103 protein-coding genes and 2 tRNA genes are annotated in these 111,978 nt (G+C 69.0%); 44 read left to right on the top strand and 61 right to left on the bottom strand.

All coding sequences use genetic code 11. The features are described 5' to 3' along the window. Window positions 1-222: 222 nt before the first annotated feature. Window positions 223-3,744 (top strand): double-strand break repair helicase AddA, encoded by a 3,522-nt coding sequence (addA, locus tag GBZ48_RS16495; protein WP_174472006.1) that lies wholly within the window; start codon window positions 223-225, stop codon window positions 3,742-3,744. 148 nt (window positions 3,745-3,892) lie between these two features. After that, window positions 3,893-4,216, top strand: coding sequence for a thioredoxin TrxA (gene trxA, locus GBZ48_RS16500; protein ID WP_174472007.1), 324 nt, complete (start codon window positions 3,893-3,895; stop codon window positions 4,214-4,216). A gap of 95 nt (window positions 4,217-4,311) precedes the next feature. Here the strand turns inward: trxA and GBZ48_RS16505 are convergent, their stop codons facing one another. Next, window positions 4,312-5,160, bottom strand: coding sequence for a tetratricopeptide repeat protein (locus GBZ48_RS16505; RefSeq protein WP_174472008.1), 849 nt, complete (start codon window positions 5,158-5,160; stop codon window positions 4,312-4,314). Between the two features lie 122 nt (window positions 5,161-5,282). Between GBZ48_RS16505 and GBZ48_RS16510 the strand changes: the two genes are divergently transcribed. The 5 genes from GBZ48_RS16510 to gyrB all read left to right on the top strand — a co-directional run bounded on the left by GBZ48_RS16510 (window position 5,283) and on the right by gyrB (window position 13,266). Continuing rightward, window positions 5,283-6,158 carry an SDR family oxidoreductase gene (locus tag GBZ48_RS16510; RefSeq protein WP_174472009.1) on the top strand — a complete coding sequence of 292 codons (876 nt, stop codon included), beginning with the start codon at window positions 5,283-5,285 and terminating at the stop codon, window positions 6,156-6,158. A gap of 169 nt (window positions 6,159-6,327) precedes the next feature. Continuing rightward, on the top strand, window positions 6,328-8,154 hold the full coding sequence (locus GBZ48_RS16515; RefSeq protein ID WP_174472010.1) for a hypothetical protein: 1,827 nt from the start codon (window positions 6,328-6,330) through the stop codon (window positions 8,152-8,154). 158 nt (window positions 8,155-8,312) lie between these two features. Continuing rightward, complete coding sequence (dnaN, locus tag GBZ48_RS16520) at window positions 8,313-9,443, top strand: DNA polymerase III subunit beta (protein WP_109095912.1); 1,131 nt, start codon at window positions 8,313-8,315, stop codon at window positions 9,441-9,443. A gap of 64 nt (window positions 9,444-9,507) precedes the next feature. Beyond that, entirely contained in the window at window positions 9,508-10,692 is a 1,185-nt protein-coding gene (gene recF / locus GBZ48_RS16525; RefSeq protein ID WP_174472011.1) for a DNA replication/repair protein RecF, read from the top strand. 90 nt (window positions 10,693-10,782) lie between these two features. Beyond that, window positions 10,783-13,266, top strand: coding sequence for a DNA topoisomerase (ATP-hydrolyzing) subunit B (gene gyrB / locus GBZ48_RS16530; protein ID WP_174472012.1), 2,484 nt, complete (start codon window positions 10,783-10,785; stop codon window positions 13,264-13,266). Between the two features lie 98 nt (window positions 13,267-13,364). On the opposite strand, the gene GBZ48_RS16535 is transcribed toward gyrB, so the two are convergent. Next, a complete protein-coding gene (locus tag GBZ48_RS16535; protein ID WP_174472013.1) occupies window positions 13,365-14,135 on the bottom strand; it encodes an SDR family oxidoreductase in 771 nt (256 codons plus the stop codon). 102 nt (window positions 14,136-14,237) lie between these two features. Here GBZ48_RS16535 and GBZ48_RS16540 point away from each other — a divergent pair, with 102 nt between their 5' ends. Continuing rightward, window positions 14,238-14,735 (top strand): winged helix-turn-helix transcriptional regulator, encoded by a 498-nt coding sequence (locus GBZ48_RS16540; RefSeq protein ID WP_174472014.1) that lies wholly within the window; start codon window positions 14,238-14,240, stop codon window positions 14,733-14,735. A 19-nt stretch (window positions 14,736-14,754) separates the two neighbouring features. On the opposite strand, the gene GBZ48_RS16545 is transcribed toward GBZ48_RS16540, so the two are convergent. From GBZ48_RS16545 to GBZ48_RS16560, 4 genes are all read right to left on the bottom strand, one after another. Beyond that, entirely contained in the window at window positions 14,755-15,564 is an 810-nt protein-coding gene (locus GBZ48_RS16545) for a transglutaminase-like domain-containing protein (protein WP_174472015.1), read from the bottom strand. Between the two features lie 231 nt (window positions 15,565-15,795). Further along, window positions 15,796-18,114 carry a phosphoenolpyruvate--protein phosphotransferase gene (ptsP, locus tag GBZ48_RS16550; protein ID WP_376957971.1) on the bottom strand — a complete coding sequence of 773 codons (2,319 nt, stop codon included), beginning with the start codon at window positions 18,112-18,114 and terminating at the stop codon, window positions 15,796-15,798. Window positions 18,115-18,116: 2 nt separating this feature from the next. Further along, a complete protein-coding gene (locus GBZ48_RS16555; protein ID WP_174472016.1) occupies window positions 18,117-19,202 on the bottom strand; it encodes an NAD(P)H-dependent flavin oxidoreductase in 1,086 nt (361 codons plus the stop codon). A 45-nt stretch (window positions 19,203-19,247) separates the two neighbouring features. Then, on the bottom strand, window positions 19,248-20,483 hold the full coding sequence (locus GBZ48_RS16560) for an aspartate kinase (RefSeq protein WP_109095953.1): 1,236 nt from the start codon (window positions 20,481-20,483) through the stop codon (window positions 19,248-19,250). A gap of 183 nt (window positions 20,484-20,666) precedes the next feature. Between GBZ48_RS16560 and ubiG the strand changes: the two genes are divergently transcribed. Further along, the gene (gene ubiG / locus GBZ48_RS16565; protein WP_174472017.1) at window positions 20,667-21,449 is read left to right on the top strand and encodes a bifunctional 2-polyprenyl-6-hydroxyphenol methylase/3-demethylubiquinol 3-O-methyltransferase UbiG; all 783 of its coding nucleotides are present in this window, start codon (window positions 20,667-20,669) and stop codon (window positions 21,447-21,449) included. Between the two features lie 16 nt (window positions 21,450-21,465). On the opposite strand, the gene GBZ48_RS16570 is transcribed toward ubiG, so the two are convergent. The 10 genes from GBZ48_RS16570 to GBZ48_RS16615 all read right to left on the bottom strand — a co-directional run bounded on the left by GBZ48_RS16570 (window position 21,466) and on the right by GBZ48_RS16615 (window position 29,707). Then, complete coding sequence (locus tag GBZ48_RS16570; protein WP_246307245.1) at window positions 21,466-22,029, bottom strand: Uma2 family endonuclease; 564 nt, start codon at window positions 22,027-22,029, stop codon at window positions 21,466-21,468. Between the two features lie 128 nt (window positions 22,030-22,157). Beyond that, the gene (gene ptsN, locus GBZ48_RS16575; RefSeq protein WP_109095955.1) at window positions 22,158-22,616 is read right to left on the bottom strand and encodes a PTS IIA-like nitrogen regulatory protein PtsN; all 459 of its coding nucleotides are present in this window, start codon (window positions 22,614-22,616) and stop codon (window positions 22,158-22,160) included. Window positions 22,617-22,650: 34 nt separating this feature from the next. Then, window positions 22,651-23,241, bottom strand: coding sequence for a ribosome hibernation-promoting factor, HPF/YfiA family (gene hpf, locus GBZ48_RS16580; RefSeq protein WP_174472018.1), 591 nt, complete (start codon window positions 23,239-23,241; stop codon window positions 22,651-22,653). Between the two features lie 152 nt (window positions 23,242-23,393). Beyond that, the gene (gene rpoN, locus GBZ48_RS16585) at window positions 23,394-25,010 is read right to left on the bottom strand and encodes an RNA polymerase factor sigma-54 (protein ID WP_174472019.1); all 1,617 of its coding nucleotides are present in this window, start codon (window positions 25,008-25,010) and stop codon (window positions 23,394-23,396) included. Window positions 25,011-25,043: 33 nt separating this feature from the next. Continuing rightward, the gene (lptB, locus tag GBZ48_RS16590; protein ID WP_343049570.1) at window positions 25,044-25,787 is read right to left on the bottom strand and encodes an LPS export ABC transporter ATP-binding protein; all 744 of its coding nucleotides are present in this window, start codon (window positions 25,785-25,787) and stop codon (window positions 25,044-25,046) included. Between the two features lie 44 nt (window positions 25,788-25,831). Continuing rightward, window positions 25,832-26,701 (bottom strand): LptA/OstA family protein, encoded by an 870-nt coding sequence (locus tag GBZ48_RS16595; protein WP_174472021.1) that lies wholly within the window; start codon window positions 26,699-26,701, stop codon window positions 25,832-25,834. Continuing rightward, window positions 26,698-27,465 carry an LPS export ABC transporter periplasmic protein LptC gene (lptC, locus tag GBZ48_RS16600; protein ID WP_246307246.1) on the bottom strand — a complete coding sequence of 256 codons (768 nt, stop codon included), beginning with the start codon at window positions 27,463-27,465 and terminating at the stop codon, window positions 26,698-26,700. The genes GBZ48_RS16595 and lptC overlap by 4 nt, the downstream gene beginning before the upstream one ends. Before the next feature lie 52 nt (window positions 27,466-27,517). After that, window positions 27,518-28,567, bottom strand: coding sequence for a KpsF/GutQ family sugar-phosphate isomerase (locus GBZ48_RS16605; protein ID WP_174472022.1), 1,050 nt, complete (start codon window positions 28,565-28,567; stop codon window positions 27,518-27,520). Between the two features lie 305 nt (window positions 28,568-28,872). Continuing rightward, window positions 28,873-29,499, bottom strand: a complete 627-nt coding sequence (locus GBZ48_RS16610; protein WP_174472023.1) for a ribonuclease D — start codon at window positions 29,497-29,499, stop codon at window positions 28,873-28,875. Between the two features lie 121 nt (window positions 29,500-29,620). Continuing rightward, window positions 29,621-29,707, bottom strand: a tRNA-Leu gene (locus tag GBZ48_RS16615). A gap of 288 nt (window positions 29,708-29,995) precedes the next feature. On the opposite strand from GBZ48_RS16615, the gene GBZ48_RS16620 reads away from it, so the two are divergent. Next, complete coding sequence (locus tag GBZ48_RS16620; protein WP_174472024.1) at window positions 29,996-30,967, top strand: complex I NDUFA9 subunit family protein; 972 nt, start codon at window positions 29,996-29,998, stop codon at window positions 30,965-30,967. 223 nt (window positions 30,968-31,190) lie between these two features. Then, entirely contained in the window at window positions 31,191-32,378 is a 1,188-nt protein-coding gene (locus GBZ48_RS16625) for an MFS transporter (protein WP_174472025.1), read from the top strand. 89 nt (window positions 32,379-32,467) lie between these two features. Here GBZ48_RS16625 and GBZ48_RS16630 read toward each other — a convergent pair whose 3' ends face one another. Further along, window positions 32,468-33,268 (bottom strand): undecaprenyl-diphosphate phosphatase, encoded by an 801-nt coding sequence (locus GBZ48_RS16630; RefSeq protein WP_098740810.1) that lies wholly within the window; start codon window positions 33,266-33,268, stop codon window positions 32,468-32,470. Between the two features lie 385 nt (window positions 33,269-33,653). On the opposite strand from GBZ48_RS16630, the gene GBZ48_RS16635 reads away from it, so the two are divergent. Together GBZ48_RS16635 and gltB are read left to right on the top strand one after the other, a co-directional pair. Continuing rightward, a complete protein-coding gene (locus GBZ48_RS16635; protein ID WP_174472026.1) occupies window positions 33,654-35,102 on the top strand; it encodes an NAD(P)-dependent oxidoreductase in 1,449 nt (482 codons plus the stop codon). A gap of 96 nt (window positions 35,103-35,198) precedes the next feature. Next, window positions 35,199-39,746, top strand: coding sequence for a glutamate synthase large subunit (gltB, locus tag GBZ48_RS16640; protein ID WP_174472027.1), 4,548 nt, complete (start codon window positions 35,199-35,201; stop codon window positions 39,744-39,746). A gap of 103 nt (window positions 39,747-39,849) precedes the next feature. Here the strand turns inward: gltB and GBZ48_RS16645 are convergent, their stop codons facing one another. The 3 genes from GBZ48_RS16645 to GBZ48_RS16655 form a co-directional block, all read right to left on the bottom strand. Continuing rightward, window positions 39,850-40,380 carry a GNAT family N-acetyltransferase gene (locus tag GBZ48_RS16645; RefSeq protein ID WP_246307247.1) on the bottom strand — a complete coding sequence of 177 codons (531 nt, stop codon included), beginning with the start codon at window positions 40,378-40,380 and terminating at the stop codon, window positions 39,850-39,852. Continuing rightward, entirely contained in the window at window positions 40,377-41,027 is a 651-nt protein-coding gene (locus GBZ48_RS16650; RefSeq protein WP_174472028.1) for a glutathione S-transferase family protein, read from the bottom strand. The genes GBZ48_RS16645 and GBZ48_RS16650 overlap by 4 nt, the downstream gene beginning before the upstream one ends. Window positions 41,028-41,111: 84 nt before the next feature. Further along, window positions 41,112-42,269, bottom strand: a complete 1,158-nt coding sequence (locus tag GBZ48_RS16655; RefSeq protein ID WP_174472029.1) for a GGDEF domain-containing protein — start codon at window positions 42,267-42,269, stop codon at window positions 41,112-41,114. 237 nt (window positions 42,270-42,506) lie between these two features. Between GBZ48_RS16655 and GBZ48_RS16660 the strand changes: the two genes are divergently transcribed. The 3 genes from GBZ48_RS16660 (at window position 42,507) to GBZ48_RS16670 (ending at window position 45,381) form a co-directional block, all read left to right on the top strand. After that, window positions 42,507-43,886, top strand: a complete 1,380-nt coding sequence (locus GBZ48_RS16660; protein ID WP_174472030.1) for a leucyl aminopeptidase family protein — start codon at window positions 42,507-42,509, stop codon at window positions 43,884-43,886. 80 nt (window positions 43,887-43,966) lie between these two features. Continuing rightward, window positions 43,967-44,836 (top strand): AraC family transcriptional regulator, encoded by an 870-nt coding sequence (locus GBZ48_RS16665; protein WP_174472031.1) that lies wholly within the window; start codon window positions 43,967-43,969, stop codon window positions 44,834-44,836. A 44-nt stretch (window positions 44,837-44,880) separates the two neighbouring features. Continuing rightward, the gene (locus tag GBZ48_RS16670; protein WP_246307248.1) at window positions 44,881-45,381 is read left to right on the top strand and encodes a DUF2000 domain-containing protein; all 501 of its coding nucleotides are present in this window, start codon (window positions 44,881-44,883) and stop codon (window positions 45,379-45,381) included. 28 nt (window positions 45,382-45,409) lie between these two features. Here the strand turns inward: GBZ48_RS16670 and GBZ48_RS16675 are convergent, their stop codons facing one another. Together GBZ48_RS16675 and GBZ48_RS16680 are read right to left on the bottom strand one after the other, a co-directional pair. Further along, window positions 45,410-46,606: a sensor histidine kinase gene (locus tag GBZ48_RS16675; protein WP_174472032.1), complete on the bottom strand. Its 1,197-nt coding sequence runs from the start codon at window positions 46,604-46,606 to the stop codon at window positions 45,410-45,412. 69 nt (window positions 46,607-46,675) lie between these two features. Beyond that, complete coding sequence (locus tag GBZ48_RS16680; protein WP_174472080.1) at window positions 46,676-47,188, bottom strand: arsenate reductase/protein-tyrosine-phosphatase family protein; 513 nt, start codon at window positions 47,186-47,188, stop codon at window positions 46,676-46,678. Window positions 47,189-47,296: 108 nt separating this feature from the next. On the opposite strand from GBZ48_RS16680, the gene cobB reads away from it, so the two are divergent. Further along, window positions 47,297-48,037, top strand: a complete 741-nt coding sequence (gene cobB, locus GBZ48_RS16685) for a Sir2 family NAD+-dependent deacetylase (RefSeq protein WP_174472033.1) — start codon at window positions 47,297-47,299, stop codon at window positions 48,035-48,037. After that, complete coding sequence (locus tag GBZ48_RS16690; protein ID WP_174472034.1) at window positions 48,030-48,641, top strand: uracil-DNA glycosylase family protein; 612 nt, start codon at window positions 48,030-48,032, stop codon at window positions 48,639-48,641. The genes cobB and GBZ48_RS16690 overlap by 8 nt, the downstream gene beginning before the upstream one ends. A gap of 28 nt (window positions 48,642-48,669) precedes the next feature. On the opposite strand, the gene GBZ48_RS16695 is transcribed toward GBZ48_RS16690, so the two are convergent. Beyond that, window positions 48,670-49,020, bottom strand: coding sequence for a metallopeptidase family protein (locus GBZ48_RS16695; protein ID WP_083896940.1), 351 nt, complete (start codon window positions 49,018-49,020; stop codon window positions 48,670-48,672). A gap of 142 nt (window positions 49,021-49,162) precedes the next feature. On the opposite strand from GBZ48_RS16695, the gene GBZ48_RS16700 reads away from it, so the two are divergent. Then, window positions 49,163-49,465, top strand: a complete 303-nt coding sequence (locus GBZ48_RS16700) for a 4a-hydroxytetrahydrobiopterin dehydratase (protein ID WP_174472035.1) — start codon at window positions 49,163-49,165, stop codon at window positions 49,463-49,465. A 113-nt stretch (window positions 49,466-49,578) separates the two neighbouring features. Continuing rightward, the gene (locus GBZ48_RS16705; RefSeq protein ID WP_098740825.1) at window positions 49,579-49,890 is read left to right on the top strand and encodes a polyhydroxyalkanoic acid system family protein; all 312 of its coding nucleotides are present in this window, start codon (window positions 49,579-49,581) and stop codon (window positions 49,888-49,890) included. 55 nt (window positions 49,891-49,945) lie between these two features. Here GBZ48_RS16705 and GBZ48_RS16710 read toward each other — a convergent pair whose 3' ends face one another. The 3 genes from GBZ48_RS16710 to GBZ48_RS16720 form a co-directional block, all read right to left on the bottom strand. Further along, a complete protein-coding gene (locus GBZ48_RS16710; protein ID WP_174472036.1) occupies window positions 49,946-50,989 on the bottom strand; it encodes a site-specific tyrosine recombinase XerD in 1,044 nt (347 codons plus the stop codon). A 43-nt stretch (window positions 50,990-51,032) separates the two neighbouring features. Further along, on the bottom strand, window positions 51,033-52,862 hold the full coding sequence (locus GBZ48_RS16715) for a hypothetical protein (protein ID WP_246307255.1): 1,830 nt from the start codon (window positions 52,860-52,862) through the stop codon (window positions 51,033-51,035). A gap of 82 nt (window positions 52,863-52,944) precedes the next feature. Continuing rightward, window positions 52,945-53,085: a hypothetical protein gene (locus GBZ48_RS16720; protein ID WP_167393297.1), complete on the bottom strand. Its 141-nt coding sequence runs from the start codon at window positions 53,083-53,085 to the stop codon at window positions 52,945-52,947. A 308-nt stretch (window positions 53,086-53,393) separates the two neighbouring features. Here GBZ48_RS16720 and GBZ48_RS16725 point away from each other — a divergent pair, with 308 nt between their 5' ends. The 5 genes from GBZ48_RS16725 (at window position 53,394) to GBZ48_RS16745 (ending at window position 57,335) form a co-directional block, all read left to right on the top strand. Continuing rightward, the gene (locus GBZ48_RS16725) at window positions 53,394-54,152 is read left to right on the top strand and encodes a shikimate kinase (protein WP_343049564.1); all 759 of its coding nucleotides are present in this window, start codon (window positions 53,394-53,396) and stop codon (window positions 54,150-54,152) included. Window positions 54,153-54,203: 51 nt separating this feature from the next. Next, window positions 54,204-55,349, top strand: coding sequence for a 3-dehydroquinate synthase (aroB, locus tag GBZ48_RS16730; RefSeq protein WP_174472038.1), 1,146 nt, complete (start codon window positions 54,204-54,206; stop codon window positions 55,347-55,349). A gap of 118 nt (window positions 55,350-55,467) precedes the next feature. Further along, window positions 55,468-55,956 carry an SRPBCC family protein gene (locus GBZ48_RS16735; protein WP_174472039.1) on the top strand — a complete coding sequence of 163 codons (489 nt, stop codon included), beginning with the start codon at window positions 55,468-55,470 and terminating at the stop codon, window positions 55,954-55,956. Between the two features lie 167 nt (window positions 55,957-56,123). Next, complete coding sequence (locus GBZ48_RS16740; protein WP_174472040.1) at window positions 56,124-56,585, top strand: CBS domain-containing protein; 462 nt, start codon at window positions 56,124-56,126, stop codon at window positions 56,583-56,585. Between the two features lie 114 nt (window positions 56,586-56,699). Further along, window positions 56,700-57,335: a DUF2889 domain-containing protein gene (locus GBZ48_RS16745; protein WP_174472041.1), complete on the top strand. Its 636-nt coding sequence runs from the start codon at window positions 56,700-56,702 to the stop codon at window positions 57,333-57,335. A 60-nt stretch (window positions 57,336-57,395) separates the two neighbouring features. On the opposite strand, the gene GBZ48_RS16750 is transcribed toward GBZ48_RS16745, so the two are convergent. Together GBZ48_RS16750 and GBZ48_RS16755 are read right to left on the bottom strand one after the other, a co-directional pair. Next, window positions 57,396-57,893 carry a ribbon-helix-helix domain-containing protein gene (locus GBZ48_RS16750; protein ID WP_174472042.1) on the bottom strand — a complete coding sequence of 166 codons (498 nt, stop codon included), beginning with the start codon at window positions 57,891-57,893 and terminating at the stop codon, window positions 57,396-57,398. Between the two features lie 272 nt (window positions 57,894-58,165). Continuing rightward, a complete protein-coding gene (locus GBZ48_RS16755) occupies window positions 58,166-58,441 on the bottom strand; it encodes a BolA family protein (RefSeq protein WP_085087049.1) in 276 nt (91 codons plus the stop codon). 150 nt (window positions 58,442-58,591) lie between these two features. Here GBZ48_RS16755 and GBZ48_RS16760 point away from each other — a divergent pair, with 150 nt between their 5' ends. The 4 genes from GBZ48_RS16760 to cobT all read left to right on the top strand — a co-directional run bounded on the left by GBZ48_RS16760 (window position 58,592) and on the right by cobT (window position 62,766). Beyond that, the gene (locus GBZ48_RS16760) at window positions 58,592-59,236 is read left to right on the top strand and encodes a J domain-containing protein (RefSeq protein WP_342210695.1); all 645 of its coding nucleotides are present in this window, start codon (window positions 58,592-58,594) and stop codon (window positions 59,234-59,236) included. Window positions 59,237-59,310: 74 nt separating this feature from the next. Further along, complete coding sequence (gene cobS, locus GBZ48_RS16765; RefSeq protein ID WP_174472043.1) at window positions 59,311-60,315, top strand: cobaltochelatase subunit CobS; 1,005 nt, start codon at window positions 59,311-59,313, stop codon at window positions 60,313-60,315. Between the two features lie 90 nt (window positions 60,316-60,405). Further along, entirely contained in the window at window positions 60,406-60,789 is a 384-nt protein-coding gene (locus GBZ48_RS16770) for a GxxExxY protein (protein WP_174472044.1), read from the top strand. Between the two features lie 105 nt (window positions 60,790-60,894). Then, a complete protein-coding gene (cobT, locus tag GBZ48_RS16775; RefSeq protein ID WP_174472045.1) occupies window positions 60,895-62,766 on the top strand; it encodes a cobaltochelatase subunit CobT in 1,872 nt (623 codons plus the stop codon). A 65-nt stretch (window positions 62,767-62,831) separates the two neighbouring features. Here the strand turns inward: cobT and GBZ48_RS16780 are convergent, their stop codons facing one another. Continuing rightward, entirely contained in the window at window positions 62,832-64,817 is a 1,986-nt protein-coding gene (locus GBZ48_RS16780; RefSeq protein WP_343049565.1) for an adenylate/guanylate cyclase domain-containing protein, read from the bottom strand. Between the two features lie 165 nt (window positions 64,818-64,982). Next, on the bottom strand, window positions 64,983-66,458 hold the full coding sequence (locus GBZ48_RS16785; RefSeq protein ID WP_211105789.1) for a M48 family metalloprotease: 1,476 nt from the start codon (window positions 66,456-66,458) through the stop codon (window positions 64,983-64,985). A gap of 52 nt (window positions 66,459-66,510) precedes the next feature. Between GBZ48_RS16785 and GBZ48_RS16790 the strand changes: the two genes are divergently transcribed. Next, window positions 66,511-67,398 carry a thermonuclease family protein gene (locus GBZ48_RS16790; RefSeq protein WP_211105790.1) on the top strand — a complete coding sequence of 296 codons (888 nt, stop codon included), beginning with the start codon at window positions 66,511-66,513 and terminating at the stop codon, window positions 67,396-67,398. After that, complete coding sequence (locus GBZ48_RS16795) at window positions 67,395-68,255, top strand: c-type cytochrome (protein WP_174472047.1); 861 nt, start codon at window positions 67,395-67,397, stop codon at window positions 68,253-68,255. Before GBZ48_RS16790 ends, GBZ48_RS16795 begins: the two co-directional genes overlap by 4 nt. Before the next feature lie 37 nt (window positions 68,256-68,292). Here the strand turns inward: GBZ48_RS16795 and ptsP (GBZ48_RS16800) are convergent, their stop codons facing one another. The 8 genes from ptsP (GBZ48_RS16800) to GBZ48_RS16835 all read right to left on the bottom strand — a co-directional run bounded on the left by ptsP (GBZ48_RS16800) (window position 68,293) and on the right by GBZ48_RS16835 (window position 75,686). After that, a complete protein-coding gene (gene ptsP / locus GBZ48_RS16800; protein ID WP_174472048.1) occupies window positions 68,293-70,176 on the bottom strand; it encodes a phosphoenolpyruvate--protein phosphotransferase in 1,884 nt (627 codons plus the stop codon). Then, a complete protein-coding gene (locus GBZ48_RS16805) occupies window positions 70,166-70,468 on the bottom strand; it encodes an HPr family phosphocarrier protein (RefSeq protein ID WP_174472049.1) in 303 nt (100 codons plus the stop codon). The genes ptsP (GBZ48_RS16800) and GBZ48_RS16805 overlap by 11 nt, the downstream gene beginning before the upstream one ends. A 9-nt stretch (window positions 70,469-70,477) precedes the next feature. Then, window positions 70,478-70,876 carry a PTS sugar transporter subunit IIA gene (locus GBZ48_RS16810; RefSeq protein ID WP_042690507.1) on the bottom strand — a complete coding sequence of 133 codons (399 nt, stop codon included), beginning with the start codon at window positions 70,874-70,876 and terminating at the stop codon, window positions 70,478-70,480. 122 nt (window positions 70,877-70,998) lie between these two features. Next, window positions 70,999-71,991 (bottom strand): RNase adapter RapZ, encoded by a 993-nt coding sequence (gene rapZ, locus GBZ48_RS16815; RefSeq protein ID WP_246307249.1) that lies wholly within the window; start codon window positions 71,989-71,991, stop codon window positions 70,999-71,001. Between the two features lie 17 nt (window positions 71,992-72,008). Then, window positions 72,009-72,467 (bottom strand): HPr kinase/phosphorylase, encoded by a 459-nt coding sequence (locus GBZ48_RS16820; protein ID WP_174472050.1) that lies wholly within the window; start codon window positions 72,465-72,467, stop codon window positions 72,009-72,011. Between the two features lie 184 nt (window positions 72,468-72,651). Beyond that, on the bottom strand, window positions 72,652-73,050 hold the full coding sequence (locus tag GBZ48_RS16825) for a hypothetical protein (protein ID WP_343049567.1): 399 nt from the start codon (window positions 73,048-73,050) through the stop codon (window positions 72,652-72,654). A gap of 226 nt (window positions 73,051-73,276) precedes the next feature. After that, window positions 73,277-74,986, bottom strand: a complete 1,710-nt coding sequence (locus tag GBZ48_RS16830) for a stimulus-sensing domain-containing protein (protein WP_174472051.1) — start codon at window positions 74,984-74,986, stop codon at window positions 73,277-73,279. 4 nt (window positions 74,987-74,990) lie between these two features. After that, window positions 74,991-75,686, bottom strand: coding sequence for a response regulator transcription factor (locus GBZ48_RS16835; protein ID WP_109052301.1), 696 nt, complete (start codon window positions 75,684-75,686; stop codon window positions 74,991-74,993). Between the two features lie 370 nt (window positions 75,687-76,056). On the opposite strand from GBZ48_RS16835, the gene GBZ48_RS16840 reads away from it, so the two are divergent. The 3 genes from GBZ48_RS16840 (at window position 76,057) to GBZ48_RS16850 (ending at window position 80,255) form a co-directional block, all read left to right on the top strand. Further along, window positions 76,057-76,872, top strand: a complete 816-nt coding sequence (locus GBZ48_RS16840) for a HugZ family pyridoxamine 5'-phosphate oxidase (protein ID WP_246307250.1) — start codon at window positions 76,057-76,059, stop codon at window positions 76,870-76,872. Window positions 76,873-77,353: 481 nt separating this feature from the next. Continuing rightward, window positions 77,354-79,177 carry a phosphoenolpyruvate carboxykinase (GTP) gene (locus GBZ48_RS16845; protein WP_174472053.1) on the top strand — a complete coding sequence of 608 codons (1,824 nt, stop codon included), beginning with the start codon at window positions 77,354-77,356 and terminating at the stop codon, window positions 79,175-79,177. 295 nt (window positions 79,178-79,472) lie between these two features. Continuing rightward, window positions 79,473-80,255 carry a DUF1003 domain-containing protein gene (locus GBZ48_RS16850; protein WP_174472054.1) on the top strand — a complete coding sequence of 261 codons (783 nt, stop codon included), beginning with the start codon at window positions 79,473-79,475 and terminating at the stop codon, window positions 80,253-80,255. A gap of 27 nt (window positions 80,256-80,282) precedes the next feature. Here the strand turns inward: GBZ48_RS16850 and GBZ48_RS16855 are convergent, their stop codons facing one another. From GBZ48_RS16855 to GBZ48_RS16895, 9 genes are all read right to left on the bottom strand, one after another. After that, window positions 80,283-82,115 (bottom strand): hypothetical protein, encoded by a 1,833-nt coding sequence (locus tag GBZ48_RS16855; RefSeq protein WP_174472055.1) that lies wholly within the window; start codon window positions 82,113-82,115, stop codon window positions 80,283-80,285. A gap of 182 nt (window positions 82,116-82,297) precedes the next feature. Continuing rightward, entirely contained in the window at window positions 82,298-82,537 is a 240-nt protein-coding gene (locus GBZ48_RS16860; RefSeq protein WP_174472056.1) for a hypothetical protein, read from the bottom strand. Between the two features lie 151 nt (window positions 82,538-82,688). After that, window positions 82,689-83,132 (bottom strand): ferritin-like domain-containing protein, encoded by a 444-nt coding sequence (locus tag GBZ48_RS16865; protein WP_109052295.1) that lies wholly within the window; start codon window positions 83,130-83,132, stop codon window positions 82,689-82,691. Window positions 83,133-83,280: 148 nt separating this feature from the next. Beyond that, on the bottom strand, window positions 83,281-83,874 hold the full coding sequence (locus tag GBZ48_RS16870; RefSeq protein WP_174472057.1) for a YgjV family protein: 594 nt from the start codon (window positions 83,872-83,874) through the stop codon (window positions 83,281-83,283). 654 nt (window positions 83,875-84,528) lie between these two features. Then, entirely contained in the window at window positions 84,529-84,777 is a 249-nt protein-coding gene (locus GBZ48_RS16875) for a hypothetical protein (RefSeq protein WP_109052293.1), read from the bottom strand. Between the two features lie 201 nt (window positions 84,778-84,978). Continuing rightward, a tRNA-Gly gene (locus GBZ48_RS16880) sits at window positions 84,979-85,052 on the bottom strand. 47 nt (window positions 85,053-85,099) lie between these two features. After that, entirely contained in the window at window positions 85,100-85,963 is an 864-nt protein-coding gene (locus tag GBZ48_RS16885; protein WP_174472058.1) for a lysophospholipid acyltransferase family protein, read from the bottom strand. Window positions 85,964-85,970: 7 nt separating this feature from the next. After that, window positions 85,971-86,864 (bottom strand): GNAT family N-acetyltransferase, encoded by an 894-nt coding sequence (locus GBZ48_RS16890; RefSeq protein WP_174472059.1) that lies wholly within the window; start codon window positions 86,862-86,864, stop codon window positions 85,971-85,973. A gap of 410 nt (window positions 86,865-87,274) precedes the next feature. Next, window positions 87,275-87,688, bottom strand: coding sequence for a Ros/MucR family transcriptional regulator (locus GBZ48_RS16895; protein ID WP_014249126.1), 414 nt, complete (start codon window positions 87,686-87,688; stop codon window positions 87,275-87,277). Window positions 87,689-87,777: 89 nt separating this feature from the next. On the opposite strand from GBZ48_RS16895, the gene GBZ48_RS16900 reads away from it, so the two are divergent. After that, window positions 87,778-88,032, top strand: coding sequence for a sulfurtransferase TusA family protein (locus tag GBZ48_RS16900; protein WP_098740857.1), 255 nt, complete (start codon window positions 87,778-87,780; stop codon window positions 88,030-88,032). 3 nt (window positions 88,033-88,035) lie between these two features. Here the strand turns inward: GBZ48_RS16900 and GBZ48_RS16905 are convergent, their stop codons facing one another. Then, window positions 88,036-88,506 (bottom strand): GNAT family N-acetyltransferase, encoded by a 471-nt coding sequence (locus GBZ48_RS16905; RefSeq protein WP_174472060.1) that lies wholly within the window; start codon window positions 88,504-88,506, stop codon window positions 88,036-88,038. Beyond that, window positions 88,503-89,255, bottom strand: a complete 753-nt coding sequence (tsaB, locus tag GBZ48_RS16910) for a tRNA (adenosine(37)-N6)-threonylcarbamoyltransferase complex dimerization subunit type 1 TsaB (RefSeq protein ID WP_174472061.1) — start codon at window positions 89,253-89,255, stop codon at window positions 88,503-88,505. Before tsaB ends, GBZ48_RS16905 begins: the two co-directional genes overlap by 4 nt. 205 nt (window positions 89,256-89,460) lie before the next feature. Here tsaB and ddpX point away from each other — a divergent pair, with 205 nt between their 5' ends. The 3 genes from ddpX to GBZ48_RS16925 all read left to right on the top strand — a co-directional run bounded on the left by ddpX (window position 89,461) and on the right by GBZ48_RS16925 (window position 91,984). Beyond that, complete coding sequence (gene ddpX / locus GBZ48_RS16915; RefSeq protein ID WP_174472083.1) at window positions 89,461-90,009, top strand: D-alanyl-D-alanine dipeptidase; 549 nt, start codon at window positions 89,461-89,463, stop codon at window positions 90,007-90,009. A 227-nt stretch (window positions 90,010-90,236) separates the two neighbouring features. Continuing rightward, entirely contained in the window at window positions 90,237-91,289 is a 1,053-nt protein-coding gene (locus GBZ48_RS16920) for a polysaccharide deacetylase family protein (protein ID WP_109096003.1), read from the top strand. A gap of 176 nt (window positions 91,290-91,465) precedes the next feature. After that, window positions 91,466-91,984, top strand: coding sequence for a hypothetical protein (locus tag GBZ48_RS16925; RefSeq protein WP_174472062.1), 519 nt, complete (start codon window positions 91,466-91,468; stop codon window positions 91,982-91,984). An 80-nt stretch (window positions 91,985-92,064) separates the two neighbouring features. Here GBZ48_RS16925 and GBZ48_RS16930 read toward each other — a convergent pair whose 3' ends face one another. Together GBZ48_RS16930 and GBZ48_RS16935 are read right to left on the bottom strand one after the other, a co-directional pair. Then, on the bottom strand, window positions 92,065-92,268 hold the full coding sequence (locus tag GBZ48_RS16930) for a hypothetical protein (protein WP_098740861.1): 204 nt from the start codon (window positions 92,266-92,268) through the stop codon (window positions 92,065-92,067). Between the two features lie 12 nt (window positions 92,269-92,280). Then, on the bottom strand, window positions 92,281-92,565 hold the full coding sequence (locus tag GBZ48_RS16935) for a hypothetical protein (RefSeq protein ID WP_174472063.1): 285 nt from the start codon (window positions 92,563-92,565) through the stop codon (window positions 92,281-92,283). A gap of 337 nt (window positions 92,566-92,902) precedes the next feature. Between GBZ48_RS16935 and dnaK the strand changes: the two genes are divergently transcribed. The 3 genes from dnaK to GBZ48_RS16950 all read left to right on the top strand — a co-directional run bounded on the left by dnaK (window position 92,903) and on the right by GBZ48_RS16950 (window position 97,537). Further along, window positions 92,903-94,819 carry a molecular chaperone DnaK gene (dnaK, locus tag GBZ48_RS16940; RefSeq protein WP_174472064.1) on the top strand — a complete coding sequence of 639 codons (1,917 nt, stop codon included), beginning with the start codon at window positions 92,903-92,905 and terminating at the stop codon, window positions 94,817-94,819. Window positions 94,820-94,970: 151 nt separating this feature from the next. Next, window positions 94,971-96,122 (top strand): molecular chaperone DnaJ, encoded by a 1,152-nt coding sequence (gene dnaJ / locus GBZ48_RS16945; protein WP_174472065.1) that lies wholly within the window; start codon window positions 94,971-94,973, stop codon window positions 96,120-96,122. Window positions 96,123-96,346: 224 nt separating this feature from the next. Next, complete coding sequence (locus tag GBZ48_RS16950; RefSeq protein ID WP_246307251.1) at window positions 96,347-97,537, top strand: GGDEF domain-containing protein; 1,191 nt, start codon at window positions 96,347-96,349, stop codon at window positions 97,535-97,537. On the opposite strand, the gene thpR is transcribed toward GBZ48_RS16950, so the two are convergent. The 4 genes from thpR to GBZ48_RS16970 all read right to left on the bottom strand — a co-directional run bounded on the left by thpR (window position 97,534) and on the right by GBZ48_RS16970 (window position 101,052). Then, complete coding sequence (gene thpR, locus GBZ48_RS16955) at window positions 97,534-98,079, bottom strand: RNA 2',3'-cyclic phosphodiesterase (RefSeq protein WP_174472066.1); 546 nt, start codon at window positions 98,077-98,079, stop codon at window positions 97,534-97,536. The genes GBZ48_RS16950 and thpR overlap by 4 nt on opposite strands. 80 nt (window positions 98,080-98,159) lie before the next feature. After that, entirely contained in the window at window positions 98,160-99,215 is a 1,056-nt protein-coding gene (locus tag GBZ48_RS16960) for an NADP(H)-dependent aldo-keto reductase (protein WP_174472067.1), read from the bottom strand. 28 nt (window positions 99,216-99,243) lie between these two features. After that, window positions 99,244-100,425: an FIST signal transduction protein gene (locus GBZ48_RS16965; RefSeq protein WP_246307252.1), complete on the bottom strand. Its 1,182-nt coding sequence runs from the start codon at window positions 100,423-100,425 to the stop codon at window positions 99,244-99,246. A 6-nt stretch (window positions 100,426-100,431) separates the two neighbouring features. Beyond that, on the bottom strand, window positions 100,432-101,052 hold the full coding sequence (locus GBZ48_RS16970) for an arylesterase (RefSeq protein ID WP_174472068.1): 621 nt from the start codon (window positions 101,050-101,052) through the stop codon (window positions 100,432-100,434). Window positions 101,053-101,164: 112 nt separating this feature from the next. Between GBZ48_RS16970 and GBZ48_RS16975 the strand changes: the two genes are divergently transcribed. From GBZ48_RS16975 to GBZ48_RS16985, 3 genes are all read left to right on the top strand, one after another. Further along, complete coding sequence (locus tag GBZ48_RS16975; protein ID WP_174472069.1) at window positions 101,165-101,932, top strand: ABC transporter ATP-binding protein; 768 nt, start codon at window positions 101,165-101,167, stop codon at window positions 101,930-101,932. A gap of 5 nt (window positions 101,933-101,937) precedes the next feature. Beyond that, the gene (locus GBZ48_RS16980) at window positions 101,938-104,463 is read left to right on the top strand and encodes an ABC transporter permease (protein ID WP_174472070.1); all 2,526 of its coding nucleotides are present in this window, start codon (window positions 101,938-101,940) and stop codon (window positions 104,461-104,463) included. Between the two features lie 146 nt (window positions 104,464-104,609). Beyond that, window positions 104,610-105,335 (top strand): Bax inhibitor-1/YccA family protein, encoded by a 726-nt coding sequence (locus GBZ48_RS16985; protein WP_063635611.1) that lies wholly within the window; start codon window positions 104,610-104,612, stop codon window positions 105,333-105,335. 102 nt (window positions 105,336-105,437) lie between these two features. On the opposite strand, the gene GBZ48_RS16990 is transcribed toward GBZ48_RS16985, so the two are convergent. The 6 genes from GBZ48_RS16990 to GBZ48_RS17015 form a co-directional block, all read right to left on the bottom strand. Next, on the bottom strand, window positions 105,438-106,166 hold the full coding sequence (locus GBZ48_RS16990; RefSeq protein WP_174472085.1) for an SAM hydrolase/SAM-dependent halogenase family protein: 729 nt from the start codon (window positions 106,164-106,166) through the stop codon (window positions 105,438-105,440). 82 nt (window positions 106,167-106,248) lie between these two features. After that, complete coding sequence (gene phoB, locus GBZ48_RS16995; RefSeq protein ID WP_109452346.1) at window positions 106,249-106,953, bottom strand: phosphate regulon transcriptional regulator PhoB; 705 nt, start codon at window positions 106,951-106,953, stop codon at window positions 106,249-106,251. 114 nt (window positions 106,954-107,067) lie between these two features. Next, the gene (gene pstB, locus GBZ48_RS17000) at window positions 107,068-107,814 is read right to left on the bottom strand and encodes a phosphate ABC transporter ATP-binding protein PstB (RefSeq protein ID WP_209798239.1); all 747 of its coding nucleotides are present in this window, start codon (window positions 107,812-107,814) and stop codon (window positions 107,068-107,070) included. A gap of 104 nt (window positions 107,815-107,918) precedes the next feature. Further along, on the bottom strand, window positions 107,919-109,232 hold the full coding sequence (pstA, locus tag GBZ48_RS17005; RefSeq protein ID WP_174472072.1) for a phosphate ABC transporter permease PstA: 1,314 nt from the start codon (window positions 109,230-109,232) through the stop codon (window positions 107,919-107,921). Next, window positions 109,225-110,607: a phosphate ABC transporter permease subunit PstC gene (pstC, locus tag GBZ48_RS17010; protein WP_174472073.1), complete on the bottom strand. Its 1,383-nt coding sequence runs from the start codon at window positions 110,605-110,607 to the stop codon at window positions 109,225-109,227. The genes pstA and pstC overlap by 8 nt, the downstream gene beginning before the upstream one ends. A gap of 26 nt (window positions 110,608-110,633) precedes the next feature. Further along, window positions 110,634-111,674 (bottom strand): substrate-binding domain-containing protein, encoded by a 1,041-nt coding sequence (locus GBZ48_RS17015; protein ID WP_174472074.1) that lies wholly within the window; start codon window positions 111,672-111,674, stop codon window positions 110,634-110,636. Window positions 111,675-111,978 lie beyond the last annotated feature (304 nt).

The raw sequence follows: 111,978 nt of genomic DNA on the forward strand, positions 1-111,978 counted from the left end.
GGGAGTGATGGAGGGTGGAGTTGGCGTGAAATCGCCCTCTCCCGCCCCGGGAGAGGGAGGGGACCCGCGGCGATGCCGTGGGGAGGGTGAGGTGTTGGCCAAGCATCCCACACCGCACGGCTTCGTGCCTCACCCCTCACCCTTCCCATGCTCCGCATGGGCCCCTTCCCTCTCCCGGGACGGGAGAGGGAGCATATCGCCCCGGCACCGGAAGCCCCGTTCATGACCATGACCGACCTGTCCCCCCGCACCCTGCCGCTCGATCCCAATGTGGCGCAGCGGCGGGCGTCCGATCCGACGGCGTCGGTGTGGGTCGGGGCCTCGGCCGGCTCGGGCAAGACCAAGGTGCTGACCGACCGGGTGCTGCGGCTGATGCTGTCGGGCACGCCGCCGGCGCGCATCCTTTGCCTCACCTTCACCAAGGCCGCCGCGGCGGAAATGGCGATCCGCATCAACCGGACGCTCGGCCTGTGGGCCACCCTGCCCGACGACGCGCTGGAGGACCGGCTCGCCGACCTCTGCGGCGAGCGGCCGTCGATGGAGGCGCGGCTGAACGCGCGCCGCCTGTTCGCCCAGGTGGTGGACTGCCCCGGCGGCATGAAGATCCAGACCATCCACGCCTTCTGTCAGTCGCTGCTGCGCCGCTTCCCGCTGGAAGCCGAACTGGCGCCGCATTTCGACGTGATGGACGACCGCACCGCCGACGGGCTGCTGACCGAGGCGCGCGACGCCGTGCTGCATGCCGGCCGCACCGAGCCGGACAGCCCGCTTGGCCGTGCCATGGGCCGGCTGACCGGCGAGCTGAATCCTGAGGATTTCGCCGACCTGCTGGCCGAACTGGCGAGCCAGCGCGGGCAGGTGGAAAAGCTGTTCGAGCGCTTCCACGGGCTGGACGGGCTGATTGACGCCATCCACGACACGCTGAAGGTGCCGCCGGGCGTGACCGAGGAAACGATCCTCACCCATGCCTGCCATGACGACCAGTGCGAGCCGCCGGCCCTGCGCGAGGCCTGCCGGGCATTGTCGGGCGGCAGCGCCAGCGACCAGGAGCGCGGCATTGCCATCCAGCATTGGCTGGACGCCGCCGACCGCCGGGTGCGCGCCTTCGAGGCCTACAGGCGGCTGTTCCTGACCGCCGAGGGCAGCCCGCGCAAGACGCTGATGACCAAGAAGCCGGCCACCGCCTATCCGCAGGCGCTCCTGTCCCTGCAGAAGGAGGCGGAGCGGCTGGTGGAGATTTCGGAGCGGGTGAAGGCCGCCGGGGTCGCCGCCTCGACCACCGCGCTGCTGACGCTGGCGCAGGCGATGCTGGAGGCCTACCGCGAGCGCAAGGCGGCGCGCGCCCTGCTGGATTACGACGATCTGATCCTGGCGGCCAACCGGCTGTTGAGCGGCAAGGACGGCACGCCGCGCGTGCCCTGGGTGCTGTACAAGCTGGACGGCGGCCTCGACCATATCCTGATCGACGAGGCGCAGGACACCAACCCCGACCAGTGGGCCATCGTCGCTTCGCTGGCCGGCGAGTTCTTCGTCGAGCTGGAGGCCGCCGCCCCCGACGGCAAGATCCGCACCGTCTTCGCGGTGGGCGACGAGAAGCAGTCGATCTTCAGCTTCCAGCGCGCCGATCCTGCCGAATTCGCCCGCATGCGCCGCCATTTCCAGGACAAGGCGGAGATGGCGCAACGGACATGGGCGGGCGTCGACCTCGACATTTCCTTCCGGTCGACCTCGGCGGTGCTGGAGACGGTGGACGCCGTCTTCGCGCTCGACCATGCCCGCGACGGCGTGGCGTCGGACGCCAGCCCGACCATCCGCCACCGCGCCTTCCGCCGCGGGCAGGCGGGCCTGGTCGAGCTGTGGCCGCCAGTGAAGCCGGCCGAGGCGGTCGAGACGCCGGCCTGGGCGCCGCCGGTGGCGCGCGAGACCGCCGACTCGCCGTCGGCCCGCCTCGCCTCGGTCATCGCCGCGACGGTGCATCGCTGGATCGACGGCGGCGAGACGCTGGAGGCCAAGGGGCGGCCGGTGCGGCCCGGCGACGTGATGGTGCTGGTCCGCCGCCGCACCGCCTTCGTCACCGAACTGGTCCGCGCGCTGAAGGACCGCGGCGTGCCGGTGGCCGGCGTCGACCGCATGGTGCTGACCGAACAGCTCGCCGTCATGGATCTGGTGGCGCTGTCCGACTTCCTGCTGCTGCCCGACGACGATCTGACGCTCGCCACCGTGCTGAAGGGCCCGCTGATCGGACTGACCGAGGAGGCGCTGTTCCGCGTCGCCCATGGCCGGCGCGGCACGCTGTGGCGCTCGCTGGTGGCGCTGGCGGAGACGGAGCCGGAGTTCCGCCCGGCCCGGCGCTATCTGGGCGACCTGCTGGCGCGCACCGACTTCTCCGCCCCCTATGAGCTGTTCGCCGGCCTGCTGAACCGGCCCTGCCCGGCCGACGACCGCTCAGGGCGGCGCGCCATCCTGAAGCGGCTCGGCCCCGACGCCCAGGACCCGCTGGAGGAGTTCCTGGCCGTCTGCCTCGCCTTCGAGAAGACCGAGCCGCCCTCCCTGCAGAATTTCCTCGCCTGGCTGGCGGCCAGCGACGCCGAGATCAAGCGCGAGCTGGAACAGGGCGGCGGCACCGTGCGGATCATGACGGTCCACGGTTCCAAGGGGTTGCAGGCGCCCATCGTCTTCCTGCCCGACACGCTTGGCAGCCCGACCCAGAGCCCGCCGATCCTGTGGCCGGACGACGACTGCCCGGTGCCGCTGTTCGCCGCCCGCCGGTCCCAGGAGGACGGGCTGTGCGCCGAGGCGCGGGCGCGGGCCAACCGGCGGCGCGACCAGGAATACCGCCGGCTGCTCTATGTCGCGCTGACGCGGGCGGAGGACCGGCTCTACATCTGCGGCCACCAGGGCAAGCGCGAGCCGTCCGACGATTGCTGGTACCGGCTGGTCGAGGAGGCGATGCGCGACAACGGCGTGCAGCACCCCTTCGACTTCACCGGCCTCTGCCCCGACGGCTGGGCGGGAGAGGGCTGGCGGCTGGTCGGCGCCCAGACCGCCGCGGTGCCGCGCCATGTCGAGACCGAGGAGAGCGCCGCCGCCGAGCCGCCGCCGCCCTGGATCGCCGAACCGCCGCCGGGCGAGCCCGAGCCGTCGCGCCCGCTGACCCCGTCGCGGCCGGACGGCGAGGAGCCGGCGGTGCGTTCGCCGCTCGGCAACGACGACGGCCAGCGCTTCCGCCGCGGCCTGCTGGTCCACCGGCTGTTGCAGACCCTGCCCAACCTGGCCGAGGCAGCGCGGGAGGCCGCCTGCCGCCGCTTCCTGGCCCGCCCGGCGCACAAGCTGACGCCGGAACAGCAGGACGCCATCGCGCGGGAGACGCTGGCGGTGCTGAGCCATGCGGAGTTCGCGCATCTGTTCGGCCCCGGCTCGCGGGCGGAGGTGCCGCTGATCGGCGTGGTGGCGCTCGGCGACGGCAGCCGGGCGCTGGCCGGCCGCATCGACCGGCTGGCGCTGACCGGGGATACGGTGTGGATCGTCGACTACAAGACCAACCGGCCGCCGCCGCGGGATCTGGAAGACGTTCCAATGGTTTACCGGCGCCAGATGGCGGCCTACCGCGAGGCACTGCGCGCCGTCTATCCGGGGCGGCGGGTGCGCTGCGTGCTGCTGTGGACCGACGGTCCCTACACCATGGAGTTGCCGCCCTCGGTGATGGACGCGGCGGCCGCCGGACTGGCGCCCAGGGTGGGGTGAGGAGCGGCCGGCGGCTCACCCGAAAGATGGGGTGACTTGACCGGCCGGGCGCCTCCGCCCTACATTTTGCTCAATTCCACTGACGGGGCGATGGCCGCCGGCCTTCCACAACCGGTCCGCGGCGCTTCCGAATCCAGCACGAGGTCACATGAGCACCACCATCAAGGTTACCGACGACAGCTTCGAGCAGGACGTCCTGAAGGCCGACGGCCCGGTCCTGGTCGATTTCTGGGCGGAATGGTGCGGCCCCTGCAAGATGATCGCCCCGGCGCTCGACGAACTGGCCGGCGATTACGAGGGCAAGGTCACCGTCGCCAAGCTGAACATCGACGAGAACCCCGACACCCCGACCAAGTACGGCGTGCGCGGCATCCCGACGCTGATGCTGTTCAAGGGCGGCAGCGTCGCCGCCACCAAGATCGGCGCCCTGCCCAAGGGTGCGCTGTTCCAGTGGGTCGACTCGGCGCTGTAAGCGTCCGTCCACAGCGGTCCAGACAGGAAAAAGCCCCGCCCGCGGTCACCGCGGCGGGGCTTTTTCTTTTGGATGCCGTCAGGGAATCGATACCCTCACTGCACCTTCTTTTCCTTCGCCTTATCCTTGCCTGCATCCCCCGCGACCTCCGCCGTGCGGGCGAGGTTGGCGGCGGCGGCGCGGCCCCATTCGCTGTCGGGGGCGACGCGGCGGGCCAGCGACCAGTCGTCGCGCGCAGCCCCCAGATTGCCGCCCAGCGCCTTGACGTTGCCGCGCAGCAGGATCGCCTCGGGATCGCCGGGCTTCAGTTCCAGCGCCTGGTCGATGTCGGCCAGCGCCTGCCGGTAGTTGGACAGCGCCTTCTGCGCGCTCGCCCGGTAGAGATAGGCGTCGGCCCGCTTCGGGTCGCGCGTCAGCGCGGCGTCCAGATCGGCGACGGCATCCCAGAAGCGCTCCCCCTCCGCACGGGCGAAGGCGCGGTCGATCAGCAGGTCGACGTCGCCCGGCGTCTTGTCGAGTGCGGCGCTGTAAAGCCGCTCCGCCCGCCCCTGGTCGCCGGCCCGCAGCCATGCCCAGCCGGCACGGCCGAGCAGCGAGGCGGCGGCCCTGGGGTCGTCCTTGCCCAGCGTCGGCACCAGCGCCTCCATCTGGGCGCCGGCCGCCTTGAAGTCGCCGGCATGGAACAGCGCCAGCGCCTCGCAGAGCTTCGCGGAGTCGCCGCCGCCCTGCTGCTGCCAGCGCTTGGCGTCGGCCAGGGCATTGTCGGGGTTGGCCTCCGCCTTGGCGGCGCAGGCCTGAAGCTCGCGGTTGCGGTCGAGGGCGGAGGCCGGCACGGAGGACGAGGGCCCAGGGGAAGCGGCCTGGGCGGCCAACAACGGGGCCGGAGCGGCGGCGAGCAGCCCAAGCGCGAGAGCGCCGGAAAGGTAAGGATTGCGTCGGGTCATGGTGCCATTACACTCCGCCATCGCCGGGCGGGGCGCAAGTCCGCAGGCCCGGTCCCGGTGTTACACAGTTCGGTGTTACACAGTTTGCCGCCCCTCCGCCGCTCCAACCGGAACCGCCCGCGATGACCGATCCCCGCCTGTTCGTCTTCGGCCTCGGCTACAGCGCCCGCGTCTTCGCCGACCGGCTGCGTGCCGAGGGCTGGCGGATCGCCGCCACCTGCCGCAGCGAGGAGAAGAGGGCGGAGCTGGAAGCCCAGGGCATCGAGGCCTTCCTGTTCGACCGCGGCCGGCCGCTGGCCGATGCGAAGGCGGCACTGGCCGGCACCACCCATCTGCTGGTCAGCATCCCGCCGGACGGCAAGGGCGACCCGGTGCTCGACCAGCATGCCCGCGATCTGGCCGACCTGCGCACGCTGGACTGGGCCGGCTACCTGTCCACCACCGGCGTCTATGGCGACACCGGCGGCGAGTGGGTGAGCGAGGCGTCCTGGCTGAAGCCGACCGGAGAGCGCCAGAAGCGGCGGGTGGAGGCGGAGCGCGGCTGGCTGAACCTCTACCGCCAGTATGGCGTGCCGATGCATCTGTTCCGGCTGGCCGGAATCTACGGTCCCGGCCGCAGCGCCATCGATTCCGTGCGCGACGGCATCGCCAAGCGGGTCGACAAGCCGGGTCAGGTCTTCTGCCGCATCCATGTCGACGATATCGCCGGCACGCTGCGGGCCTCGATGGCGCGGCCGACGCTGGGCGCCATCTACAACGTCGCCGACGACCTGCCCAGCCCGTCGCACGAGGTGGTGGAGTATGCCTGCCGCCTGCTGGGGGTGGAGCCGCCGCCGCTGGTGCCGTTCGACCGGGCGGAAATGTCGCCGATGGCCGCCAGCTTCTACGCCGATTGCCGCCGGGTGAAGAACGACCGCATCAAGCGCCAGCTCGGCGTCTCCCTGTCCTATCCCGACTATCGCGCCGGGCTGGACGCCCAGCTGGCGGCAGGGCTGTAGCCAGGAAAAGGGACGGACAGTAAAGCTAAGGTTACAAAGCAATTCCCTGACATATACCGGTAATCATAAGACTTTATCGAAGACACGCGTGGAATTAGCAAAAGATATTTAATAATCTCGCGGGATCATAAGCGTCCAGGCGACGACCATCCCGCGAGGTGTTGTGCGCATGAACAGCACGCCGACGGCCACTCTCTCCATAGCCTCTCCTACCGCATCCCCTGCCTCTTCGCCGGGCGGGCCTTCGCCGGGTGGGGGCGGCACGGATGTCGCCGCCTTCCGCCGCCAGATGGACGAGGTCGTCGCCCGCATCCCGATGCACGCCATCCGGTCGGTGCTGGACGCGGTCGAAGGGACGCCCAGCCCGAACGGAGAGCGGGCGCGGCACCTGCGCGATGCGCTGGTCGACCATTTCAACCGCCTGCGGCCGATGAAGGCGCGCCGCCTGTTCACCAGCCTGTTCGAACCCTTCCTGGTCGACGACCCCGTGCTCTACCGCTCGGCCGAGTCGGTGCCGGCGCTGATCCAGCGGGTGGACATGGGCGGCATCTGGTCGGCGCTGACCCGTTATGGCTTTCCGGGGCTGGCGGCGGAGGTGCAGAGCCGGCTGGACGGCATGGCGCGCGAGGCGATGCTGGATGCCGTGCTGGCCAGCCCCGACGCGATGGCGATGCGCGAGCTGATGCGGAAGGAGGCGCTCGACTTCCTCTATGCCATGGCCGGCGACCGCAAGCTGAGCGACCGTTTCCTGGCGCTGGCCAATGACGAGGCGCTGCACGACGCCCGTCTGCGCACCCAGTATCTCGGCCGGAAGGCGCCGATCGACAGCGACCTGCTGGGCTTCGTCCGCGCCCTGCTGGAGCACAACGCGGTGCTGGTGCCGCTGACCGAGCGCATGCGCCGCGACATCGACGAGATGCGGATGGGGGACATGCAGGGCGCCGGCGATCCGCGGTCGGCCGCCCCATCGTCGGCCGCCCCATCGTCTGCCGCCCCATCGTCTGCCGCCCCATCGTCTGCCGAGGTGGACTGCCAGTCGGCGCTGATGGTCGGCTTCGTCCGCCGGGTGCGCGATCTCGGCCTGCCCTTCCGCGACCAGTCGCAGCTGCTGGCTTGGTTCGCCCCGCTCTACGGGCTGAACGTCAAGCGGCGCTACGACGTGTTCCTGCGCCATGTGCGCGAGCATGTCGGTTCGGGCGGTCCGGCGGTGCGCGAGTCCCACCCGCTGCTGCGCGCCCTGCTCTGCCATTTCACCGCCGCCTGCACCACCATCCGCGAGGTGGTGGACGGCATGTTCGGCGACATGGACATCCAGGATGGAGGAGTCCTCTCCGCCCCCGCCCCGACCCGAGCCCTGCTGCACGAAGCGGTGGAGCGTTTCGACCGGGCGCTGACCGCGCTGTCCGGCACCGGCTTCCTCGCCAGCCGCTCGACCGGCCCGGCCCTGCGGGCGGAGCTGGCGGCGGTCAGCCGCGAGCTGACCGGCACGGTGATGCCGGCGCTGGCCGCCCGCATGCAGGCGGCGATGAACGCCCGCCACGCCCCGGTGCCCGACCATGAGGACATCGTCTGGCTGCTGGAGCTGGTCTGGCGCTGGGGCCGCACCCTCGGCGCCGCCGGCTATGCCAACCCGGAGCTGAAGTCGCTGCGCCTCTATGCGGTGGAGACCGGCCGCCTCGCCTTCCTCCAGGCGATGAAGGCCGAGCCGCAGGAGAGGCCGGCCCACCGCATGGCCCACATGCTGCGCATCCGCCGGCTGATGGCGGCGATGGGCGAGACGGTGGACGGCTGGATCAGCCCGGTCAGCCAGGGGCTGCACCGGGTGGTTTACAGCTATCTGGAGGCGGATGGCGAGATCGCCGCGGACGAATGGGCGGTGATCGACGCCTTCGTCGCCAGCGTGCGCAGCGAGCTGAGCCGGTCCCGCAACTGGCAGAGCGCCGATTTCGTCGATATCCTGCGCCTGCATGAGGCAAGACGGCGCGCCGGGGCGTAAATCCCCTTCGGCCAAAGGCCTTAGCCGCAACAATTTGGTTCGACGCACCCGTCGATGTGGTATGATGCGCGCCCGCTCGGGGCGGGACGGCCGGACAACGGCCCGCAACCCCGGTGGGTCCGCAAGAACAGTTCCCCTCCGGCCGAGACGACGCCAGCATGAACATCACCATCGAACGCGCCGCCCTTCTCCGTTCCCTGGGTCACGTGCAGAGTGTGGTCGAGCGGCGGAACACCATTCCGATCCTGTCCAACGTCCTGCTGCGCGCGGGCGACGGCGAACTGTCGCTGGCCGCCACCGACATGGATCTGGAGATCGTCGAGACGGTCCCGGCGACGGTCGGGCGCCCCGGCGGCACCACCGCCCCCGCCCACACCCTGTTCGACATCGTCCGCAAGCTGCCCGACGGCAGCCAGGTCGAGCTGGACATCGGCGGCGACGGCACCATCCTGACGCTGCGCGCCGGCCGGTCGCAGTTCAAGCTGTCCTGCCTGCCGGTGGAGGATTTCCCGCAGCTGTCCAGCGGCGAGCTGAAGCACAATTTCTCGGTCGCCGCCGCCGACCTGCGCGGGCTGATCGACCGCACCCGCTTCGCCATCTCCACCGAGGAGACGCGCTATTACCTGAACGGCATCTACCTGCACGCCGCCAAGAGCAAGATGGGCAGCCTGGAGACGCCGGTGCTGCGCGCCGTCGCCACCGACGGCCACCGGCTGGCGCGGGTCGAGATGCCGCTGCCGGACGGGGCCGAGGCCATCCCCGGCGTCATCATCCCGCGCAAGACCGTCACCGAGATCCGCAAGCTGGTCGACGAGGCCGCCGACCGCATCGAGCTGTCGATGTCCGACAACAAGATCCGCTTCGGCTTCGACAGCGTCGTCGTCACCTCCAAGCTGATCGACGGCACCTTCCCCGACTATGAGCGGGTGATCCCGGTCGGCAACGACAAGGTGATGGAGGTGGACGCCAAGCTGTTCGCCGCCGCCGTCGACCGCGTCGCCACCATCTCCACCGAGAAGAGCCGGGCGGTGAAGCTGTCGCTGGTCCGCGGCGCGCTCACCCTGTCCGCCACCAGCCCGGAATCGGGCAGCGCGACCGAGGAGCTGGAAGTCAGTTACCAGGAGTCCCCCCTGGAAATCGGCTTCAACTCTCGCTATCTGCTGGACATCACGCAGCAGATCGAGGGCGAGGGCGCCCAGTTCACGCTGGCCGACGCCGCGTCGCCGACCATCATCCGCGACGTCGCCGACTCCACCGCGCTCTACGTCCTGATGCCGATGCGCGTGTGATGGGGCTGCGGGGATCCTCCCCGCCCCAGGCGGAACGGACCAGTTGCACCACACGGCAGTTTCGATGAGCGGCGGCACCCCGGTGTCCGCCGCAACTCCGGCTTTCGCTCCGGCCCTGGCAGTCAGGCGGATGACGCTGACGCGCTTCCGCGGCTACGACTCCGCGCGGCTGGAGCCCGACCGCCGGCCCGTCGCCCTGATCGGCCCGAACGGCGCCGGCAAGACCAACCTGTTGGAAGCCGTCAGCTTCCTCGCCCCCGGCCGCGGCATCCGCGGCGCCCGGCTGGCCGAGGTGGAGCGGCTCGGTTCGCCCCCCGGCGCCGGCTGGGCGGTGGCGGCGATGCTCGACACCCCGATGGGACCGGTGGAGATCGGCACCGGCCGCGAACCGCATGACGGAAGCCGCAGCTCCGAGCGCGACCGCCGGCTGGTCCGCATCGACGGCCACCCGGCCAAGGGCCAGACCGCACTCGCCGACCATGTCGCCATGGTCTGGCTGACCCCGCAGATGGACCGCCTGTTCCTCGAAGGGTCGAGCGGACGGCGGCGTTTTCTCGACCGGCTGGTCTTCGGCTTCGATCCCGCCCATGCCGGGCGGCTGTCGCGCTACGAGCATGCCTTGCGCGAACGCGCCCGCCTGCTGCGCGACGGCCGCTTCGACGAGGGCTGGCTCGGCGCGCTGGAGGACCAGATGGCGACCACGGGAATCGCCGTCGCCGCGGCAAGGCGCGAGGTGGTGCAGCGGCTGCGCGCCGCCTGCGCCCGCTCGGTCGGCCCCTTCCCCGGCGCCGACCTCGCCGTCGCCGGCACGGTGGAACGCTGGCTGGACGAAGGTCCGGCGCTGGCGGCGGAGGATGCGCTGCGCGACAGTCTGCGCGCCGGACGCCGCGCCGACTCCGACGGCGGCGGCGCCATGGTGGGACCGCACAAGAGCGACCTCGCCGTCCGCCATGCGCCCAAGGACATGCCGGCGGGGCTGTGCTCCACCGGCGAGCAGAAGGCGCTGCTGATCGCCATCGTACTGGCCAACGCCCGGCTGCTGGCGGCCGAACGCGGCGCAGCGCCGATCCTTCTGCTGGACGAGGTGGCCGCCCATCTCGACCCCGAGCGGCGCGCCGCGCTGTTCGGAGAAATCCTGGCATTGGGCGCCCAGGCCTGGATGACCGGCACCGACGAGGGGGTTTTCGACCCGCTTGGGCAGGATGCCCGCCGCTTCCGCATCGAAGACGCCCACATCCGCCCCGGATAGGGGTGGAAATCCGGGAAAAATCCCGGAAAAAAAGCATGCTGACGCACGCTAAACCGCCGAATCCGCAACCGAATCTGTTATAGTCGACGCATGGCACAGGAAGCACTGAAGAACGACCTCCCGCAGTCGGAGCCCCAGCAGGCGGACTACGGGGCGGAGTCGATCACCGTTCTGCGCGGGCTCGATGCCGTGCGCAAACGCCCCGGCATGTACATCGGCGACACCGATGACGGCTCCGGCCTGCACCACATGGTGTACGAGGTGGTCGACAACGCCATCGACGAGGCGCTGGCCGGCTATTGCGACAAGGTCGAGGTCGTGCTGAACGCCGACGGATCGGTCACGGTGCGCGACAATGGCCGCGGCATCCCGACCGACATCCATCCGGAGGAAGGCGTCTCGGCGGCCGAGGTCGTGATGACCCAGCTTCATGCCGGCGGCAAGTTCAACCAGAACAGCTACAAGGTCTCCGGCGGCCTGCACGGCGTCGGCGTCTCGGTGGTGAACGCGCTGTCGGAAACGCTGGATCTGCGCATCTGGCGCGGCGGCCGGACCTGGACCATGCGCTTCCGCCACGGCAACGCCGAGGCGCCGCTGGCCGATGTCGGCGAGGCACCGATGGTGCCGGAGAAGGGCAAGCAGCTGTCGGGCACCGAAGTCACCTTCATGCCCTCGGCCGAGACCTTCACCAACATCGAGTTCGATTTCGCCACGCTGGAACACCGGCTGCGCGAGCTGGCCTTCCTCAACTCCGGCGTCCGCCTGCTGCTGACCGACGCGCGCGGGGTGGAGCCGAAGGTGCAGGACCTGCATTACGAAGGCGGCCTTGAGGCCTTCGTCAGCTGGCTCGACCGCTCCAAGACGGCGCTGCACAAGCCGGCGATCACGCTGAAGAGCGAGCGCCCGACCGAGCATGGCGGCGTGGTGACGGTGGAATGCGCGCTGCAGTGGAACGACAGCTACCACGAAACGACGCTCTGCTTCACCAACAACATCCCGCAGAAGGACGGCGGCACCCACCTCGCCGGCTTCCGCGCGGCGCTGACCCGCGCGATCAACAATTACGCGACCGAGTCCGGCATCGCTAAGAAGGAGAAGGTCAGCCTGTCGGGCGACGACGCCCGTGAAGGCCTGACCTGCGTCCTGTCGGTGAAGGTGCCGGATCCGAAATTCTCCAGCCAGACCAAGGACAAGCTGGTCTCGTCGGAGGTCCGTCCCGTCGTCGAGGCGGTGGTGGGCGAGGCGCTGGCCCAGTATTTCGAGGAGCATCCGGCCGACGCCAAGCGCGTCGTCCAGAAGGTGGTGGAAGCCGCCGCCGCCCGCGAGGCCGCCCGCAAGGCGCGCGAGATGACGCGCAAGAGCTCGCTCAGCATGTCGTCGCTGCCGGGCAAGCTGGCCGACTGCCAGGAACGCGACCCGGCGCTGTCGGAGTTGTTCATCGTCGAGGGCGATTCGGCCGGCGGTTCCGCCAAGCAGGGCCGCTCGCGCCAGTCCCAGGCCATCCTGCCCTTGCGCGGCAAGATCCTGAACGTGGAGCGGGCGCGGCTGGACAAGATGCTGTCGTCGGCGGAGATCGGCACGCTGATTGCCGCGCTGGGCACCGGCATCAGCGACGAGTTCAACGCCGACAAGGCGCGCTACCACAAGATCATCATCATGACCGACGCGGACGTGGACGGCAGCCACATCCGCACCCTGCTGCTGACCTTCTTCTTCCGGCAGATGCCCGACCTGATCGAGCGCGGCTACCTCTACATCGCCCAGCCGCCGCTCTACCGCATCAAGCGCGGCAACGCCAAGGAACGGTACCTGAAGGACGACCGGGCGCTCGAAGAGTATCTGGTCGAGGCGGCGCTGAGCGACCTGTCGGTCCGTCTGGCGGACGGCTCCCTGCTGATCGGCGAGCAGCTGGCAGGTCTGGTCGAGCAGGCCCGCACCGCGCGCCCGGCGATCGACACGCTGTCGCGCAAGGTCGGCAACGCCATGGTGGTGGAGCAGGCGTCGGTCGCCGGCACCCTGTCCGCCGTCCTGGCCGAGGACAAGGCGGCGGCCGAGGTTGCGGCCAAGGCGGTGGCGGAGCGGATGAACGGGCTGGACGCCGACGGCGGCTGGCGCGGCGAGGCCCTGCCCCAGGGCGGTTATGCCGTGATCCGCGCCCGGCGCGGCGTCACCCACCGCCACCTGTTCGACACCGACCTGCTGAAGAGTGTGGAAGCCCGCCGCCTGGACGCGCTGGCCGCCGACCTGAAGCGGGTGTTCGGCACCGCCGGCCGGGCCTTCGAGAAGCAGAAGGAAAGCCGCGCCCTGACCGGTCCCGTCGCCCTGTTCGACACGGTGATGGAGCTTGGCCGCCGCGGCGTCACCATCCAGCGCTACAAGGGCTTGGGCGAGATGAACCCGGACCAGCTGTGGGAAACCACGCTGGACCCGACCAAGCGGTCGCTGCTGCAGGTCCGCGTCAGCCACGTCGATCAGGCGGAGGAGGTCTTCTCCACCCTGATGGGCGACGTCGTCGAGCCGCGCCGCGAGTTCATCCAGGATAATGCCCTGAAGGTGTCGAACCTGGACGTGTGATCGGGGCGGTTGTGGTCGGTTGAGCGGACAGTAAAAAAGCGGAGCCTCGAAGGCTCCGCTTTTTTTACGTCCGGACGCAGCCGCCCTCGCCTGCGTCCTTACTGCTGCGCCTCGCGCGCTTTGCGGGCCATCTCGTTGAGCGTCGTCACCGCCTCGTCGAACCGGTGCTCCGCCTCGGCCTGGCGCTGGAAGGCGACGCGCTGCACCAGGATCTCGCGCGGGGTCGGCTGCTGCTGGAACAGCGCCATCACCTCGTCGATGAAGTCGGCCAGCGGCAGATAGCCCGGCCGGGTGGCCTGTCCGGGGGTGAGGTCGGTCTGGACCGCCGGCGGCACCAGTTCGATAACCTCGATTTTGCCCTTCAGCGCCTCGCGCAGGGCGACCGTGTAGAGATGCATGGCCGCCTTGGTCGCCGAATAGGTCGGGGCGGCAACGAGCGGCACGAAGGCCAGGCCGGAGGTGACGTTGACCAGGGCCGCATCGGGCTGGCGGCCCAGATGCTCGACCAGGGCGTCGGTCAGCCGGATGGGGCCGAGCAGGTTGGTGGCGACGGTCGCCTCCGCATCGCCAAGATCGCGCTGCCGGTCGAGCGCCTCGAAGCGCATGATCCCGGCATTGTTGATCAGCACGTTGAGAGCCGGATGCTCCGCCGTCAGCCGTCGTGCGAAGTCGGCAATGCCCGCGGCGCTGTCGGCGTCGAAGGTCATGGCGTGCATGTTCGGACGGCCGGCGATCGCCTGTTGCAACACATCGTCGCGGCGGCCGGCGACGATCACCGTGTTTCCGAGATCATGGAAACGGTGGGCCAGAGCCTTGCCGATCCCTGAGCCGCCACCCGTGATCAGGATGGTGTTCCCTTCGGTTTTCATGGGCGTGACTTTCACTGTTGTCCGCCTGAAAGCTATCGCCCACACTCTCCAGATCAAAGTAGGCACCGGAAAGATTTATACGCACCAAAAGGAGAGTGTAGGATGCGCAAGGCTTTGCCCGACCCGCAGATCGAGGCACGGCGCCGGCAGCCGCCTCCCGACACGGTCGATCCGGCCATCGAAGCGCTGGTTCACGACATCATCGGCAAGGTGGCCGACAAATGGACCATGCTGATCCTCGAAGCCCTGCATGAGCACGGCACCTTGCGCTTCACGCAGCTCGGCAAGGTCGTCGGCCGGATCAGCCAGAAGATGCTGACCCAGACCGTGCGCCAGATGGAGAGGGATGGCCTCGTGCGGCGGACGGTGCACCCGGTCATCCCGCCGCATGTGGATTATACGCTGACACCGCTCGGCGAGAGTCTGGGAGCGGCGTTCTGCGGCGTGTGGATCTGGGCGGAGACGCACCATGCCGAGATCGAGCGGGCCCGGGCCTCCTTCGCCGAGCGCGAGGCGGCGGCATCCGGCACTCCGGCGATCCTGGCGCAGGACATCCTGGCGCCGGACACTGGGAAGGGTCCCCACCCCGGCCCGGCTTGACCGAAGGGACAGGCGTCGATTACGCGCCGACCTCGTCCGTCCAGACCCGGAACTCCGTCAGCGTGTTGGGACCGAAGGTGTGGGTGAGCGGCACATCGGCCGCATCGCGCCCCTGCGCGATCAGGATGCGTCCGATCCGGGGCGCATTGTTGCGCGGATCGAAGACATGCCAGCGGCCGCCCAGATAGACCTCCATCCATGCCGCGAAATCCATCGGCCCATAGGGGGGCGGCAGACCGATGTCGCTGATGTATCCGGTGCAGTAGCGCGCCGGAATGTTCATCGCGCGGCAGAAGGCGATGGCGAGATGGGCAAAGTCGCGGCAGACCCCGCGCTTCTCGGCATAGGTCTGGGCGGCGGTCCGCGTCGGGCGCGAATGCTCGTAGCCGAATGTCACGTGGTTGTGGACGAAGTCGCAGATCGCCTGAACCCGCGCCCAGCCCGGCGCCGTGCCCGCAAACAGCCGCCATGCCTCGTCGGACAGGACGTCGGTCTCGCAGTAGCGGCTTCCCAGCAGGAACAGCAGCGTGTCGGCCGGCAACTCGTCGACGCTGTGCTGGACGGCGCCGGGATCGACCGGGTCGAACGCCCCGCTGTCCCGGATGACGCTGTCGGCGCTGATGGTCATGGGACCGGCGGGCGCGACCAGCCGGCTGCACCAGTTGCCGAAGCTGTCGCGATAGCCCTGGATCGGCGCCGGAACGCTGGTGACGATATGGTCGGGCCGCTCCAGGTCGCCGACGCGGGAGTAATGCACGTTCAGCATCACGATCATGGGGGTGGGGGCGGGAAAGCTGAAATTCAGCTGGTAGCCCAGGTGTATGCGCATGAATGCCCTCCGATGAAAAAGCGTGCTGGTGCCGGCGGATACAGGTATCGCCTCCGAGGCTGAAGAAGATCGAGGGAAAAGGATACATATTTTATGGTATCGGCCAGCCAGACCGGCAGGAACGGCAAATAAAAAGGGCGGGCCACACCGGCTCCGCCCGTTCTTTTCGCGACCTGCCTGAAAAAAGAGCAAGCTCCCCGCACCGGCGGCCCTGCGCGCCGCCGGCCGGCATCAGAAGATTACGCCGTGATCCTTGCCGAAGGTCTTCAGCTTGTCGCGCAGGCTGTGGTCGGCACCGGTGTAGAGCCCGCTCATATATTGCCGCAGGGCGGCGACATCGAGCGAACGCAGCATGGTCTTCACCGGACCGACGGACGGCGGCGACATCGACAGGGTGCGGAAGCCGACGCCGATCAGCGCCATGGCATCCAGCGGCCGACCCGCCATCTCGCCGCAGATGCTGAGCGACACCTTGTGCCGGCTGCATTCGTCGACCAGACGGCGCAGCACGCACAGCATCGACGGCGACAGCGGGTCGTAGCGGGTCGAGGTGCGCGGGTTGCCGCGGTCGGCGGCGAACAGATACTGGGTCAGGTCGTTGGAGCCGACCGACAGGAAGTCCAGCTTCGGCAGCAGGGCCGGGAGTTGCCACAACAGCGACGGCACCTCCAGCATCGTGCCGACGCGCAGGCTGCTGGGCGCCTCGATCCCCTGGGCGGCAAGGCGCTTCAGTTCCAGCTCCAGCAGGCGGCGGGCGCCGTCGAACTCCGCGACCTCGGCGATCATCGGGAACATCACCGACAGCGGCCGGCCGGCGGCGGCCAGCAGCAGGGCCCGCAATTGCTGGCGCAGCAGCGACGGGTGGTCCAGCCCGATGCGCACGGCACGCCAGCCCAGCGCCGGGTTCTCCTCCTCGCCACCGGTCATGTAGGGCAGCATCTTGTCGCCGCCGACATCCAGCGTGCGGAAGACGATCGGCTTGTGGCCGACCTCGTCCATGATGCGGGAATAGAGGGTCGTCTGCGCCGTCACGTCGGGATAGGAGGCGCGGACCATGAAGGGGATTTCGGTGCGGTAGAGCCCGACCCCCTCGGCCCCGCTGGCGGTCAGGTGCGGCAGGTCGATCAGCAGGCCGCAGTTCAGCTGGATGGAGATCGGCACGCCGTCGCGCGTCACCGAGGGCAGGTTGCGGATTTCCGCATACATCTGCTCCTTGCGGTGCTGCAACGCCACCGCCTCGCCGAAGGCCATCTGGATGTCTTCGGCCGGGCGGATGAAGACCGAGCCATGGTCGCCGTCGACGATCAGCTGGTCCAGCGGCTCGATCCGGTTCAGCGCGTCGGCCGCCTGCACCACCGGGATGTTGAGCGCGCGGGCGACGATGCAGACATGGCTGGCAGGCGACCCCTCCTCCAGCAGCAGGCCGCGCAGGCGGGTGCGGTCGTAATCCAGCAGTTCCGCCGGCCCCATGGAGCGGGCGACCAGGATCATGTCGTCCGGCAGGGTGGCGCCATCGGTGGTGCCGGTCTTCCCGGCCAGATGTTGCAGCAACCTGTTGGTCAGATCCTCGAAATCCATCAACCGTTCCCTGATGTAGGGATCGGTCAGATGGCTCATGCGGGCGCGGGTGTCGTTCTGGACCTGCTGCACTGCCGCTTCCGCCGTCAGGCCGACGCGGATCGCCTCGCGGATGCGCGACAGCCAGCCGCGGTCCTCGGCGAACATCCGGTAGGTCTCCAGGATGTCGCGCGGTTCGCTGAGCCCCGCCAGCGACGCCGCCTCCAGCAGATCGTCGATGGCGCTGTGCATGGTCTGCAGCGCGGTGTTGAAGCGCTCCAGCTCAGCATCGGCATCCTCCGCCACCATCTGGCGGACGGTCAGCTGCGGCCGGTGGATGACGGCGAGGCCCATGGCCAGCCCGGCGCTCATTGCCGTGCCCGACAGGCGGGCCGGCGCCAGCACGGGATCGCCGGTGGTGGTGACCTCCACCGGGTTGACCAGCTCGCTCTGCGCCACCAACTCGGCGACGACCATGGCGATGGTCTGGAGGGTTTCCACCTCCTCCTCGACATAGCGGCGGCGGTCCTTGTGCTGGATCACCAGCACGCCGCGCACCTTGCTGCCGCGCAGGATCGGCACGCCGGCCAGCGACTGGAACGGGTCTTCCCCCGTTTCCGGACGGTAGGCGAAGCTGGGATGGGAGGGCGCGTTGTCCAGCGCCACCGGGCGGGCGTGGCCGGCGATGTAGCCGACGATGCCCTCGCCCACGCGCAGGCGGGTGTTGTGGACGGCGGTCTTGTTCAGGCCTTCGGTGGAGAACAGCTCCAGCACCTCGCCGGCGCGCATGACGTAGCAGGAGCAGACATCCGCCTTCATCTCCGCCGCGATCAGCGTGACGATCTTGTCCAGCCGATCCTGCCCCGACCCCGACCCGGCCATGATGTCGCGCAGCCGGGCGAGCAGCCGGCGCGACGAGGTGCCGTCGAAGCGGGGATGCACACCCCCGCCCATACCGCCGTCACCGGCTGCCGTGTCGAGGGTGTCGGTCATCGCTACAGCGCTCCCACCGTCGGCTCCGTCATCAGGCTTAACGATGCCTCATCCATCGCCCGCCGTGCCAGCGCCGATTCGGCCTGGGCGATCAATTCGGCCAGGATTTCGGCCACCGGCTGTTCGCGGGTGACCAGCCCGACGCTCTGCCCGGCCATCAGGGAGCCGCTTTCCACGTCGCCCTCGACCACCGCGCGGCGCAGCGCGCCGGCCCAGAAATGCTCGATCTCCAGCATGCCCTCGTCGCGGCTCATCGCGCCGGAATCGACCCTGGCGATGACGTCGCGCTGGAACTCCATGAAGCGCTTGGACGCCTCGTTCGCCAGCGCGCGCACCGGGATCACCGGGAAACGCGGGTCGATCTGCACCGACGGCTGGGCATCGCGGGCCGACGCCCGGATGAAGGCCTGCTTGAAATTGGCATGGGCCACGCATTCGGTGGCGCAGACGAAACGGGTGCCGACCTGAACGCCGGCGGCCCCCAGCTCCAGATAGGAGAGGATCGTTTCGCCCCGGCCGATGCCGCCGGCGACGAACACCGGCACGTCGCGCAGGTCGGGCAGGATTTCCTGGGCCAGCACGGTGGTGGAGACCGGGCCGATGTGGCCGCCGGCCTCGGTTCCCTCGATCACCAGCGCATCGGCGCCATGCTTCACCAGCCGCCGGCCGGCGGTCAGGGTCGGGGCGAAGGCCATCGCCTTGGCCCCGCCGTCCTTGATGCGGCGCAGGGTGGCGCCGGTCGGCAGGCCGCCGGCGACGACCACATGGCCGACCTTCTGCTCGCGGCAGACGTCGATCAGCTGGTCCAGCGCCGGGTGCATGTTGATCAGGTTGACGCCGAACGGCTTGGCCGTAAGCGCGCGGGTGCCGGCGATCTCCACCGCCAGCTGGTCCGGCGCCATCGAGCCGCAGGCCAGCACGCCGAAGCCGCCGGCGTTGGAGATGGCGGAGACCAGATGCCGTTCCGACACCCAGCTCATCGCACCGCCCATCACGGCGGTGCGGGTGCCGAGGAAGTCCCGGCCCCGCTGCCAGAGCCGGTCGAGCCGGGCCGATGCTGCCGCCGCGTAAGATGTGGCGTCGGTCATGGCCGGCCCTCTCCTGATGTTCCCGTCCCCGGCACCCGCCTGCGATCAGGCGGCGTCCAGGCCGTAGGCGGTGTGCAGGGCGCGCAGCGCCAGCTCCGCATACTCTTCGGCGATCAGGACCGAGATCTTGATCTCCGAGGTCGAGATGACCTGGATGTTGATGCCCTTGTCGGCCAGCGCCTTGAACATGCGCTGGGCGACGCCGGCATGGCTGCGCATGCCGACGCCGATGACCGACACCTTGACCACGTTGGCATCCGACACGATGCGCTTGTAGTTCAGGGTGGACTGCGCATCCTCCAGCACCTTCACGGCGCGGGCGATGTCCGCCTTGCCGACGGTGAAGGTCATGTCGGTGGACTTGCCGTCTTCCGACACGTTCTGGACGATCATGTCGACGTTGACGGCGTTGTCGGTCAGCGGACCGAAGATGGCGGCGGCGACGCCCGGCTGGTCGGCGACGCCCACCAGGGTGATCTTCGCCTCGTCGCGGCTGTAGGCGATGCCGCTAACAACTTCCTTTTCCACGATCTCGTCCTCGTCAACAACCAGGGTTCCGGGAAGCGAACTGCCCGCCGCCGCTTCGAAGCTCGACAGCACCTGCACGCGCACGCGGTGGTTCATCGCCATCTCGACCGAGCGGGTCTGAAGCACCTTGGCCCCCTGCGAGGCCAGCTCCAGCATCTCCTCGTAGGTGATCTTGTCGAGCTTGCGCGCCTTGGTGACGATGCGCGGGTCGGTGGTGTAGACGCCGTCCACGTCGGTGTAGATGTCGCAGCGGTCGGCCTTCACCGCCGCCGCCAGCGCCACCGCCGAGGTGTCAGAGCCGCCGCGGCCCAGCGTGGTGATGCGGCCATGCTCCGACACGCCCTGGAAGCCCGCGACCACGGCGACTTCGCCGGTCTGCAGGGATTTTTCCATTTCGGTGGTGTCGATGGAGACGATGCGCGCCTTGCCGTGCGTGTCGTCGGTGCGGATCGGGATCTGCCAGCCGGCCCAGGAGCGGGCGGGAATGCCGAGCGACTGCAGGGCGACGGCCAGGAGACCGGAGGTCACCTGCTCGCCCGACGCCACGACCGCGTCATATTCGCGGGCGTCGTGCAGCTTGTCGATTTCGTTGCAGTATTTGACGAGCTGGTTGGTCACGCCGGACATCGCCGACACGACGACGGCGACCTGATGCCCCGCCTTCACCTCTTGCTCGACCTTTCGGGCCACGTTCTTGATGCGGTCGATGTCGCCGACCGACGTGCCTCCGAACTTCAGGACGATCCGCGCCATACCTCACACCATGTCTGGCCGCCCGGTCATGCCGTCTGGATCTCGCCATCTCGGTCATGCGGGTCGGCTGTGCGCACCCCCGCTCCACCGTTGCCGGCGCGGGGCGGCGTATCCATACTCCGTCGCTGGAAGCGAGGCAAGTTGCCCGCGCCCGTCCCGCCTCACAGTTTACGGATTTTCACCATGACCGCCTCATCCTCCGCCTTCCCGCACGCGTCCGCAACCGCCCCGGCCGGCGGAACCGTGGATCCGGAGGATGTCGCCCGCTTCTCCGCCATCGCCGCCGAATGGTGGGATCCGGCCGGCAAGTTCAAGCCGCTGCACCGGCTGAACCCGCTGCGCCTGACCTACATCCGCGATGCGGTGTGCAAGCGGCTGGGCCGCGACCCGCTGGCACCGAACCCGCTGGCGGGCCTGCGCATCGTCGACATCGGCTGCGGCGGCGGCCTGCTGGCCGAACCGCTGGCGCGGATGGGCGCCACGGTGGTCGGGGTGGATGCGTCGGAGAAGAACATCAAGACCGCCGCCACCCACGCCGCCGAGACCGGCACGACGGTGGACTACCGCGCCACCACCGCCGAGGCCCTGGCGGCCAGCGGCGAAAAATTCGACGTGGTTCTGGCGATGGAGGTGATCGAGCATGTTGCCGACGTGCCGCTGTTCGTGAAGTCGCTGTCCGACCTGCTGGCGCCGGGCGGCTTGCTGTTCCTGGCGACGCTGAACCGCACGCCGAAGTCCTTCGCGCTCGCCATCGTCGGGGCGGAGTACATCCTGCGCTGGCTGCCGCGCGGCACCCACAACTGGCGCCAGTTCCTGCGCCCGTCCGAACTGAATGCCATCGTACGCCCGTATGGCCTGAGCGTACGCGACCTGACCGGCATCACGTACAACCCGCTGAGCGACGAGTTCCGACTGAACGCGCGCGATCTGGACGTGAACTACATGGGCTGGGCCGAGCGGGGGTGAGGGGCGCGGGCGCCACTCAGTCCTCGTAAATTTCGTCCAACGGCAGAGAGAGGTCCAACGCGGCCAACATGACCGGACCGTCGCGCACGACATCGACGGTCCAACCGCTGCCGTCGCGGCGGTAGACCTCGACCAGACGCTCTCCCTGTGACACCAGCACGATCTCGCGCAGGGACGGGATCTTTTGGTAGTTGGTCCGCTTCTCGCGGCGGTCGATGGCTTCGGTGCTGTCGGACAGCACCTCCACGACCAGAACCGGGTCCATGACCACATAGGGGTCGTCACCACCGGCACAGGTCGCAACGAGGTCGGGATAGTAGAAGGCGTTCGCCGCCTCGACCCGGACCTTCACGTCATTGGCGTAAGCCTGGCATCCACGGGCGCGGGCGGCCTGCCGCAGGGTAACGAACAGGTTGCCGACGATGGTCGCGTGACGGCGGCTCGCCCCGACCATGGCGAAGGTCTCGCCGTCCAGATATTCGTGGCGCACCTCAGCCGTCCGTTCGGCGGCAAGATAGTCCTGCGGCGTAATCCAGGGCTTGCGCGAGACGCCTGCCATGGCCTTGCCCCCGTCGGTCATGTCTGCTCGCCCCAGTATACCAGCCCGCCGGCCTCACACCAATTGGTGCATCCGCCGCCAAAGAAAAAGGGCCGCGCACGAACGTGCAACGGCCCCTTCAACATGCCTTTCCCCTCACCGGCGGCCCGTCAGTTGGACGGGCTCGGCTCGTGCTGGGTCAGGAGCGCGTACATCGCGTCGCCCGACTGGGCTCCACGCAGCTTCTCGCACATGGACTGGTCCCGCAGCAGGCGCGAGACGCGGGCAAGGGCCTTCAGATGATCGGCTCCCGCCTGTTCCGGGGCGAGAAGGAGAAAGATCAGGTCGACCGGCTGCTCATCGATCGCATCGAAATCGATGGGCCGCTCCACGCGGGCGAAGACGCCGTGGACGCGGTCCAGGCTGGACAGCTTGCCGTGCGGGATGGCGATGCCATGGCCCACGCCGGTCGTGCCCAGCCTTTCGCGCTCCAGAAGCACGTCGAAGATCGCCCGCTCGTGCTGACCGGTCAGCTCGGACGCTTTGCGCGCCATCTCCTGCAGGGCCTGCTTCTTGTTGCCGGCCTTCAGGTTCGGGAGGATGGCGTGCGGAGAAATGAGGTCGAGCATGACGCTTCTTGACCAGCGAGACGGGTCGGCGCCGTCAGGCGCCGGCCTTCTCCGCCGGGTCGACCCAGCCGATGTTCCCGTCGGCGCGGCGATAGACCATGTTCAAACGGCCATGCGCACCGTTGTGGAACATCAGCGCCGGAGCCTGCGCCAGCTCCAAGCGCATAACCGCCTCGCTGACCGACAGGGTGGCGATGCTCGTCTCCATCTCGGCGACGACCATCGGGTTGGCGGCGCCGTCGGCGGCAGCCTCGACCTCGTCGTGATGCTCTTCGGTCTCGGCTTCCAGCACCCGGTAGCTCGCCGGGACGGCGGCGCCGTTCTCGGCCGCGTGGTGGTCGCGCAGGCGGCGCTTGTAGCGGCGCAGGCGCTTGGCCAGCTTCTCGCAGGCGATGTCGAAGGCCGGATAGGGTTCGGTGGCGTCGCCGGCGCTCTGCAGGACGATCCCGCGGCCCACATGGGCCTGGATGTCGGCCTTGTAGAGGTGCGCGTCCTTGGTCAGGATCACGTTCGCCTCGATCGGCTTGTCGAAGTACTTGCCGACCACGGCGTTCAGGCTATCGGCCACATGGGTGCGCAGAGCATCACCCACATCGAGCTGCTTGCCTTTGACGGAGAGTTGCATGGTGGAACGTTTCCAATATTGGTCCGCTGGGGACGGTGTAGACACGACGTTCTAAGATGCCGGGTTCGAAGATGCTGATCCGCCGCATGCGGGCCGGGACGATAGGCAAGGGTCACCGGACTGTCAATCGAGCCCTCCCCCGCCCGAACCGCTTACATGCGTGACATCTTGGCACGGCGTCGCTGCACCGATGACGGTATTTTCATCGCTTCACGATACTTCGCGACCGTCCTTCGCGCAATGTCGATCCCTTCCGCACGGAGAATCTCCACCAGTTTGTCGTCGGACAGCACATCGTCCGGCTTCTCGGCATCGATCATGGTTTTGATGCGGTGCCGAACCGCTTCTGCGGAATGGGACGCCTGTCCGTCCGCACCCTGGATTGCGGAAGTGAAGAAGTATTTCAGCTCGAAGACGCCGCGCGGGGTCGCCATGAACTTGTTGGTGGTGACGCGACTGACTGTGCTTTCATGCATGCCGATGGCCTCCGCGATGTCACGCAGGATCAGCGGTCGCAGGTGCGAGACGCCATGGATGAAGAACGCATCCTGCTGGCGGATGATCTCGCTCGCCACCTTCAAAATAGTGGTGGCGCGCTGGTGCAGTGACTTGACCAGCCAGTTGGCCGACTGGAACCGCTCGGAGATGTATTCCTTGTCGGCCTTGTTGCGGGCGCTGTCGGAGATGCGGGCGAAATAGCGGTGGTTGACCAGCACCCGCGGCAGCGTGTCCGGGTTCAGGTCGATCAGCCAGCCGCCGCCGGGATTGGCGCGCATCAGGATGTCGGGGGTGACCAGCTGGGCCGGGGTATGGTCGAAAGCCAGCGCCGGCTTCGGGTTCAGCTTGCGGATGTCGACGACCATGTCGGCGACATCCTCGGCATCGACGCCGCAGACCTTCATGATGGCCGGCAGGTTGCGCGCAGCCAGAAGCTCCAGATTGTCGAGCAGCGCCGCCATCGCCGGGTCGAGCCGGTTCTTCTCGCGCAGCTGGATGGCGAGGCATTCCTTCAGCGAGCGGGCGAAGATGCCGGGCGGGTCGAAGCGCTGGCAGGCGGCCAGCACCCGCTCCACCCGCTCGGCGCCGCAGCCGAGCTGCTCGGCCATCGCCTGGGCGTCGAAGCCGATCAGCCAGCCGGCCTCGTCCAGCATGTCGATCAGGGCCAGCCCGATCAACTGGTCGCCCAGGTCGGGCAGGTCGATCTTCAGCTGTTCGGTCAAATGGTCGCGGAGGTTCTTCTCGCTGGTCAGCGTCGCTTCGAGGTTGCTGTCGTCATCCTCGAAGCCGCTGCGGCCGCCGCGCTCGCCATAGGAGCCATAGACCTCGCTGCCGCCGTCCGAGCCGTCGGAAAAGCGGTCGTCGCCATAGACATTCTCGAAATCGGTGTCGAGCGGCGACTCCGACGAGGAGGCCATCGTGTCCGACGAGGTCATCTCCACCGTGTCGCGGGTGCGCCCGTCGCCCATCGGCAGGGCCGGCCCGTCGTCGCGGCCGTTCAGCCCATCGGCGCTGAGGCCGTTCGCCTCCATGCCGCCGGGGCCGTCCAGCCCGCCCGGCGCCTCGCCGCCGGCACCGTCGCCCACCGGGTCGCTGCCGCCGTCGGCCGATCCGCCGTCACGCTCCAGCAGCGGGTTCTGCTCGATCTCGCGGTCGACGAAGTCCGACAGTTCGATGTTCGACAGTTGCAGCAGCTTGATGGCCTGCTGCAACTGCGGCGTCATCACCAGGGTCTGGGCTTGTCGAAGGTCGAGACGTTGAGCAAGCGCCATGGCTGTGGAACCGGGACCAGTGGAAACGGAGGGCTACAGACTGAAGCGGTCGCCGAGATAGACCCGGCGCACGCCCTCGTGCGCCACGATCTCGTCCGGCCGTCCCTCCATTAGTACCACACCATCGTGCAAAATGTATGCCCGATCGACGAGGTCCAATGTTTCACGCACATTGTGGTCGGTGATCAGCACGCCGATGCCGCGGTCGCGCAAGTGCCCGACCAGCTCGCGGATGTCGTTCACCGCGATGGGGTCGATGCCGGCCAGCGGCTCGTCCAGCAGGATGAAATGCGGCTGTCCGGCCAGCGCGCGGGCGATCTCCACGCGCCGCCGTTCGCCGCCCGACAGCGCCAGGGCGGGGGAACGGCGCAGATGCGTCACCGAGAATTCGGCCAGCAGCTCGTCCAGCATCGCCTCGCGCGCGTCGCGGTCGCTCTCGACCACCTCCAGCACCGAGCGGATGTTGTTCTCCACCGTCATGCCGCGGAAGATCGAGGCCTCCTGCGGCAGATAGCCGATGCCGAGCCGGGCGCGGCGGTACATCGGCAGCGCGGTGATGTCCTGGCCGTCCAGCGTGATCGTCCCGGAGTCAGCGGCGATCAGGCCGGTGATCATGTAGAAGCAGGTGGTCTTGCCGGCGCCGTTGGGGCCGAGCAGCCCGACCGCCTCGCCGCGCTGGACGCTGATCGAGACGTCCCGCACCACCGGCCGCTTCTTGAACGACTTGCCGAGATGCTGGGCCACCAGCCCTTCGGCCGGGACGGCGGCGGTGGGGATGGTGCCGGCGGGAGCGGCGCCGGGCCCGTTCGCGGTCAGCACGGTCACTGCTTCTTGCCCGCAGGCGCGCCGGGCCCGTTCTTCTCGCCCGGAATCAGCAGGCCGCTGACCCGGCCGCCGGCGTCGCGGCCGGCGATGACGCGGTTGATCTTGGTGTTCATGTTCATCTCGGCGGCTTCGCCGTTCAGCTGGTTGTCGCCGCGGGTGATCTTCACGTTGCCGATCAGCACCGCGACATTGTCGGCGACCGAATAGACCAGCTTTTCGGACAGCGCCACGTCGGTGGGGGTGGTGACGACGATGTTGCCGGAGCCGTCGATCCGCTCCATCTGGGTGGTGCCGTCCGGCATCTTCTTGAGCCGGCCGATCAGCACGTCGGCGCGCAGCCGGTCGTTGCCGCGCACCGCCACCGCGTCGCCGCGCGCCACGGTCAGGTCCTGCGCCTCGTAATATTCCAGGCTGTCGCGGGCGGTGACCACGTCCTTGTTGGTGATCAGCTTCAGATCCCGGCCGGTGACGACCGCCACCTGCTTGTCGACGTCATAGACACCATGGTCGCCATAGACCTGCTGGTTCGGGCTGACGATGCGGACATTGCCGTCGGCCACCAGCTGGAACACCTCGTTGCCCTTGCCGGGAACCTCGCGGTAATAGGCGGTCAGCACGTCGGCGAAGACGGTCGAGTCGTTGCGCTTGGCCGACGCGTTGCCGCGCGCCACATAGGCGCGGACGTCCTGGTGCCATTCGATCGCCTGGTCGGCGTTGATCTCCACCGGCTGCTTGCCGCCCATGCCGGGCAGCCCCTGGGCGTAAGCGGGAGAAGCGAAAGCGAAAAACCCGCCGGCCAGGATGGCCGACAGGGTCAGGGCAATACGAAATGGGGCGGTACGGACTGGCGACCGTTTGGACGTCACGGCTTCTTGCTCCCGGGGCGCTCGGCGGCCTGAACCTCGGCCTTCGACTGGTTGAGGAAGACGACATTCTTGCCGCGGTCCGTCATGCGGAAGCCGATGGCGTTGATCTCGCCCTGCGGACCCTGGCCGGTCACCGCCTTGTCGCCCCAGGCATTGCCCTTGCGGATGTCGGCCTCGGCCTCGCTGGTGGTGAACTCGTTGCCGTCGTCGCGCAGCACATGCACGTTGCCGCGCATCAGCAGGATGCCGGTGCTCTGGTTGTACCAGCCCTTGTCGGACCGCATGGTCACCCAGGTGCCGGTGGTCTCGGTCATCTCCGCCTGCGGATCGTCCAGCAGGACGATGTCGGGCTGGTCGGCCGACTTGTCGGCCTTGGCCGCCACCAGCGAGAAGGGCTGGTTGTGTTCGTCCAGGCTGAAATAGCGCGGCTTCAGCATCTCGCTCTGCCCGGCGTCGGCGGTGACGCGGGCGCTCTGCGGGCTGTTCAGCGACGGCCAGGCGGCCAGCAGGGCCACCATCGCCAGCGCCGCCGCCGGCAGCACGAACTTCATTGCGGAAACGAAACGGCTGTAGACCCGGCTGACCGGACGGGTGTCGCGCCGCCGGTGCGCCCGCAGAGCCGCCGGCGGTTCGGCAGCGGCCGGCACGTGGCGGTTCGGCCCATCGGCGGACAGGCCGCCGATGGAGGTCCGCCCGGCGCTGGGGGCGGGGGCGGTGCGGCCGGCTGTCGTACGATCAGGGCTGCGCAGGTCGTCCAGGCTCAAATCTTCGTCCCTCCGGCTCGGCGCTTGGCTTCCATCATGGACAGAACAATCGTCAGGCCGCACCGGCGCGCAGGACATCGTGGATGTGCACGATGCCGAGCGGCCGGTCGGCCTCGATCACGAACAGGGTGGTGATCTTCTTGTCGTTCATCTCGCGCAGCGCCTCGACGATCAACGCCTTGGGGCGGATGGTCTTGGGCCGCGGCGACATGATGCTGTCCGCGCGTTCCGCCAGAAGCTCCGGCGTCAGATGACGGCGCAGGTCGCCGTCGGTGATGATCCCGACCAGCGCCCCGGCATCGTCGGTCACCCCGACGCAGCCCAGCCGCTTGGCCGTCATCTCGAAGATGACGTCGGACAGCGGCGAGTCAAGACGGCACAGGGGCAAATCCGCGCCCTTGTGCATGATGTCGGTGACCTTCAGCAATGCGCGGCCCAACTGGCCGCCGGGGTGGAACTCGCGGAAATCGGCGGCGGAGAAGCCGCGCCGTTCCAGCAGAGCCACCGCCAGCGCATCGCCCAGCGCCAGCATCATGGTGGTGGAGGTGGTGGGCGCCAGCCCCAGCGGGCAGGCTTCCGGCTCCGGCGGGATGACCAGCGCCACGTCGGACTGCTCGGCCAGGGCGGAGGCGGCACGCCGCGTCATGCCGATCAGCGGAATGCCGAAGCGGCGGGTGTAGGCGATGATGTCCGCCAGCTCGTGCGTCTCGCCGGAGTTGGACAGAGCCACCACCGCGTCGATCCTGGCGATCATGCCGAGGTCGCCGTGGCTCGCCTCGCCCGGATGGACGAAGAAGGCCGGCGTGCCGGTCGAGGCCATGGTGGCGGCGATCTTGCGGGCGACATGGCCCGACTTGCCCATGCCGGTGACGATCACGCGGCCTTCGATGCCCTGCAGGATGTCGAGCGCCCGCAGGAACTCGCCGTCGAGGCTGCCGGCCAGCGCCAACAGCGCATCGGCCTCGGTCCGCAGGACGCGGGTGGCGCAGGCGAGATCGCGGTTCTCCACCGGGCTGGACCCGGTCGAGGTGGCGGCGCTGTCGGTCAGGCTGCCGGACAGGTTGGACGTGATAACACTGGTCAAGGCTGTCATGCCTTCCATTTCGCAAGGCCCGGCGATGGGCCGTTCACAAACGCGGCGCCTGCCCGGAGGACTCCCGGCAGGCGCGTCTTGCAGTATGCCCACCGGCGGACGCCGGGTCAAATCCACGCCCGGTCAGGGGGCGGGGTGCGTGCAGTTCCCTCTCCCGCCCCGGGAGAGGGAAGGGGCCCACCGCAAAGCGGTGGGAAGGGTGAGGGGGAGCGCAAGGAACCATGCGGTTCGGGCTCCTTGGATCACCCCTCACCCTCCCCACGTCGTGGGTCCCCTCCCTCTCCCGGGACGGGAGAGGGCGATGATTTAGAGTGTCAGTGCGCCAAAATGTCCGGGGTTTCCCAGCCGCCGAGGTCCAGCTCGCCGCGGGCGGGCAGGAAGTCGAAGCAGGCCTGCGCCAGATGGGTGCGGCCCTCGCGCGCCAGCATGACGTCCAGCTTCGCCTTCAGGTCGTGCAGGTGCAGCACGTCCGACGCGGCGTACTTCATCTGGTCGGTGGTCAGCTCGGGCGCGCCCCAGTCGGAGGACTGCTGCTGCTTGGAGATCTCAACGCCCAGCAGATCCTTGCACAGATCCTTCAGGCCATGGCGGTCGGTGAAGGTGCGGACCAGCTTGGAGGCCACCTTGGTGCAGTAGACCGGCTGGCAGCCGACGCCCAGATAGGCCTTCATCACCGCCACGTCGAAACGGGCGAAGTGGAACAGCTTGGTCACGGCGGGATCGGTCAGCAGGCGCTTCAGGTTCGGCGCCTCGTACTGGCCGGGGCGGAACTGCACCAGATGGACGGCACCGTCGCCGGCCGACAGCTGCACCAGGCAGAGGCGGTCGCGGTGGGGGTTCAGCCCCATGGTCTCGGTGTCGATGGCGACGCAGTTGTCGCGGGCGCCGGCGCCGAGGTCGAGGCCGTCGGGGAGGTCGCCGTCATGAAGGTCGATGGGCATGGTCGCGTCCCGGGGTGGTCAGGCCCCCGGCCATGGACCCTAGAAACGACGAACGCCGCTCTGCACGTCCTCCTTCTCAATCGAAGGAGCTGTGCATGCGGCGCAGCCGGGTAGAAAGAAATGGTGCCCAGGAGAAGACTCGAACTTCCACGACATTTCTGCCACAGGTACCTGAAACCTGCGCGTCTACCAATTCCGCCACCTGGGCTCGGTGCTCGGTGTGTGGGCGGTTGTTTAATGATCCTTCCGGGGGGCGTCAACAGCTTTTTTCCGAGCCATTCATTTTTTTGCCGCATCGCGGATTTTCGCCGGATTTTCCCGGGGCGGTCCCGGCCGCGGCGATGCAGTCCCTAGATTGGGCGCGGTCCATTCGCTATAAGCATGGCCGCAGTTCCAGCAGTCCTTTATGGCGACACACAGTCGGACGACGCGCGGGGGCGCGCGCTGAAAGCGCGAAGACCCCGGTTTCGGCGCGCAACGGCACGGGAGACGGTCGATGTCCTATCGCACTCAGGTTATCACGGTGTTCGGCGGTTCGGGCTTCATCGGCCGCCACCTGATCCGGCGCCTCGCCAAGTCGGGCGCCCTCATCCGCATCGCCACCCGCAACCCGGGCAAGGCCGGCTTCCTGAAGACGGCCGGCGCCGTCGGCCAGATCGTGCCGTTCGCCACCGACTGCGCCGACGACGTGTCGGTCGCCCGCGCCCTCCAGGGGGCGGATGTCGCCATCAACCTGCTGGGCGTGCTGTACGAGCGCGGGAGCCAGAGCTTCCAGGGCGTGCATGTCGACGCCGCGTCGCGCATCGCCCGGCTGGCCGCCGCGGCGGGCGTCAACCGGCTGATCCAGATCTCCGCCATCGGCGCCGACGCCTCCTCGCCGTCGGTCTATGCCCGCTCCAAGGCGGCCGGCGAGCAGGCGGTGCTGTCCGCCTTCCCGGCGGCGACCATCCTGCGCCCCAGCATCGTCTTCGGGCCGGAGGACAATTTCTTCAACAAGTTCGCGGCGATGGCGCAGAAGGCCCCGGCCCTGCCGCTGATCGGCGGCGGCAAGACCCTGTTCCAGCCGGTCTATGTCGGCGATCTGGCCGACGCCGTGATCGCGGCGCTGGACAGCGACGCCAGCCGCGGCAAGACCTACGAGCTGGGCGGTCCGCGCGTCTACACCTTCCGCGAACTGCTGGAGCTGACCCAGAAGAACATCCAGCGCCATCGCCCGCTGGTGACCATCCCCTGGAGCGCCGCCGAGTCGCTGGCCGGCATCCTGGAGAAGGTGCCGGTGCTGGCCCCGGCCCTGACCCGCGATCAGGTGGCATTGCTGAAGCAGGACAACGTCGTTTCGCCGGGCGCGCTGGGCTTCAAGGATCTGGGCATCGCCGAGCTGGCGGCCTGCGAGGTGATCCTGCCGACCTACCTGTCGCGCTTCATCGTCGGCGGCAAGTACAGCGGCATGACCAACAACGCCCACTGACGACGCGTGCCGGGCCGCCCCACTGGGCCGACGCCCGCCGAGAGGGCATCTTAGCCCTCGTGCCTCCGAAAGCCCCGGCCGCTGCGCCGGGGCTTTTGTTTTGCCCGGCCTTTTGCCCGGGCCATGACGCTCCCACCGCAGGCATGGCACGCCTGCCCCATCGCCGCTTGAATTCCCCCGCCGCCGCCGTCATGTGGGCGGTTCAACCAAGGCGGGAACGGTGATGACGGGAGCAGAGGATATCCGGGGCGTGCCGGGCCGGATGGCGGAACAGGCATCGGCCGCGCGCTGGGCGACCGTCGCCGCCTTCTTCCTGAACGGCACCGTCTTCGGCGTGTGGGCGACGCAGATCCCCTTGTTGAAGAACCGGCTGGACCTCAGCCCGGCGGTGCTGGGTGCTGCCCTGCTCTGCCTTGCCGTCGGCGCCCTGACGGCGATGATCGCCAGCGGGCCGCTGCTGGGCCGGTTGGGCAGCGCGCCGGTGACGCGGGTGACCGCCCTGCTGTTCGCCGGGCTGCTTCCCCTGCCCTCCCTGGTGCCGGACGTGGCGACGCTGTGCATCGTGCTGGCGCTGTTCGGCGCCTCGGGCGGCACCATGGACGTCGCGATGAATGCCCAGGGCGCGCTGGTGGAGCGGCGGATGGGCCGGCCGATCATGTCGTCGCTGCACGGGATGTGGAGTCTGGGCGGGCTGGCCGGAGCGGGCCTGGGCGGGCTTCTGCTGCCGCTGATGCCGCCGGCGGCGCAGGCCGGGCTGGTGTCGGCCGGGCTTCTGGCGCTGTTCCTGGCCTTGCAGGGACGCTTCCTGCCCGACCGCAACGCCGGCGGCGGCGGGCTGGTTCTGCCCGACCGCAAGACGCTGCTGCTCGGCCTGCTGGCCGCGATGGCCTTCATGGGCGAAGGCGCCATCCTGGACTGGAGCGCCATCCATCTGCGCGACGATCTGGGCGCGCCGGCCTCCATCGCCGGCATGGGGTTCGGCGTGTTCTGCGCCGCCATGGCGGCCGGGCGGTTCAGCGGCGACCGGCTGCGCCACCGCTTCGGCGGGGCGACGCTGATGCGCGCCGGCGGGCTGCTGGCCACGGCCGGGCTGGGCTGCGTGCTGGCCGGGGGAGTTGTCGCGGGGGGAGCGCCGGTGCTGGCGATGGTCGGCTTCGGACTGACCGGGATCGGCCTGTCGAACATCGTCCCGGTGCTGTTCAGCACGGCGGGGTCGGTGGACAGCGGCCATCCCGACCATGCGGTCGCCGCGGTGTCCACCATGGGCTATGCCGGCGTGCTGGCCGGTCCGCCGCTGGTCGGCTTCATCGCCGAGGCCACCAGCCTCGCCACCGCCTTCGCGATGATCGCGCTGCTGGCGCTGGGCATGGCCGCCGCCGCGGCCCGTGCGGTGCCGCGGCGGGTGGTTTAGCTTTTTTGCCCTCAATCGGCGGGCGCGGCCATCCGGCCGCTTGCCTTCGCAGGCATGGGCCTGCGGGGCCGCAGTCGCGGCCCTCGTCCTTACAGGTAGAGGAACGCCAGCATGCCGGTGCCGACGGCGATGCGGTACCAGCCGAAGGGGGTGAAGCCGTAGCGGCCGACGAAGTCGACCAGCGTCTTCACCACCAGGGCCGCGGCGATGAAGGCGGTGACGAAGCCGACCAGGATCAGAAGGCCGCTGTCCAGGCTCATCACCGACCAGTTCTTGTAGAGGTCGTAGACGGTGGCGCCGGCCATGGTCGGCACCGCCAGGAAGAAGGAGAACTCGGCCGCCGCCTTGCGGTCGACACCCATCAGCAACGCCCCCAGGATGCTGGCGCCCGACCGCGACACGCCGGGCACCAGGGCCAGGCACTGGCAGAAGCCGATCTTCAGCGCCAGCGGGGCGGAGAAATTCTCGATTCGGTGATAGCGGGCGACCGGGATCAGCCGCTCCACCAGCAGGATGGCGATGCCGCCGACGATCAGCGCGATGCTGACCACGGTGGGGTTGAACAGCACCGACTTGATGATGCCGTGCAGGCCGGCGCCCAGCACCATCGCCGGCAGGAAGGCGATGACCACCGCCATCACGAAACGGCGGGCGCCGGGATCGTCCTTCAGTCCTGTGGCGACATGCCACAGCCGCTGGAAATAGACCACGCAGATCGCCAGGATGGCGCCGAGCTGGATCACCACTTCGAACACCTTGCCGGGCGGGCCCTCGAAGCCCAGCAGTTCGTCCAGCATGATCAGGTGGCCGGTGGAGGAGACGGGCAGGAACTCGGTCAGCCCCTCAATCAACCCCAGGAGGGTGGCGTCCAGATATTGATCGATCATCATCGCGGCACGCAGCCTTCGGCACGGTGAATGTTGCAGCGCTTATAGCAGGGCATGGCCGCGCTTGGCGATGGCGTGGGGTCGGTACCCCTATTCGGGCGATAGTCCTGAATTGGGACTAATTTTCTGTCGCGTTTTTGTGACACCCCACCGCCACGCCCACGCATTTCAGCCTTGCGGAAGAAAAGGTCAACAAACCGGACCTATCGGTGTTTTTGTGCTTTCACGGGGTGGTCGCATGCGTTATATGACGAGCGTCCGCCACTTCGCGGACGTTCGATTTCAACCCAGCCGGTCGGCGTAGGCCACAGCCGCAGCCCCCGGTCAGGCCCAGCAAGGCGATGCCCCCGCGACAGCGGGCGGGGCCGCGAAGCAAGGAGCAGACGTCATGGCGAACCAGAAAATGTTGGGCTTCGTGCACACCGCGCAGAAGATGCCCGACAAGCGGTCTGCCGCCGACCGCCGCCAGGACTTCGCCGAGATCTACGCCCGCTTCAGCGACGAGCGCGCGAACGAGCAGGCCAACCGCTGCTCGCAGTGCGGCGTTCCCTTCTGCCAGGTGCACTGCCCGGTCTCCAACAACATCCCGGACTGGCTGAAGCTGACCGCCGAGGGCCGTCTGGAGGAGGCTTACGAGGTCTCCCAGGCCACCAACAACTTCCCCGAAATCTGCGGCCGCATCTGCCCGCAGGACCGGCTGTGCGAGGGCAACTGCGTCATCGAGCAGTCGACCCACGGCGCCGTCACCATCGGCTCGGTCGAGAAGTACATCAACGACACCGCCTGGGAGAATGGCTGGGTCAAGCCGCGCAAGCCGGCCCGCGAGCTGGGCCTGTCGGTCGGCGTGATCGGCGCCGGCCCGGCCGGCCTCGCCGCCGCCGAGGAACTGCGCGCCAAGGGCTACGAGGTCCATGTCTACGACCGCTACGACCGCATGGGCGGCCTGCTGGTCTACGGCATCCCCGGCTTCAAGCTGGAAAAGGACGTCGTCGCCCGCCGGGTCCAGCGTCTGGCCGATGCCGGCGTCATCTTCCATTCCAATTTCGAGGTCGGCCGCGACGCCTCGCTGGCCGAGCTGCGCGAGCGCCACGTCACCATCCTGATCGCCACCGGCGTCTACCAGGCCCGCGACATCAAGGCCCCCGGCTCGGGGCTGAAGAACATCGTCCCGGCGCTGGAATACCTGACCACCTCCAACAAGGTCGGTCTCGGCGACCGGATGGACGCCTATGAGGACGGCTCGCTGAACGCCGCCGGCAAGAAGGTGGTGGTGCTCGGCGGCGGCGACACCGCGATGGACTGCGTGCGCACGGCGATCCGCCAGGGCGCGACCTCGGTCAAGTGCCTCTACCGCCGCGACCGCAAGAACATGCCGGGCTCGCAGCGCGAAGTGGCGCATGCCGAGGAAGAGGGCGTCGAGTTCGTCTGGCAGGCAGCACCCGAGGCCTTCACCGGCAACGACGTCGTCACCGGCGTGCGCGCCGTGCGCATCCATCTGGGTGTCGCCGACGCCACCGGCCGCCAGACCCCGCAGGTGATCGAGGGCTCCGACTTCACCGAGCCGGCCGACCTCGTCATCAAGGCGCTCGGCTTCGAGCCGGAGGATCTGCCGGGCATGTTCGGCTCGCCCGACCTGACCGTCACCCGCTGGGGCACGCTGCTGGTCGACCACCGCACCAAGATGACCAGCCTGGACGGTGTCTTCGCCGCCGGCGACATCGTCCGCGGCGCGTCCCTGGTGGTGTGGGCCATCCGCGACGGCCGCGACGCCGCCGACGCCATGCACGCCTACGCCCAGACCGTCGGCGCGCCCAAGCTGGCCGTCGCGGCCGAGTAAGCCGCTCCTTCCTTCCGCTATCAGAACACCGTCTACCCCAGGGGGCCTTCCCTTCGGCCCCCCAGGTCAACGTCCAGACTGTGAAAGGGTCGTTCCATGACCACCGAATTGAACCAGGGTGAGCAGTTCGTCGCCGATTTCCGCGCCAACGCCGCGGCGCTGACCACTGCCCACGCCTACAATCCGGCCGACGAGCACGACGCCTGCGGCGTCGGCTTCATCGCCGCGATCGACGGCAAGCCCCGCCGTTCGGTGGTCGAAAAAGGCATCGAAGCCCTGAAGGCGGTCTGGCACCGCGGCGCGGTCGATGCCGACGGCAAGACCGGCGACGGCGCCGGCATCCATGTCCAGGTGCCGCAGAAGTTCTTCAAGGACCACGTCAAGATCATCGGCCACCTGCCGCCGGAGAACAATCTGGCGGTCGGTCAGGTCTTCCTGCCGCGCATCAGCCTGGACGCCCAGGAAGCCTGCCGCTGCATCGTCGAGACCGAGATCCTGGCCTTCGGCTACTACATCTATGGCTGGCGCCAGGTGCCGATCAACGTCGACATCATCGGCGAGAAGGCCAACGCCACCCGGCCCGAGATCGAACAGATCATCATCGGCAATGCCAAGGGCGTGTCGGACGAGCAGTTCGAACTCGACCTCTACATCATCCGCCGCCGGATCGAGAAGGCGGTGCAGAACGAGCGCATCAACGACTTCTACATCTGCTCGCTGTCGGCGCGCTCGATCATCTACAAGGGCATGTTCCTCGCCGAACAGCTGTCCACCTTCTATCCGGACCTGACCGACGACCGCTTCGAGTCGTCCTTCGCCATCTACCACCAGCGCTATTCGACCAACACCTTCCCGACCTGGCCGCTGGCCCAGCCCTTCCGCATGCTCGCCCACAACGGCGAGATCAACACGCTGAAGGGCAACGTCAACTGGATGAAGGCGCACGAGACGCGGATGGAGCATCCGGTGTTCGGCGCCAACATGGGCGACCTGAAGCCGGTGATCGGCGTCGGCCTGTCCGACTCGGGCGCGCTCGACAGCGTGTTCGAGGTGATGGTCCGCGCCGGCCGCACCGCCCCCATGGTCAAGATGATGCTGGTGCCGCAGGCGCTGACCAGCTCGCAGACCACGCCGGACAACCACAAGGCGCTGATCGCCTACTGCAACTCCGTCATGGAGCCGTGGGACGGCCCGGCCGCGCTCGCCATGACCGACGGCCGCTGGGTCGTCGGCGGCATGGACCGCAACGGCCTGCGCCCGATGCGCTACACCATCACCACCGACGGCCTGATCATCGGCGGCTCCGAGACCGGCATGGTCAAGATCGAGGAGAACCAGGTGGTCGAGAAGGGCCGCCTCGGCCCGGGCGAGATGATCGCCGTCGATCTCCAGGCCGGCAAGCTGTTCAACGATCGTGAGCTGAAGGACCATCTGGCCGCCCAGAAGCCCTGGGGCCAGTGGGTCAAGAACACCACCCATCTGGACGAGCTGGTGAAGACCGCCGCGCTGAAGGGCGAGCCGTCGGAGATGGAGAAGGACGAACTGCGCCGTCGCCAGATGGCCTTCGGCCTCGCCATGGAAGACATGGAGCTGATCCTCCACCCGATGGCGGAGGACGGCAAGGAGGCCATCGGCTCGATGGGCGACGACAGCCCCATCGCCGTGCTGTCCGACAAGTACCGCGGCCTGCACCATTTCTTCCGCCAGAACTTCTCCCAGGTCACCAATCCGCCCATCGACTCGCTTCGCGAGCGCCGGGTGATGAGCCTGAAGACGCGTCTGGGCAACCTCGGCAACATCCTGGACGAGGATGAGAGCCAGACCCGGTTGCTGCAACTCGACAGCCCGGTGCTGACCACCGCCGAATTCCACGCCATGCGGGACTATATGGGCGACACCGCGGCGGTGATCGACGCCACCTTCCCGGTGGATGGCGGCCCCGACGCGCTGCGCGACGCGCTGCGCCGCATCCGCCAGGAGGCGGAGGACGCCGTGCGCGGCGGCGCCAACCACGTCACCCTGACCGACGAGGCGATGGGCCCGGCCCGCGCCGCCATCCCGGCCATCCTGGCGACCGGTGCTGTCCACACCCACCTGATCCGCTCCAACCTGCGCACCTTCACCTCGCTGAACCTGCGCACGGCGGAATGCCTGGACACCCATTACTTCGCGGTGCTGATCGGCGTCGGCGCCACCACCGTCAACGCCTATCTGGCGCAGGAAGCGGTGGCCGAGCGCCAGCGCCGCGGCCTCTTGGGCTCGCTGTCGCTGGAAAAGGCGATGACGAACTACAAGAAGGCCATCGACGACGGCCTGCTGAAGATCATGTCCAAGATGGGCATCTCGGTCATCAGCAGCTACCGCGGCGGCGGCAACTTCGAGGCCATCGGCCTCAGCCGCGCCCTGGTCGCCGAGCATTTCCCGGCGATGGTCAGCCGCATCTCCGGCATCGGCCTGAACGGCATCCAGAAGAAGGTCCTGGAGCAGCATGCGCTGGCCTATGCCGGCGAGGCGCTGCCGCTGCCGGTCGGCGGTTTCTACCGCTTCCGCAAGTCGGGCGACCGCCATGGCTGGGAAGGTGGGATCATCCACACCCTGCAGCAGGCCGTCACCAACGACAGCTACACCACCTTCAAGAAGTATTCCGAGCAGGTGAACAAGCGGCCGCCGATGCAGCTGCGCGACCTGCTGGAGTTCCGCACCACCAAGGCCGCCGTTCCGGTGGACGAGGTGGAGAGCATCACCTCGATCCGCAAGCGCTTCATCACGCCGGGCATGTCGATGGGCGCCCTGTCGCCCGAGGCGCACGGCACGCTGAACGTCGCGATGAACCGCATCGGCGCCAAGTCCGACTCGGGCGAGGGCGGCGAGGATCCGGCGCGCTTCCGTCCCGACAAGAACGGCGACAACTGGAACTCCGCCATCAAGCAGGTGGCGTCGGGCCGCTTCGGCGTCACCGCCGAGTACCTGAACCAGTGCCGCGAGCTGGAGATCAAGGTCGCCCAGGGCGCCAAGCCCGGCGAGGGCGGGCAGCTGCCCGGCTTCAAGGTGACGGAGATGATCGCGCGGCTGCGTCACTCGACGCCGGGCGTCATGCTGATCAGCCCGCCGCCGCACCACGACATCTACTCGATCGAGGATCTGGCGCAGCTCATATATGACCTGAAGCAGATCAACCCGGACGCCAAGGTCACGGTGAAGCTGGTCAGCCGGTCGGGCATCGGCACCATCGCCGCCGGCGTGGCCAAGGCCAACGCCGACATCATCCTGATCTCCGGCAACTCCGGCGGCACCGGCGCCTCGCCGCAGACCTCGATCAAGTTCGCCGGCCTGCCCTGGGAGATGGGCCTGTCGGAGGTGCATCAGGTCCTGACGCTGAACAAGCTGCGCCACCGCGTGCGGCTGCGCACCGACGGCGGCCTGAAGACCGGCCGCGACATCGTCATCGCCGCCATGCTGGGTGCGGAAGAGTACGGCATCGGCACCGCCAGCCTGATCGCCATGGGCTGCATCATGGTCCGGCAGTGCCATTCCAACACCTGCCCGGTCGGCGTCTGCGTCCAGGACGAGAAGCTGCGCGAGAAGTTCGTCGGCTCGCCGGAGAAGGTCGTCAACCTCTTCACCTTCCTGGCCGAAGAGGTCCGCGAGATCCTCGCCAAGCTGGGCTTCCGCTCGCTGAACGAGGTGATCGGCCGCACCGACCTGCTGCATCAGGTCAGCCGCGGCGGCGCCCATCTCGACGATCTCGACCTCAACCCGCTGCTGGCCCAGGTCGACCCCGGCGAGAACGCGCGCTACTGCACGCTCCAGGGCCGCAACGAGGTGCCGGACACGCTGGACGCCCGCATCGTCGCCGATGCCCGCCCGCTGTTCGAGGAGGGCGAGAAGATGCAGCTCGCCTACAACGCCCGCAACACGCAGCGCGCCATCGGCACGCGGCTGTCCTCGATGGTGACGCGGAAGTTCGGCATGTTCGGGCTGCAGCCCGGCCACATCACCGTCCGTCTGCGCGGCACCGCCGGCCAGTCTCTGGGCGCCTTCGCGGTCCAGGGCATCAAGCTGGAGGTGATGGGCGACGCCAACGACTATGTCGGCAAGGGCCTGTCGGGCGGCACCATCGTCGTCCGTCCGGCGACCAGCAGCCCGCTGGAGTCGAACAGGAACACCATCATCGGCAACACGGTGCTGTACGGCGCCACCGCCGGCAAGCTGTTCGCCGCCGGCCAGGCCGGCGAGCGGTTCGCGGTGCGCAACTCCGGCGCCACCGTGGTGGTGGAGGGCTGCGGCTCCAACGGCTGCGAGTACATGACGGGCGGCACGGCGGTGATCCTCGGCAAGGTCGGCGACAATTTCGGCGCCGGCATGACCGGGGGCATGGCCTACATCTACGACCCGGAAGACTCGCTGCCGCTCTTCATCAACGAGGAAAGCGTCATCTTCCAGCGGATCGAGGTGCCCCATTACGAGGGCCAGCTCCGCACGTTGATCGAGGAGCACGTCGCCGAGACGCAGAGCCGTTTCGCCGCCGAGATCCTCAACGACTGGCAGCGTGAACTCGGCCACTTCTGGCAGGTGGTTCCGAAGGAGATGCTGCACCGTCTGGCCGTGCCGGTGAACCTGCCGCGCGCCATCCCGGCGGAGTGACCGACACCACCCCTGCCCCGCCCTCACCGGCGGGGTGGAGGGCCGACATGAAAACGGCGCGCCATCCGGCAGGACGGCGCGCCGTTTTTCGTTGGCGGTTGCGTCAACCGGCGGGCGGAGACAGCTCCAGAACCATGACGATGCTGTCGAACTGGACGCCCGGCGCCAGGATCACCGACCGCTTACCGACCGGGCGGAAGCCGGCCGAGCCATAGAAGCCCTCGGCGACGAGGCTCGACAGGCACTCCAGCCGGCGGACGCCGGCGACCCTGGCCTCGTCGATGCAGCGGGCGAGCAGGGCGGTGCCGACCCCCCGGCGCAAGGCAGCGGGGTGGGTGGCGAAGTGGCGGATATGCCCGACGGTCGGATCGACCGGCTGGCAGGGTGCCCCCGGCGGCTCGCGGGTCCAGCCGCCGCAGCCGATCACGGCACCATCGTCCCCCACCGCCAGATGATAGGTGCCCGTCCGCAGCAGCAGCGGGTTGGCCCGGATCATCGCCGGCAGGGCACGCTCCAGCACCTCCGCCGGATAGCCGGCGGCCATCAGCGGCGGATAGGAGGCCCTGAGCAGCCCACCGACCGCTTCGGCATCCTCCGGCTGCGCCGGGCGGACGATGAAGCCGGAATTGCTCAAGGCTCGAACTCCCACGGCTCATCCTTGGCCGCCGCGATCCAGTCCCGCATCGCCGGCAGAGCCAGCACGGCGTCCATATAGGCGCGCGACACCGGCGACACCGCGACGCCATAGGTCTCCAGCCGCGTCACCACCGGGGCGAACATGGCGTCGGCGATGGTGAAGGCGCCGAACAGGAAGGGTCCGCCGGCCGGGCCGCCGAAGCGGGTGCGGGCATCTTCCCACAGCGCCTCGATCCGGGCGATGTCGGCGGCGGTCGCCTCGGTCATACCCTGGCCCTTGCGGTCGCGCTTGAGGTCCATCGGCATGGTGGTGCGCAGCGAGACGAAGCCGGAATGCATCTCCGCCGACACCGAGCGCGCCACCGCCCGCGCCGCCCGGTCCGCCGGCCACAGCCCGGCCTGCGGCGCCAGTTCCGCCACATACTCGCAGATCGCCAGCGAGTCCCAGACGGTCAGCCCGTCATGGATCAGGGCGGGCACGCGGCCGGACGGCGACTGTTCGGCGATGCGCGCGGCGGTGTCCGGCTGGCGCAGGACAATCGCCGTCTCGGCAAAGGCGACCCCGGCCTGCCTGAGAGCCAGCCAGGGGCGCAGCGACCAGGACGAATAGGCCTTGTTCCCAATCACCAGGATCGGATCGGACATCGGACGGCACCTTTCGCGCGCGGGGGATATGGTGGGAACAGTCAAAGCGACGGATTGCGCCTTCGCGCAACCGTCATCCCCTTCTTACGCCGGCATGAGGTCGTGGGGAACCCGCGGCGCGTGCGCGACACGGTTGCGGCCGTCGCGCTTGGCGTCGTAGAGCGCCATATCCGCGGCATGGACGAGGTCGGCCCAGTTCTCCCCCAGCCGGACGACCTGGGCGACGCCGATGCTGGTCGTCACCCCCAGCGCGCTTCCCTGGTGCTGGAACGGGATCGCCTGGATCGCCTCGCGGATGCGCTCGGCGACCGGCAGCGCGTCGGATGCGCGCAATTCCGGCAGGAACAGCAGGAACTCCTCCCCGCCCATCCGCGCCAGTACATCGTCGGGGCGCTTCAGGTTGCGCAGCGTCGCCGCCACAGCGACCAGCACGGTGTCGCCGGCGGCATGGCCGAACCGGTCGTTGATCCGCTTGAAATGGTCGAGGTCGATGCAGAAGACGGTGTCGCCGGGACGCAGGTGGCCTGGCAGCATCCGTTCCAGCCAGCGCCGGTTGCCGATGCCGGTCAGGCTGTCCAGCTCCGCCATCAGGCTCAGCTTGCGTTCCGCCCGGTCGGTCGCGACGCTGTAGATCAGGATCGAGACGGCGAAATTGCCCAGGATCTGGATGAAGAACTCCCAGGCCAGCCAGGGCACGAAATCCGCGACGAAGAGAATGGCCGCAGCCCCCAGCAGGAACGACGCCCCGCTGAGCGCCAGCACCGCCGCCAGCGGCCGGCAGGACGGCAATTGCTCGACCCGCCGGAGCCGCGTCACGATCCGCGCCGCCAGCATCAGGCAAAGCGCCGCATTCAGATGGAAGAATGTGGCGCGGAGCTGGTTGTCCAGGTGGAAGCCGGTCGCCCAGGCGACGATCCAGACCGAAACCGGATAGACCGCCAGCAGGCGCCACCCCTGCGGCAGGCGCCCGGACCGCAGGCGTTCGATCCCCAGCGCCAGCAGCCCATGCCCGACCAGACCGAACGTCAGGCTGCCCAGGGTCCAGACCGGCTTCGGCAGCATGGCATGCTCGCCGAAGCCGGCCAGGACGCCACCGAGCCCCACCAGCGAAAATGCCGCCGCCAGCGTGCCGAATCCCGATGCGGGGACGTCCCGCAACCGCGCGAGCAGAAAGACGGCTGCCCCCACCAGAAGTGACGACTGGTACAGAAACAGCACCGTGGCGATGTCGAGCACAATCATAGACGGCAACGCCGGTTGATTATCACGGGCTCTTATACCGTGAACGTCGCTGTTGGTGAACCGGGTCGAGGAACCGGGCGCCCAACGCCCCCGCAGATCGAATGAAATATCCATTCGGAAAGGTTTTCACTCCGTTCCACGCCACCCCTTTCCAGCCGGGGCCGGCCGCGCCATCCTTGGGGGATGGGCATCCGCATCGGATGCGTGACGTGATCTCGTGAAAAAGGATTATCCGTCTTGCTCGCCACCCTGCTTGCCGTCGACGGTCCCGACACCGTCGCCCTCACCCCCGTGACCAAGGCCGGGCTGGCCGATTGGCTGGCGGCGCAGTCGCCGGCCATCGCCTCCTGGGTCAAGGCCGTGGGCTTCACCGGCGAGGCCGGATCGACCGTCTTCCTGCCCGGGCCGGACGGCGCCGTCGCCCGCGTGCTGGCCGGCGTGTCGGCGGTCGACGATCTGTGGGCCTTCGCCGGCCTGCCCGCCTCGCTGCCGGCCGGCTCCTACCGGATCGACGCGGCGCTGGATGCGCGGGCAGCGACGCGGGCGGCGCTGGGCTGGGCGCTCGGCAGCTATCGCTTCAGCCGTTACAGGAAGCCGCCCGAGAAGGGCTTCGCCACCCTGGTCTGGCCGGCGGAGGCCGACCGCGGCGAGGTGGAGCGGGCGGCGACCGCCACCTGGCTGGTGCGCGATCTGGTGAACACCCCGGCCTGCGACATGGGTCCGGCCGAGCTGGCCCAGGCGGCGCAGGATCTGGCCGCCGAGTTCGACGCCGCGGTCGAGGTGATCGTCGGCCAGGACCTGCTCGACCGCGACTATCCGGCCATCCATGCCGTCGGCCGCGCCAGCCCGCGGGCGCCGCGGCTGGTCGACCTGCGCTGGGGCAACCCGGAACACCCGAAGGTGACCATCGTCGGCAAGGGCGTCTGCTTCGACACCGGCGGTCTGGACCTGAAGCCGTCGTCCGCCATGCTGATCATGAAGAAGGACATGGGCGGCGCTGCGCATGCGCTGGCGCTCGGCCGGATGATCATGATGGCCGGGCTGCCGGTGCGGCTGCGCGTGCTGGTGCCGGCGGTGGAGAATGTCGTCGCCGGCGACAGCTTCAAGCCGCAGGACGTGCTGAGGACCCGCAAGGGCCTGACCATCGAGGTCGGCAACACCGACGCCGAAGGCCGCCTGATCCTGTGCGATGCGCTGGCCGAGGCGGATTCGGAGAAGCCGGAGCTGCTGATCGACTTCGCCACCCTGACCGGTGCGGCCCGCGTGGCGCTCGGCCCCGACCTGCCGGCGCTGATGTCCAACAATGACGCGCTGGCCAACGACCTGACGGAGGCCGGGACCGCGGAGGACGACCCGATGTGGCGGCTGCCGCTGTGGGCGCCCTACCGCAAGGGGCTGGACAGCAAGGTGGCCGACATCAACAACGTCACCACCAACGGCTTCGCCGGCGCCATCACCGCCGGGCTGTTCCTTCAGGAATTCGTGTCGAAGGAGACGCCCTGGGCGCATCTCGACACCTATGCCTGGAACGGGTCTGCCCGTCCCGGCCGTCCGGAGGGTGGTGAGGCGCTGGGCCTGCGCGCCGCCTATGCGGTGATCGTCAAGCGGTTCGGCTGACCGCCCACGGCGGTGGAGACTGGGGGAAAGGACGGGAGGCGGCTGACTTGTCCCCGCCCCTTTCCCCCTCGGGGGATGGAATGGGATCGCACCACAACGCGGGAAGCGCCGGCGGACAGGACGACTGGGTGGCGGTGCGCCGCGATGCGGAGACCGGCATCGAGACCATCCGCGCCCATTTCCGCGGCCATGCCTATGACCTGCACGACCATGACGAGCTGCTGGTCGGCGTTACCGAGCAGGGGGTGCAGGCCTTCCGCTGCCGGCGGCGGCTGCACACCAGCGTTCCCGGCCGCGTTATCCTGATCGAACCGGGCGAGGCCCATGACGGCCACAGCCCGGGGGAGGATGGCTTCACCTACGCCATGCTGTATCTGCCGGTGCCGCTGCTGACCGCCCGCAGCGAGGCGCTGCGCAGCCTGACGCCACGCGGAACCGGCCTGCCGCTGGGCTTCCGCGACACGCTGGCCGACGACCCCGGCCTTGCGGCGACCATCCGCTCCGCCTTCCTGGCCCTGCACCAGCGCGAGGGGCGGCTGGCCCGCGACCTGTCGCTGGACCGGCTGGCGGCGAGGCTGGCCGGCCATGTGGCACCGCCGGAGGAGCGCCGGCCGCTGCGTCCCGACCGCGCCGCCGCCCAGGCGCGCGACCTGCTGCATGCCCGGATGACCGAGGATGTCGGGCTCGACGAGCTGTCCGCCGCGGCCGGCGTCGATCGGTTCCGGCTGAACCGCGCCTTCCGCGCCGCCTTCGGCTTGTCGCCGCACGCCTATCTGGTCCGGCTGCGCCTGCGCGCTGCCCGGCGCCGGCTGGCCGAGGGCGAGGCGCCGGCCCTGGTGGCGGCGGAGGTCGGGTTCGCCGACCAGAGCCATCTCGGCCGCTGGTTCCGCCGCGCCTATGGCCTGACGCCGGCCGCCTACCGCGATTTGTGCACGAACGTTCCAGACTGAGGCGCCGTCGTCGGGCATCTGAAGGGGCAAAGGAGATGATTGCCATGCCCGACAGCACGATGTCCGACAGCCCGATGCCCGATAGCCTGACGCCCCACAGCCCGATGCCCGAAACCGATCCCGCGGACGCGCCCGTCCGCTTCGACACCAAGGTCGCGCTGGTCGTCCGCGCCGATCTGGCGGTCTGGCAGAAGCTGAACGTCGCCGCCTTCCTCGCCACCGGGATCGCCGCCGCGGCGCCGGATGCTCTGGGCGAGGCGTATGTCGACGGCGCCGGCCGCCGCTATGGCCGCATGCTGGGCCAGCCGATGCTGATCTTCGCCGCCGACCGCGACCGGCTGCGCGCCGTCCGCGATGCGGCGCTGGAGCGGGGGCTGACGCTGGTGCCCTATGTCGCCGCCATGTTCGCCACCGGCCACGACGCCGCCAACCGCGCCGCCTTCCGGGCCGAGGATCCGGATGCCCCCGATCTGGTCGGGCTGGCCCTGCGCGGGCCGAAGAAGGCGATGGACAAGACGGTGAAGGGCCTCGCCCTGCACGGATGAGACAACACGGGTAGCGTCAACCCGCCTGTCACAGCTCCTGCGGGACGGTGATCGTCACGCTGGTGCCGCCACCCGGCACGCTGTCGATGGCGAGCCGGCCGCCGAGCGGGCCGGTCACCGTGTTGAACACCACCGCCAGCCCCAGACCCTTGTGGCCGCGGTTGCGGGCGGTGGTGAAGAAGGCGTCGGTCAGAGTCGGCAGGTTGTTGGCCGGAATGCCGGCGCCGCGGTCGCGGACGATCAGGTTCCAGGCCGGGACCGCATCCAGCGTCGCCGGCTCAACCGCCACCTCGGCCTCGCCCGGACCGCCGCCATAGCCATGGGCGGCGGCGTTGGCGAACAGGTGGTGCAGCACCCGTTCCAGATGCGGGGCATAGCCGATCCAGGGGCAGGCGGCGCCGGGCACGATCCGCACGACCAGCGGCAGGTCGGGATGCTGGACCGCGAACAGGCTCGCCGCGTCCTCCGTCAGGCGGCGCAGGTCCAGCGCCTCCAGCGGTTCGGCGGTCTGGCAGGCGGCGATGGCGGAAAAGGCCTCCACCAGCTCCACCGCGCGGGCGAGGTTGGCGTCGAGCAGGGCCGCCGGTTCCCGCAATTCCTCGGTCGACAGCGGGCCGTTGCCGGAGCGGGCCAGATCCTGCAAATGGCTGGCCGCGGTGACGCAGACGCCGAGCGGCGTGTTCAGTTCATGCGCCAGCCCGGTCACCGCCTGGGTGATGGCGCGCTGGCGGGCCAGCGCCGATTCGGCGATGCGGGCGCGCCGCTCCAGATCCTCGCGCACCACCCGCTCCGACACCTCGCGGATCATGCGGCTGAGTTCGCGCAGCAGCTTCGCCAGCAAATCGGGCGAGGGGGAGATCAGCGACAGGAACAGGTCGCGCTCCAGTTCGAACACCGTGACCGGCGTGGCGGCGACGACCGAGGCGGAGCGCGAGCCGCCGTCGATCAGCGCCATCTCGCCGAAACAGTCGCCGGCACGGCGGAATCCGACCTCCACCTGAGCGCCGAAGGGATCGTCGCGCACCACGCGCACCGTGCCGTCCAGCAGGACGTAGAGCGAGCTGGCGCTGTCGCCCTCGCGCATCAGGACGGTGCCGGCCGCGGCGTCGAACACCCGCCCGCGCGAGGCCACGGCGGCGCGCTCCTCCGGCGAGAAGGCCTCGAACAGGACGATGCCGTCGAGGATTCCGCCGGGCGCGGTTGTGCCGGTGCTGGCGCTGGTCATGGTGACGGGATGCTCCGAATGGGCTTTGTCCCGACAGCATAGATCAAGCAGCCGGGAAACCGCGAGACGTTACCCGAGGCTTTCGCGAATCGGAAACCGGCTTTCGCGCGACAGGCGGTCCAGCAGGCCGCGCGACCCGGCCTCGCACAGGTCCAGCACCTGTTCGAACCCGTCGGGGCCGCCATAATAGGGATCGGGCACCTCCTGCCCTTCCCCCTCATGTCCAATGTGCCCCGGCGCATCGTCCAGGAACAGGCGCAGCGCCGCGGTGGCGCCGGCCGGGGCGATGCGGCGCAGCTGGGCCAGATGGCCGCGGTCCATCGCCAGGATATGGTCGAAGCGGGTGAAGTCGGCCGCCGCCACCTTGCGGGCGCGCAAGGCCGACAGGTCGACGCCGCGGGCCAGCGCTGCGCGCACCGTGCGCGGGTCGGGCGGCTCGCCGACGTGATAGCTGTGGGTGCCGGCGGAGTCGGCGCTCACCAGGGCGCCGAGCCCGGCGCGGTCGGCCAGATGGCGGAACACCCCCTCGGCGGTGGGCGAGCGGCAGATGTTGCCGGTGCAGACGAACAGGACCTTGAGCACCCCTGGCATCCCTCCTCCTCGTTTCCTGCGGCTTTACTTCCGGGCGTGACGAGCGTACGCCGCAACAGTTTTCCACATGACCGGTTTCCGAACCGCTAAGGGGATCCGATGCCCGCTCCCGCGCTGACCAACCGCCTGCGTCCGACCGACCGGATCGTCATCCTGACCGGGGCCGGGATTTCCAAGGAGTCGGGGCTGGACACCTTCCGCTGCGCCGACGGCATCTGGAGCCAGGTCGATCTGGAGGATGTGGCGACGCCGGAAGGGTTCGCCCGCGACCCCGATCTGGTCCACCGCTTCTACAACGACCGCCGCCGCGGCCTTGCCGACCCGGCGGTGCAGCCCAACGCGGCACACAGGGCGCTGGCGGAGCTGGAACGGCGCTGGAAGGGCAACGTCCTGCTGGTGACGCAGAACATCGACGACCTGCACGAGCGCGGCGGGTCCAAGGCACCGCTGCACATGCATGGCGAGCTGCTGAAGGCCTTCTGCCTGCACTGCCGCACGGTGGTGGAGGTGCAGGGCGACCTGTCGGTGCACGACCATTGCCTGACCTGCGGCCGCAAGGGCGGCATGCGGCCCGACGTGGTGTGGTTCGGCGAGATGCCCTATCAGATGGAGCGCATCCAGCGGGCGTTGGAGGAATGCGACCTGTTCGTGTCGGTCGGCACCTCGGGCCATGTCTATCCCGCCGCCGGCTTCGTGGCGGAGGCGCGGTCGTCCGGCGCCTATACGGTCGAGCTGAACCTGGAACCGTCGGAGGGCGCCTCCTATTTCCACAGCTCGATCCACGGTCCGGCGACCCAGGTGGTGCCGGCCTTCGTCCAGGATTTGCTGACGCTTGTCTGATGAAACAGTTGCCGGCGGTTTGGAACTCGACCGCCTGTTCGCGAAGGCGCGCGCCTGCACGCTGTGTGCGGGGGTGCTGCCCCACGGCTGCCGCCCGGTGCTGCGCGGCAGCCCCGCCGCCCGCCTGCTGATCGTCGGGCAGGCGCCGGGCGCGCGGGTGCATGCCAGCGGCATCCCCTGGGACGACGCCTCCGGCGACCGGCTGCGCAAGTGGCTGGCGATGGACCGCCCCGCCTTCTACGACGAATCCCGAATCGCCGTGGTGCCGATGGGGCTGTGCTATCCCGGCACCATGCCCAAGGGCGGCGACTACCCGCCGCGTCCGGAATGCGCGCCGCTGTGGCACCCGCCGCTGCTCGACGCGCTGTCGGGCGTCCGGCTGACCCTGCTGATCGGACAGTACGCCCAGGCGCGTTACCTGGGCGAGCGGCGCAAGGCGACGATGACGGAAACGGTGGCGAACTGGCGGGAATACGGGCCGGCCCACATGCCGCTGCCGCACCCGAGCTGGCGCAACACCGCCTGGCTGAACCGCAACCCGTGGTTCGAGGAGGATCTGGTACCGGCCCTGCGCCGCCGGGTGGCGGACGCGCTGGGCGACTGAAGGCCCTGCCCTCCTCCGCCTGCTCCCCCTACTCCATCGTCTCGATCCGTTCCATGTCCTCGTCGGAGAAGCCGAAATGGTGGCCGATCTCGTGGATCAGGACATGGCGGACGATAGCCGGCAGCTCCTCCCCCGTCTCGCACCAGTAATCGAGGATCGGGCGGCGGTAGAGGAAGATCATGTCCGGCCCGCCACGCAGGTCGGCGACGCTTTGCCGCGTCAGATCCACGCCCCGATAGAGGCCCAGCAGGTCGAATGGGCTTTCCAGCTCCATCTCCCGCTCGGTATCCTCATCGGGGAAATCCTCGACATGGATCACGAGGTTCCCGACCGGGGCGAGCAGCTCCGCCGGGATGGTGTCGAGCGCCTCTTCGGCCATGCGCTCCAGGTCTTCGACCGTGGGCGGAACCGTATGGGGACCTGAAGGTTTCCGTATCATGCCGCAGAAGGTAGCGAACCGCCGCCCGTTCGCCAAGAAGCTGCGGGCGGCAAAAGAGAGACTTAAGGAAAGGGAGGTCATCATGTCGGATCGTCTTGTCGGCGTGCATCGCCAGACGGCGCTGAAGGAACTGCACGGCTGGGCGGAGGTGCTGGAACGCGACGCCATCCGCAAGACCTACCATTTCGCCGATTTCCCCGCCGCCTGGGGGTTCATGAACCAGGTCGCCCTGCTGGCCGAGAAGACCGGCCACCATCCCGAATGGTTCAACGATCTGGGCCGGGTCGAGGTGATCCTCTATACCCGCAACAGCGACGCCGTGACCCAGGCCGACATCGACTTCGCCCACCGCCTGGACCAGATGGCGCCCCTGCACGACCGCTAAGTGACCCACCGAGCGATTGCCGGGGCGGGACCCATTGCCCGCCCCTGGCGTTATTCCTGTTCCGCCGCCGACCGGGCGGCGGGACAACACCGTGCAGTGCGGAGCCGCCGACCATGCCGAAACCCCTGACCCTGTCCATCCCCCATTCGCTCGGCCGGGCGGAGGCCAAGCGCCGGCTGGTCGACGGCATGGGCGAGGTGCGGGCGCGCCTGAGCGCCGTGTCGGCCAGCGTCGACGACAGCTGGACCGACGACCGCCTGAACTTCCACGTCGTGGCGCTGGCCCAGACCATCGCCGGCCACATCGACGTGCTGGACGACCGGGTCGAGATGGAGGTGCAGCTGCCCTGGGCGCTCGCCCTGCTGGCCGACAAGATCAAGAACAAGGTCTCGCGCCAGGGCACGCTGATGCTGGAGAAGAAGTAAGGGTTGCACGGGGAGGTGCGGGCCTCGATGCCCTCACCTCCCATCCTTACCTGCCCTACCCCTCCGACGCCTCCTCCACTTTGCGGCGCGCCAGCGGGTGGTGGTCGTGCATGACCTTCTTCAGCCGTTCCGTCACCACATGGGTGTAGATCTGCGTCGTCGCGATGTCGGCATGGCCCAGCATCTTCTGGACGGAGCGCAGGTCGGCGCCATGGTCGAGCAGATGGGTGGCGAAGGCATGGCGCAGCACGTGGGGGCTGACCTTCTCCGGGTCGATGCCGGCGTCGATGGCCAGTTGCTTCAACAGTTGGGCGAAGCGCTGGCGCGTCAGGTGCCCCTCGGCGGAGATGCGTGACGGGAACAGGAAGGGGCTGTGCCCGGCTTCCGCAGCGGCGCCTGGCGGGATGAAGTGCCCGCGGAACGGGATGTAGCCCGCCAGCGCCGCCAGCGCCGGGTCGGACAGCGGCACCATCCGCTCCTTGCCGCCCTTGCCGCGCACCAGCAGGCCGCGGCCGTCGCGCATGATCGCGGTCATCGGCAGGCCGACCAGTTCCGACACGCGCAGGCCGGTGGCGTAGAGCACCTCCAGCAGGGCCACGAGCCGCAAGCCCTCCGGCCCGCCGCGCGCCTCGGCGGTCGACAGCATGGCGCCGACTTCCGCCTCCGTCAGGATCTTGGGCAGCGGACGGCCCTGCTTGGGGCTGTCGAGCGGCGAGGCGGGATCGTCGGTGCGGCGGCCTTCGGACAGCAGGAAGCGGTAGAACTGCCGCATCGCCGACAGCCGCCGCGCCACGGTGCGGGGGGCACCGTCCTTGCTCTGCACCGCCAGATAGGCCCGCAGATCCTCTGTGCCCGCCGCCTCCAGCGCCACGCTGCGCTGGGCCAGCCAGCGGCCGAGGTCGGCGAGGTCGCGCTCATAGGCCAGCCGCGTGTTCACCGCCGCCCCGCGCTCCGCCGTCAGCATGTCGAGGAAGGCGTCCAGATGCGGCGAGGTGGCAAGCGGGCGCGGCTTGCACGGCCGGCCGCGCCGCCTGGCACCGGATTTGGTGGCGGATTTGGTAGCGGGCATCCTGCTGCCGGGGCTTTTGCTGCCGGTCATGGTGTCGGCGTCATGGTGGTGGCGGGCTCCACGGGGCGGAAGGTCATTCGGCGGTTGGATTCGGGACCTGGATGGCGGGGCCGGTGATGGCGGCCATCGCCTCGCGAACCAGCGCGCGGGCGTCCGGTTCCAGCCCGACCGCCTTCAGGTTGGCCGCCACGCGGGCGGTGACGACGGGCGGCAGGGTGGCCGGTCCGGCCTCCCCAAGCAGGATCAGGGCGACGGCCACCGTCTCGCCGATGCGCCCGCCGGCCGCGGCATCGCCCAACCGCTGCCACAATGCGGGATCGACACCGGCCTCGCTGCCGCTGGGCGGACCCGCGCCGTCGGTGGCGGTCATCCAGGCCTCGTCCGGGATGGCGACTCCGGTGGCCTGGAGCAGTGCCAGCTGGCCGGCGATGCGGTTGCGGGCGGGAGTGTCTGCCCCGCGCAGCGCCTCGTCCAGCCAGGCGGTCAGCGCACCCGGATCCCCGCCCTGCCCCGTCGCCACCACTGCCAGCGGCCACAGCCAGGCGGTGTCGGCGCTCCGGCCGCTGCGCAGGGCCAGATCGTGCCAGCGCCGCGCCTGATCGAGCCGCCCTTGCGCGTAATAGAGCCGGGCCGCCGCCGGGGCCAGCGCCGCGGCATCGCCGGTCGGCGACACGCCGTCGAGCAGCCCTGCGGCGGCACCGCCGACCGGTCCGGCGCGCAGGCGAGGATCGACCAGCTCCACCGCCAGCGCGGCAAGCGCGACGCGCCGACGCCCGTCCATCGCCGCCGCCATCGCCTGATGGACCAGCGCGCGGGTGCGGGCGCCGCGGTCGCGCCGGGCGATGTCGCGGACCCGCAGCAGCTCGTCCCCCACCGCCGGCACCTGGGCGTAGAGATCCTGCAACTGGCGGGCATCGAGGAACAGGGAAGCCGCCGCCCGTTCGCCGGCGGCGGCACGGGTGGCGGGATCGGTGGCGGGGTTGGTGGCGATGGCGGCCAGCGCCGGCAGGGTCTCCAGCGGCAGCCGGTCGGGCGGAACGCCGATCCGCGCGATGCGCATGGCGGCGAGCAGCAGCGCCAGCCCGTCCGCATCGGCTTGCAGCGACAGCGAGCGGGCCGGCGGCGGGGCGGCACCGGCCAGCGCCTCGGCAACCGGCAGGAAGGGGTCGGACCGGCGGCTGTCCCGCAGGCCGGCCAGTGCCTCGTCCGTGCCGGCCCGGTCGCCGGCGCGGGCACGGCAGAACAGGCCCAGCTTGGCCCAATAGGCGGAGGTGAAGCTCTTGCCGCGGGCCAGCGCACGCGGGCAATCCAGCCCACCGCGCACCAGCTCCGCATCGGTCAGCGCCCTGGCCGCCGGCTCGTCCGCCGCCAGCGCCGCCGGCAGACGCCCGGCCAGCTCAGCCGCCCCGGCGGGATCGCCGAGCCGCGCCAGCTTTTCGATGCGCAGGGCGCCGAGGCGGCGGGGCGGCGGGGCCTCCCCGGTCGCGACCGCCGGAGAGCCGGCGCTCAGCAGCAGCCGGCGTTCCAGCGCCTTGACGGTGGGAGACGGGGTGTCGACCGGCAGGGCGGCGATCAGGAGAAGAAGCTCCGCCCGGCCGATGCCGCGCCAGGGGTCACCGCCCAGCCCCTGCAAACCGTCCAGCAGGCCGGCACCGTCCGGGTCGGGCGCCCCCAACGGCTCGCGCGCGACCGGCGCCGGCCGCGCCACCACGGGGGAGACGGCGGGCGGCGGCGTGACCGCGGGCGGATAGGCCGGGACGATGACCGGAGGGGGTGCGGAAGGCCGGGACTGGACGGGGGCTTCCACCGCGGCGTCGGGCGTCAGCCGGACCGGCGGGCCGAAGGCTTGGGCGGCGGCGGCCATGGACCAGCCGGCCGCCAGCAACCCGGCCAGCAGCGGCACGGTTCCCTGTCGGGAGCCCTGGGGCCGGGCGCTCCGGGGCCGGGCGGGGCCGGGTCGGACGCTCCCGGCCGATGGTCGGGGCTCAGCGCGGGAAGCGCTCATCCGGCAGAACCTTCTCCACCGTTTTCGACGGAGCCGGCAGGTCCCACGAGGCGAGGAACACCATGCCACCGGCGATCACCAGCAACAGCAGGACGAAGAGGATCGAGAGAAACCGGCTCATGGCACCAGGGACGTGTTGTGTCGGAAAACGGAGGATCGGAGCGGAGCTACCATGCCCTGCATCCGCAGGGCTTGGGACAAGCAAGGGCTTTTCTGCTAAAGCATCCGCGGCTCCGGCCGGCGGCCGAAGGGCGGCGCAGTGTAGCCACAGGTTGGACCGCGGCGCAACCCGTCCACCGGGCCATTCGCCGGCTCCGCAGCAGGATGCGGGGCAGGGTCTGGCAAAACCGGGGCGCTTGTGCCGGCCAGCTTTCGGCGGGTATGAGTGTTGTCTGTTGCAGCGGTGTGACGGCCGGCGAAGACGCCGGCATGCTGGGGCCGGGAGTGCGGGTGGCGGATCGGATGGATGTGATGGGACTGCGCAAGGCGATGACGGCCCAGGGCCCGGGAGCAAGTCCGGGTGCAGGCCCGGGCACGGGTGCGGCGGAGGATGCGGTGCCGCTGCTGCCGCGCACCGTGGTGCTGGTCGGGCTGATGGGGGCCGGCAAGAGCGCCATCGGGCGCCGGCTGGCCACGCGCCTGCACCTGCCCTTCCGCGATGCCGACACCGAGATCGAGGCGGCGGCCGGCTGCACCATCGCCGAAATCTTCGCCCGCGACGGCGAACCGGTCTTCCGCTCCGTCGAACGCCGCATCATCACCCGGCTGGTGAAGGACGAGCCGGTGCATATCCTGGCGACCGGCGGCGGTGCCTTCATGGACCCGGAAACCCGCGCCGCCATCCGCCAGCACGGCGTGTCGGTCTGGCTGCGCGCCGAACTGGACGTGCTGGTCGCCCGCACCGCCCGGCGCACCCACCGCCCGATCCTGAACCAGGGCGATCCGCGCACCATCCTGGGCCGGCTGATGGAGCAGCGCTATCCCGTCTATGCCGAGGCCGACCTGACGGTGGTCAGCGACGAACGCCCGCCCGACGTGACGGTGGAGCTGGTGATCGACGCGCTGGAGGCGCATTTCGGTGTCCAGCTTCCCCACCGCCAGCCCCAGGGCCAAGCCCAAGGCCAGGGCAACGCCCAGCGCGGCGGCCGGCCCGGAAAGCCCGACGCCCCAAAAACCGACGCGCCCTGATCCCCGCCTCCCGCCCCTTGTCATGAACCACCAGCTTCGCGGACTGCCCCGATGACCTCCGTCAACGCCACCACCCCGGCCGCACTCGACACCGTCCGCCTGGAGCTGGGCGCCCGCAGCTACGACATCCTCGTCGGCGACGGGGTGCTGGCCGATGCCGGCGAGCGCATCGCCGCCATCACCCGCGGCCGGGCGCCCATCGTGGTGACCGACGCCAACGTGGCGCCGCTGCATCTGGACACGCTGAACGCCGCGATGCTGGAGGCGGGGATCGCGCCGCAGCCGGCCATCGTCCTGCCGGCTGGCGAAAAGACCAAGGACTTCGCCCATTTCCAGCAGCTGATGGACGACATCCTGGGCCGCGGCATCGAGCGGTCCACCGTCCTGCTGGCGCTGGGCGGCGGGGTGATCGGCGACATCACCGGCTTCGCCGCGGCGTCGGCCCTGCGCGGCATCGACTTCATCCAGGTGCCGACCACGCTGCTGTCCCAGGTCGACAGCTCGGTCGGCGGCAAGACCGGCATCAACAGCCGGCACGGCAAGAACCTGATCGGCGCCTTCCACCAGCCGCGCCTGGTCATCGCCGACACCGCCACGCTGGACACCCTGCCGCGGCGCGAGGTGCTGGCCGGCTATGCCGAGGTGGTGAAATACGGCCTGATCCGCCAGCCCGACTTCTTCGCCTGGCTGGAGCGGAACGGCCGGCGGGTGGTGGACGGCGACAGCGACGCCCGGCGCCATGCGGTGACGGTCAGCTGCCGCGCCAAGGCCGACATCGTCGGCGTCGACGAGCGCGAGAGCGGCGACCGGGCTCTGCTGAACCTGGGCCACACCTTCGGCCATGCGCTGGAAGCGGCGACCGGCTTCGGCCAGACCCTGCTGCATGGCGAAGGGGTGGCGATCGGCATGGTGCTGGCCTTCGACCTGTCGGTCCGGCTGGGGCTTTGCCCGGCTGACGACGCGCGGCGCGCCCGCGCCCATCTGGCCGATGTCGGCCTGCCGGTGCGCCCGGCCGACATCCCCGGCGTCGCCTGGGACGTCGATGGGCTGGTCCGGTCGATGGCGAAGGACAAGAAGGTGCAGGACGGCCGCATCACTTTCATCCTGGCCGACCGCATCGGCAACGCCTTCACCCGCCGCGACGTCGATGCCGCCGCCGTCCGCGCCGTTCTGGACGAGTCGGTCCAGCCCGCCTGATCCTCGCCCATCACGGATAATCCGTCTTTCGCACAATAGCAGCGGCAGCGGTTGCCCGCCCATACTCCCTCCAAGACCGTGGCCATTCCGTCCGCGGCACCGATGGGGAGGATGGGCGATGAAGGCGATGCTTGGAATGACGGCGGTGGTCGGGCTGCTGCTGGCGGCGGCGCCGGCCATGGCGCTGGAGGTGCGGGAGCAGGCGACGATCAAGGCGCCGGTCGAGCAGGTGTGGAAGCAGATCGCCCCCTTCTGCGCGATCAGCGACTGGCACCCCGCGGTGGAGGGCTGCACCCTGCGCAAGACCGGCGACCGCCAGGAGCGTGACATTGCCCTGAAGGGAGGCGGGGCCATTCAGGAGCGGCTGACCGGCCTTTCCGCCGCCAAGCACCGGCTGCGCTACACCCTGCTGAACGGGCCGCTGCCGGTGAAGAACTACAACTCCACCATCCGGCTGAGCGCGGTGGACGCCCACACCACCCGCATCACCTGGTCCTCGCGCTTCCAGGCCAGCGGCGCCTCCGACGCGGAGGCGCGGAAGGCCATCGCCGGCATCTACACCAGCGGCTTCGACGGGCTGCGCAAGCGGCTCGAGTCCGGCCAGTAACCTCATCGGCGGCGGCAAGGACCCGGCGCATGCGGGAACTTCCAGACAATCAGTTCTATTGACGATTGGTCCATCAAGCTGACAGGATCGTGTATGCCGCGCTGCGAAATCGCGGTCGAGTGCATCGTTCGTCCACAAAACCTGCAATCACGAGGGAGATGGGACACATGCCGACACGCCGACTGATGCCCGATGTCATCAAGAACCAGGACCTTTCCTGCCTGCCGCCGGGCGCCACCGTGCGCGATGCCGCCACGCTGATGGCGCAGAAGCGCATCGCCGCGGTGCTGGTCACCGAAGGGAGGACGCTGAAGGGCATCGTCACCGAGCGCGACATGACCGCCCGCGTGGTCGCGGCCGGGCTCGACCCCGACACCACCCTTCTGTCCTCGGTGATGACCGCCGATCCCGACACGCTGGAGCCCTCGGCGACCGCGCTAGAGGCGCTCGACCTGATGGAGCGGCACCATTACCGCCACCTGCCCATCGCGGTGGACGGCGAGGCGGTCGGCATGGTGTCGATCCGCGACCTGTTCGCCGTGGTGCGCACCCATCTGGAGGACGAACTGCGCAGCCGCGAGGCCTACATGTTCGGCAGCGGCTATTCGGCGGAGGCCACGCTGGGCTGACGGCAAGCTTGACCCATAGGTAACGCTGCGTTGCGGTGGGGTCGGGTTGACCGGGCGCCCGGCCCCACCGATAGTCGAGGGTGAGCCATCCTCTTTGCTGAACTGGAAAGCCCGATGTCCGCGCCCTCGCTGTCCGCCCCCGCCGCGCGCGAGCCGATCCACACCCGTCGTGTCACCTGCCAGGGCTTTCGGCGTGCCGATGGGCTGTGGGACATCGAAGGCCACCTGACCGACGTCAAAAGCTATGGCTTCCACACGGAGGAGCGCGGGCATCTGGAGCCGGGAACCCCGATCCACCAGATGTGGATGCGTCTGACCGTCGACGACAAACTGACTGTCCAGGCGGTGGAGGCGGTGACCGAACACAGCCCCTACAAGGCCTGCGGCAGCATCACGCCGCAGTTCCAGCAGCTGGTCGGCCTGCGCATCGGACCGGGCTGGACCCGGGCGGTGAAGGACCGGCTGGGCGGACCGAAGGGCTGCACCCATCTGGTCGAGTTGCTGGGTCCGCTGGCGACCACCGCCTTCCAGACCGTCTACCCGATCCTGGCCCGCGAGGCGGCGGACCGCACGAAGGCGTCCGGCAAGCCGGCCCAGGACGACGGCAAGCGGCCGGTGCTGCTGAACATGTGCCATATCTTCGACAGCAACGGCGAGGCGGTGCGCAGACATTGGCCTGCGCACTACACCGGCCATGATCACGCCGGCCCTGAAAACGAAGACGCCGCCCGGGAAGAGGCGGCGGAATAGGATAGCCTTCGCCCCAGGCGCCCGCCGGAAATCAGCCGGGCGGGCGCCGGGTGGTGCCGCTCAGGCGTCCAGACCGGGCTGGGCCGGACCTGCGGCCTGGGTCGGGCCGGGGGTTGAGGCGGGCGTGGGGAAGCTGCCGCCCGCGGCGACCGCGGCCTTGACACCGTCCTCCTCGTCAGCCAGCGGCAGTTCGAACGGCGTGCCGACGAACGGGTCGCTGCCGCCGTGGCCGGCACGCAGATGACCGTCCTCGGTGCAGGCCCGCCGGTAATAGGACGCAATGAAGACGCGCACGGCCGATGTCAGGGTGACATCGGCGTCTTCCGGCTTGATGCCCTTGCGGCGCGCCTGTTCCTCGATCCGTTCCTTGATCTGGGTGCAGAGGCGGTTGACGGTCAGCCCTTCCCGACGGCCGATCTCCTCCAGAGCATCCCACATCGACGGTTCCAGCCGCATGCTCGTGCGGTGCCCGCCGATCATGATGTTCTGACTCCTCAGCGGTTCCACTCCCGCATGGGAAGTGATCACGCGCTTTTTCTTCGGCCCACGCTTCGCCATCCGCAGCCCCTTCCACGAAGCCGCCGGCGGACATGCGAAGTTTGTGTCCGCCACGGCGCGATAAATGGTTGCATATATCATACTTTACTAAACGCAGCGGGAAATGCAACCACGCTAGCGTCTCTCATTCTTACAAGTTTTCCTAAAATCGACTCTTGGTTGCATTCATATGTATGTTGTTTCGACCGCATCAACCGCTCGTTATTTGAAGCGGACGAACGACCGGTATGAACCTCCTGCGGACGGGATGCGTGCGGGCTTTCCGGCCCCGTTCAGGCCCCGGCTTCACCGGGGGCGTGGGTGGTCAGTCCCAGCGCATGCACCCGCTCGCGCAACTCGTCGGCCAGCAGCGCATAGACCATCCGCTGGCGCTCCACCCGCGACTTGCCGGCGAAGGCGGCGGAGACGACGGTGACGTGGAAGTGGGTTTCCCCGGCGGCGTCCGCCCCGGCATGGCCGGCGTGGCGGGCGCTGTCGTCGACGACCTCGAGCCGGTCCGGCGCCAGTCCGGCGGTCAGCTTTTCGCGGATGCGGGTGGCGTATTCCATGGCGGATCCTGATGTCTCGTCGCTGGTCGGGGAGGGATGGGAGCGGCCGCGGCGGGACGTCATGACCCGGCTGGCGCGCCAACGGTCAGGAGACGGTGCGATCCCTGCCCTGTCAAGCGTCTGTCAAGCCCGGCGACCCGCAGATTGCGGATGACGGAAGCTCGATTCGGCGTGCTTGCCAGAGGCACCGGCTCTTCCCATACTTGGCCGATGACCAGGAACCGCGCCCGCTCCAGTTACGACAGCTATGCCGCCCCGCGTGCGGCCACCCGTGTGTGCGACCATCCCGATTGCGTCGCCGCCGGCGAGTTCCGTGCGCCGAAAAGCCGCAGCAGCCTCAATGAATACTGGTGGTTCTGCCTGGAGCACGTCCGGGAGTACAACCGGGCCTGGGACTATTACGCCGGCATGTCCACCGACCAGATCGAGGCGGAGGTGCGGCAAGACACGACCTGGCAGCGCCCGAGCTGGCCGCTCGGCAAATGGGCGACGCAGGAGCGCTTCATCCGCGACCGCGTGGTCAACGGCTTCAGTTTCGAATTCGGCCAGGACACCGGCAAGACGAAGAACGAGGAAAAGGCGCACCGGCGCCACCACGCCCGCACCGAAGAGGAAAAGGCGCTGGCGGTCCTTGAACTGACTCCTCCGGTGGACTTCGCGCGGATCAAAGCACGCTATCGGGAGCTTGCGAAAAAGCATCATCCCGATGCCAACGGCGGCGACAAGGCTGCGGAAGAACGCCTGAAAGAAATCAATCAGGCCTACAATACGCTGAAAGCCTGTTATGCTGCCTGAACCCCCGTTGGCGGGCCGGGTCAATCCCGCGGCCGCTGGACAACCGACACTCGCTGGAACGTAAGAAACCACCCATGGCTTCCCAAGGAGCGACCCAGGCCAGCTCGGCCCTGTTCGACCACAAGCCCGACACGACGGTCTCGGTGCGTGAGGTCTTCGGCATCGACAGCGACATGCAGGTGCCGGCCTTCAGCCAGCGCTCGGAGCATGTGCCCGACCTCGACAGCGCCTACCGCTTCGACCGGGACACGACTCTGTCCATCCTCGCCGGCTTCGCCTACAACCGCCGCGTCATGGTCCAGGGCTATCACGGCACCGGCAAGTCGACCCACATCGAACAGGTCGCGGCCCGGCTGAACTGGCCCTGCATCCGCGTCAACCTGGACAGCCACATCAGCCGCATCGACCTGATGGGCAAGGACGCCATCGTGCTCCGCGACGGTGTGCAGGTCACCGAATACCGCGAGGGCATCCTGCCCTGGGCCTTGCAGCATGCCTGCGCCCTGGTGTTCGACGAATACGACGCCGGCCGCCCCGACGTGATGTTCGTGATCCAGCGCGTGCTGGAGGTGGAAGGCAAGCTGACGCTGCTCGACCAGAACCGCGTCATCCGCCCGCATCCGGCCTTCCGCCTGTTCGCCACCGCGAACACCGTCGGGCTGGGCGACACCACCGGCCTCTATCACGGCACCCAGCAGATCAACCAGGGCCAGATGGACCGCTGGAACATCGTGGCGACGCTGAACTACCTGCCGGTCGACGCCGAGATGAAGATCGTCCAGGCCAAGGTGAAGTCGTACGACGACGCCAAGGGCCGCGACACGGTGGCCTCGATGGTGCGTCTGGCCGACCTGACGCGCGCCGGCTTCATCAACGGCGACATCTCCACCGTCATGAGCCCGCGCACCGTCATCACCTGGGCCGAGAACGCGAAGATCTTCAACGACGTCGCCTTCGCCTTCCGCATCACCTTCCTGAACAAGTGCGACGAGGTGGAGCGGCCGACGGTGGCCGAATACTACCAGCGCTGCTTCGGCGTCGAACTGCCGGAGACGGGGGTCCAGGCGAACCTCGTGTGACGTGTCCTGCGCCCTTGCTTCCCCCTGAAGCCGGGGCACAGCACACAAGGATTGACACGGATTTCACGGATTAAAACACGGATTTCACGGATGAAGGTGAGCCTGGGCGCCGATCTCGACCGCTTGACCGAGCGGGTCATCGGCGCCGCCTTTGCGGTTCATGCCGCATTGGGCCATGGGTTTGCCGAACAGGTCTATAAAAAGGCGCTGTTTCGTGAGTTATCCGACGCCGGTTTGACGGTTGCCACGGAAGTGCCTTTCAAGGTGCTTTACAAAGGTGATCCCGTCGGCAGCTATTTTGCGGATCTCGTGGTCGAACAGCGGCTGATCGTGGAGTTGAAGGTTTGCGAGGCTTTGATCCAAGCCCACAGCCGCCAAGTCCTGAACTATCTGCGGGCAAGCGGATTGCCGGTTGGGCTTCTGTTCAACTTCGCCGGACCTAGCCTTACGGTCAAGCGAGTGCTGGCACATTAGAAAATCCGTGAAATCCGTGCCCAAATCCGTGAAATCCGTGTCAATCTTGCCCGCAGTTCTCCGACCTTGTCCGAAGCCGGTACCACAACCCGAAGACGCCCCGCGATGACCACCCAGAACGACACCCCCGTCGAAGCCTTCAAGCGGTCCACCACCGCCACGGTGCGCGCCATGTCCCGGCGGGCGGAGGTGCAGGTGGGCTTTTCGTCCGATCCGCCGGGGCTGTCGGGCCAGCGCGTGCGGGTGCCGCTGCCGGCGCGCGACCTCAACCCGGTCGAGGTCGCCAAGCTGCGCGGGGCGGCCGATGCCGTGGCGCTGCGGCTGCGCTATCACGACGCCACGGTGCATGCCCACCGCATGCCGCTGGGCGATGCCGCGCGCCAGGCCTATGACGCGATGGAACAGGCGCGCTGCGAGGCGCTGGGCAGCCGCGACATGGCTGGCGTCGCCCACAATCTGGAAGCGGCGCTGGAGGATCGCTACACCCGCCAGGGCTTCGACCGCTTCGATGACCGCGGGCAGGTGCCCTTGTCGGAAGCGTTGCGGATGATGGCGCGCGAGACGATGACCGGTGCGGCACCGCCGCCCGCCGCCGCCCACGCCGTCGACCTCTGGCGCCCCTGGATCGAGGAGCGGCTGGGCAAGGACATGAAGGGTCTGGCCAACTATGCCGGCGACCAGGAGGCCTACGCCAAGGCCGTCCGCCGCCTGCTGGCCGACCTCGACATGGAAGTCGGGCAGGAAGCCGACCAGGAGGAGGAGGAGGACCAGCAGACCCAGTCCTCCGAGGACGAGGAATCGCCCCAGCACGGCCAGACCCGCGGCCAGGACGAGGACCAGTCCGACGCCGAATCGATGGCCTCGTCGGAGATGCAGGACTCGTCGGAAGCCGGCGAGAGCGCCGAGGAGGGCGCCGGCGAGGAAGGCGACATGGAGATGGGCGAGGGCGAGGGGGCGGAGGAGCCCGCTGGCCCCGGCCAGCCCTGGCGCAACGACCTCAACCGCCGCAACGAGCCCGATCCCAACGCCTACAAGGCCTATACCACCCAGTATGACGAGGTGGTGGACGCCGCCGACCTCTGCGACCCGGCGGAGCTGGAACGGCTGCGCCACCTGCTGGACCAGCAGCTGCAGCACCTGCAGGGCGTGATCTCCAAGCTGGCGAACCGGTTGCAGCGGCGCCTGATGGCCAAGCAGCAGCGTTCCTGGAATTTCGACCTGGAGGAAGGCATCCTCGACGCCGCCCGTCTCGCCCGCGTCGTCGCCAACCCGGTCCTGCCGCTCTCCTTCAAGGCGGAGAAGGAGATGGACTTCCGCGACACCGTGGTGTCGCTGCTGATCGACAATTCCGGTTCCATGCGCGGCCGGCCGATCTCCATCGCCGCGATGAGCGCCGACATCCTCGCCCGCACGCTGGAGCGCTGCGCGGTGAAGGTGGAGGTGCTGGGCTTCACCACCCGCGCCTGGAAGGGCGGGCAGGCGCGCGAGGCCTGGGTCGCCGGCGGCAAGCCGCCGCATCCCGGCCGGCTGAACGACCTGCGCCACATCGTCTACAAGGCGGCCGACATGCCCTGGCGCCGCGCCCGCAAGAATCTCGGCCTGATGCTGCGCGAAGGCATCCTGAAGGAGAACATCGACGGCGAGGCGCTGCAATGGGCGCACAACCGGCTGCTCGGCCGGCCGGAACAGCGCCGCATCCTGATGGTGATCTCCGATGGCGCCCCGGTGGACGATTCGACCCTGTCGGTGAATGCCGGCAACTATCTGGAACGCCACCTGCGCCAGACCATCGAGCAGATCGAGACCCGCTCGCCCGTCGAGCTGGTGGCGATCGGCATCGGCCACGACGTGACCCGCTATTACCGCCGCGCCGTGACCATCGTCGATGCGGAGCAGCTGGGCGGCACGATGATGAACAAGCTGGCCGAACTGTTCGACGAGGACGACCGCCGCGGCGGCCGTCGCGGCTGGCGCTGAGGTAAGGAAGCGGGCAGGGGTGTTTCCATATTTTCCAATGACTTAACTGGAAACGCCGGCCCGGTTCAGGCTGTATCCTTACCTGCGAGCACCGGCTTGGCAGTCTCACCCGCCACCGGCGGGGGTGCGGCGGACGGCGGCGCCGTGCCCACTGCCGGGGATGGCGCCGACACTGGCATCGCCGCCTTCGCCGCGTCCTTCTTCTCCTCCTCCAGCACCAGCCGCCAGAGTTCGGTCATGCCGGTCCGGCCGCGCAGCGACCGGCCGCCCTGGCGGACCAGCGGGACGGCGTCCTTGCCCTTGGCGGCGGTGACGCCGCTGGTCAGGACGATCACCTCGGACTCGCCCTGGAGGGCGGCCGACAGCTCCTCGATCCGGGCGGCGACGTTCACGGTGTCGCCGACGATGGTGTAGTTGATCCGGCTGTCGGAGCCAATGTTGCCGACCACCACCGGGCCGCTGTGCAGCCCGACGCGGACATGGATCGGCGCCCGGCCCTCGGCGACGCGGCGGCGGTTGTCGGCGCGAATGGCGTGGTGGATCGCCAGCGCCGCGCGCAGCCCGCGGACGGCATGGTCCTCCTGCGCCTCGGGCGCGCCCCAGAAGGCCATCAGCGAATCGCCGATGAACTTGTCCACCGTGCCGCCCTCCGCCTCGATGCAGGCGGCCAGCAGGGTGAAATGCTCGTTCAGCAGGGCGGCGGTGTCGGCGGCGGCCATATGCTCGGCCATGCGGGAGAAGCCGCGGATGTCGGTGAACATCACCGTCACCTCGCGCTGCACCGAATCGAGCCCACCCTCGGTCTCGCGCTGGCGCATCAGGCGCAGGACCAGCGCCTTCGGCACATAGGTCTCGAACCAGCGCAGGCCGGCGACCATGGCGTTGAAGGCGGTGGCGGCGCGCGCCATCTCGCGCAGGCGGGAGTCGGGCAGATCGGAAATGGCGCGGAATTCGAAGGCGCGGACGCGGTCGGCGGCCTCGGCCAGCCGCGCCACCTGCCGGCTGATCCGCCGCCCGACCAGAAGCGCCACCCCGACCGACACCAGCAGGATGGCGAGGCCGACGGCACCGGTGATGTAGAGCCGGCGGACCTCGACGTTCAGCTCGCCATCGCGGTAGCCGATGCCGATGATCCAGTCCTGCTGGCCGTATCCCGACATCTTGCGGGTCAGGAAGATATAGTCGCTGCCGAGAACCTGGACGGCGCGCGCCTCCACCCGCTTCTTCAGCGATTGGACGGGCACGCCGCTGGACCACAGCGCCGCCAGCGCCGGGTCGTCGACCTGATCGGTGCGCGGCAGCGGCGGGCCGTCCAGCTTGCCGGAAAAATCGAAGCTGCGGCCGACCAGCGCCGGGTGGGCCAGCACATGGTTCTGGTCGTACAGCACGAAGGCGTTCAGCCCCTGCTCCACATACAGCACCGACAGGAAGCGCGACAGGTCGCCCAGCGACACGCCGACCGCCACCTGCCCCAGATAGCGGCCGTCGCGCCGCACCGGCTGGTAGAGGGTGACGAAGCTGTTCTGCGCCTCCTTCAGCCAGCGCGGATCGGCCCAGGTGGCGGCGCTGCGGTTGGGGCCGTCCAGAATCTCCGGCGGGATGTCGCTGTCGCCCTGCAAGTCGATGGGATCGGCGACCAGCCCGCCGTTCAGCCGGCCGACGCGGACCCCGGTCAGGTCCGGGCGGATGAAGGCGAGGCCGGTGACGTCCGGGGCGCCGGCCAGCGCGCCGCGCAGCGTGTCGATCATCGCCGTGTTGTCGCCGGCGCGCAGGTCGCCGCGCTCGATCAGTCCGGCGACGAAGCGCGCCATCTCGCGCGCGGGGTCGAGCTGGTGGCGGACCCGCACCTCCACCCCGGCCAGCGCCAGATCGGCCTTGTCGTTCAGCAGGGCGAAGGTGTTTGTGCTGGCACTGACCAGACCCAGCACCAGGACGCTGGCGACCGCCGCCAGCATCAGCGAGCCGAACCCCGCCACCAGCACCGCGGCGATGGGCAGCCGCAGCCGCCGGCGCCCGGCGGGCTTCGCCGCCGCCTTTCCAGCCGGCTTCACAGCCTTCGCCGGAAGGGGCGGAGCAATCTGGGGGCGCGCTGACGGGGTATCGGACATGCGCGGCAGCCTACCCGCCCATCCGGCCGGCGGCAACCCGCGGGACTGTATCCTTACGCGGATTTCATGCGGTCATGCTTATGTTGAGGGTTGCCGCTACTCCCCGTTCTATTCTCCGACAATCACCTTCACCCGCTGGCCGGGTTGCAGCGGCGTGCCGGGCGGCAGGTCGTTGATGATCCGGAACAACTCTTCGGCATAGGGTTCCTGCGGCATGCGGCGGACGAGGCCGGCGACGCTATCGCCGGGCTGCACCGCCGTCACCTGCACGCGGCGGGGACGGTAGCGGGCGGCCTCCTCCGCGGTCATGCGGTGGAAGCTGTTGGCAGCCGCCTGGAAATCGTTATCGAAACGAGCCAGCGATCCGGCGGGCGCCAGGAAGGTGAAGCGGTACATCTTCCCGTCCGGCGCGCGGATCGCCACCAGACGGATGTCGGCGCTGTTGCCGTCGGACTCGCCGCGCGTGGTGGCGGTGGCCGCCGCCATGCCGCCGATGGTGAGGCGCTGGAGGTTGGACAGGGTGGCGGTCTTGCCCCACACGCCGGTCAGGAAGCTGGCCGGGTCGGACACGCCAGCCGCCGATCCGCCGTCGAAGGCCATGGCGGTGCCGTTCTGCCCCTTGGCGACCACCTGATCGGCGCCGTTCAGCAGCGAGTAGCCCTGCGGCACGGTGAAGGCGATGCCGAGCTGCGGGTGGGCGAAGGTCCGGCCGCGGACATAGCCGTTCTCTGGGCTGTCGCCATAGATCATGCCGTCGACCGCCGCCAGGTAAGGATCGCGCGGGCGGGCGCCGCCCGGCGGGATGGCGCGGGCGAGGTCGGCGGCGCGGCGGACGCGCTCCTCGGTCGCCGGATGGCTGGCGAGGAAGTCGAAGCCGTCCCCGCCCTTGTTGCCGGCGCGCAGGCCCTCATACTGGCTGTCGCGGCGCAGCGTCTCCAGGAAGGTCGCCATGGCGAAGGGGTCGTAGCCGGTCCGCCGCAGCGTCTCGACGCCGAGCTGGTCGGCCTCCAGTTCCTGCTCGCGGGAATAGCTGGCGACCATCGCGGTGCCGCCCAGCCCGGCCAGCTGCGCCAGCGTGTCGTTGCCGAACACCAGCCCGACCCCGGCGGCGAGCAGCCCGGCAATGGTCTGCCGGGTCTGGCGCTGCGCCGAATGATGGGCGGTGACGTGGCCGATCTCGTGCGACAGCACGCCGGCCACCTCGGCCTCGTCCTTCGCCAGCGCCAGCAGGCCGCGGGTGACATAGACATAGCCGCCGGGCAGGGCGAAGGCGTTGACGACGTCGCTGTCCAGCACGGTGAAGGTCCAGGGCTCGCGCGCCAGCGCCGTGGTGGCGGCGAGCTTGCGGCCGAGCTGGTCGATGTAGCCCTGGAGCCGGACATCCTTCACCGCCCCGCCGAACTGCGCCAGGATCTTCGGATGTTCCTGCGCACCCAGCGCCGCCTCGTCGCCGCCGGACAAGACGTTGTCCAGCAGTCCGGCCCGGGCGGGCGCGGGTGCGACCAAGGCAGGGGTCACCGCCGCCAGCATGAGGACGGCCAATGCGGCGCGGAGGGGCTTGCGGAAGGGGAGATGGGTCGGCATACCGGTCAAAACCCCGCCCGGCGGCGGATGTTCCGCAAGGACGGCCTTCCCGATGACACGTGTCACGCTCCTGCTTGTGCGCCTGCCGGTTCTGCTTCTGGCTGGTCTGCTGCTGTGCGTGCCGCCGGTGCCGGCCGGCGCCGCCTCGGCGGACGGGCTGCGGGTCACCGCCGTGCTGGACGGCGACACGCTGGAGCTTGAGGACGGCCGCCGGGTCCGGCTGGCCGGGATCGAAGCGGCCAAGCCGCCGCGGAACGCCAACCCCGCCGACGGGCGGGTCTGGCCGCTGGCCGAGGCGGCGACCGCGGCGCTGGCCGATCTGGCACTGGGCCATCGCGTCGTCCTGCACGGGCCGACACCGACCGACCGCCATGGCCGGCTCCTCGCCCATCTGGTGCGGGAGGACGGGCTGTGGCTGCAATCGGCGCTGCTGGTCCGCGGGCTGGCGCGGGTCCACACCCGGCCCGATGCCCGCGCCTATGCGGCGGAGCTGCTGGCCGGCGAGGAAACCGCACGCAACGCCGGGCGCGGGCTGTGGCGCAGCCGGGTCTATGCGGTGCGTGACGCCGCCGACCCGGAGGAGATTTTCCGCGACCGCGACAGCTTCCAGCTGGTGGAAGGGCTGGTGCTGGCGGTGTCCAAGGGCGGCGGCGAGAGCTGGCTGGATTTCGGCGCCGACTGGCGCAGCGACGTCACCGTCCATATCGGCCGCGCCGCGATGCGCGAGGTCACCCGCGCCGGCATCGACCCGCTGTCCTACGAGGGCCGCCGGGTGCGCGTGCGGGGCTGGATCACACTGCGCAATGGCCCCATGATCGAGATCACCCATCCCGAACAGATCGAGCGGCTGGAGCGGGAGCCGGCCTCCGCCGCCCCGCGACGCTCCGGCGCCGATGACGAATCCTGGGATGACGACGAAGGGGAGGACGATCTGGAATGAGGAAGCCGTCGCTTGGGCCTGTGGCTGGACGCCTGCTTGCCGCCCTGTCTTTGCTGTTCGTCGCCCTGCCGCTGCATCCGGCACTGGCCGGCGGGCCGGCGTTGACGATCGCCGTCGCCGGAACCGAGCGGGTGTTCGACCGCGACGCCCTGCTGGCCCGTCCGGACGCCGTGACCGTCGACATCCCCGCCGACGTGTCCTATGGCCGGCCGATGAGCTACCGCGCCCTGCCGCTCGCCAGCCTGCTGGGCACTGCTGACTTCCCGCCCGGCACCGTGCTGGAAGGGGTGGCGTCGGACGGCTTCACCGCGCAGCTGCCGCCGGAGCTGTGCCTGCGCAGCGGTCCCGACGGCGCCGTCGCCTTCCTGGCGGTGGAGCCGGCCGACCGGCCCTGGCCCAACCTGCCGGGCAAGGCGGTGTCCGCCGGTCCCTTCTATCTGGTCTGGGTGCGGCCGGAGGCGTCGGGGGTACGCAGCGAACAATGGCCCTATCAGCTGGCCCGCATCGTCGCTTCCGACGATCCGCTGCGCCGCTGGCCGCAGTTGGCGGTCGAGCAGGGCCTGCCCGCCGACTCGGCCATCCGCGCCGGACAGGCGGTGTTCATCACCCAGTGCATGGCCTGCCACACCCTGAACGGCGCCGGCAGCGCCGCGATGGGGCCGGACCTGAACCGGCCGATGAACCCGACCGAATATCTGACGCCCGCCGGGCTGAAGACGCTGATCCGCGACCCCCGCTCCGTCCGGACATGGCCGGGCCAGCAGATGCCGGGCTTCGACCCGGCGATGCTGAGCGATGCCGATCTGGATCGGGTCGTCGCCTATCTCGGCCATATGGCGGGGCGGAAGGCGCCGTGAGAGGGGGGGCTTCCGCCCCCATCCCACCCGTCTGGCCTTACAGGATGGCGTTGAAGTCGTCGAGCAGCGTGGCGATGCGGCCGCTGTCGCTCTGGTCCATGATGACGCGGGCGCGCCTGCCCGCTTCGACCAGATCGAGGGCGCGGATGCGCTTCTTCACCGCCGGCACCGCCAGCGGCGCCATCGACAGTTCGCGCACGCCCAACCCCAGCAGCAACGCCGTATAGCGCGGGTCGCCGGCGATCTCGCCGCAGACCGACACCGGGATGCGGGCGCGCAGGGCGGCCTCCACGGTGAACTGGATCAGCCGCAGCACGGCCGGATGCAGCGGGTCGTAGAGCGTCGCGACCTGTTCGTCGGCGCGGTCGATGGCCAGCGTGTACTGGGTCAGGTCGTTGGTGCCGATGGAGAAGAAATCGGCGGCATAGGCCAGCGCGTCGGCGGCCAGCGCCGCCCCCGGCACCTCCACCATCACGCCCACCGGCGGCAGCGGGTCGGCGATGGCGACGCCGCGGCGGCGCAGCCGGCGGGCGACCTGCCCCATCATCTCGCGCACCTTCTGCACCTCGGTGACCGAGGCGATCATCGGCAGCAGGATGCGCAGCGGACCGTGGACGCCGGCGCGCAGCATGGCGGCGAGCTGCGTCTCCAGCAGCTTCGGCTCGCGCAGCCCCAGCCGGATGGCCCGCAGACCCAGCGCCGGGTTGGCCGGCTCGCCATAGCGCCCGGCCATCCAGCCGGCCAGCTTCTCGCCGCCCAGATCCATGGTGCGGGCGGTGACGGTGCGGCCGCCCATCCCCTCGATCATGGTGCGCAGCACGGCGTACTGCTCATCCTCGTCGGGCAGATGGTCGCGGTTCATGAACATGAACTCGGTCCGCAGCAGGCCGATGCCCTGGGCGCCATGTTCCAGCGCGTGGTCGAGATCGCGCGGCAGCTCCAGATTCGCCATCAGCGTGATCGCGGTGCCGTCGCGGGTGACGGCGGGCAGCTTGCGCAGGCTCTTCAGCCCCTGGCGCTCGCGTTCGCGGGCGGCCCGGCGCTCGCTGTAATCGGCCAGCACGTCGGCCGGTGGGTCGATCAGCACGCGGCCCTGCAAACCGTCGACGACCACCGTCACGCCGTTGCGCACGCCGGCCAGCAGCCCGGGCGCGCCCAGCACCGCCGGCAGGCCCAGCGAGCGGGCGAGGATGGCGGTGTGCCCCTCCGCTCCGCCCAGCACGGTGGCGAAGCCGCCGACGACGGTGGGGTCGAGCAGGGCGGTGTCGGCGGGTGTCAGCTCCTCCGCCAGGATGATGCTGCCGGGGGGCAGGCTGCTGAAGGCCCGGTATTCCTGCTTCATCAGGTTGCGGGTCAACCGCCGCCCGACCTCGCGGATGTCGTCGATGCGGGCGGCGAGATAGGCGTCGTCCATGCCGGCGAAGGTGGCGGCGATGGCGGCGATCTCCGCCTGGATGGCGGCCTCGGCGTTGATCCGGTCCTGCTTGATGCGATGCTCCACCCCGCGGGTCAGGCGCGAGTTGGTGACCATCGACAGGTGGGCGTCGAGCAGGAAGCCGATCTCCTCCGACGCCGAGTCGGGCAGGACGAGCGCCTTACTCTTCAGCTTCTTGATCTGCCGGCGCGCCTTGGTCGCCGCCTCGTTGAAGCGGGCAACCTCCGCCTCGACCGCTTGCGGTTCGACGGCGTATTCGGGGATGGCGACGGCGCCGCTTTCCACCACATGGGCCGGGCCGATGGCGATGCCGGGCGACACGCCCAGGCCGCGCAGGGCGCGCGCCGCAGCGCTGGCGGCCGTGCTGACGGCCGTGCTGGCGGACGCGCTCACCGGCTCGGGCGACGGGGTGCCGCCGGAACCGCCGCGGTCGGGGCCGGATACCGGGCCGCCGGTCTGGCCGGCGGGGGGCAGATCATTCTTCATCGAACTTGCGGTTGATCAGGTCCAGGAGGGCGTCCATCGCGGCATCGGCCTGGGCGCCGCTGGCGCGCAGTTCGACCGTGGTGCCGGGACCGGCGGCCAGCATCATCAGCCCCATGATCGACTCGCCGGACACCACGGACTCGCCGCGGCGCACCGAGATCTCGGCATCGAAGGTGGCGACCAGCTTGACGAACTTGGCCGAGGCGCGCGCGTGCAGGCCACGCTGGTTGGTGATGGTGGCGGTGCGGCGGATTTCGCCATCGGCGGATGCCGTGTCGTCGGGGGAGCTCATCGCAGGCGGTCAGTCCGACAGGAGGGTGGAGGCGACGTTGATGTATTTCTGTCCGGCATCGCGGGCGGCGATCACCGATTTGTCCAGCGGCTCGGTCTTGCGCACGCTGGCGAGCTTGATCAGCATCGGCAGGTTGACGCCGGCGATCACCTCGACCTTCGCCTTGTCCATGATGGAGATGGCGAGATTGGACGGCGTGCCGCCGAACATGTCGGTCAGCACCACGACGCCCGACCCGTCGTCGACCTCCGCCACCGAGTTCAGGATGTCCTGGCGGCGCTGTTCCATGTCGTCGTCCGGGCCGATGCACACGGCGCGCACCTGCTGCTGTTCGCCCACCACGTGGAACAGTGCGGCGATGAATTCCTCGGCCAGCCGCCCGTGGGTGACAAGAACCATACCGATCATGGGACATCCTTCAAGGTTGGGTCCTCCCCGGAGACCTGCGCGAGGGCCGCCGCCGCGGGGCGGCAGCGCTCATCGCATCTGGATCGTTGGTTGGACGCATGGTCGTCAAGGCGCAATTTGCATCATCCCTGATGGTTGGCCTGATGGTTGGTCTGCTGGCTACCGGCCTGCTGGTTGTTGGCCTGCTGACTGGAGGCAGGGCTGGCCCCGGCGGTCCTCAAGCCCAGCCGCTCCAGTTCGCGGTGGCTGAGGTTGACCCGCAGCCCCTGCTCCTTCAGCCACGCCGCCAGCCGTTCGGCGATGAAGACCGACCGGTGCTTGCCGCCGGTGCAGCCGATGGCGATGGTCAGGTAGCTCTTGCCTTCCTGGTTGTAGCGCGGCAGCAACGGGCGCAGCAGCTCCGTCAGGTTGCCGAAGAAGGCGGGGAAATCGGGATCGCTCTCCACCCGCGCGGCGACGGCCGGGTTCAGGCCGGTCAGCGGCCGAAGCTCCGGGTCGTAGTGCGGGTTGGTCAGGAACCGCACGTCGAAGACCAGATCGGCTTCGCGCGGCAGACCCTGGCGGAAGGAGAAGGAGGTCACGAACACCTGCAAGGCTGCCTGGGCGTCACGCCGGAAATGCCCGGACAGGATGCGCCGCAAATCGTGAATGGACAGTTGCGTCGTGTCGATGGTGACGTCGGCTTCCTCCTTCAGCGGGAACAGCAGGGCGCGTTCGCGCTGGATGCCGTCGGGCACCGTGCGGTCCTCCGCCAGCGGATGGCGGCGGCGCGTCTCTGTGAAGCGGCGTTGCAGCACCTCGTCGCCACACTCCAGGAAGACCAGGCGCACGTCGAGATCGCCGTCGCGCCGCAGCTCCTCAAGCTCGTCGAGAAAGTTCTGCGCGGAAAAGTCGCGGGTGCGGCTGTCGATCACCAGGGCCAGCGGCCGGCGCTTCGGATCGGCCTGCCGGATCAGGGCCGGCACCAGCGACAGGCGCAGATTGTCCACCGCCTCGTAGCCCAGATCCTCCAGCGCCTTCAGCGCCACCGACATGCCGGCCCCCGACATGCCGGTGACCAGAACGATGCGCCCGCGGGCGGCAGGGGCGGCAGGGTCGGCCGGCACGTCGGACATCAGAGTGTCGGGAGGTTTCATGATAGGGCCGAAAGGCTGGCGGGCACCCGGTCCAGCCGTCCGCCGCGCAGGCTGGCGGCGGCAAGGCGGATCTTCGCGGGGGTGGAGGCATCGAAGGCGTGCAGGCCCAGACGGGGCAGGGCGACGCCCAGCAGCGTGTCGGTCTCCGCCTCCGGCAGCCGGTCCACCTCGTCACGCCCGAGCAGGTCGACGACGAGACCGACGGGGGCCGGCCCGGCCGACGGAACGGGAAGAATGCCGACGCCCCGCACCTCCAGCAGCCCGGCCAGGGCGGGCGGGGGAGAGGCGGTCAGGCGGCCGGATTCGCAATGCAGCGCCACCCGGTCATCCGCGACCAGCAAGGCTCCGCCATCGATCAGTCGCAAGGCCAAATCCGATTTTCCCCGTCCGGACTCCCCACGCAGCAGCACGCCGATGCCGGAGAGCAAGACGCAGGTGCCGTGAATCGTCACCATAGTCTGGCGAAGGTGAGACGTGGCGCAGGTTCTGTCAATGGGAACGGAACGGTGTCCCACAAGGTCAGGCGGGGAAACCTGTCCGGGATCCCCCATCCGCTTCCAACCGTTCTTTCGGTGCGGATAATGGCCGTGCGAACGGTCGGGCTTAGAACACTGGCGCGAATGGTGGCGATGTGCGCCGTCAGGCGCCCGCGGCGCCGCGCGGGGTGCGGCGGATCGCCTCCAGCTCCAGGGCGAGGGCGTCGCGGCGGCGGATCATCTCGTCCAGATCCTCCAGCTCCGCCGCCTCCTGACAGGCGTCGCGAAAGTCCTTCTCCCGCTTCAGCCGTACCAGCAGGACCTTGTAGTTGTCGGCGATGCTGGCGAGGTGGCGCTGCGCGCCCTGGAGGGCCTCGGCGAGCTGGGTCCGCTCCTGCGCGGATTGCCGCATCATCCTTGCCAGTTCGCCCTGCTGCCGGCCGGCATCCCGGATCAGGCGGGCCAGACGGTAGCGGCGCAGATCGACGACGTCACCGGGTACGGCACCCGGGGCGGCACCCGGGGCGGCAGAACGGCGGCCGGTCGGGGACAGCGTGTGCACGGAGGGGGATTCGGGCGGAACGCACTCAGGCATGGCGACCCCACATCTTTGTCCCGGGGTATGGCCACCCTCCCGTTGCCGCCTGGTGCAGGCACATACAACCGGACCGGCATGGTCCGACCGACCCGGCAGCCGACAAGCGAGAACGACCGAGATCATGATCGATGCTTGGACAGGGCTTGTCTAGCCGAGAGTGGGAAGGATGTATGAAATTCCGCAGAGTTTCTCACAGCAAAGGCAGAGTCACCACGAAGTCGGCGCCCTCGATGGTCCCGTCCGATACATGACGATTTTTCGCAAATACAGAACCATTGTGCGCACTGACTATCTGCTTGGCAATCGATAGGCCGAGACCGGAGTGGGTTCCAAATTTCTCGCCCGCCGGACGCTCGGTGTAGAAGCGGTCGAAGATCGCCTCCTCCTTGCCGTCGGGGATACCCGGCCCCTGGTCCGACACTACCACCCTGACGCTGCGGCCGCTGCGCCTTGCGGTCAGCCGCACCGTGCCGCCGGGCGGCGAGAAGGACAGGGCGTTGTCGATCAGGTTCTGGAACACCTGGGTCAGGCGCCCTTCCAGCCCCGGCACCACCAGCCGCTCGCCGGCCGGCAGGTCGAGCACGACCCGTGGAGGCTGCGGCCGGTTCTCACCATCCTCGCCGTTCCCGGCCGCCACCCGCTCGTCCATGGTTGCGGCAACCGTCTGGCGCAGTTCCGCCAGCATGGTCAGCAGCAGGCCGATGTCCACCGGCTCCGGCTCCGCCCGCGACAGTTCGGCATCCAGGCGCGACGCGTTGGAGATGTCGCTGATCAGCCGGTCCAGCCGCTGCACGTCGTCGGCGATAATCGCCATCAGCCGGTCGCGGTGGCGCGGGTCGCTGACGCGCTCCGCCGTCTCGACCGCACTGCGCAGCGAGGTCAGCGGATTCTTGATCTCGTGGGCGACGTCGGCGGCGAAGCGCTCGATGGCGTCCATCCGCGTCCACAGCGCGTCGGTCATCTCGCGCAGAACGCCGGACAGCTCGCCGATCTCGTCGCCGCGGCGGGTCAGGTCGGGGATTTCGGCATGGCGCCCGTGGCTGGTGCGCAGCCGGTCGGCGGCCTGGGCCAGCCGGCGGATCGGCCGGGCGATGGTGCCGGCCAGATAGAAGGACAGGCCGATGGTCACCAGCAGCGCCACGCCGAACACCCGCAGGATGTCGAAGCGGACGGAGCGGATGGCGCGGTCGATCTCGCCGCCGCCGCGGGTCAGCAGCACCGCCCCCAGCACCTCGCGGTAGCGCTGGACCGGAACCGCCACGGTCAGCAGCAGTTCCGGATCGCCGCCGGCGCCGTCGACGCGCCAGACGGTGGCCGCCGCCTCGCCGCTGAGCGCGCGCTCCACGTCGGGGTTGGGCTGGCCCGGCTGCTCGCGGTAGACCGGCAGGCCTTCGCGGCTGGGCACCACGTCGATCAGGCGGGTGTAGAGGTCGTTGATCGCCCGGCTGACCGGATCGCCGGACGGCGGGGTCGGCAGCTCGCGGATTTCGATGCGGCCCTGCGATCCCACCAGCACCCGGCTGTCGGACAGCATGTGCCCGTCGATGTCGAAGAGACGGGTGCGGGTCGATGTCGCCTCCGCCAGCCGGCGGATCATCGGCCGCGCCAGTTCGGGCGCCAGTTCGAACCGCTCGCCGCTCTCGTCGCCGGTGGGGGAGGGGGCGGTCAGGATGCGGTTCACCGCCCCTTCGCCGAGCGCGGAGGCGAAGATGCGCGCCTCCGTCGCCAGCGCCTCGGTCTCCGCCTGGATCAGCCGGTCCTGGTAGCGGCCGAGATAGAGCAGGCCCGCCAGCAGCACCAGCAGCGCCAGCACGTTGACCGCGAGGATGCGCAGGGTCAGCGGCGAGACGCCGCCCAGCTTGCGCCGCTTCCCGCCCCCAGCTCCGCCGAGCGTGGACACCGCGTTATTCCTTGTACCGGTAGCCGACGCCATAGAGCGTTTCGATCTGGGAGAAGTCGGCGTCGACGGCCTTGAACTTCTTGCGCAGCCGCTTGATGTGGCTGTCGATGGTGCGGTCGTCGACATAGACATGCTCGCCATAGGCCGCGTCCATCAGCTGGTCGCGGTTCTTCACATGGCCCGGCCGCTGGGCCAGCGCGCGGACCAGCAGGAACTCGGTCACGGTCAGGTCGATCGGCTGGCCCTTCCAGCTGCAGGCATGGCGGGCACCGTCCAGCAACAGCGGGCCGCGGGTGATGATCTGGCCGGGATCGACCTCCGGGCTCTCGCCGCGCAGGGCCTCGCGCCGCAGCAGCGCCCGGATGCGCTCGATCAGCAGGCGCTGCGAGAAGGGCTTCTTGATGTAGTCGTCCGCGCCCATGCGCAGGCCCATCAGCTCGTCCAGCTCGTCGTCCTTGCTGGTCAGGAAGATGACGGGCATCTGGCTGGTCTGGCGCAGGCGTTGCAGCAACTCCATGCCGTCCATGCGCGGCATCTTGATGTCGAGCACGGCGAGGTCGGGCGGGCGCTGGCTCAATCCGCGCAGCGCCTCGGCGCCGTCGGTGTAGGTGCGCACGTCGAAGCCCTCGGCCTCCAGGGCGATGGAGACCGAGGCCAGGATGTTGCGGTCGTCATCCACCAGGGCGACGGTGTGGGCCATGGTCGTAACTGATCCTATCGAAGCAGGGCAGGGGCAAGGGCAGAGGCAGTCGGGAACAGGTTGGAGCGGTCGAGCTGCCGGAACCCGGAAATGTTAGCGGAAACATCAGGCATAGGACGAGTGGTCATTCCAATACTTTATGCCAGAGTCCAGGTACCAGCGGCAGTTTTCTCTTTTCCCGCAGCATTTGTATGGGCCAATATGGCGGCAATGCGGCGCCGAACAACGGTGCCGCGCGGGAGAACGCGCTCGTTTTGGAATGAGTTTTTCGAACGCCCTTTCCGCGTCCTCCCCGGCCGGCGCCACTTCGGACGGCCAGGGAGGCGCGACGCCGCCGGCTTCCGACCGGAGCGGTGCGGCTCCGGCGACCATGGCTCCGGCCTTGCGTGCCCGACGCCTGATGCGCGCCTGCGACCGAGCCGCTCTGGCGACCGTGCAGCGGCCGACCACCGCGCAGCGGCCAACCGACGAGGTCGCCGGGGCGATGGCGGACGCCGCCGGCTGGCCTTACCCCTCGCTGGTTCTGGTGGCGTTCGATCATGACGGCAGCCCGCTGCTTCTCCTGTCCACGCTCGCCGACCACACGCGCAACCTGCTGGCCGACGACCGGGTCGGGCTGCTGTTCGACGGCACCGCCGGGCTGGCGCAGCCGCTGACCGGCGCGCGCCTGTCGGTTCAGGGCCGGGCCGGGCGGTCGGACGATCCGGACCACCGCGCGCGCTACCTGCGCCGCCATCCCGACGCAGCCCTCTATGCCGGTTTCGGCGACTTCGCGATCTACCGCGTCGCGGTGGAGCGCGCCCATCTGGTCGCCGGCTTCGGCCGCATCCACTGGCTGTCCGCCGCGGAACTGGACCTCCCCGCCGCCGCCCCTGCATTGGCGGCGGGCGAGGCGGCGCTGCTCGACCGGCTGAACGGCGAGGGGTACGGCCCCCGGCTGGCACCCGCCACCGATGGTGAAAAGGACGGCTGGAGCTTGACCGGGATCGACCCGGAGGGATGCGACCTGCGACGCGGGAGGTACGTCGCCCGCGTCGATTTTGAGCAGAGAATCCATGACCCCGAATCGGCTAAACTGATGCTGGACACGCTGGTCCGGCCGCCGGACGGGTCGGGACAACCCGGAGGATCGACATCCGGGACAAGAACGGCTGGAACCCCACCGGACGGCGGCGGAGGCACCTGACAGCCGTGCCGCCGCGCAAAAACAAGAAAAAATCGAAAAGAACAAAAAGAACGGTCAGCGAAAAACGAAAACGAGAGAGACGAGAAGCCAACCGTTAGCCTTGAACGACCAGCCGAGAGGTCGCTTCGACACCACCGGGCGCCGCACCAAAAACAAAAACGCGGCGCGCGGGCACGCGCAACCAGGAGAACACTTCAGTGGACCATAACGGATCGACCCGTTTCCCGTCCGGGCCATTGGCCCCCAGACCTGTCGCCTCAGGACCGCCTTTTGCACCGTATCGTCGCCGCACCCTGCCGGTGCCGCGCCTCGCGGCGGGCTCGCAGCCCGGCCGCCTGTTCGGACCGGCACGCCGCTGATGCGGCGGATGCCATCCATCTGACACGACAACGGACGAAAGAACGGCCGGACCGGCCGCGGGATCCCCGGAGAGGGGCATGCCCGGCGCGGCGGTACCGGCCCAGCCTTCGAGAGGGACGATATGACTGGTAACACACGGACGCGGAACAAGAAGCTCCTGGCCTGGGTCGAGGAGATCGCCCTGAAATGCAAGCCGGAGCGCGTTCACTGGTGCGACGGTTCGCAGGAGGAATATGACCGTCTCTGCAACGAGATGGTCGAGGCCGGCACCTTCATCCGCCTGAACGAGGCCAAGCGCCGGAACTCCTTCCTCTGCCGCTCCGATCCGGGCGACGTCGCCCGTGTCGAGGACAGCACCTACATCTGCTCGAAGACGCGCGAGGAAGCCGGTCCGACCAACAACTGGATGGACCCGGCCGAGATGAAGGCTAAGCTGGACGGCCTGTTCGAGGGCTGCATGCGCGGCCGCACCATGTATGTGGTGCCGTTCAGCATGGGTCCGCTGGGCTCCGACATCTCGCACATCGGCGTGCAGATCTCCGACAGCCCCTATGTGGCGGTCAACATGCGGATGATGACCCGCATGGGCCAGAAGGTGCTGGATATCCTGGGCGACGGCGACTTCGTGCCCTGCCTGCATTCCATCGGCGCCCCGCTGGAGCCCGGCCAGCCGGACGTGGCCTGGCCCTGCAACGCCGACAACAAGTACATCGTCCATTTCCCCGACGAGCACCGCATCGTCTCCTACGGCTCCGGCTATGGCGGCAACGCGCTGCTCGGCAAGAAGTGCTTCGCGCTGCGCATCGCCTCGGCGATGGGCCGCGAGCAGGGCTGGCTGGCCGAGCACATGCTGATCCTCGGCGTGGAAAGCCCGGCCGGCGAGAAGACCTATGTCGGCGCCGCCTTCCCGTCGGCCTGCGGCAAGACCAACTTCGCCATGCTGGTCCCGCCGAAGGAGTTCGAGGGCTGGAAGGTCCGCACCATCGGTGACGACATCGCCTGGATCAAGCCGCAGCCCGACGGCACGCTGCGCGCCATCAACCCGGAGGCCGGCTTCTTCGGCGTCGCCCCCGGCACCAGCGTGAAGTCGAACCCGAACGCGCTGAAGACGCTGGACCACAACGTCATCTTCACCAACGTCGCGCTGACCGACGACGGCGACGTGTGGTGGGAAGGCCTGACCGACGAGGCGCCGGCGCACCTGATCGACTGGCAGGGCAAGGACTGGACCCCGGGCTCCGGCCGTCCGGCCGCCCACCCGAACAGCCGCTTCACCGCCCCCGCCGCCCAGTGCCCGTCGATCGACCCGGCCTGGGAGGATCCGGCCGGCGTTCCGATCAGCGCCTTCATCTTCGGCGGCCGCCTGTCGAAGACCTTCCCGCTGGTGTTCGAAGCGTACAACTGGCGCGAAGGCGTCTATTGGGCGGCGACCATGGGGTCTGAGGCCACCGCCGCCGCCGTCGGCCAGGCCGCCATCCGCCGCGACCCGTTCGCCATGCTGCCCTTCTGCGGCTACAACATGGCCGACTATTGGAACCACTGGCTGTCGATGGAAGGCAAGGTCGAGAGCCTGCCGCGCATCTACCGCGTCAACTGGTTCCGCAAGGACGAGAACGGCAAGTTCGTCTGGCCGGGCTTCGGCGACAACATGCGCGTGCTGAAGTGGATCGTCGACCGCGTCCGCGGCCGCGCCACCGACGTGGCGGAATCGCCCTTCGGCTATTCCCCGCGCTACCAGGATCTGAACTGGTCCGGCCTGAGCTTCCCGGCCGACAAGTTCGCCAAGATCATGGACATCGACCGCAAGGAGGCCGAGGCCGAGGCGAAGGACCAGGAGGAGCTGTTCAACCGCTTCGGCGACCGCCTGCCCGAAGAGATCGAGCAGCAGCGCGTCAACGTCCTGAAGCGGCTGGAGAACAGCCCGGACGTCTGGCGCATCGGCTGACCGTCCCGGACACGGGTCGCAGGTAAGGCCCATCGGTCAAGTAAGGATAGGGGCTGCCGCAAGGCGGCCCCTTTTCCGTTGGCACCGTCCGTATGGGGGCGAAGATGAACCGGATTTCATCTGGAATTGCCCGATGGACAGCCAATGCGACGGGCATCGCCGGTCATGTCCAGTCTTTGCAAGGCGACCGCTTCCTTACCTGCGGCCTTCGCCTTTCGGTGATTTAACCGGATTGTCAAAATAATCAGGCATAAAGTCGCCCGCGCCGGAGTGTGCATGCAGGGAGGGCGACGTCATGGCCGATCATCAGTTTCCACCGGAGGACGGTGACGAGTCCGCGGAACCGACCTCTCCGTCCGGCGAGGAGGAGGCCGGCGGCCTGCTGGCGTCCAAGCGTCAGCCCTGCGCCATCAGCGGCAAGCGCCGGCCGAAGCGCGACCTGATCGCGCTCGACGCGCTGCGCCCCAGCCTGGCCGACCGCATCCGCCACGACCACCCGCATCTGGAGCATGACGCGCAGATCAGCCGGCAGGAGCTGGCGCGCTACCGTTCGCTCTATGTCGCCGAGCTGCTGAAGGAGGAGCATGGCGAACTCAGCGAGCTGGACCGCGAGGTCGCCGAAAGCCTCGCCCGGCACGAGACGCTGGCCGAGAACCCAGAGGAGGAATACGACGACCACCGCACGCTGGGCGAACGGCTGTCGGACGGCCTCGCCACCTTCGGCGGCAGCTGGGCCTTCCTGATCTCGTTCGCCTTCTTCCTCGGCGTGTGGATGCTGATCAACATCATCGAGGGCGATGCGCGCGCCTTCGATCCCTATCCCTTCATCCTGCTGAACCTGCTGCTGTCCTGCCTCGCCGCCATCCAGGCGCCAGTCATCATGATGAGCCAGAAGCGGCAGGAGGCGAAGGACCGGCTGCGCTCGGAAAACGACTATCGCGTCAACCTGAAGGCCGAGCTGGAAATCCGGCACCTGCACGAGAAGATGGACTATCTGATCCAGCGCCAGTGGCAGCGGCTGACCGAGATCCAGCAGCTGCAGCTGGAAATCATGCAGGAAAAGCGCCTGCGGCGATAAGTGCCCTCTGGCCGGACGGCGGGAGCGTCAGCGCTTGCGCCGGCCGTCCAGCTCCAGCATGCCGCGCAGCGCGGCGATAGTCTTGCTGAGCGGCGTCGGCTCGCCGGCAGGCTTGCCGGCCATGTCCTCTTCCGGCGGCGCCACATCCGGTGCCTGGACGCTTTGCGGACGGACGGCATCCGCCGCGGCCGGTCCGCCGCGGGCCTGGCGCGGCTTGCCGGCACGGGGCTTCGGCTGGGTCGGCGGAGGCGCCAGGGGAGATGCCGGGGGAGATGCCGGCGGGTCGGCGTTCACCTCGTCCTCTATCAGCCCGCGCAGGGCCTTCATCGCCTCCTCGATCTCGCGCTCCTGGGCCGAGCGGCGCCCGGCGGGGGCCGCGTCGGGGGAAGCGGGCTCCGGGGTAAAGGACTCCGGCGCCGGGTCGGGATCGCCCCAGCCGGCCGGCAGCGACCAGCCATCGTCATCGTCCCGCCCGGCCGGCGGCTCATCCTCTTCCTCCTGCTCGCGGGGGAGAGGCTTGTCCACCGGCTTCGCCGCGGATTTGTCGGCCGTCTGGCCAGCGTTGCGCGGCGTCCTGCGCGGCGGGGGCGGGGAGTCCTCCTCCGTCCCGCTCGCCGCATCCTCGATCATCGACCGCAGGGCGGCCAGAGTGCGGTCGAAGCCTTCCTCATCCTCCGGCGGCGATGGGCGCAGGGCGCGGCGTTCGGCGCGGTGCTGATCGAAGTCGAGCGGCTCGGCGGCCGGCGGCGGCACAGGTTTGGCGGGACGGGAGGCTGCGGCGGGCTTTTCCGGGTCGCGGATGGCGAAGGACAGGATGTCCTCCTCCGACGGTTCCTCACCGTCCGGCTCCCCGTGGTCGAAGCCATCGTCGAACCTGTCCTCGCGGTCGTCGTCCTCAGCGTCCGCCGCCCAGGGGTCGGCATCGGCATCGCTATCGGCCCACTCGTCCTCGAAATCCCGGCGCACAAGAACCTTGTGCGAGAAGACCGGCGGTTCGTCATCGTCATGGCCGGAGGCGGGCCCACCGCCGCTCAAATCGCCGCTCGAATCGCCGCTGACCCTGTCGCTGCCGAAATCGTCGGCAGGCCGGCGCCCGGCGGGGTTCGCGGCGCGGCCGGCAGGAGGCTGCGGCATGGCGCCGTCCCGCTCGTCCTCTTGATCGCCCCCCCGATCATCCCCCTGATCGTCGTCGAACTCGTCATCCGATCCATAGGCCTGCGCCAGCAGCTGGCGCATCGCCAGCAGCGTCTCGTCGTCGCCATCCTCATCATCGTCCGGAGCGCCCCCCGGTTCCGGCAATGCGTCGTTGGCCGGGAGCTTGGCCGGAAACCTGGAATCGCCCGCAGTCGCTTCCTCGTCCGGATCGTCGTCCCATTCATCGGGCGGCGAATTGCGGCCAAGCCGGGCCGCCATGTCGGCGAGGGAAACCGGCTCCCACAACGGTTCGGCCTCGCCGTCTCCCGGCCCGTCGGCCACGAGGTCGGACAGCGGAAGCTCCGACAGGGGTTTGGCGCGAGTGGGAGCGGGCGGCGGAGCGGGCGGTTCCCTGTCCACGGCCTTGTCCGGACCATTGTCTCCGCGCAGCGAGGCGAGCAGCCCGTTCAGCGCCGCCAGCGGCGCGTCGAAGGACGGCTCGTCATCGGTGGGGGCAGCAGTGGGGACCGCCGGAACGGCCAGGATCGGCCGGCTTTCGATGTCGCGGGAGTCGCAGCGGGAGCAGCGGTAATGCGGCGCGATCGACAGAACCGGGTAATTGGGGCCGAAGCGCCGCTCCAGCATGGCACGGGGCAGCACGCCGCCATGTCCGCAGGCGCGGCAGCGCAGTTGCACGTCGGCGTCGATGTCGCGGAGGAACAGCATACGGGCCATGCCGCGCAGTATAGCGGCGGCCCGGCAGCTTTCCCATTCGTTTCAGGCCGCGATCCGTCGGTGCGGACGGCTTGCCGCAGCAGCGGCGGAGTTGGAAGATGAAAGCGGGGTGGACGGCGTCCAGGCGGAGGTCGCCCTGGCGGGCGCCGTGCCGGGCGCCGTCCACGGGACGCTCAGACCGCGCGGGTGACGGTCAGTCCCTGTTCGGTCAGGCTTTCGAAGACGTCCTTGAACTTCCGCAGGTAACGGGTGCGGTAGGCGTCGAAATCGGCGGCGATGGCCGCCTCGGCATTCTGGGACTTCTCGAATTCGGACACGCGGTGGGCATTCTCGGCGCGATACAGGGCGAAAGCGCCCATCGTCACCAGATCGTTGCCGACCAGATCCGCGTTCTTCGGTTTGTCGCTGTTCATCAATCCATGTCCAGGTGGAGTGGACATCCGGCCACCGGAGCCGGATGATCGGCAATGGCTGCGGCACAACCCTGCGGCCGTACCGGTTCGTTGCAGCCATTGGAAAAAGCCTACGCCCGCTTTTCCACACCCGCAATGCTGCGACGCACCATCAAGCCACCACCCCACGCAGGGCCGCCATGCGGTCCCGGTCGACGCGGATGCGGTCGAGATGCTGGGCGATCACCGCGGTGATCGGCAGCGGAAGCTCCTTCGCCATCGCTTCGTCATAGCGGCGCAGGCATTCGCTTTCGCCCCGCTCGACCTCGGTGATGATGGCGGCCCGGTCATGGCCGAGCACGGTGGATTTGAGTTCCAGGAAGAAGCGGTGGGCGCCGCCCAGCATGGTGCCGCCCATATCCGGAGCCCCGCCCTGTTCGGCGACCAGCCGCTGAATCTCGCGCACGATGGCGCCGCGCTGGGCGGCGAGATCGTTGAACAGGGCCTTCAGATCCTCGTCCTCGGCGGATTCGGCGGCCTGCCGGTAGCCTTCGTGGCTGTCCTCGACGATCCGGATCAGCTCGTTCAGCGTATCGACGATCTCGTCCTTTTCCATGACGGCAAGCCCTCCCATGCGTCCCCTACGGTGCCACAACCAATGCGCAGGGCTGAATGTTCCCACCAGCCACCGGGAGCACTCCGGGAGAGACAGGCCGGGAGAGACAGGCCGTGAGAGACAGGCCGGGAAGACGGACGAGAACGCCTTATGCCGCCACCTGGTCGGAGGCGACGCGTGCGGGGAATGGACGGCTGCGGAAGATCCCCGCCCGCCACAGGCCGATGCAATGACCGGACAGGCCCATCGCGTCCGACACCAGTCCGAAGACGGAGCCGGCCAGCAGATTGTGTCCCGACCCGACCAGGGTCGCCAGGATGAAGAACAGGCGCATCCGCCCGACCTCGCTCTGCCAGCGGCCGAGCGTGGCCAGCAGGAAGCCGGTCGCCGACAGCGCCGACATCGGCCCCTGCCAGCTCAACGCCGCCACGGCCAGGGCCGCCGGAACGGTCAACCCATAGAGAAGGCCGAGCGCCCGACCGGGTTGCCGGCGGACACGCACCGCCATCTGGATCAACCCCAGCCCGCACATCAGCATGCCGGTCTGGGCGCCCAGCAACAGGAAGTGAAGCAGGAAGAGGGAAGAGGCCGTCGCCTGCGCCAGCAGGATCGCCCGCCGGCCGCCGAGCAGCGTCGACAGGGTGGCCGCCGACAATCCGGCGATGCCGGTTGCCGCAACCGGCGACAGCATGACGGACTGGGAGGTCAGGGTCGGAAGATAATCCAGCAGAAATGCCGTCATGGAGCGCCTTCGCACGAAGAACATGCCGCAGTGCAGCGAAGGCGGCGGACGCTAGTCCCGGACGGTTAACCAGATATGAACATCGATGTGACCGGAAACAGACCAAAAGACGACCGGCTGGCAACCACCGAAAGTTGGGAGGCGCAATCATGTGTCTCCCGTCGTCAGAGCCGGTGATTATTGTGTGTCCTTTGTCCTGGCGCTCTGTGACGGAAATGGTTTTGAAAGATTGCACAGGTGCGAGCCCGGCGATTTCGGGTTGGACCCTGTCCATCCTTGTCGTTGGCAAAGCGGGCCGGGGACGGCATTCTCGCCCCGTCACGGCGGCATCGTTATCGACGGCCTCGTTTTCGGAGGATTCGTTGCGAGGGTCGCCGGACCGGGATCGGGGGATCATCCGCAATCAGGGCAAACGCAATCAGGGCGAACCGGGGGAAACCATGGCGCAGTATGGACGGCATCCCGCCTCATTGGGCTGGGAACCGAAGCCGAAGTCGACCAAGACCGGCGCATCACGCGCGCATGGCGGCCGTGCCGGCCGCAACGGGCCGCTGTGTTGTTCCTGTGGCCGGCCGATCCGTGCCGGCGACCCCCATTGGGCCGGGCACGGCGACCAGAACCCCTGGCATTATGCCTGCGCCGAGCGCGCCGGCCTTACATGGTCATGGGCGGGCCGTCCGGCCGAACCGCCGCTTCCGGCCGCTGAACTGGACTGACCGCACCGGCGGCCAGCCCCGCCTGCGCCTCTTCACGCCCGCGCCGGTAGGCGTCGCGTTCGGCCTCGACGATGGCGTCGGCCAGACGCCGTTCGAACTCGCGCTCCACGAGGGCGGAGAACAGGTCGATGCGGAAGCGCGCCTGCAGCGAGCGGCTCAGCCTGCGGGCTCTTTCGATCGGCGGCATCGGCGTGTTCCCCTTTTTCTGCTGAACGGCATCGCCCAGCTTCAAAGATCGGGGCTCTTCGAGCAATTGCGCCATCGGCGAACCGCCCACGCAAAAGAGAGCGCCCATCCCCACCCATCGGTGCGAACCGCCCGTCTTTGAAATTCAGATTTTCAGGAAGAAGCGGCTCAGGGCCGGATGCCATGCAGCCGGCATGGCGTTTGGAGCGGGTGAAGGGAATCGAACCCTCGTCGTAAGCTTGGGAAGCTTCTGCTCTACCATTGAGCTACACCCGCGCGCCCGCTGTTTATAGGCGAGTGCCGCATCGGATACAAGAGCGGAATCAAGCACTCGCGGCGGTGGGAGCAGGGGCCGCAGACGTGGCTTCTGTCACCGGGGCGGGGATGGACGGACGGCCGGAGATGGCGCAGGCGACGCCGTTGGAAATCACCCGATGGCAATGCTCGGCCAGCGCCTTGCGGCTGCTGAAGCCGTCGATGGTCACCGGTGGATGGAACTCCACCTCCACCGTCATGCCGCCCAGGCGGAAGGCCTGCCACAGGTGCGGCGCCAGATCCATGTCGCCGTACCAGGCATAGAAGGGGCGGAAGGCGAAGCCCATCGGGATGCCATCCAGGCGGGTGGCGGCGACGCTGACCGGCTGCACCGTCAGCGGACGGCCGTCGATGCGGCGGGCGGCGACGGCGAACAGGGCGGTCTTGAAGGGCAGGGTGCGGTTGCCGTCGCTGGAGGTTCCCTCCGGGAACAGGATCAGGCTGTCGCCGGCATCCAGACGGCTGCCGATGTCGTCGCGCTGCTTGTCGACCGAGGCGCGGGCCTTGCGTTCCACGAACACCGTGCGCTGAAGCCGGGCCAGCAGGCCGAAGAAGGGCCAGGATCCGACCTCCGACTTGGCGACGAAGGAACCCGGGATCTGCGACCCCAGCACCGTGATGTCCAGGTAGGAGGAGTGGTTGGACACGAACAGCACCGGTCCGTCGGCCCGCTGGCCGCGCACCACCACATCCAGCCCCATCAGCCGGGCGCAGACGCCGTGATAGAAGGCCGGCAGGGTACGGCACAGACCCCAGTTGCGCGCCACCGCCAGGGCCTGCAGCGGGATCAGCAGCAGAGTCCACAGCAGATAGACCGTCAGGCGCAGGGCGCCGCGGCCGGAAGACCCCAGGGCGCGCGCAGTGCGGTTCATGATCGCCTCAGCCGGCTTGGCTGTCGCGGCTGCGACGCTCGTAATGCTTGGCATACTTGTCGGTGATCAGATCGCTCTTCACCACGATGCAGACGTCGGTGGTGTTGAACTGATGGTCAATCACGGCACCGTCGCCGATGAAACCGCCCAGCCGCAGATAGCCCTTGATCAGCGGCGGCAGGATGTTCAGCGCGCGGCGCGGATCGATCTGGTCCTTGGGCATGCGGTCCAGCGACACGAAGCGTTCCGGCAAGGCCGTCGCCCGCAGCTCCGGCGGGGCCAGATGATGGTGGTAGAGGTAGGACAGCGGCTCCGCCAGCGCATCCGGATCGGTGCCGGGCAGGCTGGCACAGCCGAACATCAGCGCGATGTCGTGCTGGAACACATAGGCGGCGATGCCCTGCCACAGCAGCTGCATGCTGCCGCGGGAGCGATAGCCGGCATCGACACAGGAGCGCCCCAGCTCCAGCACCTCGCCGGGATAGCTGGCGAGGCGGCCGATGTCGTATTCGTCGCTGGAATAGAAACGGCCGACCTTCTCGGCGGCGGGGCGGCGGATCAGCCGGTAGGTTCCGACCACCATGTCGGGGCCGTTGCCACGGGCATGGTCGATGACCAGCAGATGGTCGGCCACGCCGTCATAATCGTCGAAATCACGGGACCGGGCCTGCATCGCCGGAGAGGGAACCGCCGCCATCTCTTCATAGAAGACGCGGTAGCGCAGCGCCTGCGCCCAATCGATCTCTTCCGCCGAGCGGGCCAGCCGCACCTCCAGGGTGCCCAGGCGAATGCCGTCCGTCAGTTTCTCGCCACCGACACCGGAGGCATCGGGTGCGGACGCCTCGCGCCGCTCCGGGCTAGTCCGGGTCATGCCCGGCTGGTCCAAGCTTGCATCAGCCATGTCGAGGGTCCGCTGCGATGATGGTTCGGGACTATGCGCTGCGCCTCCCTGCCTGCCACCGCCGGGCCACGGCGGCCGGGCCGCAGCGGCTGGGTCGGGACGACAGAGTCGCACGCACCACAAGGCATAACACGATCCGCCGGTTGCCGGTCAACCGACATCGTAGCCGACAGCGCGGCACGCGGTCAGCCGGTACCCTGGCCCGACACTCTTGGCCGGCAGCGGATCGGCCTGCGTGAATTTTGCAGTTATGGAGTCTGAAGCGCCGGAGCGTGAGGCGGCGCCGATGCCCTGCCGGACGGGCCACCCGCAGCGAAGGCGGGAAGGTCGGGCACGGGAAGGAAGGGAAGGGGGCGGAAAGGGCGGCGGCGCCGGCACGGCACCGGTCCGCCCTGCGGGACCCCCAATCCTCAGGCGCCGCGGCGGGCGCGGGTACCGAGACCGATCTGCTTGGCCAGCGAGCTGCGCTGGCGGGCGTAGTTCGGCGCGACCATCGGGTAGTCGGCCGGCAGGCCCCAGCGGTCACGGTATTCTTCTGGGGTCATATTGTACGCCGTCTTGAGATGGCGCTTCAGCATCTTCAGCTTCTTGCCGTCTTCCAGGCACACAATATAGTCCGGCGTGACCGACTTCTTGATCGGCACGGCAGGCTGCGGACGCTCTTCCGCCACCACCGGTTCGGTGCCGACATTGGCAAGCGACTTGTAGACCTGCTCGATCAGAGTCGGAAGATCGGTCAGTGCGACTGTATTGTTGGAGACATGCGCCGCCACGATCTCCGTGGTCAGAGACAACAGCGCGTTGGAAGGGGACCCGTTGCTCATGTAAGCTTGCTCCGCGGCATTCGTACCTCACCATATAAAGAGGTTTCCTGCATCGTGCAATATCCATCCTTTGGAACAAAGAGGAATCGGTGACCGAAAAAATCTCCACAGACTTGTTTCTCGACATCACCTCGCAGGTTTGTCCGTTAACCTTCGTCAAGACCAAGTTGATGGTGGAGCGGATGGACGCGGGGCAGACCCTCGAAGTCCGGCTGAATGCCGGTGAACCCTTGGAAAACGTTCCACGATCCTTGATCGAGTTGGGTCACAGCATTCTGTCTGTCCACCCCGAACGAATGGATGAGCCGGATGGGGTGCACCGCCTGATCGTGCAGAAAAATTAACCCCTATGCCCCGTCAAGATTGCGGCGCAGAACAAGTGCCGCGACCCGTCCGTCCGGTCGTTTGTAGTATCCAGGGCGGCGTCCGACCGAAAAAAAGCCGCTGGCCTTGTATAGACTCGAAGCTGCCGGGTTATCCTCGGCGACTTCAAGAAACAATGCAGTCGCACCCAGGTCCTGCGATCCGCCGACCGCAGCCTCCACCAGCAGGCGGCCGATGCCGCCGCGGCGGGCCTGCGGCAGCACGCCGATGGCGAGGATCTCCGCATCCTCCGCCGCGACCCGGGCCATCACGAAACCGAGCGGCCGGTCCCGGTCGTCGAGGGCGATGACGGCGAAGCCGGCTGGCGGAACGATCAGGGTGGCGACCGACGCCTCGTCCCAGGGATCGTCCGGGAAGCAGGCCTGCTGCAGGGCCGCCACCACACCGGCCTCCAGCAGGCTGGCGGGGTGGAGGCGGACGGCGGCGGCGGTCATGCCGCGGCTCCGCCCGGTACGGCTTTGCTCCCTGGCTTGGCTGCGGCGGTCTTCGGCCCCCCCGTCTTCGGCAGGGTGACGTCGGGCGGACGGAGATAGAAGGGTTCGGCCGGCAGGCCGGTGGGGCGGACGGCCCCGAGCGCCGCCACCACGGCGGCATCCGGCAGCCCGTCGCCGGACGCCAGGGCCACCTCGGCACGCCCGGCCAGCAGCGGCGCCACCGCCGCCGCCGCGTCGCCGGCCAGCAGCATCGGCCCGCACGGGCAGAGCCCGTCGAGCCAGCCGGGGATCGCCGCCGGATCGGGCATCGCCGGATCGCCGACGGGGGCCAGCGCCGCGTCGTAGAGCTGAAGGAACGGTTCCGCCCGCCGGCTGTCGACGGCAACCAGCAGGAACCGGCCGGCGCGCTCGGCGGCCGGCACGCCATGGGCGATGGCGTCGAAGCTGGTGATGCCGATCACCGGCAGGTCCTGGGCGACGGCGATGCCGCGCGCGGCGGCCAGCGCGATGCGCAGCCCGGTGAAGGCGCCCGGCCCGACGGTGACGGCGATGCGGTCGAGTTCGGCGAAACCGGCGCCGGCATCGGCCAGCACCTCCTGCGCCAGCGGCACCAGCACCTCGGCCTGCCCGCGCGCCATCGGCGGGCTGCGCCGGACGGTCACGCGCGCGCCGTCATCCTGACCGGCCGTTCCATTCCACAAGGCCGCCGAACAGCCGGACGTGGCCGTATCCAGACCCAGAACCTTCATCACCCCACCTTCCCTGCCGCCGCGACCCGCGGACGGCCCGTTCATAATACGCAGGCCCAGCCGCCACGGATTTCCATCCTGCCCGGTATCGTCCCGAAACGTGACCTGCCTGCATGGGAATGGCAGACCCGCGACCATGGCAGACGGCGCCGCGGCCATGCTACAGGACGATCGTCTTCCCCATACGCCGACGGTTGCCCTGTTCATGCTGACCGAGATCACGCCCCCGGCCTTCGACATCGACCTGGAGCTTCTCTACGCCACCGCCGACAATCTGTCGGGCGTGCCGATCTACCGTTCGGCGGTGTGCATGCTGCACCCCGATGCGGCCCGCCGGCTCGCCGACGCCATCCGGCTGGCCCGCGGCATCGGCTGCAGGCTGCGGGTGTACGATGCCTTCCGCCCGGCGGAGGCGCAATGGAGGCTTTGGCACGCCTTCCCCGACCTCACCTATATCGCCGACCCGCGGCTGGGGTCCAACCATACCCGCGGCGTGGCGATCGACCTGACGCTGGTGGATGCCGCCGGCGTGCCCCTGGACATGGGCACCGGGTTCGACGCGATGACCGAGCGGTCGCACCATGGCCGCAGCGACCTGACCGCCGAACAGCAGCGCAACCGCGCCCTGCTGCTGGGCGTGATGGTGGGGGCGGGGTGGGAGCATTACCCCTCGGAATGGTGGCACTACCAGCTGCCGGATGCTGAACGCTACCCGCTGCTGACCGACGCCGCGGCCGGCGGCCGGCTGATGTAGGGACAGGGGCGGCCCCTATCGGCCCGAACCCATCTGCGCAAACTCGTCTGCCCAAACTCATTTCTACGTGTGCTACGCCTGAGGCGTTCCATTGTTGCACGCGCGCACCGCATCTCTGCTCTCCGCAGGAAAGCGGCGGACAGCGCTTGTTCGCAGGACGGGGACTGTGGCACATCATTTGCGTTGGGGCGGAGGTCGCCCCAATCAGCCTTTTCCGCAAGGGCGCCATGCCGTTCCGTCGTGCCGTCTCGGTAGTCGCCGCCGCCGCGCTGTCCATCTGGACCGCGTTCGTGCCGGTGTCCCGGCCCGCCGCCGCCGAAGCCGCCTCTCCGCAGGGCGCCAGCGCGGTGGTGTTCGCCTATGACCGCTTCGGCGAGGACCAGAACCCGTCGATCAGCATCCGCATCGACCAGTTCGAAGCCCATCTGGACGAGCTGACTGACGGCGATTACACCGTCCTGCCCCTGCCGAAGATCCTGGATGCCCTGCGCACCGGCAAGCCGCTGCCCGACCGCACCGTGGCGATCACCATCGACGAGGCCAGCCGCTCCGCCTTCACCGAGGCCTGGCCGCGGCTGAAGGCGGCCAATCTGCCCTTCACCCTGTTCGTCGCCACCGATGCGGTGGACCGCGGCTCCCCTGCCCACATGACCTGGGGCGAAATCCGCCAGCTGGCGGCGGCCGGCGTCACCATCGGGGCGCTCGGCACCTCCACGCAGTCGATGCTGGCGCGCAGCCCGGATCAGCTCGCCGCCGACCTGCGCCGGATGTCCGACCGCTTCCAGGCGGAGCTGGGACGGCGCCCGGCGGTCCTGGCCTATCCCCAGGGCGAATATTCGCTGGCGGTGCGGCAGATGGTGATCGACCAGGGCTTCACCGCCGCCTTCGGCCAGCAATCGGGGGTTCTCCACCCGCAGGCCGATCCCTGGAGCCTGCCGCGCTTCGTCATGAACGAGACCTACGGCAGCGCCGACCGGTTCGAGCTGGCGGCCAACGCGCTGCCGCTGCCGGTGTCGGACCTGACGCCCGACGACCCGCTGGTCACCGTCAATCCGCCGCCGCTGGGCTTCACCATCGCCGACGGGGTGGGTGACAGCTCCAAGCTGGCCTGCTTCGCCACCGGCCAGGGCCGCACCGCGCTGGAACGCATCGCCGAGGACCGGGTGGAGGTCCGCATCCGCGATCCCTTCCCGCCGGGCCGTGCCCGCGTCAACTGCACGCTGCCGGCCGCCGACGGCCGCTGGCGCTGGCTGGGCGTGCAGTTCCTGATTCCGGAATAACCGGCCGCATCGGCAGTTTCCGGGGCCGGTTCCGGGGCATTTCCGACCGCATCAATCGGGCATTGGCTGCCGGTTCCGCCGCGCCTATGGTGCCGCTCCCGGGGTGCCGTCGCGAGGCGCGCCGCGGTTTCCAGAAGTGGGCGTTTTCACAAGCGGACGATTTTCGGGAGCGGGCCATGGCCGACGACACCTATTCAGCAAGCGGGCAGGGCTCCGACATCGGCTGGGCCGACACGGTGCGGTTCCGGCTGCCGGCCGGCTGGGCCGTCGATGTGGAGGAGCATGAAGGGCAGCCGGTGGGCACCTTCCGGCCGCCGCCTCCGGCCGCGGGCGTTCTGCGGCTGGTGACCGACCGGGTTGTGCCGCGACCGGACTCCGGCGGCACCGCCGCAACCTTGCAGGAGATGGCCCTGCGCTTTGTCCGGCCGCAGGACCAGCGGGCAGGGGACCGGACCGTGGACAGCCGGGCCGACGGCGCCGTGATCGCCCAGGCGATGATGCGGACGGAAGAGGACGGCCGGGCGGAGACGCATTATCTGTGGCTGGTCGGTGCGGAGCGCGCCGATGCGGCAGGACCCGTCGCCGCGGTCGCCATGTTCAGCTTCGCGCTGCCCGACCTGATGGACGGCGACGAATCCTGCGCCGAGATGCTGGGCCGGATCGACGACGCCATCCGCAATGCGGAGATTTTGTGAGGCGGCAGGTTTTGTGAGGCGGAAAGGCATCCGCCTCTGCGGGACAGGGTTACCGCCACCCGGTCACGGGGGAGCGCCGGTCAGCAGTGGCCGGCACCGGTGGCCATCAGCGCCTTCATGCGGAGCGCATGCGGGTCGTGGGCGACGGCGGCCTCTTCGGCCGCAAGGGCGGCGAGGCTGAGGAAGCGCACCAGATCGTCCAGATCGCATCGCGTGGCGTCGCTCATCAGGCTGTCGAGGCAGGACTTGATGGCCAGGGCCACGTCGCGTCGTTCGTCCATCATCGCGCTTCCCTTTCACACCTGTGTGACCAGCATCGCAATTGAACCGCATGGTTCGGCGGCGGCAGCGGCAGCATTGCCGGCCCCTTCCCTTGCGGTCATCCCCAATGGACAAACGAGATAGCATATTCCTTTTGGGTTTTCACTATTAGATTCTCCAAAACTTGAATAATCACAGCAACTGCGAATTGATTGCACGCCACTTTGCACGCGGTTGCTTGTTAATGAAAGGTTAACCTCCTTGACTAGTTCATGAGCTAAGCATTTATCTCTTGTAACACCTGTGACGATTTGAATCATCGTGCTTGAATATCGGGATACTCGTCCTTGCGTACTTGAATACACCGGTATTCTATTGCCAGGAGCAACAGGACGGCGGCGGTGTGGCAAAGGGTGTCGGGGACGCGTTTTTTCCCCGCTTTTGCAGGCCGAAAGGCGCGCCACCCTGTTGCAGCCCGAAACGGCTCCGCCTATATCTCCGCCAGCACGGGCCGGACCCGGGGGCATCGCTTTCATGTGTCGTCCCCGGACACCAGGACCCCAAGCGCTCCACCGACGTTTCACCGACCCTATGGGGATCGCGGCGGTGCCGGACCAGACGGGCCGCCACGCATCTGCCGAACGAAAGAGGCTGAACATGAGCAAAGTGATTGGTATCGACCTCGGCACCACGAACTCGTGCGTCGCCGTGATGGAAGGCGGCAGCGCCAAGGTGATCGAGAACGCCGAGGGCGCGCGGACGACGCCGTCCATGGTCGCCTTCAGCCAGGGCGGCGAGCGGCTGATCGGCCAGCCCGCCAAGCGCCAGGCGGTCACCAATCCGGAAAACACCCTCTTCGCCATCAAGCGTCTGATCGGCCGCCGCTTCGACGATCCGCTGACGAAGAAGGACCAGGGCCTGGTTCCCTACCGCATCATCTCCGGCGACAACGGCGACGCCTGGGTCGAGGCGCACGGCAAGAAGTACAGCCCCAGCCAGATCAGCGCCTTCATCCTCACCAAGATGAAGGAGACCGCCGAGAACTATCTGGGCGAGAAGGTCACGCAGGCGGTCATCACCGTCCCGGCCTACTTCAACGACAGCCAGCGCCAGGCCACCAAGGACGCCGGCAAGATCGCCGGGCTGGAAGTCCTGCGCATCATCAACGAGCCGACGGCCGCGGCACTGGCCTACGGCATGGAGAAGAAGGGGTCCGGCACCGTCGCGGTCTATGACCTGGGCGGCGGCACCTTCGACATCTCCGTGCTGGAGATCGGCGACGGCGTGTTCGAGGTGAAGTCGACCAACGGCGACACCTTCCTGGGCGGCGAGGACTTCGACAGCCGGATCATCGAGTATCTCGCGGACGAGTTCAGCAAGGAGCAGGGCATCGACCTGCGCAAGGACAAGCTCGCGCTGCAGCGCCTGAAGGAAGCTGCCGAGAAGGCGAAGATCGAGCTGTCGTCCACCACGCAGACCGAAGTCAACCTGCCCTTCATCACCGCCGACCAGACCGGTCCGAAGCACCTGAACATCAAGCTGACCCGCGCCAAGCTGGAAGCCCTGGTGGACGAGCTGGTGCAGCGCACGATCGAGCCCTGCAAGGCGGCCCTGAAGGACGCCGGCCTGAAGGCCAGCGAGATCGACGAGGTGATCCTGGTCGGCGGCATGACCCGCATGCCCAAGGTCATCGACGCGGTGAAGCAGTTCTTCGGCCGTGAGCCGCACCGCGGCGTCAACCCGGACGAGGTGGTCGCCATCGGCGCCGCCATCCAGGGCGGCGTGCTGAAGGGCGAGGTCAAGGACGTCCTGCTGCTCGACGTCACCCCGCTGTCGCTGGGCATCGAGACGCTGGGCGGTGTCTTCACCCGCCTGATCGACCGCAACACCACGGTGCCGACGAAGAAGAGCCAGACCTTCTCGACCGCCGAGGACAACCAGAACGCCGTCACCATCCGCGTCTTCCAGGGCGAGCGCGAGATGGCGGCCGACAACAAGATGCTGGGCCAGTTCGATCTGGTCGGCATCCCGCCGGCCCCGCGCGGCGTGCCGCAGGTCGAGGTGACCTTCGACATCGACGCCAACGGCATCGTCAGCGTCACGGCGAAGGACAAGGCGACCGGCAAGGAGCAGCAGATCCGCATCCAGGCCTCGGGCGGCCTGTCGGACGCCGACATCCAGAAGATGGTCAAGGACGCCGAGGCCCACTCGGCCGACGACAAGAAGCGCCGCGAGCTGGTCGACGCCCGCAACCATGCCGACGCCCTGATCCACACCACCGAGCGCACCATCAAGGAGAACGGCGACAAGATCCCGGCCTCCGACAAGACCGCCGCGGAGGCTGCCGTCGCCGAACTGAAGTCGGTGCTGGACAGCGAGGATCTGGACGGCATCAAGGCGAAGACCGAGGCCCTGGCCCAGGTTTCGATGAAGCTGGGCGAGGCGATGTACAAGGCCGGCCAGGGCGAGGCCCCGGCAGCGGGCGGCGAGGCGCCGGGCGCCCAGCCGAACGAGCCGGGCGTCGTCGACGCCGACTTCGAAGAGGTCCAGGACGACAAGAAGAAGTCGGCGTAAGCCCGACGCCAGCTTCTTTTTGATACGGACCTGACGCGAGCATCGATGGCCCGCCGCCTTTCCCCGGCGGCGGGCCTTCGGTATGCTGGGGTCAGGCTCCGACGCGACGCGGACAGTTTGGACCAGAACGACTCAAAGGCGGTCGGCCCCCATGGCGAAACAGGATTATTACGAGCTGCTCGGTGTGGCGAAGAACGCCAGCGCGGATGAGCTGAAAAAGGCTTATCGCAAGATGGCGATGCAGTACCACCCGGACCGCAACCAGGGTGACAAGGACGCCGAGCAGAAGTTCAAGGAAATCAGCGAGGCGTATGACGTCCTGAAGGACGATCAGAAGCGCGCGGCCTACGACCGGTTCGGCCACGCCGCCTTCGAGAATGGCCGTGGTCCGGGTCCCGGTGCGGGCGCCGGCGGCTTCAACTTCGACTTCGGCGGCGGCGGTGGCTTCGCCGACATCTTCGACGAGATGTTCGGCGAGTTCATGGGCGGGCGCCGCGGCGGCGGCGGCACGTCCGGCCGCGGCCAGGACCTGCGCTACAATCTGGAGATCGGGCTGGAGGACGCCTTCAAGGGCACCCAGACCACGATCCGCGTGCCCACCACCGTGCAGTGCGACAGCTGCAACGGTTCGGGTGCCGCGGCGGGAACCCAGCCGATCACCTGCCCGACCTGCCAGGGCCACGGCAAGGTGCGGGCGCAGCAGGGCTTCTTCACCATCGAGCGCACCTGCCCCGGCTGCCACGGCGCCGGCAAGGTCATCAAGGACGCCTGCAAGAACTGCGGCGGCTCCGGCCGGCTGCGCAAGGAGAAGACCCTTCAGGTCAACATCCCCGCCGGCGTCGAGGACGGCACCCGCATCCGCCTGGCCGGCGAGGGCGAGGCGGGCCTGCGCGGCGCTCCGGCCGGCGACCTCTACATCTTCCTGGCGCTCGCCCCGCACCCGATCTTCCAGCGCGACGGTGCCAACATCCACTGCCGCGTGCCGATCCCGATGACCACGGCGGCTCTCGGCGGGGCGGTGGAGGTGCCGACCATCGACGGCAGCCGCACCAAGGTGACGGTCCCGCCGGGCACCCAGTCGGGCCATCAGTTCCGCATCAAGGGCAAGGGCATGTCGGTGCTGCGCAGCGCCCAGCGCGGCGACATGTACATCCAGGCGGTGGTGGAAACCCCGGTGAACCTGACCAAGCGCCAGCAGGAACTGCTGCGCGAGTTCGAGGGCGCCGCCAAGGAAGGGTCGAACCCGCAGTCGGAAGGCTTCTTCGCCAAGGTGAAGGAGCTTTGGGAAGACCTGAAGGACTGATCCCGGCCATCGCCGGGGACAAATCGGACCTGTCCGGACGGGCGGCGCGTCGGTGATGCGCCGCCCGTTACTTTTTGTCGCATGCTGGATCTTTGCGTGTTTTCCACGGCTCCCGAGCGGTTTTTGCGCGAAAGCCGTTGAAGGGGCGGTCATGCACGTGTAATCACCCAGCATGGCTAATCCATTGGCGACATGTCCGGCCGGTGCCGGGGGCAGGCTGCCTCATGCGGGTTGAGAGGCTTCTCGCCGCGCTGGTCGACGCCTTCGTCCGCAGCGACGAACTGCCCGACCTGATCCTGCCGGCGGGCCACTCGCCGATCCTGCAACGCCGCCGCGCCGCGATGATCCAGTCGCGCGTCCGCATGGTGGCGCTGATCTTCGGCATCCTGACGCCGCTGTGGATCGCCATCGACGTCACCGTCTTCGAATGGTCGCTGGCGATCTGGCTGATCCTGCTGCGCCTGACCGCCAGCGCAGCCTTCCTGGCGCTCGCCTTCGACCGCCGGTCCTGCGAGGACATGACCTGCGCCTGGTGGCGGCTGGCGGCGCTGCTGGCGATCCCGACACTGTTCTTCGCCGTCTCGCACCCGCTCCTGTACAACCAGGGGGTGGACGACCTGCGCATTGCCGTCAGCGCCGGCTACGGCTATCTGCCCTTCGTGATGGTGGCGGGGCTCAGCGTCTTTCCGCTGACCGCGCTGGAGGGGGCGCTGTTCGCGGCACCGATGCTCGGCGCCCATCTGGCCGCCGGCTTCTACGGCTCGCTGGTGATGCCGTTCCCGTCCTACATCAGCGCGCTGTGGCTGCTGGCGCTGATCGCGGTGGTGGCGACGCTGGCGGCGATCAGCCAGCTGCATTTCATGATCGCGCTGCTGGAGCAGGCGGCGCACGACGCGCTGACCGGCGCCTTCTCCCGCCGGATCGGGGAGGAGTTGCTGAAACTCCAGGTCGCCCATGCCGAGCGGGCGGCACAGCCGCTGACGGCGATCTTCGTCGATCTCGACGACTTCAAGGCGGTCAACGACCGCTATGGCCATGAGGAGGGCGACCGCGTCCTGCGCCATGCCGCCAACACCATCCGCAGCCTGCTGCGCCAGTCCGACGCCCTGATCCGCTGGGGTGGCGAGGAGTTCCTGGTCGTCATGCCCGACACCCCGCTGGACGGCGCGATGATCGCGGTGGAACGCATGCGCCGCGCCGGCTTCGGCAAGCGGCCGGACGGCAGTTTGCAGACCGCCAGCATCGGCATCGCCGAACAGACGGCCGACCGTCCCGCCGATTGGGAAGCGCTGGTGGAACTGGCCGATCAGCGCATGTACCGCGCCAAGCAGGACGGCAAGGACCGGGTGGTCGTCACCGGCGCCGGCATCAAGCCCGACGCCGAGACCGATCCCTGGGACAGCATCACCGCCTAGGCGGCGCCGTCCAGCGGATAGTCCCGCAGCGCTTCATAGACCGCGCCGCCGTTGCCGGGATGGCTGCGGTAGAGGGTGACGCGTTCGACCGGCATCGGGCCGGCGCGGAACAGGCCGCGGTCGGACAGGAAACGGCCGATGCGGTCGGCCGGCGCATCCTTCAACCGGGCCAGCGTGATGTGGGGGGAGAATTTCCGCTCCTCCGCCGGCAGGCCGCAGCGGACGATGGCGGACTCGACCTTGGCCTGGAGATGGGCCAGCGCCTCGTTGCGCTCCACCCCGGCCCACAGCACCCGCGCCTTGCGGCCGGCGCCGAACACGCCGACCCCGTCGAAGGTGAGCGCGAAGGCCGGCGCCCGCAGCTCCGTCAGGGCGGCGTCGATGTCCATCGCCTGATCCTCCGGCACCTCGCCGATGAAGCGCAGGGTCAGGTGCATGGTCTCGGGTTCGGTCCAGCGCGCGCCGGGCACCCCGCCGGCCAGCCCGGCCAGCCGCCGGCGAACCTCCTCCGTCAGGTCGAGCGCGACGAACAGGCGGAGCATGGGGCACCTCCAGGCTTACAGGGCCGGTTGCTGCAACGGCCCGGCCCCTTTCCAGGAAAGGAGGCGGGCCATATGGCAGCTTACGGGCACGGATCCGGCATGCGGTTGTGCACGGCGTCGATCTCCGCCATCACCTCGGGCGACAGGGTCAGGTCGAGGGAGTCGATGTTGGAGATCAGCGTCTCCATCGTCGTGGCCCCGATCAGCGACGAGGTGACGAAGGGTTGCTGCAGCGTGAAGGCGATGGCCATCTGGTTGGGCGCCAGCCCATGGCGGCGGGCGATGTCCAGATAGGCTTCCGTCGCCGCGTCGGCATTGACCGTGTTGTAGCGCGACGGCCGGTGGTCGAGCGAGCGGCGGCTGCCCGGCGGGATGGCGCCATTCAGGTACTTGCCGGTCAGCGTGCCGGCGGCGAGCGGCGAATAGGCCAGCAGCCCGACATCCTCGCGCAGGGCCACCTCCGACAGGCCGTTCTCGAAGGTCCGGTTCAGCAGATTGTAGGCGTTCTGGATCGAGGCGACGCGCGGCAGGCCAGACAACTCCCCTGCCACCTCGGCGGCGCGCAGCCAGCGCATGACGCCCCACGGGCTTTCGTTCGACAGGCCGACATGGCGGATCTTGCCGGCCTGCACCAGTTCGGCCAGCGCCGCCAGCGTCTCCTCGATCGGCACGCCGTCCTGCTCCGGCTTGTGCTTGTAGGTGCGGACGCCGAAGCGGTTGGTGACGCGGTCGGGCCAATGGATCTGGTAGAGGTCGATGTAGTCGGTCTTCAGCCGCGACAGGCTGGCCTCCACCGCCGCGAAGAGGTTGGCGCGGTCGAGCCGCGACTTGCCCTCGCGTATCCAGCCGAAGCCCCCGGCCGGCAGGCCGATGATCTTGCTGGCGAGGATCACCTTGTCACGCTTGCCGCGCGACTGGAACCAGCTGCCGATCACCTCCTCGGTCTTGCCATAGGTGTCGGCGGTGGGCGGGATGGCGTACATCTCCGCCGTGTCCCAGAAATTGATGCCGCGGTCGAGCGCCGCGTCCATCTGGGCATGGCCTTCGGCCTCGGTGTTCTGGCGGCCCCAGGTCATGGTGCCCAGGCCGATGGCGCTGACCGACAGGCCGGTACGGCCAAGCGGACGATACTGCATCCGGAACGTTCCTTATTCGAAATGATCTTTACAGAAACAGCGTCAACACGCCGGTGTAGCCATAGAGCCGGTTGTGCGACACCTCGCCCGAGGCGAAAAAGCCGGTCAGCGGGATGTCGCCGAAGACCTCGCGGATCATCGACAGCTCGGCATTGGCGGCACCGAACAGGCTGGGGCCGCGGGCGATGCAGCTGACATACACCGCCCCCTTCGGCGTCGCCTTCACCCGTTTCTTGAGGCTGTCCAGCATCCGGCGCATGTCGACGGCGGCGGTCTCCGCGTCGCGGCGGGTGAACATCACCGTCTGGCCGGTGGTGACCCGTTCGGCGATGGAGAGCCAGCCGGCGCGCGGGTCGATGGCGATCAGGTCGCGCACCAGATAATCCTGGGTGTCGGAGCCGGCGATGGGCAGGCCGGCGCAGATCACCCCGGCCACCTGCCGCAGGTCGGCGGCAAGCTCCGGCCCGATGTCCTCCTTGAACACGTCGAGCGCCGGGCGGCCGTCGATCTCCAGGATCACATTGTCGTCGCTCGCGGTGACGGTGCGCGTCGGCCCGATGGGGCGGCAGCCCTGGGTCAGGGCGGTGGCGACCGGCAGCTGCGGGGCGAACAGCACGCCGGACACGCCGCCTTCGGTGACCGGGTCGGCATCCTCCGCCCCGGCGGCGATCTGCGGGAATTCCCCGCGCGAGGCGGTCAGGCCGCCGACCAGGAAGACGCCGGCCTCCTCCGACAGACGGGCCACCAGCCCGGCCATGTCGGCATGGTGCGGGTCGACATGGACCAGCGCCAGCGCCGCGCCATGCTTGTCCAGCCAGCCGCCGGCACTGCCGCGCAGCGGCTCCAGCCCGTCGGTCAGGGTGGGGAACAGGCGGAAGCTGTCCTCCGGCAGCCGGGCGGCCATGATCGCCAGACCCGGCTCGTCGAACAGGGCGGCGCCGTTCGCCATCACGCCGATGCCGGCGGTGCCGACCCAATGGCGGATGCCGGTGACGCCGCGCAGCAGGGTGACGATGCTGGTGGCGTGCTCCGCCAGCCCGTCGGTCAGGTAGAGGAAGCCCAGGTTGCAGCCGGCGACCGGTCCCAGCTGGTCAAGGCAGGCCTTGACCGTCGGCCCCCACTCCGCCCCGGCGGCGCAGGCGGCGGTAAAGCGGGTGTCGCTGTCCTGGGTCGCGGTCATGGGGGTCGCGGTCATGGGGGTCACGGTCATGGCGGCTCAGCCTCCGGTCTTTTGCGTAGTCTTGCCGATATTGGGGAGGCCGTCGAGAAGGGCGGTGACGGAGGGCAGGATGCGCTCCACAATCACCGCCACGCCCTGGGCGTTGGGGTGCAGCCCGTCCGGCTGGATCAGCGCCTGCTGCAACGCCACCCCGTCGAGGAAGAAGGGATAGAGCGGCACATCGTAGGTCTTCGCGAGATCCGGGTAGATGGCGTTGAAGCTGTCGGTGTAGGGCTTGCCCAGGCTGGGCGAGGCGAACATGCCGGCCAGCAGGGTCGGCACCTTGCGCTCCTTCAGCGTCTTCAGGATGGCGTCGAGGTTGGCCCTGGCCTGACCGGGATCGAGCCCGCGCAGCATGTCGTTGGCGCCCAACTCCACAATGGCGGCGTCCGGCTTGTCGGCCAGCGCCCAGTCCAGCCGCGCCCGCCCGCCGGCGGTGGTGTCGCCCGACACGCCGGCATTGACGACGGTGACGCTGTAGCCTTTCGCCGCCAGCGCCTTTTCCAGCTGGCGGGTGAAGCCCTGCGGTTCCGGCAAGCCGTAGCCGGCGGTCAGGCTGTCGCCCAGCGCCAGCAGCTTCACCGGCTGCGCGGCGTCTGCACGCGTCGGAACGGTCATCGGTGCCCCTGCGGCAAGAAGAAAGGCGAGCGCCACGCCAAGGGCGCCCGTGTTGAAAGCCCGGCGGGTCGTGCCATATGGCGATGGTCCATTCCGCTTGTGCGAGTGTCGCATGTCCAAGGCTCAGTCCCCTGCAACGTCGTCAAATTCCATCGCCCGCTCTTCAAACGAAATCATCGTTGAACTCGACGACGTCCACCTGAAATTGGACAGCGGCGCCGGACCCGTCAACATCCTGCGCGGCGTGAATCTTCAGGTGTCGGCCGGCGAGCGGGTCGGCGTCGTCGGCCCCAGCGGCTCCGGCAAGTCCACCATGATGATGGTGATGGCCGGGCTGGAGCGCCCCAGCGGCGGCATCGTCCGCGTCGCCGGCCAGGATCTCAGGAAGCTGGACGAGGACGGGCTGGCCCGCTTCCGCCGGCAGCATGTGGGGATCGTCTTCCAGGCTTTCCATCTGGTGCCGACCATGACGGCGCTGGAGAATGTCGCCATCCCGCTGGAATTCGCTCGCGTCGCCGACGCCTTCGACCGTGCCCGCGTCGGGCTGGAGCAGGTGGGCCTGGGCCACCGCATCCATCATTATCCCGGCCAGCTGTCGGGCGGCGAGCAGCAGCGCACGGCACTGGCCCGCGCCTTCGTCACCGAGCCGTCGCTGCTGCTGGCCGACGAGCCGACCGGCAACCTCGACATCGACACCGGCGCCACCATCGTCAAGCTGCTGTTCGATCTGGCCGAGCGGCGCGGCACGACGCTGGTGCTGATCACCCACGACCAGAGCCTCGCCGCGCGCTGCGACCGCACGGTGCGGCTGGCGGACGGGCGGATCGCCGACGACGGGCAGGCGGCCCGGCGCGCGAAGCTCCAGGCGGCGGGGGAGTGAGGGGGATGACCGACCTCCGCCTCGCGCTCCGGCTTGCCCGGCGGGAGCTGCGCACCGGCCTAAAAGGGTTCTGGGTCTTCCTCGCCTGCCTTGCCCTTGGCGTCGCCGCCATCGCCGCGGTGCAGTCGGTGTCGAGCGGGCTGCTCGACGGGCTGGCGAGCGACGGGCGCTCCATCCTCGGCGGCGACGTCGCGTTGCGGCAACTCTACAATCCGCCGGATGACGGGCAGATGGCCGCGCTGAAGGCCGGCGGCCGGGTGTCGACCTCCGCCGAAATGCGGGCGATGGCCCGTGCGGATGACGACGTCCGCTCCTCGCTGGTCGAGCTGAAGGCGGTCGACGACCTCTATCCGCTCTACGGCGCCGTGACGCTGGACGGCGGCGGCGACCTGCGCGACGCGCTGGCGCAGAAGGACGGCCGCTGGGGTGCTGTGGTCGAGGCCAGTCTGGTCGACCGGCTGGGCATCAAGCCCGGCGACACCATCCATGTCGGGGAGGGCGCCTACCGCGTCGCCGCCGTGCTGGACCGCGAGCCGGACCGCGCCTCCTCCAATGCCTTCTCGCTCGGGCCGCGGCTGCTGGTGGCGCTGCCGTCGCTGGCGAACACCGGGTTGCTGCAACCCGGCAGCCTCACCTGGTGGAGCGCCAAGGTGGCGCTGCCGCCGGAGACCGACCTCAAGGCATGGCAGGAGACCCTGCGCAGCCGTTTCCCCGACGCGCCGTGGCGGATGCGCGACTACACCAACGCCTCGCCGCAGATCGAGCGCTTCATCGACCGCATGACGCTGTTCCTGACGCTGGTCGGGCTGACCGCGCTGCTGGTCGGCGGCGTCGGGGTCGGCAATGCGGTGCGTAGCCATCTCGATTCGCGCGCCCGCACCATCGCCATGATGAAGTGCATCGGCGCACCCGGCGCCCTGGTCTTCCAGCTCTATCTGGCGCAGATCCTGGCGCTGGCCCTGCTGGGCATCGTCATCGGGCTGGCGCTGGGGGCCGTGGCGCCGCTGGCGCTGGGCCGGCTGCTCGACGGCGTGCTTCCGGTGTCGGCCCACATCGGCGTCTATCCCGGCGCCCTGGCGCTGGCCGCGCTCTATGGCGTGCTGACCGCGCTGACCTTCTCGCTGTGGCCGCTGGGCCGGGCGCGCGAGGTGCCGGCGGGCGCCCTGTTCCGCGACGTGATCGCGCCGGCCGGCGGACGGCCGCGCACGCCCTATACGGTCGCGATGATCGTGTCGGCCCTGGCGCTCGCCGGGCTGGCGGTGCTGACCGCCCACAACAGGATCTTCGCCCTGTGGTTCGTCGGCGGCTCCATCGCCACCTTCATCGCCTTCCGCGCCGCCGCCGCCCTGGTCACCTGGGGCGCGGCGAGGGTGGGGCGCGTGCGGCGTCCGGGGCTGCGGCTGGCGCTCGCCAACCTGCACCGGCCGGGCAACCCGACGGCGGCGGTGGTGCTGTCGCTGGGTCTCGGCCTGACGGTGCTGGTCGCCATCGCGCTGATCCAGGGCAACTTCTCCCGCCGGGTGTCGGAGACGATCCCGCAGGACGCCCCCGCCTTCTTCTTCGTCGATATCCAGCGCGACCAGTTCGATCCCCTGCGCGACCTCGTCACCGCCGTCCCCGGCGCCAGCGCCTTCGAGGCGGTGCCGAGCCTGCGCGGCCGGATCGAGCGGGTGAACGGAGAGGATGCCGAAAAGGCGCTGGTCAACCCGGAACAGGCCTGGATCCTGGCCGGCGACCGCGGCATCACCTATTCGGCGACGCTGCCGAAGCACTCCACCGTCACCGCCGGCAGCTGGTGGCCGACCGACTATGCCGGGCCGCCGCTGATCTCCATCCATCAGAGCGTCGCCGAGGCCTTCGGCATCGGTCCCGGCGCCACCATGATCGTCAACATCCTGGGCCGCAGCTTCGAGGCCAAGGTCGCCAACGTGCGCTCCGCCGATTTCAGCAGCATGGCGATCAACTTCACCATGGTCTTCGCCCCCGGCACGCTGGAAGGGGCGCCGCAGACCTGGGTCGCCACCGTCCGCGCCACGCCGGACGCCGAAACGCAGGTGCAGCGCACCGTCCTGCAACGCTTCCCCAACATCACCATGGTGCGGGTGAAGGACGCGCTCGACACGGTGGCGGAGATGCTGGGCCATATCGGCACCGCGGTGCGCATCGTCGCCGGCATCACGCTGGCCGCCGGGACGCTGGTGCTGGCCGGGGCGGTCGCCGCCGGCCACCGCCGCCGGGTCTACGACGCGGTGGTGCTGAAGGTGCTGGGTGCCACGCGCGGCGACGTGCTGCGTGCCTTCCTGCTGGAATACGGGCTGCTGGGACTGCTGACCGCGGTCATCGCCGGCATCATCGGCACGCTGACCGCCTGGGCGGTGCTGAAGTTCCTGATGCATTGGGAATGGAGCTTCCTGCCGTCGGCTGTCGTCACCACCGCTTTGCTGAGCACGGCGATCACGCTGGCTTTCGGGTTCTATGGTACTTGGCGGGCTTTGGGCCAGCCTTCGGCGCCATTGCTTCGGAACGAGTGACTCCTCTGTCATGAAGCCGCAGGAAAAACGAATCGTGAAAGCTTTTTCATCTGGAAAAAGCGCTGCCGATTCCTATTGAACCGCCTGACAGACTCGCCAATATGTCCTGCGACGGGATCACCCTATTCCACCGAGGAAACCAAACCATGGCAGACCCGACCTATAACCGCTTCGCGACCGCAGGCCGCGCGACAGATCGGGGATACTTCGACGAAGGCCTGCGCCAGCACATGCTGCGCGTCTACAACTACATGGGTGCCGGCCTGATCCTGACGGGTCTGGTCGCCGCACTCGTGTCGTCCAGCCCGGCCATGATGGCCACGATCTTCGGCACGCCGCTGAAGTGGGTGGTGATGCTGGCGCCGCTGGCCTTCGTCATGGTGCTGTCCTTCGGCATCCAGCGCCTGTCCTTCGCATCGGCACAGATGATCTTCTGGGCCTACTGCGGTGCCATGGGCCTGTCGATGTCGGCCATCTTCCTGGTCTTCACCGGGGCGTCGATCGCACTGACCTTCTTCGTCACCGCCGCGACCTTCCTGGCGATGAGCCTGTACGGCTACACCACGAAGGCCGACCTGTCGAAGATGGGCTCGTTCCTGATGATGGGCGTCATCGGCCTGGTGATCGCCGGCCTGGCGAACATCTTCTTCCAGTCGCCGGCCCTGCACTTCGCCATCTCCGCCATCGGCGTGCTGATCTTCACCGGCCTGACCGCCTACGACACCCAGGCGATCAAGGAAAGCTACGCCGAGGGCTACGATCACGAGAGCACCGGCAAGCTGGCCCTGATGGGCGCCCTGACGCTGTACCTGGACTTCATCAACCTGTTCCAGTTCCTGCTGCAGTTCCTGGGCCAGCGCAACAACGACTGAGCTTAAAGACATCTGAGCAGAAACGCCTGATCGGACAAGCATCGGATCACGCGCCAGCCGCCCGGAAGCACCCGCTTCCGGGCGGTTTTCTTTTGGGCCCGCTCAGGGCTCGACGGTCACCGGGTCGCCGACCTTGAGACCCAGCACTTGGTCGGCACGCCCGCGGTTGACGGCGATCTCGGCCAGCCCGTTGGAATTCTCGTACCACAGCGGCTGCCCCGGCCCGACGGCACCGAAGGTGCGGGCATGGGCGACGCGGGTTCCCCCTGCGGTCAGCACCGCATCGGCGGGCATGGCGGACGCCCGCAGGCCGGTCATGGCGTTGCCATAGACATCGACATAGACGATGCGCGGCAGTTCGTCCGGCCAGTTCGGACGGTCGATGGCGGCGGGATCGAGTAAGCTGCGCGCCACGGCCCGTCCGGTCGCAAGGCTGGCGGCGACGGGGGCGAACAGGTCGCGGCCGTGGAAGCTGGCGGACAGCCGATCCGGGATCCAGTCGATTTTCCAGGCGTTTAGCGATGTTGCGCGGCGGGCGGTCAGGGCGAACAGGCCGTTGTCGGGGCCGACGAACCAGCGACCGTCGACCTCCACCATCACCGGCCGCCTGTCGGTGCCGACGCCGGGATCGACGACGGAGAGAAAGATGCTGCCGACGGGGAAGGCCGGGGCATAGGCCGCCAGCAGATAGGCGGAGAGCTGCGGGTCGAAGGCGGGAGCGTCGGCGAACAGGTCGATGACCGGCACGCCGGGCGCCTGCTGCGCCAACACCGCCTTCATCTGGCCGGTGTAGGGACCGGAAAGCCCGAAATCGGTGAAGAGCAGGATCATCGGGGGCATGGAGGGCATGGGGGCAGTCTCACCAGTGCTGCGGTGGTCTCGGCCCCCATCCTACCCCCATGCCACCTCGCCCTCACACCGACTTGGTATCCAGCGCGTAGCCGGCCGACCGCACGGTGCGGATCAGGTCCAGCTCATCCTCTTCGTTCATCGCCTTGCGCAGGCGGCGGATGTGTACGTCGACCGTACGCGGCTCGACGTACACGTCATGGCCCCACACCAGATCGAGCAGCTGCTCGCGCGAGAACACCCGGCCGGCATGCTGCATGAAATGGCGCAGCAGGCGGAATTCGGTCGGGCCGAGATGTACGTCCCGGCCGTTGCGGCGGACGCGGTGGGCGGCCAGATCCATCGTGACGTCGGCGAAGGTCAGCACCTCGTCCGTCATGCCAGGGGAGGCACGGCGCAGCACGGCGCGCATGCGGGCGACCAGCTCGGTCGGCGAGAAGGGCTTGGTGATGTAATCGTCGGCGCCGGAATTCAGACCGCGCACCCGGTCGCCTTCCTCGCCGCGGGCGGTCAGCATGATAATCGGGATGTCGCGGGTCTTGGCGTTGCGGCGCAGTTGCCGGCAGACCTCTAGCCCGCTCATCAGCGGCAGCATCCAGTCCAGCAGCACGATGTGTGGCGTCTGTTCGCCGGCGGCTAGCAGGGCCTCCTCGCCGTCGCTGGCGGTGGCGACGCGGAAGCCTTCCTTTTCCAGGTTGTACTTCAGCAGCGTCAGGATGTCGGCCTCGTCCTCGACGATCAGGACGAGCGGCTTCAGGGCCGCATTCATGGTGGCTCCGTTCACAGCGCGCGTCTCGACGTTAACCGGCATGGCACAGCCTTTTCAACAAAGGAGGGAAGAGGGGCAGGCGTCTGGGAAGACAGGGGGCACAAAGGGTGGATCTCAGCCATAGCGGCCGGTGATGTAGCCTTGGGTGCGCTCGTCGCGCGGGTTGGTGAAGATTTCCTCGGTGTCGTCGCACTCCACCATTTCGCCCAGATGGAAGAAGGCGGTGCGCTGCGACACGCGGGCGGCCTGCTGCATGTTGTGGGTGACGATGACGATGGTGTAGTTGGCCCGCAGCTCGTCGATCAGCTCCTCGATGTGGGCGGTCGCGATGGGGTCGAGCGCCGAGCAGGGCTCGTCCATCAGGATCACCTCGGGGCTGACGGCGATGGCGCGGGCGATGCAAAGCCGCTGCTGCTGGCCGCCCGACAGGCTGGTGCCCGGTTCGCGCAGCCGGTCCTTGACCTCCGCCCATAGGCCAGCGCGCTTCAGCGAGGTCTGTACCACCTCGTCCAGCTCGTCCCGGCCGGAAGCCAGGCCATGGATGCGCGGGCCATAGGCGACGTTGTCGTAGATCGATTTCGGGAAGGGGTTCGGCTTCTGGAACACCATGCCGACGCGGGCGCGCAGCTGCACCGCATCGACCGCCTTGCCGTAGACGTCCTCGCCGTCGAGCGCGATCTGCCCTTCGACCCGGCAGCCCTCGATGGTGTCGTTCATCCGGTTCAGGCAGCGCAGGAAGGTCGACTTGCCGCAGCCGGACGGGCCGATCAGCGCCAGCACCCGGTTTTCCCGGATGTCGAGGTCGATGCCCTTCAACGCCTGCTTGGCGCCGTAGAACACCTTCACCCCGCGGGCGGTCATCTTGTTGGGCAGCACCGCGCCCGAGCGTTGACCGGGACGGTCGTCGGCGCGGGGCCGCAGCTTCAGCGGGCTCGGAATGCCGCTCTGGATGCTCATGGGGACGCTCACCACCGTCTCTCGAAAATCTTGCGCAGGATCACGGCCGCGCCGTTCAGCAGGATCAGGACGCCGAGCAGGATCAGGATCGCCACCGAGGTGCGCTCGGTGAAGGCACGCTCGGGGCTGTCGGCCCACATGTAGATCTGCACCGGCAGCACCGTGGCGCTGTCGGTCAGCCCATGGGGCACGTCGACGATGAAGGCGACCATGCCGATCATCAGCAGCGGCGCCGTCTCGCCCAGCGCGCGGGCCATGCCGATGATGGTGCCGGTCAGGATGCCAGGCATCGCCAGCGGCAGCACATGGTGCAGCACCGTCTGCAACGGCGAGGCGCCGATGCCCAGCGCCGCCTGGCGGATCGACGGCGGCACCGCCTTCAGCGCGACGCGGGACGCGATGATGATGACCGGCAGCGTCATCAGCGCCATCACCAGCCCGCCGACCAGCGGAGCCGAGCGCGGCATGCCGAAGAATCCCAGGAAAACGGCCAGGCCGAGCAGGCCGAAGATGATCGACGGCACCGCGGCGAGGTTGTTGATGTTCACCTCGATCAGGTCGGTCCAGCGGTTCTTCGGCGCGAACTCCTCCAGATAGACCGCGGCGGCGATGCCGGTCGGCACCGACAGCGCCATCGTCACCAGCAGAGTCAGCAGCGAGCCGGCGATGGCGCCGCCGATGCCGGCCTGTTCCGGCTCGCGGCTGTCGCCGGCGGTGAACAGGGTGGTGTTGAAGCCCTGCGCCAGCGCGCCGGAGGCCAGCAGCGCATCGGCAGCGGCGATCCTGGCGTCGCTGATCCCGCGCTCGCTTTCCGGCAGGTCGCGGCGGTAGGCGCCCTTCACCAGCTGGTCGATCTGGTCGTCGGCGCGGACCCAGACGGTCAGCGTCGTGCCGGCCAGCGCCGGATTCTTCGCCACCATCGCCTCCAGCTCGTAGGGTGCCCCCGACGACAGCAGGTCGTTCAGCACGCGTTTGCCGGCGCGGTCGGTCACCTGCGGGAACTGGGCGTAGAGCGCCCGGCGCAGCAAGGCGGTGTAGTTGCGGTCGGCAACCTCCGCCGGGTCGAGCGTCACCTCCAGCCGGATGCGCGCCTCCAGAAAGGCACTGGCACCCTTGGCGACGATGGAACCGAGCAGAAGCACCAGCATCAGCGCCGCCAGCGCCACCGCGGCCGCGCCGGCCAGCCGGAAGCGGCGCTCCGCCGCATGGCGGGCACGCAGGCGTCGGGCGAAAGCCTCGCTGCGCAGGCGCGACTTCGGCGAAGCCGATGGTGCAGGGGAGGGCGTCACGGCCGCCGCGTCCCGCTCGACGAGGTCAGTCATATTTTTCCCGATAGGTCCGGACCACCCGCAGGGCGACCATGTTGAGGCAGAGCGTGACGAGGAACAGCACGAGGCCGAGACCGAAGGCCGACAGCGTCTTCGGGCTGTCGAACTCCTGGTCGCCAACCAGCAGCGTGGCGATCTGGGTGGTGACGGTGGTGACCGCCTGCAACGGGTTGGCGGTCATGTTGGCGGTCAGGCCCGACGCCATGGTGACGATCATCGTCTCGCCGATGGCGCGGCTGACCGCCAGCATCACCGCGGCGACGATGCCCGGCAGCGCCGCCGGCAGGACCACCTGCTTGATGGTTTCCGACTTGGTGGCGCCGAGGCCGTAGGAGCCGTCGCGCAAGGATTGCGGCACCGCGTTGATGACGTCGTCCGACAGCGAGCTGACGAAGGGGATGATCATCACCCCCATGACGATGCCGGCGGCCAACGCAGATTCCGAACTGACGTCCAGCCCAACCGCCTCGCCGACCGAGCGCACGAAGGGCGCCATCGTCAGCGCGGCAAAGAAGCCATAGACCACCGTCGGGATGCCGGCCAGGATCTCCAGCGCCGGCTTCAGCCAGGTGCGCACGCCGCGACCGGCATATTCCGACATGTAGATCGCCGCCATCAGCCCGACCGGCACCGCCACTGCCATGGCGATGACGGTGATCAGCAGCGTGCCGGCGAACAGCGGGATCGCGCCGAAGGAGCCGCTGGAGCCGACCTGATCGGCCCGCATCGCCATCTGCGGGCTCCAATGGGTGCCGAACAGGAAGTCGAGCGGCGAGACGACGCTGAAGAAGCGCAGCGCCTCGAACAGCAGCGACAGCACGATGCCGACCGTGGTCAGGATGGCGACCAGCGAGCAGACGACCAGTGCCACCCGCACCACCCGCTCCACCGCCGGGCGGGCGCGCAGGTCGGGGCCGATGCGGTGACGGCCCCAGGCAAGCCCGGCAACGGCGAGGCTGGCGCCGACCGCCAGCAGGCTCCAGCCGGCGAGGTCGCGCAGGGCGGCATAGCGGCGCGCCGCCCCGACCACCAGCGGATCGGCCTCGCGCCCGGTCGAAATGCCGCGGGCGAGGTTGAGGATGTCGGCCTTCAGCAGGGCGACCGACTGGCCGTCACCGGTGGTCAGCCGCTCGGGCAAGGCCGACAGCACCAGCTGCATGGCGAGCCAGCCTTCCGACGCCGTCCAGGCGACGAACAGCAGCAGCGCCGGCAGCCCGGCCCACAGCGCGACATAGACGCCGTGATAGGACGGGACCGAATGCAGCTCCGCCACTCGGCCGCCGACGGACGCCGCCGCCCGCGACCGGCCGATCATGAAGCCGATCACGGTGAGCAGGGCCAGGATCAGGGCGAGGAGGGTCAGCTGCATGCGGGTCGCTCAAGAGGAGAAGTTGGTCAGAACTGGAGCGGTGTCAGGTTGACCGCCTCGACACGAGCCGCGTCGCGCAGAGCCTTCGGTTCCGGGATCAGGCCCTTGTCGACCAGATAGCCGTCGTCGCCCATCGCCCGTTCCGACGTGTATTCGCCGATGAACTCGCGGATGCCGGGGATGACGCCGGCATGGGCGTTCTTGACATAGATGTAGAGCGGGCGGGCCAACTCGTACTTGCCGGCGGCCACCGTCTCCGCCGTCAGCTCCACCCCGTCCATCTTCGCCGACTGCAAGGTGTCGCGGTTCTGGTCGAGGTAGCTGTAGCCGAAGACGCCGAAGGCATTGGGATTGGCGAGCAGCTTCTGGACGATCAGGTTGTCGTTCTCGCCGGCCTCGACATAGGCGCCGTCCTCGCGGATGGTCATGCAGGCGCGCTCGCGCGCCTTTTCGTCGGGGACGGCCTTGGCGACCTCGGCCAGCTTCTTGCAGCCTTCCAGCATCGCCAGCTCGTTGAAGGTGTCGCGCGTCCCGGAGGTGGGCGGCGGACCCAGCACCTCGATGGCCGCCTTGGGCAGCGATGGGTCGATGTCGGACCACAGCTTGTAAGGATTGGCGACCAGGGCGCCGTTCACCGGCACCTCCTTCGCCAGCGCCTTCCACAGGAGGACGGTGGACAGCGACACCGTCGCCGCCTTCCGGGAGGAAGCCAGCGCGATGCCGTCATAACCGATCTTCAGCTCGGTCATCGTGGTGACGCCATTGGCGGCGCACTGGTCGACCTCCGACTTCTTGATCCGGCGCGAGGCGTTGGCGATGTCGGGATGGGCCGGGCCGACACCGGCGCAGAACAGTTTCAGCCCGCCGCCGGTCCCGGTCGATTCGACCACCGGGGTCTTGAACTTGCCGGTCTTGCCGAAGGCCTCCGCCACCGCGGTGGTGAAGGGGAAGACGGTGGAGGAGCCGACCGCGCGGATCTGGTCGCGCGATTGCGCCCAGGCCGGGGCGGTGAAACCCAGAGCCAAGCCCAAAGCGGTCGCGGCGATAACATGGGTCCGGGTGGTCACGGGTGCCCTCCTCGATCAAACGGAGACTGGTCCAGCGGAATGGCGCGGACCATAGACCCGGAGGGCGACCGATTGATTACGTTTTTATGACGCTTTCATGACAGCGTCACAGAGCACCCGAGCTCTCTCACATCCCGCCCAATCCCCTCTCCCCCCCGGGGAGAGGGTTAGGGTGAGTGGGGAGCGCGGCGGCCGCCTTGGGAACCCGACGCCGCGTTTCCCTCCCCCCCCCCCCCCCCCCCCCGCGCGGTGCGGGGGGGACACAGCGCCCCCCCCCCCCCCCCGCCCCCCCGCCGTACACGCC

Source organism: Azospirillum melinis, assembly GCF_013340935.1.
Taxonomy (GTDB): domain Bacteria; phylum Pseudomonadota; class Alphaproteobacteria; order Azospirillales; family Azospirillaceae; genus Azospirillum; species Azospirillum melinis.

Excerpts from the sequence above, each read along its gene's own strand:
- addA (WP_174472006.1), top strand. The coding sequence starts at position 223 with ATGACCATGACCGACCTGTCCCCCCGCACCCTGCCGCTCGATCCCAAT.
- trxA (WP_174472007.1), top strand. The coding sequence starts at position 3,893 with ATGAGCACCACCATCAAGGTTACCGACGACAGCTTCGAGCAGGACGTC.
- GBZ48_RS16505 (WP_174472008.1), bottom strand. The coding sequence starts at position 5,160 with ATGACCCGACGCAATCCTTACCTTTCCGGCGCTCTCGCGCTTGGGCTG.
- GBZ48_RS16510 (WP_174472009.1), top strand. The coding sequence starts at position 5,283 with ATGACCGATCCCCGCCTGTTCGTCTTCGGCCTCGGCTACAGCGCCCGC.
- GBZ48_RS16515 (WP_174472010.1), top strand. The coding sequence starts at position 6,328 with ATGAACAGCACGCCGACGGCCACTCTCTCCATAGCCTCTCCTACCGCA.
- dnaN (WP_109095912.1), top strand. The coding sequence starts at position 8,313 with ATGAACATCACCATCGAACGCGCCGCCCTTCTCCGTTCCCTGGGTCAC.
- recF (WP_174472011.1), top strand. The coding sequence starts at position 9,508 with ATGAGCGGCGGCACCCCGGTGTCCGCCGCAACTCCGGCTTTCGCTCCG.
- gyrB (WP_174472012.1), top strand. The coding sequence starts at position 10,783 with ATGGCACAGGAAGCACTGAAGAACGACCTCCCGCAGTCGGAGCCCCAG.
- GBZ48_RS16535 (WP_174472013.1), bottom strand. The coding sequence starts at position 14,135 with ATGAAAACCGAAGGGAACACCATCCTGATCACGGGTGGCGGCTCAGGG.
- GBZ48_RS16540 (WP_174472014.1), top strand. The coding sequence starts at position 14,238 with ATGCGCAAGGCTTTGCCCGACCCGCAGATCGAGGCACGGCGCCGGCAG.
- GBZ48_RS16545 (WP_174472015.1), bottom strand. The coding sequence starts at position 15,564 with ATGCGCATACACCTGGGCTACCAGCTGAATTTCAGCTTTCCCGCCCCC.
- ptsP (WP_376957971.1), bottom strand. The coding sequence starts at position 18,114 with ATGACCGACACCCTCGACACGGCAGCCGGTGACGGCGGTATGGGCGGG.
- GBZ48_RS16555 (WP_174472016.1), bottom strand. The coding sequence starts at position 19,202 with ATGACCGACGCCACATCTTACGCGGCGGCAGCATCGGCCCGGCTCGAC.
- GBZ48_RS16560 (WP_109095953.1), bottom strand. The coding sequence starts at position 20,483 with ATGGCGCGGATCGTCCTGAAGTTCGGAGGCACGTCGGTCGGCGACATC.
- ubiG (WP_174472017.1), top strand. The coding sequence starts at position 20,667 with ATGACCGCCTCATCCTCCGCCTTCCCGCACGCGTCCGCAACCGCCCCG.
- GBZ48_RS16570 (WP_246307245.1), bottom strand. The coding sequence starts at position 22,029 with ATGACCGACGGGGGCAAGGCCATGGCAGGCGTCTCGCGCAAGCCCTGG.
- ptsN (WP_109095955.1), bottom strand. The coding sequence starts at position 22,616 with ATGCTCGACCTCATTTCTCCGCACGCCATCCTCCCGAACCTGAAGGCC.
- hpf (WP_174472018.1), bottom strand. The coding sequence starts at position 23,241 with ATGCAACTCTCCGTCAAAGGCAAGCAGCTCGATGTGGGTGATGCTCTG.
- rpoN (WP_174472019.1), bottom strand. The coding sequence starts at position 25,010 with ATGGCGCTTGCTCAACGTCTCGACCTTCGACAAGCCCAGACCCTGGTG.
- GBZ48_RS16605 (WP_174472022.1), bottom strand. The coding sequence starts at position 28,567 with ATGGAAGGCATGACAGCCTTGACCAGTGTTATCACGTCCAACCTGTCC.
- GBZ48_RS16610 (WP_174472023.1), bottom strand. The coding sequence starts at position 29,499 with ATGCCCATCGACCTTCATGACGGCGACCTCCCCGACGGCCTCGACCTC.
- GBZ48_RS16620 (WP_174472024.1), top strand. The coding sequence starts at position 29,996 with ATGTCCTATCGCACTCAGGTTATCACGGTGTTCGGCGGTTCGGGCTTC.
- GBZ48_RS16625 (WP_174472025.1), top strand. The coding sequence starts at position 31,191 with ATGACGGGAGCAGAGGATATCCGGGGCGTGCCGGGCCGGATGGCGGAA.
- GBZ48_RS16630 (WP_098740810.1), bottom strand. The coding sequence starts at position 33,268 with ATGATGATCGATCAATATCTGGACGCCACCCTCCTGGGGTTGATTGAG.
- GBZ48_RS16635 (WP_174472026.1), top strand. The coding sequence starts at position 33,654 with ATGGCGAACCAGAAAATGTTGGGCTTCGTGCACACCGCGCAGAAGATG.
- gltB (WP_174472027.1), top strand. The coding sequence starts at position 35,199 with ATGACCACCGAATTGAACCAGGGTGAGCAGTTCGTCGCCGATTTCCGC.
- GBZ48_RS16650 (WP_174472028.1), bottom strand. The coding sequence starts at position 41,027 with ATGTCCGATCCGATCCTGGTGATTGGGAACAAGGCCTATTCGTCCTGG.
- GBZ48_RS16655 (WP_174472029.1), bottom strand. The coding sequence starts at position 42,269 with ATGATTGTGCTCGACATCGCCACGGTGCTGTTTCTGTACCAGTCGTCA.
- GBZ48_RS16665 (WP_174472031.1), top strand. The coding sequence starts at position 43,967 with ATGGGATCGCACCACAACGCGGGAAGCGCCGGCGGACAGGACGACTGG.
- GBZ48_RS16670 (WP_246307248.1), top strand. The coding sequence starts at position 44,881 with ATGCCCGACAGCACGATGTCCGACAGCCCGATGCCCGATAGCCTGACG.
- GBZ48_RS16675 (WP_174472032.1), bottom strand. The coding sequence starts at position 46,606 with ATGACCAGCGCCAGCACCGGCACAACCGCGCCCGGCGGAATCCTCGAC.
- cobB (WP_174472033.1), top strand. The coding sequence starts at position 47,297 with ATGCCCGCTCCCGCGCTGACCAACCGCCTGCGTCCGACCGACCGGATC.
- GBZ48_RS16695 (WP_083896940.1), bottom strand. The coding sequence starts at position 49,020 with ATGGCCGAAGAGGCGCTCGACACCATCCCGGCGGAGCTGCTCGCCCCG.
- GBZ48_RS16700 (WP_174472035.1), top strand. The coding sequence starts at position 49,163 with ATGTCGGATCGTCTTGTCGGCGTGCATCGCCAGACGGCGCTGAAGGAA.
- GBZ48_RS16705 (WP_098740825.1), top strand. The coding sequence starts at position 49,579 with ATGCCGAAACCCCTGACCCTGTCCATCCCCCATTCGCTCGGCCGGGCG.
- GBZ48_RS16710 (WP_174472036.1), bottom strand. The coding sequence starts at position 50,989 with ATGACCGGCAGCAAAAGCCCCGGCAGCAGGATGCCCGCTACCAAATCC.
- GBZ48_RS16720 (WP_167393297.1), bottom strand. The coding sequence starts at position 53,085 with ATGAGCCGGTTTCTCTCGATCCTCTTCGTCCTGCTGTTGCTGGTGATC.
- GBZ48_RS16725 (WP_343049564.1), top strand. The coding sequence starts at position 53,394 with ATGCTGGGGCCGGGAGTGCGGGTGGCGGATCGGATGGATGTGATGGGA.
- aroB (WP_174472038.1), top strand. The coding sequence starts at position 54,204 with ATGACCTCCGTCAACGCCACCACCCCGGCCGCACTCGACACCGTCCGC.
- GBZ48_RS16735 (WP_174472039.1), top strand. The coding sequence starts at position 55,468 with ATGAAGGCGATGCTTGGAATGACGGCGGTGGTCGGGCTGCTGCTGGCG.
- GBZ48_RS16740 (WP_174472040.1), top strand. The coding sequence starts at position 56,124 with ATGCCGACACGCCGACTGATGCCCGATGTCATCAAGAACCAGGACCTT.
- GBZ48_RS16745 (WP_174472041.1), top strand. The coding sequence starts at position 56,700 with ATGTCCGCGCCCTCGCTGTCCGCCCCCGCCGCGCGCGAGCCGATCCAC.
- GBZ48_RS16750 (WP_174472042.1), bottom strand. The coding sequence starts at position 57,893 with ATGGCGAAGCGTGGGCCGAAGAAAAAGCGCGTGATCACTTCCCATGCG.
- GBZ48_RS16755 (WP_085087049.1), bottom strand. The coding sequence starts at position 58,441 with ATGGAATACGCCACCCGCATCCGCGAAAAGCTGACCGCCGGACTGGCG.
- GBZ48_RS16760 (WP_342210695.1), top strand. The coding sequence starts at position 58,592 with ATGACGGAAGCTCGATTCGGCGTGCTTGCCAGAGGCACCGGCTCTTCC.
- cobS (WP_174472043.1), top strand. The coding sequence starts at position 59,311 with ATGGCTTCCCAAGGAGCGACCCAGGCCAGCTCGGCCCTGTTCGACCAC.
- GBZ48_RS16770 (WP_174472044.1), top strand. The coding sequence starts at position 60,406 with ATGAAGGTGAGCCTGGGCGCCGATCTCGACCGCTTGACCGAGCGGGTC.
- cobT (WP_174472045.1), top strand. The coding sequence starts at position 60,895 with ATGACCACCCAGAACGACACCCCCGTCGAAGCCTTCAAGCGGTCCACC.
- GBZ48_RS16785 (WP_211105789.1), bottom strand. The coding sequence starts at position 66,458 with ATGCCGACCCATCTCCCCTTCCGCAAGCCCCTCCGCGCCGCATTGGCC.
- GBZ48_RS16790 (WP_211105790.1), top strand. The coding sequence starts at position 66,511 with ATGACACGTGTCACGCTCCTGCTTGTGCGCCTGCCGGTTCTGCTTCTG.
- GBZ48_RS16795 (WP_174472047.1), top strand. The coding sequence starts at position 67,395 with ATGAGGAAGCCGTCGCTTGGGCCTGTGGCTGGACGCCTGCTTGCCGCC.
- ptsP (WP_174472048.1), bottom strand. The coding sequence starts at position 70,176 with ATGAAGAATGATCTGCCCCCCGCCGGCCAGACCGGCGGCCCGGTATCC.
- GBZ48_RS16805 (WP_174472049.1), bottom strand. The coding sequence starts at position 70,468 with ATGAGCTCCCCCGACGACACGGCATCCGCCGATGGCGAAATCCGCCGC.
- GBZ48_RS16810 (WP_042690507.1), bottom strand. The coding sequence starts at position 70,876 with ATGATCGGTATGGTTCTTGTCACCCACGGGCGGCTGGCCGAGGAATTC.
- rapZ (WP_246307249.1), bottom strand. The coding sequence starts at position 71,991 with ATGTCCGACGTGCCGGCCGACCCTGCCGCCCCTGCCGCCCGCGGGCGC.
- GBZ48_RS16820 (WP_174472050.1), bottom strand. The coding sequence starts at position 72,467 with ATGGTGACGATTCACGGCACCTGCGTCTTGCTCTCCGGCATCGGCGTG.
- GBZ48_RS16835 (WP_109052301.1), bottom strand. The coding sequence starts at position 75,686 with ATGGCCCACACCGTCGCCCTGGTGGATGACGACCGCAACATCCTGGCC.
- GBZ48_RS16840 (WP_246307250.1), top strand. The coding sequence starts at position 76,057 with ATGGCTCCGGCCTTGCGTGCCCGACGCCTGATGCGCGCCTGCGACCGA.
- GBZ48_RS16845 (WP_174472053.1), top strand. The coding sequence starts at position 77,354 with ATGACTGGTAACACACGGACGCGGAACAAGAAGCTCCTGGCCTGGGTC.
- GBZ48_RS16850 (WP_174472054.1), top strand. The coding sequence starts at position 79,473 with ATGGCCGATCATCAGTTTCCACCGGAGGACGGTGACGAGTCCGCGGAA.
- GBZ48_RS16855 (WP_174472055.1), bottom strand. The coding sequence starts at position 82,115 with ATGCTGTTCCTCCGCGACATCGACGCCGACGTGCAACTGCGCTGCCGC.
- GBZ48_RS16860 (WP_174472056.1), bottom strand. The coding sequence starts at position 82,537 with ATGAACAGCGACAAACCGAAGAACGCGGATCTGGTCGGCAACGATCTG.
- GBZ48_RS16865 (WP_109052295.1), bottom strand. The coding sequence starts at position 83,132 with ATGGAAAAGGACGAGATCGTCGATACGCTGAACGAGCTGATCCGGATC.
- GBZ48_RS16870 (WP_174472057.1), bottom strand. The coding sequence starts at position 83,874 with ATGACGGCATTTCTGCTGGATTATCTTCCGACCCTGACCTCCCAGTCC.
- GBZ48_RS16875 (WP_109052293.1), bottom strand. The coding sequence starts at position 84,777 with ATGCCGCCGATCGAAAGAGCCCGCAGGCTGAGCCGCTCGCTGCAGGCG.
- GBZ48_RS16885 (WP_174472058.1), bottom strand. The coding sequence starts at position 85,963 with ATGAACCGCACTGCGCGCGCCCTGGGGTCTTCCGGCCGCGGCGCCCTG.
- GBZ48_RS16890 (WP_174472059.1), bottom strand. The coding sequence starts at position 86,864 with ATGGCTGATGCAAGCTTGGACCAGCCGGGCATGACCCGGACTAGCCCG.
- GBZ48_RS16895 (WP_014249126.1), bottom strand. The coding sequence starts at position 87,688 with ATGAGCAACGGGTCCCCTTCCAACGCGCTGTTGTCTCTGACCACGGAG.
- GBZ48_RS16905 (WP_174472060.1), bottom strand. The coding sequence starts at position 88,506 with ATGACCGCCGCCGCCGTCCGCCTCCACCCCGCCAGCCTGCTGGAGGCC.
- tsaB (WP_174472061.1), bottom strand. The coding sequence starts at position 89,255 with ATGAAGGTTCTGGGTCTGGATACGGCCACGTCCGGCTGTTCGGCGGCC.
- ddpX (WP_174472083.1), top strand. The coding sequence starts at position 89,461 with ATGCTGACCGAGATCACGCCCCCGGCCTTCGACATCGACCTGGAGCTT.
- GBZ48_RS16920 (WP_109096003.1), top strand. The coding sequence starts at position 90,237 with ATGCCGTTCCGTCGTGCCGTCTCGGTAGTCGCCGCCGCCGCGCTGTCC.
- GBZ48_RS16925 (WP_174472062.1), top strand. The coding sequence starts at position 91,466 with ATGGCCGACGACACCTATTCAGCAAGCGGGCAGGGCTCCGACATCGGC.
- GBZ48_RS16930 (WP_098740861.1), bottom strand. The coding sequence starts at position 92,268 with ATGATGGACGAACGACGCGACGTGGCCCTGGCCATCAAGTCCTGCCTC.
- GBZ48_RS16935 (WP_174472063.1), bottom strand. The coding sequence starts at position 92,565 with ATGATTCAAATCGTCACAGGTGTTACAAGAGATAAATGCTTAGCTCAT.
- dnaK (WP_174472064.1), top strand. The coding sequence starts at position 92,903 with ATGAGCAAAGTGATTGGTATCGACCTCGGCACCACGAACTCGTGCGTC.
- dnaJ (WP_174472065.1), top strand. The coding sequence starts at position 94,971 with ATGGCGAAACAGGATTATTACGAGCTGCTCGGTGTGGCGAAGAACGCC.
- GBZ48_RS16950 (WP_246307251.1), top strand. The coding sequence starts at position 96,347 with ATGCGGGTTGAGAGGCTTCTCGCCGCGCTGGTCGACGCCTTCGTCCGC.
- thpR (WP_174472066.1), bottom strand. The coding sequence starts at position 98,079 with ATGCTCCGCCTGTTCGTCGCGCTCGACCTGACGGAGGAGGTTCGCCGG.
- GBZ48_RS16960 (WP_174472067.1), bottom strand. The coding sequence starts at position 99,215 with ATGCAGTATCGTCCGCTTGGCCGTACCGGCCTGTCGGTCAGCGCCATC.
- GBZ48_RS16965 (WP_246307252.1), bottom strand. The coding sequence starts at position 100,425 with ATGACCGTGACCCCCATGACCGCGACCCCCATGACCGCGACCCAGGAC.
- GBZ48_RS16970 (WP_174472068.1), bottom strand. The coding sequence starts at position 101,052 with ATGACCGTTCCGACGCGTGCAGACGCCGCGCAGCCGGTGAAGCTGCTG.
- GBZ48_RS16975 (WP_174472069.1), top strand. The coding sequence starts at position 101,165 with ATGTCCAAGGCTCAGTCCCCTGCAACGTCGTCAAATTCCATCGCCCGC.
- GBZ48_RS16980 (WP_174472070.1), top strand. The coding sequence starts at position 101,938 with ATGACCGACCTCCGCCTCGCGCTCCGGCTTGCCCGGCGGGAGCTGCGC.
- GBZ48_RS16985 (WP_063635611.1), top strand. The coding sequence starts at position 104,610 with ATGGCAGACCCGACCTATAACCGCTTCGCGACCGCAGGCCGCGCGACA.
- GBZ48_RS16990 (WP_174472085.1), bottom strand. The coding sequence starts at position 106,166 with ATGATCCTGCTCTTCACCGATTTCGGGCTTTCCGGTCCCTACACCGGC.
- phoB (WP_109452346.1), bottom strand. The coding sequence starts at position 106,953 with ATGAATGCGGCCCTGAAGCCGCTCGTCCTGATCGTCGAGGACGAGGCC.
- pstB (WP_209798239.1), bottom strand. The coding sequence starts at position 107,814 with ATGACCGCCCGCGGGGTGAAGGTGTTCTACGGCGCCAAGCAGGCGTTG.
- pstA (WP_174472072.1), bottom strand. The coding sequence starts at position 109,232 with ATGACTGACCTCGTCGAGCGGGACGCGGCGGCCGTGACGCCCTCCCCT.
- pstC (WP_174472073.1), bottom strand. The coding sequence starts at position 110,607 with ATGCAGCTGACCCTCCTCGCCCTGATCCTGGCCCTGCTCACCGTGATC.